This is a genomic window from Paenibacillus sp. L3-i20, assembly GCF_022180385.2.
Taxonomy (GTDB): Bacteria; Bacillota; Bacilli; order Paenibacillales; family Paenibacillaceae; genus Pristimantibacillus.
This window is the reverse complement of the sequence record NZ_BQME02000001.1, coordinates 2,580,649-2,695,991: the sequence shown is the minus strand read 5'-3', so window position 1 is coordinate 2,695,991 and position 115,343 is coordinate 2,580,649. Positions and strand designations below refer to the sequence as shown.

The following is a 115,343-nucleotide window of genomic DNA, read 5'->3' as shown; positions in this document are numbered from 1 at the left end:
CATCTCCACGTTCTCTCCCTGCTAGTGCTTCCTGAACATGCTCCTCCATTTCTTTGATCGATTGTATGTTGATTGGAAGGTGCTCCCAAATATCTGGGAAACGCGAACAATGGAATAGTGCATCGGCATGTTCACTTTCAAGAGGAATTAACGTTATTCGTTTACCGTGTAATGGAGTAAATGTCATTGCCTTCACCTCAACATTTAATGTGGTAATACGACCGTTAAAGCTTTATTTCATTAAACAGAAAAGGATCACCACTTAGGTAACTTCTTAATATCGCTTGTGCATAGGGCTGTTCTTCTTTTAGCCCTTCTGTCTCTCTTGGATCAGGAGCGTGGTGGCTGTAATTTTCGATCATAACCATCACGGTAAAGTCCTCTAGCTTAACAATCCAGTCTTCGCCTAATTCTCTTAGGCTACTGTAGCCCTTTACAACGAGTTCCCTTTGCGTAGGATAAAGACCCAAGATCGTATGTGCTATATCATAAATGAAGTATCCGAAACCGCATCGACCAAAATCGATTGGGCGAGGTTCTCCTTGATGAAATACTATGTTGCCTTGGTGTAAATCACCATGAACTAAGCCGTAGGTGGTGTCGTCTTTTTCGAATGTGTTCATTCTAGACAATATTTTCTCTGCGGCTGATTGGTACAAAGAAAATTCTATGTCCGTCATACATGTATCGTAATGTTGTGTAAAACGATCCATTGCCTCTCGAAAGCTTCCTTCACCCCATATTGGAAGTGTGAAACTAGTAGGTATCTCGAACTGACTTGATGCCTGGTGAAGATTAGCCAAGAGAACTCCCTCTTTATACATTTGCTCCTCAGAAAGCCCCGTAGTAATATGCTCGCCTTCTACCCAGCGCATAAGGGAGACACAGCTGTAGGAGCCATTTTCATGATCAACTTTTACAACTCTTGACCCGCTGCGATCTAACACTCCCTTAGGGAGAATAACATTGCTTTTTTCATTCAATGCATCAAGCAACAATATTTCAGAATTAACTTCCTCCATACTCCTTGCAGAATGAATACGGAGTAAGTAATCACCATCTTTAGTTGTTTGTATTTTAAAAGTACATGTGTCCGATAATTGATTAAACCGAATTTGTTCCCAATCTAAGTCATAGTTTTGCAGCGCTCTCAAGGCCGCATTTTTTGACTTCGCAATTGTTTTCTTTATTACTTCAGTACAATTCATAGTGAATTTCTCTGTCATGTCTATCCCACCATTTCTATCCTTCGCTTTTCAAAATGGTAACTTAAATTTTCTACTAAGGGTATGTAATGTTTGACTATAACTAAACTGATTGCTCACTTATCTAGCTTTTACTGCTGAGATCTTAAGAGAAATGGGCGACGGGTTTCGTCTTGCATGTCAGGATTACCAGCCAACAATTCTTCCGATGGTTGAGGCTCAGACACCTTCCTAATTGTAAAACCCGCTTCAATTAATGCATTCATATGAGTAGCGACGGTCCGATGGTACTTGACGACATTATTACTGAGGAAGCTCGTCCGTCGCAATCCTTCATGATGATAGCCGTCAACAGGCCAATGCAATCTCTCGCCTTGTGGACTGTAGTACCAATCTTGAGATTCTAGTGCAGTGAAGACTGGATGCTCGACCGACAGTACGAAAGTGCCTCCAGGAGCAAGAAAACCATAAATTTTCTTACAGATAATATCAAATTGTTCGACGTAATGGAGCGCCAGTGAGCTTATAACAATATCGAATTCCCCTGCTTTAAAGTCAATATCCTCTATTGCGTGACGGATATATTTGATCTCAGAATCATTGGTCATTGCTCTAGCTTGCTCCAACATATTTTCAGAAAGGTCAACACCAATTGCCAAACGAGCATGCTGTTCGCGTGCATATCGGCAGTGCCAGCCGAATCCGCAGCCCAGATCTAGCACCCTTTTGTCTCGCAAGTCAGGCAGCATTGCACGAAGCTCTTGCTATTCTCCAGCAGCATTCAACCCGCCGATAGACCTTGGCATCTCTCTATAATTTTCAAAAAATTCCGGATCATCATATTTGTTCTGCTTCATAAAAACCACATCCTCTAGCATGAATTATTTATAGAGTACATCACAGTAAGTGTCCTTTTCAAATTCATAGTACTCCTTATTACCAGAGCCTTATTTGTCACATATAGCCTGTTTTTTGGAAGCTTTCGTACATAGGATGAGAGCTTATCACGTAAAGTGCGTTGATTTCTTTATAAAACTATATAAATGCATATATTCAATAAAATTAAAAAAAAGTCCTCAATTTAAATTATATAAATAATTCACTTTACCGTTTTATCAGAATAAAGCAATTATATTATTGTAATATTTTCTAAGAATTTAACCATTATTCATCTTAATGATATATCAACATTACGTTAACACATAGTTAATAATCATCTTCTATTCTTTATTTAGTCGAGACAGTCCTTTTCTCAAAATAATAATGAGGTGAATTCGTTTGTTAGAAGTGAAAGTACCACGCCTTATCGTAAGCGATGTTGATGGAACGCTAATTGATGGGTCAGAACATATAACAGAAGATTTTAGAAGACTTGCATCCATGATAGAAGAGTATAACATCCCCTTTACTCTCGCATCAGGCCGTTGTTATTCAGAATTGGAACGATTTATTACTTCCTTGCAAGTCGATCTGCCGGTTATTGCAAACAACGGGACAAGTGCTTATTTGAAAGGCAAAGAGCTCTGGGCTCAACATATAAATCCCTTACATGTAAAAGAAGCTATTCACTTTGCAGATAAACTAGACATGGTCATCATTATGTGTGACGGAGTGAAAGAAACCGCATATCGGCATAACGCTTATATTCAGAATCAGATCGATACGTTTCAACGATACAATCACTTCCATATCCCGTTGAAAGAAGAATGGCCTCATTTAAAACTACAGAAGCTTCTGATCATCGATCCACAGAAAAACGGAAGAATTGATCAAGTCATCGAACAGTTAGAGCCCTATATGGACGATCTCAATGTCGTGCAATATGATGCACGATCCATCGATATTATGCCAAAAAATTGTACGAAGAGCTCAGGTATAACGAAGCTGTCCAATATGTTAGGGATCGACGCTACCGAAATGATGACAATAGGCGATGCCAAAAATGATATCGAGATGGTGTCAGCAGCAGGAATAGGGGTTGCTGTAGCTAATGCTTCCAACTCTCTGAAACAACGTGCGGATTATATTTGTAAAAATAACAATGTTCTTGGCGTGATTGAAGCAATAGAGAAATTCTATCTTCAACACAATCTACAATAACGGAAGTGGAGGGATATAAGCTGTCCCAGTCAAAATCTGTTGCTCGTCATAAGTTTCGATCCCTTGAACCGTATCTTTGGCTATTGCCAGCCATGATTCTGTTTACTGTATTCACCTTCTATCCCTTTGCAGAGACGATCTTGAAGAGCTTCTTCATTGTCGATTCACTAGGACAGATTAAACAATTTGTTGGTTTTGAAAACTACACGTACATTTTATCCGACGAAAAGTTTTTGCGCGTTATCGTAAACACTTTGTTATTCGTAGTGCTTACTGTTCCCATTTCGAAAGTACTTGGATTGTTGCTTGCAATTCTTGCCAACAAGCGCAGGAAAACATCCAGCTTCTATGAAGCCAGCTTTGCAATTCCAATGGCAATGGCTTCCTCAGTTGCGGCGATGATTTTCCAACTGCTTTATGTCCCTTCTCTCGGTTTTTTAAATGGTTTCTTTGGAATCGAAGTCGAGTGGCTGAATGATCCCAAAATGGCGATGGTTTCTATTTCCATCATTCAGATTTGGATGTCTACGGGATATGCCTTTATCTTTATGTTGTCTGCCGTACGCGGCGTATCTCAGGAGATACTGGAGAATGCTCGTTTGGAAGGAGCTTCCCCATTTCGGCAAATTATTAGTATTTATATCCCGTTAACTTCACCTATTATGTTCTACCTCATTTGTACTGACATTGCATACAGCATGATGATGATGAGCTTTGTCAATATATTGACAGAGGGCGGACCTAACAATGCAACAATGACAATTATGCAATATGTGTTTAAGCAATTTACAGCAGCAGGCAACTTTACGAATGCAAATCCGGCAGCGATTATCGCTTTTATTATGACGTTCATTATTACGATGATTAGCTTTGCTTGGGAGAAGAAGGGGGTCCATTATCAATGACAGTAAAAAAAACAATGGATGTAATGATACAGATCATCTGCATCATCATCGGACTGATCATTTTATTCCCCTTGCTTTACGCCCTTTCCGTTTCATTTATGGAGCATAAGGATGTGCTCGCTAACCCGCCAAATCTGCTTCCGCCATCTTCTACATTGGACAACTACGTGCAAGCATTTTCGCAAACGCAATTGGGTCGTTATATGTTTAACTCATTGGTCATGTCATCAATTACGAGCGTAACTCGCATTATTCTTGGTGCCATGGCGGCGTTTGCCTTTGCTTTCTTTGAGTTCAAAGGCAAGAAAATATTATTTGGACTAACGATGGCAACCATTATGATCCCGCCAGACGTTTTAATTATTTCCAACTACACAACAATATCCAAAATGGGATTAATAAACAGCTATATCGGCATGTGTGCTCTTTATTATGTAGCCGCGAGCAACATCTTTTTACTTCGGCAATACTTTCTCACCTTTGCAAAAAGTTTGAGAGAGGCAGCCTTTATCGATGGATGCAGCAATCTAAAGTTTTTCCTCACGATATTGATGCCTATAAGTAAACCAATTCTGACAACGGTGTTGATCTCATCCTTCGTGAACGTTTGGAATCAATATGTATGGCCGATGCTCGTCACCAACCAGGATGAGATGCGAACCATCCAAGTTGGTATAACGATGCTTAAGGATAGAGAATCATCTGTATTTGGCCCTGTTATGGCTGGAGCTGTAATCGCTATGGTACCTACAGTGATCATTTTCCTCATTTTCCAACGAAAAATTGTTTCGGGAATGACAGATGGCGCTGTTAAAGGATAAGTAAAGGTACAAAAAACTTAGGAGGAACACACAATGAACTTTAAGAAATCGCTAGCATTATTGGTAATTAGTTGTATGACTGTCGTTACGGCAGCGTGCGGACAACAAGCAAAAGATACCTCCTCCGAGCCATCGGATACTTCCGGTAAGCCAGTAGAGCTAACATTCTGGCACTCTATGGATGGCGTATACTCAGAAATACTGCAAAAACAAGTAGATCAATTCAACAATACTATAGGCACAGATAAGAATATTAAAGTCACACCTGTGTTTCAAGCGTTTCCTGGCACTAGCTCTCTGACAGCTGCGATGGCTTCGGATGATATTAAAAACATGCCGGATGTTATTCAAATATATGGTGAAAACGTCAGCCTTCTTCGTGACTACAAACGTACAGTGTGGGTAGAAGACTATATTACGTCAGCCGATGCTACAGTCAAAAAAGATAATCTCATTCCAAACGCAGTTTCTTCCTTCTCCATAGACGGAAAGTTGCTTGGTGCACCATACAATATGTCTGCTCTAATGCTTTACTATAACAAGACGTATCTTAAAGAAGCTGGGTATGAAAACCCGCCTTTAACCATTGCACAAATGGCCGAGATGCTTCCAAATCTAACAACGAAAACTGATGCAAAGTTCGGCCTTAACGTTCGTGTCAACCAATTCGAATTGGAAAACTGGATTGCTACCCAAGGCACTAACGGTACTTACTTTGGCAATAACGAAAGCGGCCATACCGGTTACATGAATGAATTCACAAGTGCAAAAGATGATTCTCTCAAAAAATACCTAAATGAATGGAAAAAAGTCGTTGATTCCGGTGCTTATAAGGCAACTCGTGACAGTATTAATGAAGAATTTGCTGCGGGCATGCATGCTATGGTCATTATGAATGGCTCACGTATTCCTACCATTTCGAATCTAGTAGATGATCAATTTGAGTGGGATGTTGCACCTATCCCAACAGTTAGCAGCACAGATATCGGCGGCGCATTCCCAAGCGGCTCAGGTCTGTTCATGCTTGACCGCGATGACGAAGCGAAGAAGGCAGCTTCATGGCTCTTTATTCAACATATGCTTTCTGCGGAAACTCAAACGATGTGGCTAGAAGGTACCGGCTATGTTCCCGTTAATATTCAATCAACTGAGCTGGAAGAGTACAAGAGATTTATTGCATCTGACCCTAAATCGGCAGCTCCCTACAAGGTTCTCATGCAGTCCAAACCTAATATCATAGCTGCCTTTGTCCCGAATCCCGAAGAAGTGAATGATGTCATTAAAAATGCGATGCTGCAATTTGGTGAAGGCTCAGCTGATGTTGAGGCGACATACAGAGCCATCACAGGCGGTATTGAAAAAGCTTTCGCCGATTATTATCGCGCTAACCCTATTAATTAGTACGATTCTTTAAATGAATCTCCAGAGCAAGCCTAAGCTGCCAGCTCTGGAGATTCAATAATGGAGGTTCTCATGAATAGCAACAAAGTGATAATCGATTGTGATCCAGGTGTTGATGATGCACTTGCTATATTACTTGCGGCTGCTTCCCCGGAGCTTGACATCCTTGGCATAACGACCGTTGCTGGGAATGCTCCCGCAGCCACATGTGCGGAGAATGTGCTGAAAGTTTTGGAACTGTGTGGTCACACTGAAATACCCGTGTATGCTGGCATGAATCAACCGTTGCATAGAAAATTAATGTTTGATGGCAAATACTCTGGCGACGATGGCTTCAATGAGACCAACTTACCCTTTCCCACTACATCTATTCAAGAGCAATCAGCCCCCGATTTTATAATAGAATGTGCCCGGACATTTGATAACATTCAGATCATTTCTACCGCCCCAATGACCAATTTGGGCAGTGCTCTGAAGAAAGCACCTGATATTCGACACAAGATCTCTCGTATCATTACTACTTCTGGAAATTATGGGCTAGACGATATACGTACTCCTCCCCGTTGCGGGTGGAATATAGTCGTAGACCCAGAAGCAGCAAAGATAGTGATGGAGTCAGGGATACAAATAAGAGCTTTAGGGCTCGAAATCACATCACAACTGGACAACGACATGGTAACGGTAATTGAGCAGAATGCACCAGCGAGTATGATAATGCAATTTTTCAATAAGTCAGCGGCATTTAATCGACAACGCGGTCTGGAACCATTCAGCCTGTTAGTAGATGCAATCGCGGTGTCCTATACAATCAATCCACAATTGGCGGATTTCACACAGGGCAAAGTAGATTTGAGATGTGATGAACAGCTTGATCAACACTTTACAAAGCTTCTTGATATTTCTAGTACAGCCAATCATTCTGACGTTTACGCCGCACATACCTTTTCTTTTCACGAATATATTAAAATGCTATTGAATAGGGTGTTTCTATGAAACTTGCTACATCATCTAACATTGTCTGCGAGAGACCGGACGGTACAGTCTTTCCACTAGAGCGTACTTTACAACTAGCCAGCGCTGCTGGATTTAATCGATTTGATATTAGCTTTTATGATTGGTCCCTGCCGCATTCTCCATTCTTGACTGACGGGTGGGATAGATGGATTCATAGTGTAGCCGATGAAGCAGCACGGCTCGGTGTTCAGTTCGGGCAATGTCACGCCTATACGTATAATTTCTTGAACGAGAAATTAACAGCAGAAGAACATAGCCGGCATCAAATGCTAGTTGAGCGATCTCTTCTATGCTGTGCTTTACTCGGTTCAACGTTATGTGTCACTCATCCAGAAACAGATCGAACAGGAGCTAATTTATTTGCAACTTCAAAAACGAAAAACTTGGAGTACTTCAAGCGTCTACTGGAGATTTCCACAAACTATAATATGGAGTTAGCCGTGGAGAATATGAGCGATTTCTCAATTGCCCCTATGCGAAAATATGGAGCTACCGCAGAGGAATTAGTCGATTTTGTCGATACATTTAACGATTCAAGGATGGGTATTTGTTGGGATTTTGAACATGCAGATATTATGCAAGCCGATCAGCGACAATCGTTACTGTACATTGGGAACAGACTAAAGGCGACTCATGTTTCGGATACCCACAGTGCAACCGATCACGAGTTGATGCATATTATGCCGCTATTCGGCACAGTTGATTGGCAACAAGCCGTTCGAACACTCAAAGAGATTAACTATAGAGGAGACTTTTGTTTCGAGGCACACAACTATGCTAACCGCTTGCCTGATGAGCTACTCCCTACTGCGGTAAAGCTTAGCTTCGAAATTGGGCAATACTTAATGAGCTTAGAGTAGACGCTTCAGCTAGAATTACTATTTGTTCATCGCCCTTTCCTCTACGTTCCTCCATATTCGATTTCTGCTGCCCAAGATCATGATACTAACTGTAATTCGGTCAGCATAAAGTATATGGCTATACCATTAAACTCATTTATAGGAGGAACTAGCCATGCGAAAAGGGATGTTCAAATCTATCACCTCTTTCCTTGCACTCACTCTTCTTGTCGTCTCACTACTTGTACCAATTGTCGCTGCACAATCAACCGCTCCACTTCTAGTCTCTGCACAAGGAACGGCATGGGGAATTGGTACTCCCTATGAAACGGCTCTAATCGAATTGCAAGTTACGAATCTCTATATTGATCCTTCGAGGAACAATACGATTTCCCCTTGGGTACTTCAATTTGATTTTGAAGGCGATATCAAATCTGTTGCTAACGCTGTCGTAACTGCTAAAGAAGGAAACCGCTACACGTTGAAAGGAACTACTGATACTGATATCGCTTATGGAGAAACATTAAACTTAAAAATAGAAACTACATTAAACGGTACAATACCAGCCGCATTTACTAATATTACGCTTCGTCCAGAAGTTATTGCTATCCCATGGAGATGGCAAGGAACTTATAAAGTAAATGATATTGTAGAATACAATGGTCTTTATTATTCAGCTATTCAAGCGCATACTGCCCATGCTACCAACTGGACTCCTGTATTGGCACCTGCATTATGGAAACCAACGATTATTGAAACTTATTCGTACTCTACATCAGTTGTTATTGATCTAGACATTATTGAATCATGGGTACTAGGCGGTACATATAGTGCGGGCCAAACCATATTTTATAACGGAGAGTTTTATTCATGTGTGCAATCCCATACAGCCCATGCGCCCAACTGGAACCCTGGACCTTATACCCAAAGTTTGTGGAAAAAGGTAGAAGCCCCGTATTGATCCCTTTTATTTGTAGCTTTCTAAAAACGAGGTAGTATGGACTTAAAGCTAATACCATAATAAAAACAGCGGTAACTAGGGATACGTAATAAATCCACTAGCTATCGCTGTTTATGTTTTGCTACCACTGATTGAGCATCAGTACTAACTTGTTGTTATTAAATAATCTCATAAGTATGAGCCAAAATGTTCAAGGAGCTGCAAAATCCCCTTCCCCACCCTCGCCTAATTCAGCAAATCTGCACGTGGTAGTAACAATAAATGCACTTCCGAGCATAAACACTCTCTGTGCGTAACAATACGTTTGTAACATTACATGGGTTAAAATTAATGTGTTGGGACTTGACCCAGCATCCCATTCAGTTCCAACTGCCCGTTGGGGGTTGTGCTCGCCTTTGCTGAAATCGGCTACCTTCGCAGCTATTTCTCGATTAACTCTACAGCCCAATTCAATTCTTGAATTCGGAAGTCACGCTCTCGGTATTGCTTTGATAACTCATCAATTTTTGATTGAATTTGTTGAATATTTACTGTGCGTTCGAATTTTATTTCTGAGCGGCTATATGGATCTTGTTTAATGGAAGCTATCTCCAAAATACCGTCCAATAGTTTCCGCTGTTGCATAAACTGATCACGTTCAGCAAGAGCATCCGCAAGGCTCAATTCATTATTAAAAGGTGTAAGTGCGTTCGTTTTATTGATTTTTTTAACCCATTCCGTCTGTGCTAGCAACGCTTTTTCTAATTCAATAAGGAGCAGCTCTGGATTTTCGTCCGGTGCATCTCCTTCTTGAACCTTCACTACTCGCTGAATTCTTGTCTTCAACTGTATAATTTTTCTTTGACAATCTACTCGATGAACGAGCGCTTCTGCTAGTTTCATATGTTTTATAACTCCTCTCGAAAGGTACTTATATGTAATAAAAAAGTGTATATGTCATTGATATAGGTTAGTTTTACCCATTAATTGGATTTTATTGGTGATTTAATATAATGAATAGTATAAATATTTGAACAGTTGGGTAAAGTTAACTTGGTTTATTACATTAACAGACTGTCCTACATTTGTCTATATTGAGAAATGCCATGATTGTAGTATGCTAAAAAAATTGATCAGCATTTAACTCCCTATTTCTACCCCTGATCATACTCATTTCTTGCTATTTTAACTTGTTCATAGTTACTAGTTGCCCATTGTTTTAATAGTTTCATATTCGGGACTAGTGATTCCCCAAGCGGGGTTAATGTATAGTCTACGATTGGGGGAACTGTTGCCGTAACTTTGCGATGTATTAATCCATCCCGCTCCAATTTCCTTAACGTTTGAGTCAGCATTTTCTGAGAAATGCCCTCTATACGCCGCTTTATATCTCCATAACGTATCGTTCCGTCTTCCAAAGCGTAAATAACGAGCGCTGTCCATTTGTTCGAAATGATTTCAAGTACATGACTATAGCTGCATTCTGCTAAGGAAATATCATGCTCTTTCATTATGGTGTATCCTCCTTACGCACCTTTAGGTTCGCAACCGACTTTAAAGTGCCGTCTTCTCTAAATAGTAGTATATGGCTTAAAGTGTGTCTAATACTTTATAAAGGAGACTGGAAAATGAACACACACCGAACAATGAAAGCATTTGTACTTCAAGGCGGCTTTGGATTTAATCATATAGAGGAAGTGAACCTCCCTATTCCTACACCCGCAGAGGGTGAAGTACTACTTAAAATAAAGGCCGTGTCTTTAAATGCTCGAGATCTAGGAGTTATAAACGGAATCTACAATCCTAATCTGAGTACCCCTCTCATCCCTATCTCCGATGGAGTAGGTGAGATCGTAGCAGTCGGAAAAAACACAACAAAGTTTCAATTGGGCCAGCGCGTGTGCGGTATTTTTACACAAAGTTGGAAAACAGGCCTGCCTACACAAGAAAACAGGGTATCCACTCTGGGAAGTCCTCTTGATGGAATGTTAGCGGAATACGTCGTTTTACCTCAAGATGGATTAGTTAGTGTACCGGAACATTTAACAGACGTAGAAGCAGCTACATTACCTTGTGCTGCCGTTACAGCATGGCATGCAATCGTGGAAGAAGGTCAGATCAAAGAGAACGACACTGTCGTCGTTCAGGGTACGGGTGGTGTTTCCCTATTCGCACTGCAATTTGCTAAACTTTATGGCGCTAAAGTCATCGTTACTTCCAGCAGTGATGACAAGCTGGCACGTGCGAAAGCACTTGGAGCAGACTTTGGTATTAACTACAAACAAACTCCACATTGGGATCATGCCGTGCTGGAGTACACGCAAGGAATAGGTGCCGACCATATTGTCGATCTCGGAGGAGGTACTACACTTAATCGTTCCATCTCTGCCCTAAAGGTAGGGGGGCAAATAAGTATTGTAGGTGTTTTATCCGGCGCTAGCGTACAGGACTTTGCTATCGTTCCCGCCATTCAGAAGATAGCACGACTCCAAGCAATTAACGTCGGCAGCCGTGCAATGTTTGAGCGGATGAACGTTGCTATTGAACAACATCGGCTAAAACCGGTCGTTGATAGCGTATTTCCATTTGCTAATACTAAGTACGCTCTGAAGTACTTGGCCGAAGGTTCATATTTTGGCAAAATCAGCATCGAGCTTTAACGTATAATAAACGTTTTCATCTAACAAGTTTAGAACGTCGCAGAATAGTGGCCAGATATTGTAGGGAATATAGACTAGTCATCCGTCATAAATTTATAGCGCACAGCCAAAATTTCCAGATCTAGAATTACCCAACTGTAAAGGAGGCAATTAGCAGATGAAAGCTATTAATTCTATTGCTTTAATTCTAGTCATCCTAGGTGGTCTTAACTGGTTATCTGTCGGCTTGTTCAATTATGACGTCGTTAGTGAAGTGTTCGGTAGTACTGATGAGGTAGGAGCCCGCATTGTCTACATCGTCGTCGGTCTTGCAGCATTATTTTCACTGTCGCTTTTGCCAAAACAATGTAGTAAAGAATAAGTAACAGCATAAGTCCCCTACTTATGAAAAGGCTACTCAAATGTTGATCTGCACCCCTCATTGTGGCAGGTTTTTATCATTCAACCCCTCTGCCCTGTGGTGAGCATATCTATTCGAGCAGCCTTTTTCTATTCTAATCGCTTTCGATACATTTATCCCCTTGCTGCCCAATGCGTGTAACGATTAATCTTTCCTACTAAAGCCTTACCGAGCGATAAACTTAAAATAAGAAACAAACAACCACCAGCACTTACGATCAAAGCTTCAAGAAGATTATCGACCGTAAAAAACAACAAGGAAATCGTTGTAAATTTATACGTGAAAGGTGCTAATATTAAAATAATTGGCGCAATGTATAACAAAACACCAGCTAATAAGCTAAACATTCCGATTGCGAGCTTTGATAAAAGCATTAGCACTTGTCTCCAGTAAGTCCCATTCCTCAGAACATCCAGCATGTTCTCTTCCGAATTTATACTTGAGCTCTTAAATGTATGAGAAGCATTATATGAACCAGTACCTATTGAAGAGTCGCGCATAAACGTTTGCGCTACTTTAACATCTTGATGTAAAAACCTAGGAGCTTGCCTCAGAACTGCAACGACAATTGGTATTCCAATTAATGTGATAGCTAATCCTGCGCCAAGCGAAATCCCTACCGTAAAAAAGATGAAGTAAAACAGGCCGCTAAAGAATGTGTACATTAAAAAATTGAAATTTTTGATAGCTTCCTTAATAGGTTTGCTCATTGATAAAATCCCCTTTGTCATCATAATTGCGCTAAAGTCACCCCACTACTTTGCGATAAGATAACAATACAAAAGGGGCTGTCATAACGGTAAGTGACGAACCGTCATATGACGTCATCAAGCTGTAGAATAGCTTGTTTTAGCGTTAAATCAGCTATTCAGACGGCCGTTATAATCGTTTCTTCTATTGCTCTTTCACTAATAACGCTTCTGATCTAGCTGCTTCAATGGCCTCCTCGCGGTTGCTCACACCTAACTTTGAATACAATGTTGAGCAATAGTTGCGGATCGTCCCTTCGGAAAGAAACAACTTCGTTGCGATCGATTTATAACGCATACCTGCTGCTAAGAGCTGTAAAATCTCTAGCTCACGTTTCGTCAGTCCATACGGAAGTTCCTCTTGCAGATGCCCCTGCTTTTGATGCTCTTTATGATTTTCCTTCTGACGTTTTATATCCTCAAAAACAAGTGTAGATATTGTTTGATCAATCCATGTACCACCGCTATAAATCAATTTGATCGCATTGGTCAGTTCTCTTGGATGTATCGACTTCAGCATATACCCATCTGCTCCCCATCCAAGTGCAGTAGCTGCTTGCGTCGGATCTTCGAACGTAGTCATAAGTACAACCTTCATATTAGGCCAACGTTCTTTCATTACTTGCAGCGCCTCAATCCCATTCATCCCTTTCATTTGTACATCCATAAGTACGATATCCGGTTCATACGTTTCACATTGCTCCACCGCAATTTGTCCATCACCTGCTGTCCCTACCACGTTCAGATCAGCATGTTGAGCGAATATTTGTCCCAAACTATCTGTAATAATGGCTTGATCATCAACCAGTAATAACTTGATTCTAGCTTCGGGTTCTTCCTCTATTTGAAAAGGAAGTGTACATATAACAATCGTGCCTTCATTTGGTCTAGAATGTATCGTTAAATATCCTCGCCACTGATGAAGACGCTCCTTCATCCCTGTCAAGCCGAAGCCATAACGAACCTGCTCCATCCCCGCTCCATTATCTTCAATCTGTAAACGTAATTGCTCATTTTCAAAATATAGATGAACAATAATTGAATTCGCTCCGCCGTGTCTGACAGCATTTGTTAATGATTCCTGGGTGCATCGGTATAAGCAAAAGCTCATCTGATTCATTACTGGAACCTCATTGCCAATTAATCGGAAGCTGATAGCTACACCCGTTGAATTCGTAAAATCCTGCGTCAACTGGATTAGCGACTCACTTAATGATCCTTTGAACGGGGCTGGCGATAGCTGATGCAAATGTTTGCGGATATCATCCAAGCCGTTGCGACCTAATTCTATAAGTGTATGTAGACGCTCGGACTGCTGATCTGGTAATGATGGACGGAGAGATTCCATTCCGACTACAAGCGACGTAAGTGTATGACCAATCGTATCATGTAACTCATGCGACAGCCGACTTCTCTCTTCCATTAAAGTAAGCTCCCCTATTTGGCTAATATGCTGCTCCAGCACACGCTTCTGCTCTTCGATAATCGCCCTATGCTTTTGATTTTGCACAAGTGTCTGAAAAGCATAACCAAATATGAACCCCGTTGCACAGCGAAATGGCATAGTCAGAGCAATCATATGAAGAGGTTCTCCACTAATCCACCCTAGTATAGGAGGGATAATGACAATAGTAGGAATCGTTGCCCACCATAACATTTGTCGATTGCAGAAAAATCCGATCATAAAGGCGAAAATCACGAATTGCCAAGTTTGCTCAGGGAGTGCATAGATTAAGAAGATGTGAAATGCACCTGCCAATATAATTTCCGAAGCAATGTACCCTCGGTTGCTGAACTGCTGAATAAAAACTGGAATCGTATAGACTGCAAAAGCAAGCATGAGCACGATCCATATCGGAGCCGTATATAATTTGGGATCGATTAATAGAACCAATAAAAAATTGATTAACCACAATGTCCGAACAATGGATATCATCCAATCGTGCCATTGCCATTTCTTCATATTCGATAATATGATTAAACCCACCTCGGCTTTCAACTTATTCAAATCAATGATGCTCTAATAGGCATTAATCGTCAACTTTAACTCACATTATGAGCTCTACAACAGAGAATTTAGCTATGATTTAACGTTTCGGGAGTTTATTGAGCAAAGTGCTTACGGATTTGTTAAGAGGTCCGATCCTAAAGAAAATATTTGGATATTGGACATTGAGGGAATGCAAAGAGGTTCTATTAGTATTAAAAAGGTCGATGAACATACTGCGCAGCTCGGTTTATTCCTTGTTGAGCCTAGCTTACGCGGGACTGGCTATGGACATCAGCTTGTACAAAGGGCAATTACATTTTGCGAGGAAATAAAATTCAAAACGATCATCCTTTGGACTAACAGCGAACTTATATCTGCAAGGCGCATATATTCTAGAAATGGATTCGAGCTGATGGAAACCCGGGTTCAAACATTATCTAATAAAGAATTAACCGAAGAACGTTGGGAAAAAGGGCTCAAACAGGTTGTCCGAGCATAAATCCCAGTACATACACTTCAATCAAGCAATCACACATGTACAATCTAATCGGCATATGATGAGCTACTAAGGAGGGAGTCATATGCCGATTTATCGTATTGTTATTTCTTTAAACGACAAACACCTTTATCTGTTAGAAGACAATATCGTTGTACGTGGATATCCCATTGCCATCGGTAAAATACTGACAGAAACACCCCTGGGTGAATATACAATCGTCAACAAGCAACCCAATCCCGGCGGTCCATTCGGTGTGTTGTGGATGGGCTTGTCTAGACCACATTATGGTATTCATGGGACCAATGATCCTTCATCTATTGGCCATGCCGTCAGCCACGGATGTATACGTATGTTTAATTCCGATGTGCTTGATCTATCTGCCCATGTTCCTATTGGAACTAGAGTGACTATTAGACCTTAACAATGTTCGTGTAATCTGATTGAGCAATTGCCATTTCGGGCGGCACTACTTTCTGCCATAGTCCGCCTTAATCTCGCCCCATTCATCCGTCTTCCATTTTACGATATTACTCTTATAATTGTTTGTTTGAAGCCATTCTACCGCACGGTCCGTTGCTAACCAAATCGCTTTCGTGGACTCGTTGCGAACAAGTGTGGAAGCTACTTTTTTCTGCCTAACCCATTTCATTGCGGTCATTGAGTCGCTGTAAACCGTTTTACTACTGCCTAACTTTTGCAAATACATAAGCGCATGCACAATTGCAAGAAATTCGCCCAGATTGTTTGTACCCATCACTGGTCCGAATGTAAACAACACATCGCCCGTTTGTGTATCTACACCTTTATATTCTGTTGGTCCAGGGTTGCCGCTTGTACCAACATCAACAGAAATGCTATCGTAGTCAATCTCATCTGTCGAAGCACTTAGCAGAGAATCTGCCTTCTGGCGAACGATACCCTTAACGTCAGCACTTTTCTTTTTACTAGATGTCATACTTTGTTTTTCACTCTGTGACTTACTTCCCCCTTGGCCCCACTGCGTTTGCCAACCCGATCGATAAGCACTCTCTGCTTCTTCTTTCGATTCATAGGATTTAAACTTTGCACCTTCAAATTTGTTCACTTGTTCTTGGCATTCTGACCATACTGTATATACGCCAGGTTTGCGTCCAACCCAAACTACATAATATTTAGACTTCGCCATATAGAGGCTCCTTTTTCATTAAGCTTTTATTCGATCATATAGACAAGCTATATTATACTAAATGTTCTGCGTTACAAACAGAAGGAAGAGATCGAGACATCTCTCCCTTGATCGAATCGCTTTATCTATATCTCTATTTCATCCATTGCTCGATGTTGTTTCACTTTACAGTTATTAGTATAATTTTGATAGGTGTACATTTACTTGGGAGGAAGGCGACTTGTTATGATTTATATTGCATTGCTGCGTGGCATTAACGTTGGTGGGAAAAATAAAGTGGATATGAAGTTGCTCAAAACAACGTTTGAACACGTTGGAATGAACGATGTTGTAACTTACATTAATACTGGTAATATTATTTTTCGCAGTAACACTCATGACAAAACAGAGCTCTCACGCACTTTGGAAGAAGCCATTTTAGCCGATTTTGCTCTCGCCATTAAAGTAGTTGTTCGTAGTTATGCGGATATACAAACAGTTATCCAAGCTCTACCTGACTCATGGGCAAACAATGACGTCATGAAAAGTGATGTGCTCTTCCTATGGGATGAAATTGATAATGAGTCTGTAATGGATAAGCTCGCCCTTAGGCAAGATATCGATCGTGTAAAATACGTTCCTGGAGCTATTCTTTGGTCTATTGACAGAGAAAATGCAAACAAAAGCGGCATGAAAAAAATAATTAGTTTAACCATTTATCAGCATATGTCTATTAGAAACGTTAACACAACTCGCAAAATATTTGAACTCATGCAAGCATACTAGCTAACTCGACTCTTACGATTCACGAGGTAAATACTCCCTACTATACACACTAGCCCCTTATAAGCAGCGTAACTGTAAATGACTCATTCAAAAAACGCTACCAATAGTGATAGCTACTACCGAAATAAGAAATGTGTGTCCCTTTGAAGTCTGAATCATGCTGACCAATTCCTCCGACGAAATAAATATATGATAATCACAATAACTGGTGGGTATAGAGCCGACCAGCCTAGAAATGGATACAAGCACAATGTGCTCACAAGTGAAACAATGGCTGCTGCCTTGCCCAGCTTACTGCCAGCCAATAGACGTACCCCCGCCATACAGCCGACGATATACGTTGCAACATAAGTAGCGTTCGGCCACTGAATGAGTTGCGCCAATGTAACGACTTCGCTATAAAGTAATAGCAGTGTCAAAATACACCCGACGGCAACGAACATTAACCCTCCAATAGGCGTATGGTAGCGCTGATGCATAACACCTAATAGTCGTGGCGCTGCTCCTTCTACTGATAACGTATAAGCGATTCGTGATGCTGCGCTTGCATAGGCGTTAAGGACCGCGAAACAAATGAAAACGGCTGCGATAGCGACAACCCAACCACCCGCTTGTCCAAGTGACAACTGGACCATAAGACTTAACGAAGCGGCCGATGCAGCACCGCCGTAGCTTCCAGTAGCAATTGTGAAATATGCAATGGCGAAATAGAGCAGTGCCACAATGCCAGCACTCCATAGTACTCCTCGTATCGCATCCCTTTCAGGATCTACAAATTCCGAAGATAAATGCGTCACCGCTTCCCAGCCGATAAAACACCAGAACAATAGCCCTGCTGCCTGCGCAACACTAAACCACCCGTTCGGCGCAAAGGGTGTAAAATTATCCGGTGACTGATAAGGAATTGCAGCACAGATAGCAAGTAACAAAATGGAAATAATGAGCGCAATAACAGCCGTTTGGACTTTCCCAGCCAACTTTAACCCAAATACATTCAATATGATAGGAACCAATACAATAAAAGCTGCAGCAACATATACTTGGTTTTGCCCCCAATCTAGCAGCACACCTATATACCTCGCGCCAGTTACAGCCAATATACCTCCGCCAAATGGGACAGATAATAAAAACAACCAGCCTACAAGATTACCATATTGAGCTCCAAAGGCTAGTTTAGCAAAGTGTGCGACACCACCAGAGCTTGGGTGTTTAGATGCCAGAAGCCCCATCGTTACCGCCATTGGAATAACGAGAATAGACATAACAAACCATGCTAGAATTGATGCGGGACCTGCTACCTCTGCAGCCATACCTGGTATAAGTAAAATTCCCGATCCAATGACTGAGCCGATGTAAAGAGCTATAATCTGTGGGAGTCTCAGTACTTTACGTAAGTTTGTCGTTAGTTCGTGAAGTTGTGGCATAACAACGTTGCTCCTTACTATTTGAGGAATAACCATTTTCTGATTGTAATGCTACGTTATCAGATTGCTATTCACCGTTAAAGGGACAGTTCTTACTTGTTGCAGGAGGGCAGATGACGATCTTATTCGTGTACATACTAGCGCTGTTTTGTTCAGCGAAAATAATGGTAAGAGCATAAGTTAAGGTCACTTGATTCGGTTTATTTGAAATAAATAAGCTGCTCCATATAGATCTATTCGATCTTCTAGATCAGCTTCTAATCTGCTATTATTTTTTGCGAAAAATGCTTCCGCTTCTTCTATAAATCATATTAATCTAGAAACAACTGATACAAATTATGGATGTGTTCAAAAGACTTATTGTTACAGGTTACTTAAAAGTGCCTTCTTGTCGCTATTTCTGTATTTGATTATGATGAATTTAAATAGACGATGATACACCATTTCATAGGAGGAGATACATTGAATCTGAAGAAACAAGCAGCAATTGTTATGACTACAGTATGCTGCACCCTGTTCATCACTGGCTGCAGTACTAACAGCAATAAAACGTCAGCTCAACTTGATGAATTGGTTAAGTTAAGCGATGAGTTTGATCAGTCAAATACACTTGATCAATGGTTGACTGCAAAAGATATTTCTAATATTAAAAATATAGAGCGATTTGTTGAAACTTTAAATATTAATGAAACAAAACCTGGATCTCTCTTTATCGATCCAGTAGCAGGCACCTGGTACAACTCTTTTAATGGTCATTTGTCCTATAAAAAGGTTAAAGGGGACTTTTCAGTTACGATGAGAGTCAAAGTGCTCGGCAATGCCACATCAATACCGAGTGGAGCTTTTGATCTTGCAGGGTTGATGGCTAGGATGCCGAGTCAAATAGAAGGTGAAGTTGTAAAAGCTGGTGATGAGAATTGGGAATATTTCACTACTGGTGGTAACGGAAACAAAAGAATCATCGACTTTAAGCAAACTATAAATGGCCGATCTGGCTACATAGTAAAGGAAGTTAATACAGAATGGATCATTCTTCGAATGGTGCGTGTCGGTACAAAGTTTGTGAAGATGTATAAAGAAGATGAGCAAGGAGAGTGGCAATTCGCCTCCTCGTCGGAGCGAACAGACTTGCCGGATGAACTGCAAGTAGGAATAAGTATCCTAACCAACTTATATGGCGAACCCGATTTCACTGTAGAGGCAGACTATATACGTTTCAGCACTCCAACTCTATCGAAAGAAATTCAGGATAAAGTTGTACAAAATACGATAACCGATGAAGAATGGTTAGCCGCATTGAGCAATTTATAAGAGTAAACCCTTCTTCCTAATTGTTTAAAATAACATTCCCTCAGCGACTATAAAGTAGACAGTTAAACGGACTATCGTTTACTGACTACTTTTTTATTTCCATTACCTTCTATATGTTTGATAATATAGTGTGAAATAGAAATAATAGGCGAGGAAGTGTTGTCATGCACCTGCATAAGTCTATCCAAAAATGTCCTGTGGAATTTGCGATCGATATGATGAAAGGAAAATGGAAGATCCTTATTATATGGTATTTGCAAAAAAATCAAAGACGAAGATATAACGAAATGCTGCGACTAATGCCGGGAGTTAGTAAAAAGGTGATGACTCAGCAGTTGCAGGAAATGGAGCTCGATGGCATTATCGTAAGAAAAGTGTATGATGAAAACCCTCCGCACGTGGAGTACTACTTAGCACCTCTAGGTGAGAAATTCATCCCGATATTAGAGCAATTATATGAATGGGGCAAGCTCGTACAAGCACATTCCCTTCAACAAATTCCTCATCTTCCTATTGCTTCACAAGGCAACGAAATCACTTCACGTTAGTTTCAAACATATCACAGGAGTTGTCCCAAAAGGTCATGACTGACCCAAGAGACAACTCCTTTTCACTCATATATTTGCAACAGCTAACCAATGTCCATCATTCACTTCTACAAATTGTGAGCGATCGAGTCCATAGGGATCTGCTTTGGTTGCTTCTTCATGTACGATAAGCTTCTTGCGGGATTCGATCTTAGGATCAGGCACTGGAATTGCTGCGAGCAAAGACTTTGTGTATGCATGGAGCGGATTTGAATAAAGCTCTTCGCTTTCGGCAAGCTCTACGATTCTACCCTTGTACATAACGGCTACCCGATCACTAATATGCTTCACCATGGACAAGTCATGGGCGATAAAGAGATACGTTAGCCCAAGCCGCTGCTGAAGTTCTTCAAGCAGCTTCACAATCTGAGCCTGGATAGATACGTCCAGAGCAGATAGTGGTTCGTCACATACTCACATACGATAAATTCCGGTTCTGCTGCTAATGTACGAGCTATACCAATTCGCTGACGCTGCCCACCTGAAAATTCGTGAGGATATCGCATGGCATGGGATTCGTTCAGTTCGACCATGTCCAACAGCTCTTCTACCCGCTTCATTCGCTCTTTTCCAGCTGATTCAGAAATCGATACCCTTATCGATGAGGCTTCCACACAAACGCCTGATCAATTCAAGGAAACATATAAGAAACTTGAAGAAAAGCTTGTTTTTGAAAAAACTTATATTGCTCCACTCTATAGCTCATTGAAAGCTCAAGCACTTATTCAAGATGTACTGAACAAAGAATCCGTTCGTATTTCTAAGTCTCGCTCCCTTCCTTCGGAAGATGTTGATTTCAAGGACAAGTCAAAGCGTGCAACTGAATCCCTTGTGCTTCAGTCAACAATGCCGACGTTAACATCGCTTGATCCTATTAAAGGTAACGATGGTTCAATTAACATTATTAATACAAACATGCACGTTCGCTTACTCAATCTGACTGATGACGACAAGATCACTTCCGTTGGTTCATTGTCGCTCAATCATGTCATTGCAGAAGGCAATTCAGAATACTATTTCATCCTAAGAGACGATATCAACTTTGCAGCTATCAAAGACAAAACGGCTGTTGATACTGGCGAGCGTGTTGGCGCAGACGACGTGATCTTCTCACTCAATCGTGCAAAGCGTACCTGATCATCGTACGTACACACTCCATGAGCATATCAACACAAAGAGGGCAAATACCAAGTTGTGAAGTTAACTACAACAAAACCATTCCCTCAAGTATTGAATTATCTTGCCCACCAATCGGCAGGTATTGTGTCCAAGAAGCAGGTTGAAGCAATTAATACGTACGACGTAGCAAGCTTTGATGTGAACAAAGACATTCCATATGGAGATCAAAACACTGTAACTGAAGGTGCTCAATACAACAATACGCTGTACACAAGCGGCCCTTACATTTTGTCACACAAAAACGATTACGAAGCTATCTTCTACAAAAACCCGGGTTATATGAAAGGCACAGATAATGAGCCGCACATCTCTAATATCAAAATTCGTTTCATTCAAGATGCAGACAGCTCCCTATCTGCACTACGTAGCGGCGAAATTCATCTTTTCTACGGCATAAAAGAGACAAAATTTGATGTCGTGAAGGGTGACAGTAAGTTAGCTCTGCAAACAGTACCAAGTAACTCCATGGCGTACCTTCTAATTAATACGAAAAATCGCCCTGTTGCGGAAAGTGTTGACTTAAGAAAAGCTGTCCTCTACTCCATCAACCAAGATGAGATTTTGGCTTACTACGGCGGCAGCAAGTTTAAAGCTGTATCAACAGTAAGCCCGCTTGTTGCAACAGATCTTGAGCTGAAAGCTGATTCAGCGAAAGCAAAAGAATTCCTGAACGCATACAAAGCAAGCAAATAAGTCCCTATAGCGGCAAGAGACTGTCCTAGACAATTGCCTCGCGGCAGTCTCTTTCGCATAAGATTAGATGATTATTTCGAGAGAAAAAGGAGTGAAGTAAATGGAAACTATATCAAAACGCGAAGCGAAGTTATCTCAGTGGGATGCCCTTCAGCTAGAATCACTTAAAGCATACGGCTGGTCGAACGAAGAGATTATAACGAGAGTTAACGCTGGAGATCTACCCAAAGATGAAAGCAAATTTCAGTTCAATTACGCAGGCTTGTCTGAGCTAGCACATGAACACTCCGATATCTTTACCCAAGCTGTTAACGATGGATACCAAATCAAATACAATACCATTCGGGGCATCCACAGCTGGATATTAGTTGCACTACATCGGGAAGCAGAATTGGTTTTAGATTCAGGAAATGAATCGGTTATTGTGTCCTTAACAGAACCGGAAGCTACTTCTCTTTCTTCTGTATTGTCATTCGGATGGGTACTTAAAGCTGTTAATGCACATAATGGTAAGTCTGACAGAAGCATCACTTATGTTGTTCAGCCTGCCCTACGTTAACTGCTACGATATAATTAGCAACTTCAATTACTTACTCTATAACGGACTATCTAGACTGTTTCATATACATAAACCATCGATAAAAAGGGCTTTGCAGACTGCCTTCCGGTAGCCTGCAAAGCCCTTTAACCTTACCCCGTTGCTATCTATTTTTTTCTTTTAGTGTAGTAGCAAAGCTAACACTCGAAAGTACCAGCACTACAAAAAATACGATTATTCTCGATGTAGCGAACACATCGACAGATCCATTTCCATTAAACCAACCTATAGCACTTGAAATACCAATATTTATTCCTGAAACAATAACAGCACTGATGAGGCCAAGACCAACAGCTTTTAAAAATTGTGAAAAAGTAAGACTCATGCGTACTCATTCCTTCTGCTCAAATTTATTATTCTTATTAGTAGAATAACAAATAGTTGTGAGCAGTTTTTGATCAAATTTGCTAAGTATTCATTCAACTATCCCTCAAGGTCGGTCATTTCACCCGAAACGTTTTTTCCCCATATTTACGTACAAGAAGAAGCCCGACAACTAGATAAATAAACATTAAAGCAACAATAACAATTGTAAATGGTTTAGTCGGTGGTCTCATAAAAATGCTAAATCCGCTCGCTGATGACACGACCATATTTAAGATGATGTACAGCGGATTTTTTAAATTGAGCTCCGTAGAATACGGTTGTAAGATGTAGTACATAAACAAATGATGTACAGAAAAGAAAATAGACAATGAAATAACGCATAACCACAGCATAAGCAGCTCTATACTTAGCCATTCCCCACCAGCAGCTATGTTCATTGCAGTGAAAGACAATCCAAGTGCAGTTGCAACTAACATGTTTAAGCTAATCAGCTTAACTAGCCGGATGCGGAAATGTTGGAAGGCAGACCTGCGATAAAAGCTATAGCGCATTAGACTGAGATCACAGTTGTAGAACATCGCCTTACAAAGATTTTCTCCTGCGGATAAGAAGTACATGATAAGAATTAAAAACGGGAATATCACGTCCAGCTTCACATCAAGAACTTGAATATGGTCATTGAATATTAACGCAAGAATTGTTCCCAGCACACCGAAAGCACCAACGATGGCTAATCGTTTGTTAACCGGACTGCTGATTAGGCTACGATGTCTAATAAAGAAGATAGCATTTAAGTAGGCATAGCCGTCCTTTGCTTCTATCTTAGTCCGCCCTTTAGAATCCACCACATAATCGCTATCCTTCGTCTTAACGCTTTTTTGCTGCGATTCCGACATCATACGACCTAAATCCATAAGTGGATCATCTCGTTTGGTTGCTGCATCAACTACTTCTCTATACCCAGAATATCGAGCCAGGTTATAAGCTGCATACAAACCTCCAACCAAAATAATTATGCCCGCTGGCAAGCTCAAAATAATTGCTTCTGTCGGAGGAACCATGCTTAGTATTAGTGGGAAATACGCAGCTGCATAACTTGCAAAAATAACTATCCACACGATAGCAACTTGTTTGACCAACACTTTTCCCGTTTTCTCAAAAAACTTAAGATGTGCATATTCCGCAATAAGTCTCCACATTGTGATCAATACAGCTAGTTGAAATGCTTCAAAAATAGAAGCTCCCAAAAGCGTTATGAAGAGGAGCATAGCTGGCAGCAAATATACAAGAAAAGTCACATAACGAAAGGCAAACGTTGCCTGCATATATCTCGTTGGCGACATTCTCATCAACTTCACAGCTACGTACTTCTCCCGCTTTGGTTCAAGGACAGTTGCACTGCTTACGCTAGCGGCTATAAAGCTAAGCATCGTAAAGATATGTACAAAATGCTTAAGCCGTTCCTCCTCTGGTAATGCTTCTCCTAATGCCATCACAGGTAAAAAGATCATGAGCCCAACATAAAGGAATCGCAGTATAACCCCAAACAGTTGTGTAAATATCAATGCAAAAATAGATACTACCTTCTTGAGTTCCAAGTTGGCGTAAAGATTATCTTTTAAGTGCTTACCTATTATCGGAAGTTTCTGTATGTAAAAGATGAGCAGATTTGTTGTAGTAGATGCCCGAATAGATAGCAAAGAATTAAATGTTTTCAGCATGGAACTCATCCTTCAACAAATTAATGACGGACTGCTCGAACTCAGCGCTATGCAGCAGCTCAGACGGTACGGCAGACAATTTTCCATTGTTCAATACAACGAGTTCATCACAAAGATCGGACGCTAATTGCAAGATGTGAGTAGAGAATATTAGAATATGATCACCCTTCATCTCTCTTAGCATATTTTTCATCTCTAGTGCAACAATGACATCAAACGATGTGAGCGGCTCATCGAGCAAAATAACCGGTGGCTTCGTCATCAGGAAAAGTAACATCTGTAGCTTATTCTTCATCCCATGTGAGTAACTTTTAATTAATTTGTGGCGATCTTCCATCGTCATGCTCATCATGTCAAAATAATCGTCAATCCGTTTATCCATCTGTATATTGCCACGATTAATATCCATAAAGAACTTCACAAATTCGTATCCTGTCAGAAACTCTGGCAATATCGGTAGCGAATATACGTATCCGACATCTTGCTCGTCTAGCTTACGCGACCCGACATTCTCCTCTATCAATACCTCTCCACTATCCATCGGCATCTCTCCGCTCAGACAGTTGAACAACGTCGTTTTACCTGCTCCATTACGGCCCAACAAGCCATATATTTTTCCCTTTTCAAAAGTAAACCCTGCACCCTTAAGTACTTCTTTATCCTCAAACCGTTTAACAATATTATCGATGACTAAACGCAAATGAAGTTCCTCCATTCGATTTAAATAACTTATCACTTAATGTCTTACGAATAAGGAAGTGAAAAAGTCTCATATTCTATCCTACTAATCACTGACTTTTCGATACTTCTAGTTATTAACTAACATTTATTACATAAATATGTTATTGAATGTAAAAATTAATTTGTACCCATCAAATGTAGTTCCATACTGCTCATCAAAGTTGCCTTCTTTTGGTTATCTATTCGTAAGCGAATGCTTAGTTATCATTATCTATTCGTTCTTATACTAATATTACCGAGTAGTCATGAAAAAAGACACTAACGCACGATAAGTATGTATTGCAATATTGTGTACGGAAGGCGTATAGACATTATCGATAGGTAAAATAATTCTTTTGTTAACAGCACAACTTTATACATTATTTAGTAGTAAAATGATTGAGCCAGTTTTAGGAGGAGGATCATAATGAAAAAATACTTTGTAGGTTTTGTATGCGGAGTACTGTGTGCGAGTGCTTCAGCGGTCTATGCGAGCGATGCCATTAAAGCTACTCTTTTCCCTGTAAAATATGAAGTTAATGGGGTTAAAAGTGAATTGCAAGAAGGTTATCATACTTTAAAATACAATAATCGAGCTTATGTACCTATACGTTTTGCAGCAGAAAGCCTCAATTCTGTAGTAATCTACAATGATTCTACGAAAACTATCCGCATCGATAATGGATTTAACGTACATAGCATTGCTACTGATGTCAGAGCCGGATATATCAAAGCTGTTAAGACGGAGATTGGAAGTAAAATCACCGGTCAATTATATGCTGGTCAACAGTATTGGGATGCGCTTCGTAACAGCAAAATGATGGTAGAACCGACTAGTGTAGTGGACATTAAAGGCTATATAGCTTTTTATAATGATTCAAGTAAACTCATTGGAAAAGCACCTATATCAGTTACAAGCAATGCGAAAGGCGATCAATTAAAATCATTTGAAACGATAGCTAATTTTGACGCTTCAAATTATTCGTTTGCTACATTAGAGTATGTTTCACCTGAACCAATGAATATTTTCCTCCCTCCTCTACTTGATGTAACAGATAAATCCAAAACGATTGCTGTAGAAATCGAAAGAACAAAAAAGAGTGGAGATTTCACAAAAGTTAGAATTAGATTTGGTTTATTGAAGGAAGGTTCTTATCACATTGAGGCGGTTATGACCTACTTTGACGCAAAGGGAACGAAACTCGGAACTACTGATATTAATGCAAATGTGGAAGGTCCCATTAATGACGCCCCTGGTGAGGAAATGAACCTTCATGAATATGAAACGGCTGGTAAAGGTGACTTTAGTAAGGCAGCTTCTTTAGACGTTACCTTAAATAAAATCGAACCCATTAGTGCGAAAGAAATGTTAAATATCCCCGTTAAATAAAACGATATTTAGAACTAAATAGAAGGCTTGTATTCGTCCTTAAAGCATAAGTAAAAAAGACAAAGAGCAAATTTCTACTCTTTGTCTTATACTGTCGAGAAAGTCACCACAAGGTAGGTGACCTCTTCAGGGTCATAGTGGATTGTCAAAACAAAACTGAACAATATTTATAAGGGCAAGCTCCTTGCTTCAACAGTAGTAAACTAATCAAGTGTACCGTGATTTCTATGTGATTAAACCAATGAGCATAATCACTAAGTTCGACGTCAAGTTGCTGATATCGAGTACTTGAGCGCATTTTTGCGAATTACATTTACTTTCGTCCCACGATCAGTGAGACTTGCTTTAAACTGTCTTTCGCCAGCTCAAGACGCTGATTTTCATTCTGCAGAGTAAGAAGTTCATTTTCTCCTGTTGTTTGATTCTCCTTTATGGTAGATAAGCAAGATTTTCATCATTGCTCTATCCAACAATCTAAAGCAGAATCAATTAAGTCATTTTCACGAACACTAGACATCAGTAAGTTCTATAGGTACTATCGTTTCTTGATTCAATGCAATTATGAACATAATAAAAGTGAGTATTATAGAGGAGACAAAAAGTTGAGTGGCACATAGGTTGTGTGCTTGGAGTAGTCAGTAAGTGGATTTTGATAAAATAGCAAATTACTAAAGCTAATTTTGTAATTATTTTAAAAATGGTATGTTTTCAAGGTTAAACCCAGTTAATGAAACTATTAAATATATTAACCCAACAAAAGCGAATATAATCAGTAAGACATATCCATAATTTAGATTATTCCTTCTTCGTCTAACTCTCTTCTTTTTTGTTTTGTTCATTTGAATACCATCCTCAAAAGTGAAATTGAGATACCCCAAAAGAGGTATCTTTAGAAATTACTATTGTCATGAAGAAGAAGCAGTATCATTTTTAACATCAAAGAACAAAGATTTTGTTTGCTGCTGAAATGGAGTCATAGCCACCGTTAACAATAGTATATCTTCCAGTTGTATTCCCGTCAGTTACTTCAACATCATAATAACTACAATATCCCGATCCACAAGTAACAGTCCCTCCAGATACACTCATTGGCTGGGTCGTTCCAGGGGTAATCGGAATCTGTTTTGCGTGTTCTCATCTATACCATAAACCGACAATAACTCCTTTAATTAGGAAACTTTAACGGGAATTAGAGGCTCGGACACAGATTCTTTAGCAAATACAGTTGTTCCGCTTTAAAAGCAGAAGTTCATGAGTTGAAGCGACGACTCGGTCAAAATAGTACTAACAGTAGCCAGCCACCCTCCAGCGATGAATTTCGTAAACCGGTTAATCAGCGTAAGTCCAGGGTAAAAAAGGGGCTCCTAAAGGTCATCCTGGACACACACTTCTCTTCTCCGAATCTGTCACTCAACGTTGAATGTCAGTTGGTTTCCGTTATAACTATCACTACAAACTCATCCCCGTAACGACTCATCCAGCAAGCAGAACGCTTCTGCAACAGCATCTCTTGGAGCTGCGCTGTACCGATCACCAATCGCTACTTCGAAGAAGCATCCATCTTCAGCCCTATTCCGAATAATATGACTCAAACCTACACCGGTCTCTTCAGTAATTCGGATAACTATCGCTTCCAGCTCCTCTTTCTTAAGTTCAGAGTGAACATGGAACATATTAGACACAGGAACTTCTGGGAGCGTCTTTAGTGAGTGACAATTGTTATAGTACGAAGCTAGCTCTACTGCTTCTTTGTAGAACTGCTCCATTTTTGGCAAATTCTCAGTCATGTAATAGTCAGCTGGCACAATATACGGATATAAACCAATTAAATTGCCACCATGTCGCTGCTTCCATACCTTTGATTTCTCTGTAAAGCCGCGATCTCCTATTAGAACTGCTCCGGCAATTCCACCGATTCCCTTATATACCGATATATAAACGCTATCAAAAAGAGCACAAACCTCAACAGCGGATTTTCTATAGTAGGGCAACACTTCAAACAATCTTGCTCCATCCATATGCAGCTTTATGCCTCTTTCTCTGCACAACGCTGACATTTTCTCTAGCTCCTCATATTCCGGCAACTGACCACCGATTTCCCTCTGTGGCAGCTCCAGTAATACACAAGCTACATCATCCTTCAGGTCGAGTAAATCTTGAAGCAGCACTGGTCTAGTACTATCGGCTAACAAGATTGGCTCCAGATGATGTAGCTCCTTCAGCGCATCTTGCTCATGGAGTTCCAAGTGGCAGAAAGGATGATAAGCTACCTTCTTCTTCCCAACTTCATCGCTCCATATACGAAGCGCAATTTGCTGGGCCATCGTACCACTCGGGAAAAATATGGCTGATTCCTTACCAACCATACTAGCCATGCGCTCTTGAAAATCATCTATTACAGTACCTTCTCCGTATATATCGCTATCCAAATCACCATCAACTTGCTCGAACACTTCTTTCAACACCTGCATATTTCTTTTTCTTTGCCCGATTAGTGGGTAACTGGCCTTATTGTAAACTTCCATTAACGTTTTTTGCTGTTCCATAACAAATCTCACCTCTACTTTGCAGTTATAATAGTATAGTATCAACGTCACCTATTTTTTGGCAAGTAATGCTTAACCTATCAGAATCGATGCGTAAATAATTACAGTTAGGAGTTTTTCAATTGATTGACGTTAATGAACTAGCAGGACATTTTGCCAAAAATGTACTGACACTACACGGCGTTTTTCATGCTGTACTTTCGCCTAATAACACCTTCTATCCATATACAGCAATTCGACCTATTCCTACCGCTGGCTTTGTGTTTGTCGTAAGAGGTTGTGGCTTATTTATTTTCAACGAAACGACCTATGAATTAAATGCGGGAATGGTTGTACATGGCAGTAAAGGTATGAGCTTGACCATGCAAACAGGGCAATCTGAACTGGAGTATTATCTCGTTAGATACTCCAATTCAAATGATCTTACAATGAACGAACATTCGACTTCAGATTTCCTACAATCACATTTTGTCATAGAGCCTGCCTTGAGCCCACAAATAACAGAGCTGATTCGTCAGCTTCATGAATCCTATTATACCTCTGGCAATATGGCACTACTTCGCAGCAATTATTTGTTTAATACTATTCTTCATGAAACGTTCTCCAACTATTTAAACAACTTGCAAGGCAAGAGCAAACATATTTGTGAGAGAGCCAAGGTCTATATCCACAATCACTATATGGATGAATTAAGTTTGCAAAAGCTTGCGGAGCAACATGGTATTACTAGTAAAGCCTTCTCTTATTTGTTCCACAAGTATACGGGGGTATCCCCTATCCAATATGTCATTCAGCACCGTATGAAAAGAGCAGAAGAACTGCTGACTACAAGCAATTTTACAATCAAGCAAGTGGCCGCTAGTGTCGGTTACGATGATGCTCTCTATTTCAGTAGACTGTATAAAAAACATTACGGATATGCACCTAGTCTCGCGTTAAGAAATTAGTAAATAATCCATATCTTCCTTGATTTCCGTCTATTCCAAGCCAATAATTCCTATGCTATATTTTGTTGGTAATGAAAATCATTCTTAAGGAGCGACATCTATGTTTGTTTCAAAAAAGAAAGTAACAGCTCTCGTCCTCACACTATTTATGGCAATAACTTTTACATCAGCATGCGGGAACGAGGGACAATCCAATCAGAAAAGCACAAATAAAAATGCAGACGTAAAAGGCCCGGCAACTATCGTTGTCACTTATTTCCCATATGCAGATCACCTCATTGCACTAGGACAAGTTGACCGACTTGCTGGGGTTGTTAATTTAAAATCACTGCAAAACTTCAAAGTCTATGATTCCTACTTAGAATCAGGAAACATTGTAGATTTAGGGGAGCAAGTCTCGCCAGAGCATATTGCTTCACTTAAGCCGGATCTCATTATCGTATCGCAAAATGACAAGCAACATGTTGAACAACTTTCAAAAATAGCTACAACTGTAACGGTGGAGGCAACATTAGATTGGCAGGAAACAATAGTAGCGGTAGCTCGTGCTATCGGAGAAGAAGCTGCAGCTGAACAATATATTACTAAATTTCAAGCTTTACAGAATGAAACTGCTACTGTTATTGAGAAATCAGGAGTAAAAGGTAAAACTGCTTTGTTCGCAATGCCATGGGAAAAAAGCTTCAATTATTGGGGAAGCACTCGTATGTCTTTATACTACGAAAAGCTGGGATTCAAACCTGTCGACGATTTAGAAAAAGTAGGCGAAATCTCGCTGGAGGGTATTTATGCGCTTAATCCAGACTATATTTTTATAGGCAAAGATTATGCGAATGCGAGCGAAATCAAGTTAGAAGACTTGGGGAAAAGCGCTATTTGGAATTCTCTTGATGCAGTAAAAAACAATAAAGTGTTCGAAGTTGATACTGAGATACTCGGACCACTCGCAATGGGACAATATAAAGGATTAGAATATATGAATCAATTATTTTCGGGAACAACGTCAAAATAAGATGAGCTTCGGCTTACGCATTAACAATCAGCTGCAATAAACCTGACAACCTACTCCTTAAACTATGAGCTTTAAGATAGTCTTAGCTTAAGGAGTAGGTTTCTTTTTGTAATACTCTCTTATATTTAGGTTGTCATGACACTCTGCTAGAATCAACATCAAAAGATCAGCATCCAGTGATTCGCCATTTAAACATCAATTGCCTTACCTGTTCTAATCGCAAACGCATAATCGTCTCGCTCGTTTTCTTCCGCTCTCTGAGCCGCAGCTTCCCAATCATAGGCAATTGCATTAAGTTCAAAAACTTTGTTGTCGCACAAATCAGCTGGAGTGCAATCATACTTTGGTTTATAGGAACGTTGTGTGGATATCTACTTCTTCTCCTTATTGGCAAAAAGCTTATTTCATATTTACGATAATGAATTCTGTGCTATTTGTACCTTCTTTATTCCATACTCACTTCTTCGTCAGTAAAGCCTCTGCCTCTCTTATACTATCTTTTAGCCAGATCGGCGCATTGGAATGGTTAAGTATTTCATCCGTTTTCATCCAATAGACAGCATCAACTTCATCCGGGCTTTTTGCATACGGCTCACCTTTATCAAACTCACAGAGGAAAACAATATCTATCACTTCACCGCCATTGTCTAATGAGAAAGAGGTGTTTCTCACAAATGTCATCTTGTCTTTCACCTCGACTCCCACCTCTTCTAGCAGTTCCCTTCTTAATGTTCTTTCTAAAATATTTGTTGAATTTCCCTCATGTTCTACTGTACCTCCGACAAGAGAAAGTAGTCCCCCACCATGCTCCTCTTTCACACTACGTCCAATGATTAGCCACTTATCCTCTTTGAAAACTGCTCCTTCTACATTTACATAAAACATACTCCAACCCCCTCGATTATAATAATATGTAAATAGTATAACTGATTCGTTCAGGAACAAAAATGCAAAGAGCCATCCAAATAGAACGGCTCCTTTTCTACATATCTCAAATTATTTTAGAGAATCATACGCGATAATATGAAAGTACCCAGCATACGCCATTCCGGTCGGTGACGACTCCCAGCAGCCCGTTGAATGGAGCTTCATATGCTTCCGTAAACCCTCTACATGCAAATCAGCATTTAATACTTCTTTCCCTTGCTTACGTAAAATAGTGATTTCTCCCCCAAGCACGCTTTGATAATATTTAATTTCTTCTTTGCAATTCTCCACTGCATTCTATGAAACTACTCTCTATTACTCTTTATCCATAGTACGTACCATAAACACCTGTTTAATCGTTGTTTTAAATCCCATTTTACCCAATAAAACATTCAGAAGTTGATTTGATTCACGCAAGTTAAAAACTTTTCGTTTGCATAAATAGTCTAGCGGAGCGAACAATTCACCAAGTACTATTGTATAAATCATCTCCGCGTCATTATGTCCGGGAAGCACTTCACATTGATAAAGTGTAATATCAATTAATTGGCCCTCTTTATCGTATCCACGTTTATACAAAGCGTAACCGACAACCTCACTTCCTTGCTTAATAATTAGTGACTCCCCTTCCTTCATACTCTGCCACCCGGTTTGCCAAGGAGATAGCCGCTGGTAAAAAGATATCTCGTTCACATCACGAGGTAATCCTTTCGTAATGGTATATGAATGGTGATCGAGTTGTTCAAATAACGTACTGCTCATTGGACACTCATGCTGTAAGAGCACTAATCGATCCATAATTTCGTAGCCAACATGCTCATAAAGCTTGATCGCAGGCTCATTCTGATCCAAAGCTTCGAGTGTTGCTATATCCACCCCTTGTTCACGATACAACTCCAAGTTTTTCAACATGAGCTTTTTGCCAATAGCTTTTCCTCTGTAGGTTGGAGCAATAGCCGTGCCGCCATTCCAAGCTATTCTCTTTCCATTAATGTCACGGAAACCATTTAGAACAAATCCTGCTGGCTCATCTCCCACATAAAAAACAAGCGAGTGCTCTAAGGAAAGTCCCTCGTTTATGGTTCTTCTCATATAAGCCTCTAGAGTAATCGTCATCGGTAAAGAATACCCTTCAAACCCAAGATTCCAGATTCGAACAGCTTCGTCAAAAGATAGTTCACTAACTTTCCTAAACGAAATTACCATACGTGTACACCTCCATGATGCATATTTATGAATATTAATTGAGTACAAAACTGTCATTTATCCGATATTGGTATATTTTTGAATGGAGTAATAAATCCAGCACTCAAATTTTCTACTCCTGTAATTAATTCTCCTGCTGTCGGATATTTATTAGATTCGATCTCTTCGCTGATCGTATCAAATCCATTCCACCCCAGTAGCATAAAGCAATCACGCATATATGTAAGAGGAGAAAGACTGCACGAGGCAAAGTATAATACTTGGACAATAAAACTATCCACACGTACACTTTTGGAATTTGAGCGGCAATGAGTAGCGCCAACGAAAATAAGGTCACGGCTAAAACAATTTTACTAACTGAATTAGCTCGATTTTTGTTCGCATAGTAGGTTACCGCTAGAATTAAGATTCCCCCCAATACTGCGAATGCTCCCCATATCATCGAATCACTGATTGTACCTACAATATTAGGACCAAGATACTCCGTTAGTATATTTATTTTGTGTACGATTGGCACATACAACATTCCAACTATAATAGACATAACAGCTGCTGATCGAATTATTGTGAAATCGTAAAAGCCAAACAAGTTAATTCGTCTTCGCTCTATTTCTTCCTTAATGGAATGAAATATTACTATCGCTGACCAATAAGACAGCACGATCAAAATAAAATGAAGCAAAACTACTAACAATGAAAACCAAGGACGAACCATTAATCCAAACAACGTCCAGCTGAAAATAGCAGGGATTTGTGCAGTAATAAACAACAGCATTGAAAAAAGAGCTAGTCCCAAAATAATAAATCTGACATGGTGAGAACGAAAAATGTTGATAAAAAAAGAACCAACTAAAACGACAAACCCTCCGTCTAACGCATACGCACTCCATACTTGCATTGCATATTTAACATCCATAAATTCATGACCAAAAAGTTCGAAAGATAAAAAGAAGTCGAGTCCTATTGGAGAATAGATCAAGCCCATCAATGTTAACAACAGGGCTGATGCTATGATTAGGCTTTTAATACGCAATGTGGATGTGTTCACGATAAACCCTCCATTTACAAATCATTCTATTATCGCAAGAAATACTCATAGTAAGCACCTTGAAAGAGTAAGACGATCTCTCCGATTACCCCAATACAAAAAAACATGAAATAGTAAGTAGCCGAGGATATCTCTTTGTTAAATAGCTCTTTAAAAGCTTGAATAAACAATCGTTCGAATTTAAACCAATTCAGAATCCAGCCGATCAGGAGAAACGTAAGGATTGCCATAATCTATCTCTCACCCCCATTTACCTTATAACTCCCGTAGAAAGTTTATCTAAAATAAAATAGTTATACGATCAATTAGTTGAGTTTCATCTAGATTATTTCCTATTGTTACCTCAAATACGCCGTGTATATTACTTTTTTATTCGCTGCGTCCACTCTTTTCTTTTTCACAAACCGTGTGCTGCTCTTTCTTTTCGTTTTTGATAATCAAAAATGGATTGATAAAATAATTGCTCGTTAAAGTCCGGCCACATTTCATCAGTAAACCATAATTCAGCATGAGCTGATTGCCATAATAAAAAATAATCTATTTATCCTTAATCATTTCTTTAAATGATTTCAATTTAGTTTGAGCTCGTCGATACATCATATAATCAAATAAATTTGCTATACATATGATACCGAGCACTATCAATAACATCGGCATGAATGCCACTTTATTGTCTATTGTACTGCCTGTGATCAACAAAAAGGATGCCATAATTAACGTAGTAACTACTAATGCAATCAAGTTATTTATAAAGAAGTACGTTCGAGAATTTGCCATCCTAATTGGAAGTATTGATGTTAGCCATTCCGTAATAAAACCAATAATGAACCCCACACTTCCGCTCGCCAATACCGTCAACACTTTATACGTGATCAACACTTCAGTATCATCATACAACTGTATGACAATGCCTATGAATAGACCAATAAAAAATGATTTTATAACATTTTGCAAATGAATATTCTCCATCATTGTTCTCCTATATTTTGAGTGTGTTTCTTAACTTTTTTGAATATATTTTCGATACTTCTAGTTCAACGTTATTATCCATTCTGAGTACATATCTGGAGTTGAACCAAGGAATTATTTCTTTTACATGCAGCAAATTAACAAGTTGTGATTTGTTAATTCGTATAAATCCTTTTGCTGCCCATATGTTCTCGTAATATTGTAACGTTTCTTTGATCCGATAATGATTAGACTTCGTATATGCCATAATGCCATCCGGACCTGCGTCTAAATATAAAACATCCTTTGGTTCAATTACTGCAAATTTATTATCACTTAAACCTGTAACAGTATTCATAACATGTACGTCATCTCGTATGCCAGACACCAATAACTTAATCACATTCATGTAATCAATCGCATCAAAAACAACACAAATCTTTTCATTTGGAATATCATATCCCTTTTCAACTAGTACCAACTCACTGTCTTGCACAATTTCTATTTGGTATTTGGATAATTCTTGTTTTACTTTTTCATAAACTTTATTTGAACACAATAATTGGACCATCATGTGTCTCCTATTTACATCTTTTATAAATCAACTTCCAACTTTTATCCTATCATATATCATTCTTATTTTTACTAATTCTTGTAATCCTTTTTCCGCAAAACCAAGTGACCCCAAATTAGCAATAAAAAAGGTATCCTTTTCTTTGTCATATAAGACATAAGTCCCTGTAGCCCCGACACCGCCATAAACATCCGTCATTGAGCCTAATAGAAATGACAACTCGCTAAAGTCAAAATACATCATGCCCATTCCATAATAAATCCCTTTATCGTAGCGGTGAGTAAAGTCAGTCATCTCTCTATACACTTCATCAGATAGAACATCCCCATTCTCTAAAGCTCTCATGAACGTTAACAGATCCTTCATTGTCGTAACAACTCCTCCGCCTGCCCAATCAACCGATAATGCATTTTTGCCGCTATAGTCAATGCCATTAATATATACCCCAACAATATCAACCGGCTCGTCTTGATAAAACATTAGATAACTATCAATCATGCCCAAAGGCTCAAATATTTTTTCTTCTAAAATAGCTGAATAAGATTTCCCCTCAATCGCTTCCAAAATAAGTCCTAGCAATATATATCCAGTATCAGAATAATAAAATTGTTGCCCTGGTTTGCCTATCGGATCTTGGTTTTCCCTAGTAAATGCAATCAGCTCTTCTGGAGTAAATAAAAGATCTGGATTAGAAGCAATCATTTCTAATATAGGTTTCCCGATGTGTACCGGACCTTCGAAATAATCAGCTACTCCTGAAGTATGACTAAGCAACTGTTTTAATGTTACCTGATCGCTATAATCAGTACCGTCTATCATAAATAGTCCCTTAAGAATGTCCTCATCTAACCACATATTAATTTTATCATCAAAGCTGATTTCACCTTCGTCAACTAACATACCAAAGACAGTAGCACACATTGTTTTGCCAATGCTGGCTGCATGATATTGACTATCGACGTGGACAGGCTGATCTGAAGATCGGTTTTTAGTACCTACTGCAAATTGTTCAAAATAGCCTGTTTGGTTTGAATAGATGGTCAATAGTACGCTAGATAACGATTCATTTTTTTCAATTATTTTCGTTAATCTATTTTCAATTTTTTCATTAACAACCTCTTTAGATATTGGTCGATTCATAAAAAGTAATACACCAAATCCAATTGCAACTAAGACGAATAACCCAACCACTATTCTAAGTACTTTTTTCATATAAACCACCTTTCGAATCCTGTACATTTCATACATTAATCTAAGCGATGGTTTAAAATTTAGGAACGCTTTTACACTAAGCGGACAGAATTAATGGTTAAGACGACTTTTTTGTGGTCTAACCATGTACAGTAAAGCCTAAACAATTTGCATAAATACACCTTCTGGAGATTTTGAACATAAAAATACATCGCCAAGGCAAGAAGCCTATATAACGATGTATTCATTAAACACATATTTCTACGCTGATGAAATCTTCATTACTAAGTATTTAATCATATTCCAGTTGTTTCAATAAGGAATATGCAATTAAAAATTGATAGACGGTGTTAGCGGCTTCAGCACGTGTAAGTTCTTTTGTGGGCCTAAAATTACCATCTTTCGCATTCAACACACCTAACCCCACAGCAAGCGCTGCATCCTCCTTCTTACTTATCATTTTTTCATCTTTAAATTTTATTTTTATTGTTTTCTTATATTCATCCCAGAACACATCATCGAGTGCTCTGATCAAAAAGCTAGCTAATTCTTCTCTCTTTATAAGACGATCCGGATAAAACTTTGTTTCCTTATTATCAATTAGTTCATAATGCTGTGCTAGAGCCACATAAGGATAATACATCATTCCAGTTGTTCCCACACATCAGAATTAACTTTTCAGCAAGGAGAAAAGCTGTTATGATAGTGGCTGTCTGCATCGGCAGACGCGGTTCGTAACCATCCCGCGTTAACAAAACTAAGGAGGATTTTTTGTTATGTTTAATTTATTTTGGGGCGTGCTGTTTATGCTCGTCCACTTTGGACTTTTTTTGCTATGCTTCCGCATGTTCGGCAAAAAGGGACTGTACGCTTGGATCGGCTTTGCCACAGTTATCGCCAATATCCAAGTAACAAAAACGATTGATATGTCAATCGGCACATTCGCCATCGTGATGACGTTAGGCAATACGATCTATACGTCCATCTATATGACGACAGACTTGCTCAATGAAAGATACGGCCAGCAAGCCGCTAAGCGGGCTGTCTGGTTTGGTTTCTTCACGCTCATTGCTTCAACTATTTTGATGCAGATGACACTCGCCTTCATCCCGCAAGCCGAGGACTTTGCACACGAACCTCTGACGGCTATCTTCGGTTTTCTACCGCAGGTTGCAGCAGGAAGCATGTGCGCCTACTTTGTTAGCCAGTTTCTAGATGTACGGGTATTCAGCTATCTTAAGCAAAAATTTCCCGTACGCAACCAGTTCTGGATACGTATCAATGGCAGCTCTCTTATCAGCCAGTTTGTCGATTCCTTAGTGTTTTGTACAATTGCGTTTTATAAGGTGCACTCTTTCGATATTTGGATACAAATATTCCTGACTACTTATTTGCTTAAACTGCTTATTTCCTTCTTAGCAACACCAGTACTATACTGGGCAAGAAATATGAAGGTACAGGAAGACTGAGCCGTGCGTACAGTATCTGAGAATTAGTTCTTACTTAAGGGGCCCAATGGCTCCTTTTTTACGTTTAAGGCTCATTTAACCAAAATAAGTACAAACATTGATCTGCACAGGTGCGCAAACAACCTTAGGCACATGAGCTAACTCCATCGGAACTTATACAGTAAATGCTTAGAAAATGTGACCAATATAATTGGACATCAAAAAGCCCGGACATTTTTCACGTCCGGGCGAAGCTTTAGACTTAAGTCTTATGAACCTAAGCTTTATAAGTACTAACGAGAATTTTAGCTTGGCTCTTATCGTTAGTTAGGGCATTGAATCCCTCTTCAACGATATCGTCCAAGGCAATTTTTTTAGTAATAATTGATTTAACGTCCAGTTTCCCAGAAGCTATCATAGCGATAACTTCTTTATATACATTTCGGTAACCGATCGTTGCCATTAGGTTCGCTTCTTTGAGTGTAAGTTGCATAATATCGACTTTGATTGGCTGCGGAATAATGGACTCAATGACTACCTGTCCAGTTTTGGCAATGGAAGCGAGTGCATTATTCACGGTCACTTCTGCCCCAGCACATTCAAAAGCGATATCGACACCGCCACCAGTTTCAGCTTGAATTCTTTCTACAAGGTTTACTTCCTCAGCCGCGTTAATTATAGTGGTAGCACCGATCTCAAGAGCTTTATGCAAGCGCTCATTCGATACATCCACCGCATAAATATGAGAAGCCCCAGCTGCTTTTGCGCATTGGATGGTCAGGAGACCGATCGGACCAACTCCGTATACAGCTACCGTGCTTCCTACTTTCATCTGACTGAGCTTAACAGCATGGAAGGCAACAGCAGTCGGTTCGATGACCGCAGCTTCTTCAAGCGTAATGTTGTCTGGCAACTTATGAACCATATGCGGATCAACGAGAGTGTACTCTGTGAAACCACCATTCGAATGCAAACCAACGAATCCCATTTGGTCACAAAGATTAGGCATCCCTTTCAGGCAGGAATTGCAATTGCCGCAACGGATAACTGGCTCAATTGTTACCCGATCTCCAACTGAAAATCCGACAACCCCTTCGCCAATTTCGTGAATAAAGCCTGCGAACTCATGACCGAGGATCAGAGGGGCCATCTCTCCAGTTACAGGATGAGGTTCGTCTACTTGAACGACCGGAGCTCCGTGGTACGCATGCAAGTCGCTTCCGCAAATGCCTGTCCATGCAACCTTGACCTTTATTTTCCCAGGCTTAATAATTGGTTCTTCACTATTCTCAACACGAATATCGTGCTTACCATACCATACCGCAGCTTTCAATATAAACGACTCCTCTGCAGGGATTATATTACATAACAATTTTAACATGTTCACTTTTTTCAGTATAATTAAAGCTATTGAACTTACTTAAGTAGAACTGAAGGTGACTTTCGTGAATTTGGAACAATTGCATCATATCGTTGAGACAGCAAGACTTAAATCATTAGCTAGAGCTGCCGAGTCGCTCCATATTTCGCAGTCGGGTCTCAGTCAATCGATTACTGCTTTCGAGAAAGATATCGGATATCCAATCTTTAAACGCTCCCGTCTTGGCGCCGAGGTCACGCCTCCAGGTAGCAGAATCATCCATCTCGCTTCTGAGATTTTGGAGTTATTTGAAGAAATGAAAAGTGAAGCACAGAATCATATACAGATGCTCAACCGTAAAATCTCCTTAGCAGGAATCCCCGGCGTGATGGGAGCTTTCATCCAGTTGGCAGCACATTTGAAGCAACATTACCCAGAAATGACAATTGAAATTTCCGAGTTAGGAACCTTGGACAGTATTAAGGAGATCGAGGAAGATCGCTTAGATGCCGCCTTCATTGCTATGAATCACAGTTTACTCGTTTCCTTGGCTCCCTATTCCTTTCAACCGATTTCAGAGGGAAAAATGATTATAGGCGTCGGAAAAATTTCTTCACTTGCTACGTACTCCTCCATTTCTCCTGAAGAGCTGAAAAAACAGGACTTCGTGCTGTACAACGATGATTTTGTACACTGGTTTATCGAAGATTTCGAAAGACAATACGGGAAAGTAAACGTTCTGTTCTCTTCGAATAATGCGGATGCAGTAAGCCGTGCGGTGATCGAAATGACCGCTGTTACTGTGGGGCATGAATATACATTCTATGAGCATCCGCTCGTTCAGCAAGGAGAGATATTACCACTTGTGCTGGACAATTTCCAACAGAGTCCAGTTGCATTTGGGTGGCTAATCGGGAGGAAAAAGCGTTCTCCGTTGCTTGAGGAATGTTTGGATTTTTTCGATCAAATTCGTGACAACGACGGTAGTTAGGCATCAAAGTAATACAGAAACAGTACTAAATTAACGAAGTTTCAAGAACAGAAAAATACATCGCCGGACAAGTGTCTCATACGGCGATGTATTGAGATCAAAGAAAACTCATGGCTTCAATAAGTTCTTCCCCTTCTATTTATCCGAGCAATGTGCACTTAGCACAATTTACAATTGTTAATAGTTCTCACTTATTATTCTTATATGGGGTAGGTATTCATATATTAGTCTCTTTTGATAATGCCTCAAGTCAAACCTTTATAAGGTTTCTCAATTTTACCTAGAGGGACTGTGATGAACCTGTTTCTATCTTCTTTTTGCTGATCATTGACTATGATCGATTCCAAAAAATCCAATAAATTGTTTACATTTTACAATGCACAAATTACAATATATCAAATCAATAACCGATAAGGAGCTAATATTGTTCTGAACTAAGCATATTGCTACCGAGGGGAGATCGAATTTCTATGAATATAGCCGTCAAGTTGATGCAAAAATTCAAAGACAGCGATAACCAAAATAATCTGAAAGTCTATCAGGACAAAGCCGAGATCATTAGGAAACGGAATTTGGAAGCATGGGACGATCAAGAACTTCAAGCGGAATCTCTCCGACTGCAAAAAGAAGCAAAATCAGGTACGCCTGTGGACGAGCTGCTTATCGATGCTTTTGCGTTAGTCTGCGAGGCAGCGAAGAGAACACTCGGATTACAGCCTTACGATGTCCAGATCATGGCCGCCATCGCTCTACACGAAAGAAATTTGATCGAGCAACATACCGGTGAAGGAAAAACGCTTTCTGCTGTTATGCCTGCTTATCTAAATGCTCTTACCGGAGAAGGTGTTCATGTTCTGACTTTTAACGATTATTTGGCGAATCGAGATGCCGATTGGATGGGCCCGATCTATCGCTTCCTCGGTTTAACCGTAAACGCAGTTCAAGCAGGCATGAGCTTGTCCGAGAAACGGGAAGCATACGCCGCGGATATAACCTATGTTACAGCCAAAGAGGCGGGCTTCGATTATTTGCGCGACACGATTGTTCTAGAAGAAGTCGATACCGTGCATCGTCCATTCCACTACGTCATCGTTGACGAAGCGGATTCACTGCTTCTCGACGAAGCAAGGGTTCCGCTAGTCATCGCTGGCGAGCCGGGCTCTTCCGGTAGCGACGACAACGACGGCATTCCTTTCGCAGAAGTGGCTCGGCAGCTCGCGCAAGTAGATTATTACGAATTCGACGAGTTCCAGCGGAACGTTTACTTGAATGAAGTGGGCTCTGCGAAAGCGGAATCGTTGCTGGGATGCGGCAATTTGTACGATAGCCATAATAGTCATTTGTTAATGTCGTTAAATTGCGCGCTTCATGCGGAATTGTTATTGAAAAAAGACGTCGATTACATCGTCCGTGACGGTAATATCGAGCTGATCGACGAATATACCGGCCGTGTGGCTGAGAATAGGCATTTGCCGGATAGGCTGCAAGCCGCGCTTGCGGACAAAGAAGGGCTTCAGCCCTTAGCCGGCGGGAAAATTCTCGGTACGATCACCCTTCAACACTTCCTTAGCCTATATCCGAAGATTTGTGGAATGACGGCTACTGCGCATGCTTCCGCAATGGAATTCGAAGAAATTTATAGCCTGCTAGTCGTGCAAATTCCGCCAAACCGACCAAACATACGGCTTGACCATCCGCACCGGATTTATTCCCATAAAGAAGCCAAGCTTAAGGCGCTTGTACAAGAAATCTCATCCGTCCATGCGACAGGACGTCCGATTCTTATTGGTACGTCAAGCGTCGAGGAATCTGACATGCTGGCGGATGCGCTAGCGGTTGCTGACGTACCTTGCTATGTTCTGAATGCGAAAAACGACGCAAAAGAAGCTGAGATCATTGCCAAAGCGGGAGAAATCGGCGCTGTGACGGTGTCTACGAATATGGCGGGACGAGGCGTCGACATTCGGCTCGGCGGCGGCAAACCTACCCAAGCAGAAGTTGTTGCCAAGCTGGGCGGGTTGTACGTGATTGGAACACATGTGAACGAATGCGTGCGGATCGACAACCAACTACGCGGGCGTTCTGGCCGCCAAGGCGACCCGGGAGCTTCCGTGTTTTTCGTAAGCTTGGAGGACGAGGTTATCCTTCAGTTCGGCAGCGATAAAGCGATTCGAAAACTTAGACAGGATGAGGCTCTCGAAGAGTCAGTGCTTCGCAGTAAAATCGCGCATATTCAGCGCGTTATTATGGGCCAAAACTTCGATATCCGTCGGGAACTGAACAGTTATTCGGATATGGTGGAGGATCAGCGGCGAATTCTACATGAAGAGCGGCTCAGAATTTTGAAAGGCGAAGAGCCAATGAGCCCTTCGGAGCAGCGGGTACGGCTTTTTTATATCGACGAGTTCTGGGCTGACCATCTGGCGTACGTTTCTTACATTCGCGAAGGCATCCACCTGGAGGGCCTTGCTAGCCGCAATCCGATCGATGAATTTCATACACAAATCACCCAAGCATATGAGCAAATTCCGGCTAATATAGATAATAAGTCCGCGAATATGCTCGAAAAGCTCGCAGGTTCGAATGATCCGGCGATGTGGGAAAAGTTCGGTCTGAAGAGCCCTACTTCCACTCGGACTTATATTATCAATGATCAATTTATCCAGAACAAGCGCAGCTCATGGACCGCAGGGACGATATTCGCTTATTGGGGTCGCAAGATTTTGAGGCCGTTATTCGGGTGGGAAAAATTTTGATGTAGCGTAGCTTTTTCAAAGATAATCGCGTTGCCCCCACTGCAACAGTAACACGCAAACGATTAACTTCCACTGTAATCACCATAATCACCATTTTGTAGAATCCGTGTTGACTTCAGCGATGCTGAGCACAACACAAAGAAGTACATCGCCACTTGAGCGATGTACTTCAAACCGCAACCTGTATTCCCGTTTAAGGCTTCTCTTCGTCCCCACCGCAATCGGGTTTTCCTCTTTGCTAATCCAATCGCTCCAGCTATCGCATTCTTCCAGAAAGTACTTTGCCCTATCTAAACACCCGCACCTTTTTCTTGATGATATACAAATACTTTATTTTTTCCTGAGTTTTTAGCTTTGAATAATTTTTTATCGGCATAATTAATCGTTTGCTCTAACGTATATTTGTTTGTATTTAGGTTGGCTCCCCCTATACTTACGGTAACAGGAATAGGTATCCCTAGAGCTGATATTATAACTGCGTTCTCCACATTTTTTCGGATATTCTCTGCTTTTTGAATACATTGCTCCAACGTTTCATCGGGAATTCCCACCATAAATTCTTCCCCGCCATATCTGCCTATCCTATCCTTTTCTCCTATACTAGCTTGAATCAGATCGGCCACATGCTCTAGCACCCTGTCACCTTCCTGGTGACCGTAAACATCATTTGTTTTCTTGAAATTATCCACATCAATCATCAAGATACATAGCTTTCTGATTGTATTCTTGCTTTCTTGAAGTTGCTCGTACATGTTGATTGTTTCTTTAAATAACTCTTTTCTATTAAAAACTTTGGTTAACACATCATATTTAGAAGCATATTCAACTTCCTTATATAATCTAGCATTCTCTAACCCAATCGCTAAATAATTTGATAAGGTCTTTAATGTACTTAAGTCTTTTAAGTTAAAAAAATCTTTCTTATATGCTTGAGTACTTAGTACCCCTATTACCTTATCTTTCAAAATAATAGGTACAAATATAAGAGAATAAGGTATTGTCTCTATTACGTACTCCCTTTTCAATCTTATCTTCTCTAAGTATTCTTTGAAATTTTCAAAGTAACTGCTGTATTCCTTTTCAATATCCTTAACAACGATTTCCTGCTTGTGCTTGACACAATATGACCAAAAGCTGTCTTCTAAAATTGACATAGGGCCTTTGACCACACGTTGTCCCTTCTCGATAGCTAATTCACTGTAAAGAATCCCTTCCGCTTCGTCATAAATACCTATTTGAACAATATCTGCTTGGATCAAATTCTGTATTTCTTTGGCGACAATATTAAAGATACTTTCCTTGTCCAAGTTTGACAAAATATTTTGACCCACACCATTTAATGCTTCAGTTTGATTAAAGAGAAACTTGTAAATTTTCCCCTCTTCCTCTTCTATTTTTCGATTCAGCATTTCCATACTCTCAGCACTTCGAATAGTCTGCATTTGTTTTTCTAATTCCATATGTTTTTCTAAATACGCGTAGGCTTGTTCATAATTTCCCAGTCCTTTAAATCCTTTGCTCATATTTAAATACACTTTATTTAAATTCCTTATAGAATTGGCCTTGTCTATCTCCTCTTCTACTTGTTGCAGCTTATCAACCGTCTCTTTAAATCGACCTTGTACCAAATCTAGCTCCGCCCAGTATAATAGTGCATCTTGAAGAAACAGTTGCGCTCCTACTACTTTCGCCATTTCTACACTTTTGACAAAGTATTCTTCTGCTGTAACGTAGCACCCTTTAGTCGCATAAATATGTGCCATTTCTTTTAACACATTGGGCACCATTTTGGGAGTATATTCTTCTGCTAACTCTAAAGCCTTCGTTATATACACGATCGCCTGATCTGGATCGCCCAGATGGTTGCAACATTCAGCTTGATTAATGTAACAAACCACTTTAAAAGACATACTATAAACACGAGGTGTACTTACGATCTGATCTAATAGCTCTTTTGCATTTTCATACTCATCGATTTCCATATAGAGTGCTGCAAGATTCATTTTGATTTGAGTTATTCGCTCGTAGTTACCCACTTTTTCTGCTAGTTCTATACCCTCCATACCAAGTTCAATAGCTTTGGAAGTTTTTTGTTGTACCGAATAACCGCTTACAAAAGCACCGATAGTCGCCAATTGGCCATCTATATTGTTATTTTCTTTAAAAATATGATAAGCCTCTTCAAAAAGAGTGATCGCCGTTTTAAAGTCTGTCAAATCATAATATAACCAACCTTTATTATAAAGAATCCATGGGTACGCACAGGTTAACATATTATTTTCTCTTACAAATGTAATAGCTTCCTCGTAGGCTTCTAATGCAACTTTAGACTCCGTATCTTTTATTTTTCCACATATTTTAATAATGTAATTTTCATCATCTTTCAACTTGCCCAGTTCTTTGTTTAACTCCTCCAGCGCCAGCGACATTTCATCTTCACCTAATTTCTCAATTATATTTATCTTGAACCCTTATATAATCTCAATAAGCGACTTTACCCACTTGGAGCAGCGAGGAGGTGCAAATAAAAAGATGGCATTACATATCATTAATAGACATTTTGAATGTTATGAAATAATCAAAAATCATGTAATCCGGTTATCGAACTTTTTTATGAATGAAAAATGGACTAGTTCACTATATTATAATGAATAATTAGGAAGTGGTGTAGTGTTTTGCCTGTAGGAGAGAGCATTATTTTCGTTGAGCATCATTAGCGCGCTAGAATCCAATCCTGTAAATCCTTTTAACTATATCCCCACCCACCACTTATAAGCAATCTAGGACGACTCCACCAAAAATTTGCTTCACTTGTAAAACGGTTCCCATATCACTCTAAGGACGAACTAAAAAAGGCATCCGATTCTGATGCCCTTCATCTATTTGCTATTTCACTATCGATCACACAGCAACCAACGTGTGTAAAGTGATTCGAGATCCTCCTAATCCCCTTTTATAGGGAACCTTAGAACAGTTTTCATTTTATTGATTTTTATCATATTCATTAATCAATTCGACTAAATATTTATAATTCCCCTCTGTAATTCCAAAAGTATTTGTCGGATTTTTTTGATAAAATTCTTCTGTAAATTTTATCGTATCATCGGATACTTGATTTGCCCCAAGAATGTTCTCCTTCCAATATTGAATACATTTAATTGTTTTCTTTTCTTTTAAAGACAATTTATGCTCCAAGCAAAAATTCAAGTCTTTAATAAAATCATTCCAACCTTTTATATTGAAGATAAAATTTGTATCTTTTTTCCGTGCCAAGTTTTCAATCTGTAATTTTGATATTCTAGTATCATTTGTTATTTGTGAAAAAAACGGAAGAATATAAGGGGTTATATTCTGTTTTTCGCTAACCTGCTCTTCAAGACTGGACAATCGCATTAAACGTAATTGTAAATCTGTAATTGCAGTCTCAATCCTCCGTTTTTCTTCTTTAATAAAAAGCCGAATATCAAAATCATTATTATTTACATATTGATTAATGTTATTTAAACTCATCCCCATATTTTTAAGCGAAATGATTACAAAAATTTTTGAAAAAGAATTTGAATCATAAAATCGATGACCATACTCATTGGTATACGCTGGGGTGAGTAGGTTTATTTCATCATAGTATTGTAATGTTCGTACACTTACACCAGTCAATTCAGAAAGCTCTTTGATTTTTATATATTGTTCCATAGTTATACACTATATTCTATCTTTTTTTCTGATATTACATTTGCCAAATGACTATACATATTTGCAACATTATCCCAATTCATTTGTTCTAACTCCTTTGATAGATATACCAATTCATAAGCACTTTTAGAAATTAATTTTTCATCAGCAAATGGTAAGGGTTGCATCAAAAGCCCCCTTGAAGAATTTTCCCCTGCCATTATAAATTGACTTGGAAGCTGTTCGCTTTGTACTGTAAAATGAGAAAATAGCATAACGACACTATCCATATATGCCTCAACTGTCCCTGTGTGTAATCCTGTTTCCCAATTCCCTGTTGTTATTGACACGATAGATTTATTGTCAAATAAATCTGCTACAGTCCCATCAAATTCATTAAGTTTATCTTTATACTCAATACTAAATATTGAATCTGTGATTTGACAAAAAACAGAGACTCCTTGAGAAAGACGAAAAGAAAAACTTATTTTTGCATTGAAATCATTTATGGCAGATAATAGCGTACAATTTGTAATGATCTACTCCAAAAACTTGCGCATACAGTAAGTCCCTGTAAATTCACTTAATGCTTTTTCTGAAATCTGATGTGTATCAGCAATAACCATTCTAAAGTCTTTGTTTGCTGAAAGCATTTTTATAATATTATTCATTGCTATCACCTCTTAAATCAATTTTACTGTATCACGTAACGTGATACACAAGTGCTTTTTGATTTTAAGAAATGTTTTTCTTTTCAAATAGAAATAATATTTTATACTTATCCCCACAGCTTCTATTTGGTTATGTTACAATCTTCTAAATTAACCAGAAGCTCTACTCTATGCTTTACCAGTATGCGCGATACGCATCAGCGTATGACTCTGAAAGCGAAAAATCTAAAGAGCTTGCCTATCATTGGGCTCAACTATTCTTTGTCAAAATAATCATCTGACAACTTTAATTCTTTTAAACAATCAATAAACTTTTCCCTTAAATTAAGATTACTTTTGTATTCCGGCCATACAGCCTTATAATATGGCAATAATTTTTCGTGAGGGATAACGTCCCAATAAAGAATCGAGTTTTTTACAACCTCCTTATCGCCTCCCATTAGCATCTGTTTAATGATTGCCCAACTTTCTAGTTTGTCATTGCAATTGCGTGTGGCATAAATTGCAGCTGATTGTATACTCGAATCGGAGTGGCACAAAAAGCGCGAGAAGTTTTGGATTGTAATCGTGCCGGAATATTCCAAAACGTACCCCGCATAACGTAACGTTTCTGGATCATTCACCCTGTCGAGACTTTGCACTATTACTTTTATAAAATCCGATGAATCAACAGTTTTGCTGTAAGAGTTCACAATCATTAAAGCTTGCAATAAATCTTCATTTCTATTCGAGTGCAACAGCTCCAAAAGATAGTTTCTTCCCGCGTCAACAGAAGTTTTACAAATTAACCGAATAGCTTTGATGCGCTCTTTTTGGTCTTGATCTGCAACGCTCTTCAAAAAATTAATGCTTGGCTGGGAAATTTTCTTAAACTTGAACATTCCATCAAGCGCTTTTGATTTAATTTCTTCATTTGGGGCATTTTGATAAACCTCTATTAACTCATTTTCGTTGCCTGGCATTCTGCTGCCAAACCAAGAGATGTCATAATCCAAAATGATTTCATCCAGCCAGCGCTCATACCAATCCAAAAAGTTGTTATCATAGACAAAGAAAAAGGGATGATTAGAATAAAAAGCTGAAGTGTAAACGATTTTCCCCTTGTGTTCCCCTTCAAGTACAAGATACATATCGTATTCGCAACCCTGTGTACCAATGCACAACAAGCCGCTCATCACCATATTGCGGGCGGCATCATATTCTGAGTCGGGTATATCTTCATCACTGATCAGAGGTTCAATCAGATGGTTCCATTCCTCTTTTGGCATACTGGGGTACAGAACGCATTTTGCCGCAAGTGCGTCATCACTATCAGTATAGGATGTAGCCTTTTCAATTGAATAAATCCCGTAATACGGCCCAGCTCCTCCATTTCCGATTTCTGTTAAAAACTGCGTATAAGGCTCCGGAAGTGTGACCTGATTTTTTTCTTGCCATTCAGTAAGTTCTTTCGCTCTAAGTTTTTCATTAACCTTGTATTTGTGAGAAGATGCTCCAAACACGGAGAATGCCGTATCTTTACGCAATGCCTTTTCGAGTTTGCTTTTGATTCGATCAAGTTGCATTTCTTTCCTCCTAAACATTACTTGCTCCTCCCCTCGTTGATTATTGCCGAGCTCTCTTCGTTTGCTGATCCAGCAATCTTAGCAGATACGGAAATCGGTACTCACCGGTACATACTCTGTATGTGCTCGGTAGCAAGTTCTAACTCCATACCGACAGAAGTTATATAAAAAGGTCGAATGCCGATTAAAAGTTATTGCTAAAAATACACATACCAAATTAATATTTAGCATCCCCTACTCATTGCTTACGTGGAAAAGCTTTGACGAGAAACTAAGAGACTTCTACCATTTTTAAATCAAATTCAATAATAATGTCATCAATCGGTGTTACTTTTATCTCTATCCAGTATTTTTAGATCTTTAACCAGCATCAGACTTAAGCGTACTAAAATCCAAATTCTTTAGTCGTTCTGTTTCTATAAATATCATCAATTTGTCGCCGTCATGCCAGCACCATTCAAGATCATCATCGGAATCAAGTGTTAACAGAGAAATCCACCCTGCTCCAGGCGATGGATCATATGCTAGTGAACAATGAGAAGGGTAACCTAGAAGGTACTCTGAGCTTTTATGTAAAGAAACTCGAATTTCAGAGTATATATCACTCTGTTCTTCCTCGAAAGGCCAATCCTTCACCTGATATTCGTCATAAGGAATATCAATCGTCGGAAAAAACTCAATCACAGTAGTCTTTCCAATATCAGATTGGGGCGGCGATATAGTCACTAGATTCATAGGCTCACGAATATATATAGCATGAATATATCCGTCCTCAAAAGCCTCCAGAAAACTGTCACCATCTGAATTAACATCTGCTACAAAAAGAGATAGGAGTCCTTTTGATGGCAGACCTGCTTCAATGCATGCACTTTCTGCAAAATTGATTTGGCCAAGAAATCGATAAGGTTTCATCTCATATGTCGGCCATTCGCTACCAACTGGTAAATCAGGTGCTCCACCAAAACGACTGCAGCCCATTCGCACTACAGCATCGTTATTCTTAAGTATATCAATTGCTGGTCTCACAACTTGGCGTAGATACTCTTTATGGTTTGCAATATCTGACTGTTCAATCATCTCTAAAAAACGGTTGCTATTCATTTTTACCCCCTACGAATACTCCTACCTTTTTACTAAACTGATACGCTACTTCTTAAATCAAGATTCAAAGCGTGGGTATTCAGTCTCTTTTCACCTCGATCAATTCGTCTTTCCTACTGGGATGTCCCCTGATTATCTGCTTTTCTTTGTTGATATAGGCGTAGCATGATGAATCCTGCAATAAGACAAAGACTTCCAATCCCAGGAAACAGGCTGACAATCCGTATATTCTTTCCCCAATAATAATAACTATTGTGATAGTAAGTAAAATTCATAGCATGTAGTATCACATAGACAATCGAGATCGAACCAGCAATGATATTTCCAGTTACTATTTTATTTATTGCAATCAATACCACAGAGACTAGTATCACCAAGAGCCATGGGATATGCCATATCAAATCAAAGATAATTTCAATGACATCGAAGCCATATCCCACAACGATCATGTTGAACATATAAATAATAAACCCCATTCCCAGAACCGATAAAACAGAAATAAATATAATCTTTTCTAGTTTGTGTGACATCTTTTTCAACCCTTCAAACGATAGTTATATATTACCTTACACAGCATTATATATTTATTAGTTAACATTATGAAAGGGTGGAAACCAATTTATGAAAATGAAAAAAACACTTCTATGATCATTTCTTCCCGAACTATCCGCTTTAACGGCATATACGTTGGTGTCAACAGATTTTATGGAAATGACACCACACCGAACCGTCCGATTTTAATACGAACACACTCTTGTATTTATATCTGATGTCAAAATTGGCGACGAGTGAAGTTACGTTATCCAAACCTTCGATAGGTGATTGGACATACAAAGGACTCTTTCTATGAATAGCGCTAGCTTGGTCATCCCAATGTCACACGGTCCCGTCATTTTTTAGCGCAATGTATTTCAACATATATTTATAGTCAATGCTATCGTTTCTTTTAACCACCATTTGCTTTACATTTTGCAATTCTGGAATTTGTACTAGATTGGCTGTATAGTACTTCATCAGCTTCAATGTTCGCTTTAGATTAGCCGTGTTTGATGTCTTTCCTCGGCTATCAGGAACGATCCTGCAAGACCTATAATCAGCTAGAAAACACCTAAACAACACCCGCAACGACGTAAGGCTGCTACGCAAGGGACGACTAAATAGCATCAGTCTCTCTCCGGAGCAGCCTTCATCACACGCCATAACTACAACCCAATTTTTTCGCCTTACTTATGATATGGTTCACCGCTACTGATCATCAACCGCCATTAATAAGTTATGTAGTAAGTATACAAGTCCCTATCGAGCGTTGGAACACCAATGTTAATAACAGATGTAATTTCATTGACTCTCTACGGTTTCCACAAAAATTTGTTGGCTCCATGTTGATTCCGCTCAAACACACATAGAGCGTTGACTTCGAGCACAAAAAATACACCGCCCAAGATACTTGACTCTTGTGACGATGTATTCACACTTTAAATACTGTTATATACCTTTTAGCACTTACTCTTCACCTATAGCAACCGGATTCTCCTCATAGCTAATCCAATCACTCCAGCTGTAGTGTTACTTGTGATACGGTTCAGCGTAATGGATGTAAGGAAGATTATTCATTAAATTGCAATAGTGAATCTCTACGTAAAAAAGATGACTCTGACACAATTTCAAGTCATCTCATAGCAGCTAGAACACTATTTTTTCTTTTTTATCCGTTATACTAAGTGTTTTTCGCTAATTGATTGTCTTTACTTTATCTATTTAAAAAGTCTCTACGCAATTTTTAAATAATTTCAACTAATTTGTATGTAAGAACTTATCATTAATAATTTTATAGATTGCCTTTAACTCCTCTTTCAACTTGTTATTAAATTCTGTTTGGTCCTCGCCTAACATTTTTTTCGTAGAGCTTTCTATTATATAATCTTCCAAAATCTGACATCTATGTTTTAGTTTATTGTAAAAAAGTTCATCATTATATAAATAATACAGTGAATCCTGTCGCATTTTATTTAATTCATTCCTTATCTTATCATCTCCGGTAAGCTTACCTTCAAAGGTAATATGTATATATTTTCTTGCATTTGGTATTTCATATATTAAATATTTCATATATATTTCATTAAAATATACTGATTTTAAATTCATCTTGTTAATACCAATTGCTGTATTATATTGAATTATTGCAACAACAATCGATATAATAATTGCAACTATAGATACAAGAATTGCTGCAATTTCCAAGTTGCATACCTCCCACAATATTTAGAGTAAATTCTGTATTATTATTTTCTTCAAGTCGGGGATAGATGAAATTATTGTCACTTTATCTTCAATACCTTGTATGCCAATATTTTTAACAAAGTCCTCAAAAAAGCCTTGAATAAAAGATGATGCAATTGTATCAATCCTGTCAGGAATTGTAATAAAAATATCACCTCCATAGATGATTTTATCTTTTACTTGAACTTTAAACACTTGCTTTCCCAACGGGTTTCCTGCAAGCTTTGTTATCATTTTATCAAATTCTAATACAACATTATTCATGTTATCACTCCTCTTTTTTCATAATAAAATTAAAATTGTAAGCAGTCCCTGGTATGTTTATTGTACTTTTCCCTGTAACTCCTTTTTCAGGAATACTAGTTAAGAAATCATTTACTTCATTGAATCCAATCCACTTTTCTTCATTATATGATAAGTAGTCACTTTCAAAAAGAATCATTCTGTTACCAGTTATTACATAACAAAGATATGCATCAGAATAATCTTCAAGATTGCTTATTAATTTCGTTAAGCCGGTTCCACCCGTATGCTCGTTACTTAACCGCCCCGAGATTTTATGTTGAAATGACGCTATATTAAAAAAATCTTCTTCCAAGTAGTCTTCGTTAAATTTTAATTTGTGTACACTATATGCTTCTAATAATTTTTTATGCCGCTCGTTCAATAACTCTCTTTGTTTTAATTTCTGCATTATCGAATGTCCAAGCAAATTTTCAGAAAAGTTTACTATGGTAATATTTACACCGTAGAAACTACCTTCTTCATCATTTTTTTCATATCCATCAGAAATATCTACATCAATGAGACAATCAGTTAAAGCATGCTCTAGAACATTACCAGCTAATTCTATTATTACCTCAGCTATATTTCCTCTATACTGTTTACTAACAGAAAACTTCTTTAGAAATGAGTCTACCTCAGACATTATTTTAGATAAAAATAAAGGATCGTTGTTTTCATTAACTGTTAATATTCTTCTATAGTGATTATTATATATTTCTCTCTTATGCTTGTGTATAAATTTTTTCAAACTACCTTTCTGTTTTTTACCTAATAATAGCAATGGAGATGATTTAATCCCTTCTGTATGTATTATATTATTTACATTAAATGTAACATAAACATTTCTTTTCCTGTATTCAATTATATAATTACAAATACATTCAAATAGTATATAAGTTAACTTATCTCTTATCTCTATATTTCCCAAGTTAAAATATATAGGTATTTTAAATGTTGGATATCTTTCTTCTACGGCATTAACAAATCGAATAATATCTTTTATCACACTTTCATCAAATTCTGATTTTTCAAATCTATACTCTATAATTTTATTAATAAGATCTAGCTTAATTCTCTTAGTTGAGGACTTACCATTTTTTTCAAAAAGAAAAGATTGATTTTTCATTTATTCACTCCGTTAAACTTTCTTTTTGATAGGTATATAAAAATATTTAACATCGATTAATATCATAGTGCATTAATTTTTTTATCATAAATGTATCGATTGGACTATACCTAGATCTATTAATCTTGTTTTATTTTGCATACAAGACACCTCCTTTACATTAGATTCAGTTTAGCGCGACTAATCTTCCACACATTAACATTCGTTTGACAATCATTGATTTAATTAACATCGCTTAGATTCTTCTATTACATGTATAAATCGGCAAAGTTATAATGGAGGAACCGTGCGCCAACACGACTCCGGGCAGCACAGTAAACCGTTTCAAAAGCGGTCTACCTCGGTAAAACAGTCAGAAATAGACCGTTACCTTGCAGGGGGTGGTCTATTTCTTTTGGTTAATCGCTGCGACGATGGCGACTACCAGCTTCAGCAACGCCACAGATTGTGCACCAAAGCCGATAATCAACGTCAAAGCGTCTTTAACTTCCATGGGCATCCCTCCCTTCCGAGAAAGGTAGCCGACCGTCCTTGCAAACCGTTCTACATGCTTCTCTAATTATAGCTTAATTTGTAAGAAGAGCGAGGGAATTTTGTTATGCTCTTCTTTTTAACTTGTTGATTTGCTGTTGATTAATCTTCGAGGTTTTTTACGCGTTGACTCAATTTGAAGATAATTAATGAGTGCAGAGAGTATCAGCTTTATTTATTGCCTGACATCGACAATCCAAGATGTATCGGAAGCATACGAGCAAACACTCAGTTCGGATAATTGATGAAAATATTTTCAACTAGCCAGTGTTGACTCCTTGTTGAATTCGAGACATAAAAAAATACATCGTCATGGAGCACAAGCACCATAGCGATGTATTCGTGATGTACATACATTATGCCTTACTCGACTATTCTCCGTCACCAGTTGAAACGGGGTTGTCAGAGTATGAAATCCAATCACTCCAGCTTCCCGCATACAACCGTACCTTCGTAAAGCCTGCTTCTTGCAAGGCGATAACGTTAGGCGTTGCCGTAACACCAGAGCCGCAATAAACAATTAGCTCATGCTCTTTATTCAAGTCAGAGAAGCGCTCTGTTTGCACACTTGCATCCTTCCAAGCGCCGTTCTCCGCTAGGCCGTCCTTCCAGAAACGGTTGATCGCACCGGGAATATGACCGGCTACACGATCGAGTGGCTCAACTTCGCCGCGATAGCGCGGAGCTTCGCGTGAATCGATCAACGTCACATGTTCAGCACCAAGCAGTTCACTTACTTCATCCATCTCAACCAACATCGAATGTTCGACGGTTGCTAGAAATGTAGCAGGGGTACGTTCCTTCTGTTCTGCCGAAACTGGGTTGCCCTCATTGACCCAAGCTGTGAATCCTTCATCCAATACGAATACTTTCTCATGGCCGAAATACTTGAGCAGCCACCACAACCTTGAAGCCATAGCGCCACCTTGATCATCGTAAGCAACGACGCATGATTCATTGCTAATTCCCGCACGGCTCAATACTACCGTTAAGTCAAAAATATCCGGCAATGGATGACGACCGCCATACTCGCCGACAGGTGCTGACAAATCCTTTTCCAAATCTAAGTACACAGCTCCAGGAATATGCGATGCCTCGTAAAGCTCACGACCGGCATCCGGCTTACCCATTAGAAACCTGCAATCAACGATTACGAGATCTGACTCATCTATATTGTCCGATAGCCATTTCAGAGAAACGATATTATTCACGTTATATTCCACCTTCTATCTTACTGGTTATCTGCCTATTATACGGAACTTTCCCGCATCACAAAAGACCACCACTAAGATTTATGCAAACTTTCGTCCCTTATGTCTATTGAATGCCCCTTCCCAAAGGGTCACCCCGCATGGCAAATCCATCCCGCCATAATTCCAGTCGAATAAAAACGAGTAATATTCGTAAAGCCGGAGTCTGCTAATAGCTGTATAATTTGATTTTCAGAGAGGAAAGAAAGCTGCTGAATCGCTTTGACTACCATTCCCTCCACTGTGGGAAAATCTCGACCGTTATCTAACCAGAAGCTTTTCCAAACGTTCATTCTATCTTGAAGTTCGGCATCCTCACGATCTCCATAAGCGCTAACAAGTACAAATGGAGCACCCGATTTCAAATTGTCTCTGATCGTTTTGAGCAGTCTCAACTTCTCTTCTACATCGTTTATGAAATGAAGCACCAAAATACAACTTGCAGCATCGAACTTTGAGTCTTGCAGCGGCAGATCATCGATCGTGCCTTCAATAAGTTTTACCCGGTCTTCCAAATTTAACTGAACCGTTTTGTGTTTCGATACTTTTAGCATCTCTGCATTAGGGTCGAATCCGGTGAACGACCATTTTGGATTCGACGGTCCCCATGCGGAAAGTTCTGCTCCAGAGCCAATGCCAGCTACTAGAATGGATGCCTCTTTGTCACCCAATTGCATTCGGTAATAAGATTGAACCATCGCAAATATCGCATCGTACGAAGGTAGTGAAATTCGAGCGTTTATATCGTAGGCATTCGCCATTTCGGAATTGTATGCATGTTCTTCAGTCATTGTTTACAGCCTCCATTAGATGAATTAATACTAGTTGTTTACGAGGGAGCTTCTATTCCAATCTTCCATCAGCAGTTCACTATTTATGCCTACACCTGCCACAGCGCCTAAAGAAGCAGCTTTAATGGCTTGATACATTTCCGTTGCTGCATCTCCTGCACAATAAACTCCCGGAACACTCGTTTTGCCAAACTGATCAACAACAACCGTTCCAGCTTCCGTCATCTCGCATCCTACTATTCTAGGAAGTTCTGAGCCTTCCGCCAGCTTCGGTGCGAAGAAAATCCCTGTGCATGGAATGATTGTGCCATCCTCCAGCTCAACATGCCGCACCATGCCATCGGTTGATTCAATCGTTCGAATCGGCGAATCATATATAGGAACGTTATGTTGTTGAAGTTCAGCTCTCTCTTCACTCGTCATCTCATCAGGTCCATCCGTACAAATGGTAAAATGTTTTGACCACCCTGTTATCGTCTTCGCTAAATGCAGCGCTTTAGTCCCTTTGACGATTAAAACTAGCGGTTGATCTCGCAATTCCCAGCCATCGCAATAAGGACATACAAAGGCGCTTTTGCCATATACATCCGCCAAGCCGTTAATTTCAAGCGGAAGATCCCTCTTTCCTACTGCAAAAAGTACCTTCTTACTCAAATAGACATTTCCTTGAGCAGTAGTTATTTGAAACTGTCCATCTGTACCTGCAACCTCCACAACAGAATCCGATACAAATTGGACGGATGGATAAGCTTCAATCTGTTCCTTTGCAATACGCCGAAACTCACCTGGAGCGATACCATCTCTCGTAAGGAAACCATGTGTCTCGCGAGTAACTCTGTTGCGTGGACGTCCTTCATCGATAACAACTACACTTTTTCTTGCCCTACCTAGCACAAGCGCCCCACTTAATCCAGATGGACCTCCACCAATAATGACGCAATCTTGAATCATTCTCATTCTCCCCTTCATAAATAATTTTATCATTACAGATATAAAGGATTCACTTTATCTATAATATAGCTGTAAAAAAGGACGGAACCTACTCCGTCTTAAATAACTTCACTAACTCCACTAATTTCTTACTCTCCAACTGCTGCTCCATTTGGCGTTCAGCATCTAGAACAACCTTTTGAATCAGACAATCTTCACCATGATCAAAACTACACTCGAACAACGATGCTGTTCCTTCGATAGCGTGGATGACATTTAGAAAAGAGATCTCTTCCTGCTTTTTCCTAAGGCGGTATCCACCGTTCGCTCCAGGAGCAGATTGAATCAATCCAGCCTTAACCAGCTTAGTCATTAGCTTAGACAGATAAGTCTGCGACACGCCTAACTTCTCAGCCAACACTTGCACGCCTACAGTCTTATCGGCCGAATAGGAAACGAGATAAAGCATCGCATGAAGCGCATAGTCGGTAGCTTGCGAATATTTCATTATGGACCTCCATTAAGGACTATATGAATCCATAATAGCTTTAATACTCCTGAAAAGCAAATGATCTTGGCGAAATAATTAGGATCATAGTATGACGTTGGTACGGGAACAAGCAAATAAGTAATGCAACATATGTTGTATCACGTCCATAAAAAATATATAGCCGAGCGAATCACCTCGTAATAATACGTAAATACAATAAGGAGGCGTGCTGTCACAGCCCGCCTCCTTCTATTTACAATTGCATCAGCAGTTGCTCAATCTGAAGCTGCCAGTCCTCAGGCTGTTCGGCGCGGCTGCGGTAATCGAGAGGTTCTACATTGCATAACAATATGATTGTATAACCACTGTCAACATAGCTGCACATTCTGGTTGCGTAACCGGGCCAGCCTCCGCTATGTCCCAACATTCGCCCATACACAGGTCGCCGCTCTGCGAACCAACCATCGATAACATGCCCCGAAAGGCTCCCTGTAGCTGTATCTTCTGAATCTCGCCACTCATCACGATTGGTTAGCCGTTTCCCGTCTTGCAAGTCCGAAAAGATTCCGCTCCGTATAGCTTGATCAAGACGCAGAAGATCCACGGCAGTAGAATGTACGGTGCCGTCTCCTTGAATGCCGTCTAGATAACGTACATACTGCAATTCAGGCAATTCATCGGGCAAACAGAGACGACCGTCTGCAAGTCGAATATAACCAAAAGCATAATTCTCTGTCGTAAGCTCAGGTTGCAGTCTCCTGTTAATAACCATCGAATCCATCATGCCTGCAGGTTCGAATACATTCTTTCGCATAAAGTCCGCGTAAGAAAGGCCAGACACTTCCTCAATAACTGAAGCGAGGCACATATAAGCAGTGTTGCTATATCTGAAACTGTTTCCCGGTGCAAAATACTGGGGCGGCTTATGTTCTGCAAGCAATCGCAGCGCATCTCGATTTGCCGCAATACGTGCATGATCCCAATAATCCTCGATCACCGCCATATAATTTGGTAGCCCGCAAGTATGTGTTAGCGCATGACGGACAGTTACTCCGGGATAAGGAAAGTCCGGCAGCCAGTTTGCCAGTGCGTCATTTTCCTTAAGCATGGACCTCTGCACCAGCAGTTTGATTCCCAGAGCTGTAAGCGGCTTCGTAACAGAAGCCAGTTCAAAGCGTGAGTTCAACGTTAAAGGCGTTTTCTTCTCATAACTCTCCCAGCCGTAACAACCGGAGAAACTGACTTCTCCTTGGTGTGCTACAAGCACATTTCCATCGAACATACCCCGCTCATACTTATGCTTAAATAGCTGTTCCAATTGAATGTTCGCAGATCGAATCGAATGAGCATTTTCCATTAGCTTAACTTCTCCTCTACAGCCTTAAGAATGGACATTCTACCGTAAGCAGTCCCGCCACCCATGATAAGTGGATCAACAGCATTAACAAATACACGGCCTTCTCTAGCAGCTTTCAGCCCTTTCCATATCGGACTATCCGTCAGCTCCTTCAGCACTTGCTCGTCCATATTGTTCTCATACAAATCGAATTGTACAAAGATATAATCTGGATCAGCATCGTACAGTCCTTCAAGTGAAATCACTGTCTGCTGCTTTGTTCCCTTAATAATGTCCGGAACTGTCAAGCCAATTTCGCCATACAACACATCGTTCAAAAATAGATCCTCAGGATAAATCATCATTTCCTTTCCACGTACCCGTATCGAGACGACATTCTGATCGCTCAATTGTGAAAGGCGGGAGGCAATTTCAATTTTATCCTTTTTGTAAGCAGCAATTAACTGCTTCGCTTTTTGTTGCTCACCGATTATTTCTCCTAATAATTCAAGGTTTTTTTCCCAATTTGGTCCGTGATGCGAGGTTGGAATTGTTATTGCGACCTTATTCAGCTTCTCAAGTACTGCCGTTGTTTCCATATCCGTACTAAGAATCAGATCGGGAGCCAGTTCAAGAACATACTCCATACTGTCAGCACTATCCGACAACAGAGGAATTGTTTTGGACGTCACCTTTCCAAAGAAACCAGGGAACGGCTCTTTTTCATCTCCAATTGCACTTGCAGCATAAGGCTCATACCCCATCAGAACAGCATCTTCCATTAACTCAAAAGCGCTCAAAAACAATATTCGTTTGGGCTCAGCAGGTATCGTATAGCTCTGACCAAGATAGTTGATCGTACGCACAGCATTATCCTCACTGCTCTGCTCCTTATCTGCGGCAATTGTATACGTTTGTTTCAAGGTGACCGACTCGTTTGCAGGCCCGCTGCCGCATCCCATCAGTAAACTAGTAAGCAAGATAACAGATAAACTACTACGTAAAGCTTTATCCAAATACATTTCCCCCCCATCTATATCTGAAATGATAATTATTATCAATTATAGATAAAAAAAAGTCTAAGGTACATGTACGAACAGCGGTCATTCCTATGGACAAATGTCGGATGACAGACGCTCCGACAGCTCAGTTATAATCATATCGAGAGACAGCGGAGCATAATCCCGCCATGGGAACGGATCAAGAGAATAGATACGACTGCTGCGGACAGCTTTTAGTTCATGCCAGGACTCGTCCTGTTGCAGCTCCCTCCAATAGCTCATCGTCTCATCATCCTGATATATGAACAACATTAGATAATCAGGGTCTATGTTGAGCAATTGCTCCATGCTTAACGGTATCTTTTTGTCGGAATCTATTGGTGTTGCAGGCTGCAATCCCAGCTCTCCAAATACAACCTCGGCCACTCCTCTGTCATAACACTGGTAAGCGACGTTACCTTCAACCAGCACAAACAGCAACTTCCGCGACTGCATCCGTTCCTGAAGCAGCACACTTGCCGATTCCAATCGAGATCGATAGCCTGTCATCCAGCGCTCCACTTCCACTTGAGCATCCAAACGTTCTGCAATCGAAGCAAACTGCTGCCGCCATGACTGGCTATTCCATTTCACCAAAAACAGTTCTGCTCCGATTCCTTTTAGACGCTTGATTTGCTCGTTGTTTAAATAATCTGGGTACAAGATCATATCAATCGGTTCGTTAAGCTGGGACAATAGTTTAATATTGGCGTCGATGACCTCAACCGATCGACCGATAGATAGTTTCACTGACACTTGATCCCCGATCTCCTGATGCAAATAAGATCGCCATATCGGATGTATAGGTGCAGCCATCGGTACATAATTTAGCGGCAGCAACAGCCCGATAAAAGAGCTGTCCAGCACGGCTATTTTGCGCTTTCTTCTTTGCATAAACACAGTCGGCGACACGCCGTTAACCTGCTTGAAGCGTCTGCTGAAATAAAATTCATCCCGGTATCCCGCCTCTCTTGCGATAGAATACAAGTTAGCACCGCCCCTAGCGAGCAATCTGCGTGCGGACTCCATTCGTATTTCGGTCAAATATTGCTTAGCGCTTATCCCATAATGACGGCGGAACAACTCCATATAATATTTAACGCTAACATCCATCTGAGCAGCCAAATCCGCTATTGTGACGCTGTCTCTATAATGTGAATGCAAATATTTCCGAGTCCGATCAAGCTGCTCTAGCAAGTCCGCAGTCGTGTTTAACGATGAAGTTAAAACGAGATGAAGCAATTGGTATAATGCCGCCTGTGCAAGCAGCCTGTCCTCCGATATCGGGCTACTCCATTCCCGCTGAATTCGCTTCGCCAGTTGCTGAATCTGATCCATTGTCGAAGGCCTCGTTTTTTCAGCTAGTTCCACGATACGATCTACAAACTCAAAAGACCCGTTCTCAAGCTCCGTCAACACATCAAACTCAAGCTGCAGCACAACCGACTCTGAATCGTTAATCAATATTTGCAGCGTCGTGTTGGCAGGACAATAATATACAGAGTCCCTTCTCATCTCCAGACGATTTTCACCTATATTCAACAAAGCCGTTCCCGATATAAGAAACAGCAGATGATGGCTACATGTCAGTTCATGTGTACTAGTGGACTGAAAGGTCATTCCCGTTGCATACCTTGTATTGCGCAGACCATACAGCCTGCGCTTCAAGGGAGTTTGCTGCATTCTTAAGCCTCCTTATAACATCTTGCATGTGCATCATTGTGATCTGCCATCAACGCCTGACAATACAGCCTTTAAGAAAACGATCCGTCAGCGTAATCGCCTGCTCCAATTCATTCGTTGTACCAGCAAAAGGATGACGAGCACCAAACGTATGGTCAGCTCCCTCGATAGTAACAAATTGATGATGAGGTGCCGCCGCTTGCAATCGATCATAACCAGACCGGATAAATTCAGAGTCCATGTCCCCTTGTATAAACAACATCGGGACGGCTGATGCTGCCGCTTGAGCTACAATATTATATTGTTCCTTGTGACTGTCCAAGTCTTCAAAAAACACAGCTTTAATCGGCATCTGCTGCTTCGTTCTTGCATTAGCTACATAGCCAATGCCATCCTTAAGCACCTGGGCTCGAAATGCTTCCCCGAATAAATTGCATTCCGCAATACCGTTCCAAGCCACCACTGCTTTAACCCTAGAAGATGCAGCAGCAAAAAGAACGCTATTTCCGCCACCTCTGCTATGACCAACAATGAACATTCGATCTATATCCATATAGGAAGAAAGGGGAAGACTCTCTTCCCGAATAGCATCTACAACAGCTTGAATATCCAATTGTTCTTTCGTATGAGTCGCTTCCCCGAACTTATCAAGCTCGTCAAAATCGATTTCATTCACGCCACTATGGGAGAAGTTAAATGTAATAACCGCATATCCAAGCTTCGCGAATTGCTCCGCCGCATACGGGAAAAACCCCCAGTCCTTAAACCCTTTAAATCCATGCAAAAGCAACAAAACTGGCTTTTTTGCTTCTGCCGATTCAGCCTCAACAACTCGGACTTCTCCTCTAATCCAACTATCCTTATCTCGTTCTATCTCGAATCTCTCCAACCTAACATTTTCTTCGATACTCAATTTCCCTGCCTCCTTCATTTGCTACAACATAATAGCTATTCAAGAAATATCCGTCCGTCACTTCTACATTTATTATAATGGAAATGATATGCAAATAAATAACCTGCCCTATATAAAAAAAGGAAGTATCCCTCTCCCTAGAGGAACACTCCTTCACAGCTCAGCAACCTTTTAAAGAATCATTTCGTATCTTATATCGAAACCAATCCATTTTAACCATAAATATCCTATTAATAATATCCACATGACAACTTAATCTCAGGAGAATTATCTATGCGCCGACGTTTGCTATATGCAGGACTCATAATGACCCTAATCTTTATTGTTGTTGGTTCTAATTCAAACAATCACGCTTACGAAGGAAAGGAGCTAAAGCAGAATCAAGCACTGGATCAATCCCAAATCGATAAGCTAAGCAGTATTCTAATCCTCTATTTCAGCAAAATGGAAGGAATATCTTACACACCAGAAATAAAAGTTGAAGATTCCATTGCAGCTAATGAGATTATCAACATTTTGCATCAATCATCATGGGATGATGCTAAAGTTTTGATGTCTCGCCAACCAGACTACAAGCTAAGAGCAATCAATTCGGATCCTTATAGTTCTTCTTATAGTTTGACGTATTCAATCTGGCTATCACCTAAAAAGGATTTACTCGAAGTTGTGATCGATCATCAATCGAAATATAGTAAATTAACAATTTAAGACAGTAAGGCGCTTCTATCTGCTTTTAAGAAACTAAACTTAATCTAAAACCCTTACTCCCAACGTGTCAAAATAATTGGGCCGTCCTTCGTAATCGCGACTGTATGCTCAAACTGGGCGGCCCATGAACCATCCACCGTTCTCGCCGTCCAACCATCCCGAGCTATGTACACCTCGGATCGTCCCGTTGTTACAATTGGTTCAATCGTAATGACCATACCTTCCTCCAGCTTAACTCCTTGACCGGGTGGTCCGTAATGTGTCACCTCAGGATACTCATGCATATTTCTACCGATTCCATGACCAACGAACATACTGACTACGTTATAACCTTCACGTTCCGCTCTTCTCTGCACAGCATACCCAATATCTCCAATGTAGTTGCCAGGAAGCGCTTTACGAATTCCCTCCATTAACGACTGCTGTGCAACCCTCAGTAGCTTATCTGTAGCAGGAGTAGACTTCCCAATAATATATGTCCAAGCGGAATCTGCCTTCCATCCGTTCATATCTGCTACCATGTCGATCGTCACTATATCGCCAGACTCCAGCGGCTCCGAATCAGGAAATCCATGACAAACAACATCATTAACAGATGCACATGTGGCAAAAGGATAACCTTTATATCCTTTTTGTGCAGGCGTTGCACCACGATCCAGCATAAATCGTTCTACAAATCGGTCGATTTCATGCGTCGTAACTCCTGGAGCAAGCCTGTTCGATAATGCTTTATGACATGCCGCAACAACCCGTCCAGCCTTGCGGATACCTCTAATATTTTCCCTCGTCTTTAATTCCAATGCCATGCTTGATACCTCCTTAAAAGTCATGGATAACAGAATTATAGAGTATATATTTACCTTATTCCTGCACCGGAGATATCATAACCATTAATTATGGCATTTTGTTAAATGTACTGAAATTCCCTTAGTCTTGAGCCAATACCGTTTCAAGCTCGCGATTCTTTTCCTTGAAACGGTCATTGTGAGAGGAAACATACGCTACAGGATTTGCATCAGGCTCTAAATACAGCTTTGCACTATTCAATGCAACTACCCCATCCGTGAACGTACCTGCAATTAAGCCTACTTTGCTTCCATGATTGATAAAATCACCCGCGCCAAATATTCCCGGAATGTTCGTCTCCATCTTTTCGCTTACATTGGCTTTCCATTCCCCTAGATCTAGTCCCCACTCCCGAATAGGACCAAAATCACTTCGCATGCCGTGGTTAACGATAATCGCATCCACTTCCACCTTTTCTTCCACTTCATTCTCTAAATGCTGAATTGTAACTTGTGAAATTGTTTCACCATTAATGCTATGTAATGCCTTAACCGAATACGGCGTAAGCACGTTAACTGACGATTCCTTCATCCTCGTTACATTTCGCTCCAAGCCACCGAAGCTGTCACGCCTATGAACAACCGTTACAGACGCTGCGATCGGCTCCAGCTCATTAGCCCAATCTACTGCAGAATCTCCACCGCCAGATATAAGTACTCTTTTGCCACGGAAGCTTTCCAGATCTTGTACGGTATAATAAAGGTTCGTTACTTCGTAGCGATCTGCTCCTTCGATCTCAAGCTTCGCCATCTTGCGAATCCCGTAACCACAAGCCATTATGATCGTTCTCGTATGATGCTTCGCTCCACTTGCCGCTGTCAGTATAAACGTACCATCTTCCTGCCTTTCTAATCCTGTTATTTGTTCGCCTAGAACTATCGTAGGATCAAAGGTAGTGCCCTGCTCAATTAATTGTTCTGTCAACTTTTCACACCGAATTGGTGTTACTCCCCCGACATCCCAAATTATTTTTTCAGGGTATAACAGCATCCGTCCACCCAATTTATCTTGTGCTTCGATTAACTTTGTCTTAAGTTCGCGCATTCCACTATAAAAAGCTGTATATAAACCAGCGGGACCCCCGCCAATAATAGTCACATCATATAATTCAATTCCCTCTTGCATGATCTTCCTCCTCAATTCTTTTTTTTCTAAAAATAAATATATGTACGCACATATTTGTGATAATGATAATTGTTATCATACTACTATACACTAAATGATAGTTGTCCTCAATTCTTTGATATTTTTTTACGGACATTGACTCCTTAGTGAGCACGAATCACTCAAACAAAAAAGGCCTGCTCACAACTGAGCAGACATCACTATGAGTTTCTGTTAATAGCTACCTTTTCCCCCTGAGCACTGCTTATCTTCGTCCAACATCACGAATGGACTAAAGGTACAGCTAAAAAAATAGAACGATGATAGAATATACAATTTATATGTTTATAAAAAACAAATAAGGCTTTCTCCCCCACTAACATCCAGGGAATAAAGCCTCTATACTTTATGTGTCATCCGACTGATGAGTTCATTCTACCAAGCTCATCCTCAACGAGTGAAGTAAGCTCATCCTCATATCCACCAGTAATTCTGTACTTGCGGATATATTCTTTAACAAATTTACGTGGGTCCTTTGGCTGGAAAATTCTCGTTAGTTCTTTCAGGCTTTCCTTGACTTCATTCTGGCTATGTTTCGCCATGAAATCCCCTCCCTTATACAATGGATGGTCGTCCTAAACAGTAATCCCCGAGAACGTATGCGGCTCTTACACCACATGAACCCACTTGGTGCAGGCAACTCCAAAGCCAATGAGTCACAATGTTTTCATTTTTCTTACTATTATAACAGTTTGCCAACAATTATGAAAGTGAACAATTTCTCAGTTTTTTGTTGACTCGTCTTCTGGAGCTTGCTCCCCCTTGTGATCTTCTGCATTTATACTGCTCGAATGCTTTAAAGGAGGTGTGGCATCCGTCCGGGAATGGGGCGCCACTGGTGGTTTTTCTTTACGAAACAATCGTAAATATGCGATCACCCCAATAATGGCCACAACAATTCCAAATGCTAATAATAACCTTGTAGCCCAATCCTGAACCATGCCTTCACCTCCTTTCACCTATCCCATATATCGGAAAAACGCATACGACTTTGAATGCATATTCGAAATTTTCATTTCCATATATTAGTTAATATTATATCGAACGTAACTGCTACTGGCAACTGATGGAATATAATAAAACCATTTCATTTGTTCTAAAAAGCTATATCAAACGATATGAGCCGCTACCCCAAGCGAGTAGCTTACCTCCTTCATCCTTTACTTGTGCTAGCAGTGTAATCGTCCGACCAGTACGATGCATGAGTTCTGATTCACATAAGAGCAATCCACCCTTACAATTGGCCAAAAAGTGTGTATTCATCGTCGCCGTGACCGCTTGGCTATCCTTCTCTGCCAGCATAACGATCAAACCCATGGCATTATCCATGAGTGACATTAGTACGCCTCCATGGACGATATCCAGAAGATTAAGATGCTGTTTAGTTACTTCTAAGCAAATCGTTGCTTTATGCCCGTCAGCCTGCACTACTTCACAGCCAAGCAATCCCCAGAATGTCTCCTGTGCACGTTCCGCTAGACGAGTCAACTGTCCCGCACTATCGGCATGTTGTACGAACCACTTCTCATCCATTCCATTCACTCCTCCTGCTCGGAAGAAGTCACATCATGCTCATAATCCTCTTCTGCCAGCTTGCGACGTAACACCTTGCCTACCATCGTTTTTGGAAGCGTTTCCCTAAACGCATAGTATTGCGGAACTTTATAGGCTGCGAGCCGATCCCTACAAAACCGATCCAATTGGCTTCGCGATACTTGCCAGCCCTCTTTGAGCACAATAAACGCCTTCACCGTTTCTCCCCGATATTCGTCCTTTACCCCAATTACCGCCGCTTCGCGGACTGCAGGATGTTCGAACAACACTTCTTCTATTTCGCGAGGATAGATGTTATAGCCGCTTGCAATAATGACATCTTTTTTTCGATCCATAATAGTGAAAAATCCATCTTCATCCATCGTCGCAAGGTCTCCCGTATACAACCAGCCATCCTTTAACGTCTCTGCTGTTTCTTCCGGTCGATTCCAATACCCCTTCATGACTTGTGGCCCTCGGACGATCAACTCACCTAATTGCCCAATTGGCAAACGTTCACCCGTTATCGGATCAACGATAGCAACATCTGTGTCGGGAAAAGGAATACCTATCGTACCAATTTTGCGTAATCCCCAAAGTGGATTAGCATGAGTAACAGGTGAAGTTTCTGTCAAACCATAACCTTCAATTAGTCGACCGCCAGTCAAAGCTTCGAACTGCTCTTGTACCTCAAGAGGTAGTGCAGCGGAGCCGCTTATACATAAGTTAATAGAAGATAAATCCGACTTTGCAGCGTTTGGATGATTAATAAGTGCAACATACATGGTGGGAGCACCTGGAAATATTGTTGGCTTCTGATCATTAATCGTCTTCAAAACAGTATCCGTCTCGAATCTAGGCAACAGTACTAACGAGCCGGCACACGAAGCTGACAGATTCAGAAGTATCGTTAGACCGAATACGTGGAAGAGCGGCAATGCAGCTAGGAATCGTTCCTTACCGTCTTCAGCCTTGTAGAACCAAGCAGAGGTTTGCAGTGTGTTAGATACCAAATTGCCATGCGTGAGCATAACACCTTTAGGTGTACCCGTCGTACCGCCCGTATATTGCAAAACAGCAATTTCTTCTCTAGTTGCAAGCTTAGGTAGTTCTACGTCAGGAGCTTTGCCAGTAAGCAATTTGCGATAGGCTAACACGCCTACCTTGCCATAAGGAATATTGGAACGGAATCCTTCCTTGCGTTGTTTAATGGGATAAAGTATGTTTTTGGGGAATGGCAGACCATCTTTAATAGAAGTGACAATAACATGCTTGAGCGCAGGAATAGGACCTTCAAGCGGCTGCTCGCCTCGAACACGAGCAACACGTGCGTACAACAAATCTACAGTGAGGATAGCGACTGCGCCACTATCCTTAATCTGATGCTCCAGCTCTCGTTCCACATAAAGCGGATTCGTCTGTACAACAATAGCCCCGGCGAGCAATACAGCATAGTAGGAAACGACAGCTTGCGGGCAATTCGGTAGCATGATGGCTACACGATCCCCTTTAGATACACCTAACGCAACTAACTCACTAGCTACTCGAACAGCTTGCGTATGCAATTCACGATAAGTGAGTGTCTTTCCTAAAAAATGAATAGCTTGATTGTTCGGATAATGATTAACGGCATGAATAAGAAACTGAACAATACTATAGTTGGGATAGCTCAGTGATGCTGGAATTTCCTTAGGATAATGACGGAGCCACGGGCGATCTAGCGGTACTTGCTGGGCAAAAGGCTGAACATCATCAGACGGTAAATACTCATCTTCAAAAGACTCTAATTCATCTTCGAACAACGGATCAACTTCTCCATCTGATGCTTCTGATTCTGCTACCTCCAATTTAACTTCATCAGTTCCTTCCTTAGCTTGCGAGTGTTCGGGCAAAAAAGGGTCCTCCGGTCTAAGTGGTTCCATTCTAGATCTCCCCCTCTACACGACATAATGCTCACTTCGAATGACCCGTGCCGCTATTACGCGTTTCATTGCTATCGTATCTGACAATGGCGCTCTCATCAGTTTCTTGAGTACGGACAACTGCAACTGGAGTCCGTCCCCGTGCTCCAGGGCAGCCAAAGCAATTTTTGCAAGGCCTTCCACCTTCTCCATCGCTTCCTGCACGAATACTTCGGTCATTGCTGCCGCATGCTCGACTTGCTCCGTTACCGCCCCTTCGCTCCTGCTCAGCATCTTTTGCGTTCGTAATATTGCGCTCTCCATTGCGAAGGTTTGTATCATCAGGTCGGCTAATACGCAAAGCACCTCCTGCTCCTGCTCAAGTCGTATAGCAAACTTCTGAACGGCTAAACCGCCAATGGCGAGAAACGTTTTTTTCGCTTGAGCTAGACGATAAACTTCCTTGCTGAGCAGTTTTGTGAATGGTGGCAGTGGCATCGGTTGCATAAGCTCGCCTTGCAAAGCCTGCGCTTTTTGAAATAATGGAATTTCTCCCTTAAGCGCTCGCTTTATGAGCGTTCCTGGAATGAGCATCCGATTAATTTCATTTGTACCTTCAAAAATTCGATTTATACGAGAATCACGATAAATCCGCTCTACCTTATAATCGCGAATATAGCCGTATCCACCATGAATCTGTACGCCTTCATCAATGACAAAGTCCAGCCCTTCCGACGCAAATACTTTGACGATGGAGCATTCCAGCGCATATTCACTAATCGCTTTGGCTGCCCGTGCACCTGCATCTACAGCAGCCTGCCGCTCATTAATGTTCTTATCGCTCCCGCTGCCAGCTTCAAATTCCGAGTCGGAATCACGCAACATCGCATCGATCCAGCCCGCCGTTCGATAGACCATACTCTCAAGTACGAATGTGCGAATATTCATGTCGGCAAGCTTTGCCCCAATTAGTGGATATGAGGATATCGTTCGCCCAAATTGTTTGCGAGTGTTTGCATAACGTGATGCGAGCTCAATCGTTTCCTTCGAAGTACCGAGACAAGCAGCACCAAGCTTGAATCGACCAATGTTCAATATGTTAAAGGCAATATGATGGCCTTTTCCTACTTCTCCGAGCACGTTCTCAATAGGAACCTCCACATCTTCAAAGAAAAGCGGACAAGTAGACGATCCTTTAATGCCCATCTTATGTTCCTCTGGTCCAATGCTGAAGCCTGCCATATCCCTCTCAACGATAAAAGCTGTAAATTGCTCGCCATCTACCTTCGCATACACAATGAAAATGTCAGCAAAACCGGCATTCGTAATATAAAGCTTCGATCCATTCAACACATAGTGAGTACCATCATCATTTAGCTTTGCAGTCGTTCGTGCACCCAGTGCATCCGAGCCGGACGCAGGCTCAGTCAAACAATATGCAGCAATTTTCGCTCCTGTTGCGAGGTCAGGCAAATACTTATTTTTCTGCTCGGCAGTTCCAAAGAACACGATAGGCAGCGTACCGATTCCTGTGTGTGCACCAACGGACAATGCAAATGAGGACGATCGGGCAAGTGTCTCTGCAAGCAATGTAGTACTGACCTTGTCGAGTCCTAAACCGCCGAATTGCTCTGGCACATCAGCACCTAACAGCCCCAGCTCTCCAGCCTTCCGCATAAGTTCTACCGTCAATTCATAATTAAGGGCCTCGATCTCCGCATCCCTTGGATACAGCTCAGCCTCCATGAATTGTCCCGCAGCGAGCGACATCATTCGTTGCTCTTCCGTAAAATCTTCAGGAGTAGCGACCGATTCCGGCTTGCTGTCCTCCACGACGAATCGGCCGCCAAAACGTATCGTTCCCGCCATCTCGCAGCCCTCCTTTACGTATTTATACTAGAATATACTTCGAGCACACCCGCTGCCCCCATCCCTCCTCCTACACACATCGTCACTACGCCAATACCGCCGCCTCTTCGTCCAAGCTCATGTATTAAGGAAACGGATAGCTTTGCTCCTGTGCAGCCAAGCGGATGACCTAACGCAATTGCCCCGCCATTCACATTGACTCGTTCCGGATCGAGCTCAAGTTCCCTAATAATCGGGACACATTGTGCTGCGAATGCTTCGTTGAGCTCAAATAAATCAACCTGATCCTTCGTAATTCCGGCTTTCTTAAGGGCTTTCGGAATGGCCTCGATTGGACCAATACCCATCACTTCCGGTGCAACACCTGCGACACTGTACCCCCTAAACACAGCAAGCGGCTTGAGTCCAAGCTCCTCTGCACGCCCCCGACTCATCATAATGACAACTGCCGCTCCATCACTCATTTGTGATGAATTCCCCGCTGTAACCGTCCCATTCCTTGCAAAAGAGGGCTTAAGCGGTGTCAACGTTCGAACCGTAGTCTCCGGGCGCACTCCTTCATCAATGCTGAAGGTGAACGTTTTCTCCCATGGCCTACCCGCTTCATCAGTCCCTGAAGTTCTCGCCGTTACAGGTATAATCTCTGCTTGGAATAACCCTGCTGCAATGGCAGTCGCTGCTTTCTGATGGCTTGCAGCTGCGAAAGCATCCTGATCTTCACGCGTAACGCCATATCTGCGCGCTACTTCTTCCGCAGTATGTCCCATCCCTATATAAACTTCCGGCATCGCCTCTACAATGCCGGGATGCGGTGATAAGCGGAAGCCTGTCATCGGTACGTGGCTCATACTTTCAACGCCTCCGGCTGCGATCACATCGGCTTCTCCTAGTCGAATGCGCTCTGCCCCATAAGCGATAGATTGCAACCCGGATGCACAAAAACGATTTATTGTCACTGCGGGCGTCGTCACTGGCAAACCTGCATACAACGAAATAATTCGAGCTACATTCAATCCCTGCTCACCTTCTGGCATAGCACACCCAATTAAAACATCCTCTATTTCATCCGGAGAAAGCTGCGGCACACGTTCCAATGCGCCCTGCAGCACTATCCTGCCAAGATCCTCAGCTCTCGTCTCCGCCAAGCTCCCTCTTGAAGCTTTGCCGACCGCAGTACGAACAGCCGCAACAATGACTGCGTCACGATCATGATCGGCGAAAGGTTTTTGATCTGTCATCGTCTTCCCCCTCTCAATTGCGCAGCGGCTTGCCCTTAGCAAGCATATGACTCATTCTCTCCTGCGTCTTGCGCTCACCACATAAGCTGAGGAATGCTTCACATTCCAAATCGAGCAAATATTGCTCACTCACTTCCGACCCAGCCCTAACATCTCCGCCCGCAAGCACGTGGGCAAGCTTCCCTCCGATTAAAGCGTCATGCTCGCTAATCGTCCCGCCTAGTTGCATCGCCTGCACCGCTAACTTAAGTACTGCTTTACCTTCACTGCCTGCAACTCGAATTCGTTCCTCGACCGGAGGGGTATAGCCCGCACGATCCAGCTCCAGTACCGCTCTCTTCGCTTCTGCAATCCGTGTGTTCTGTCGCATAATAACGCGATCCTGTGGCCGCAGCAGTCCTTGGCGAAGTGCCTCATGCCCGCTTGATGAAGATTTAGCTAGCGCTATCGTCTCAAACAATTCATTTAACGATGGCTGCAAATCTCCCCTCGCAGATCCGTTGCCACCCGCCGCCGACTTAGCTCTAGCAGCAACTAATGCGGCACCTTCCTTGCAACCTCCGCCTGCCGGGATTAGTCCAACACCTGTTTCCACCAATCCGAAATAAGTTTCTGGCGACAAAATGATAAGGTCTGCTGGTAAACAAGCCTCCACTCCCCCGCCCAGCGTCATCCGATGTGGCGCTGCAACGACTGGTCGATCTAGTCGTTTAAGCCTTAACATACTGTCTTGAAAGAAGCGGATGATTTCCTCGACCTCATCCCACTCCCCATTCTGCGCCTCCATTAGCAGCAGCATCAGGTTCGCACCGACACAGAAATTACGCCCTTCATTCGCAAGCACTATTCCTCTCCAATTGCGAGATACCTCTTGCACCGATTGACGTATCGCTGAAAGAATCTCTCCACCAATGGCATTACTATGCGAATGAAATTCTAAACAGACGACATCATCCCCAATGTCGATCAAGCTAGCTCCGGATGTTGCAAGTACTGTGCGACCAGCTCCCTTAAGTGCTGCCAGAGAAATGACATCCTCCTCCTGCTCTTCCGCAGAATAGCCCCCTCTTGCTGCAAAATAACGTCTTTGCTCTGATTCCAGATAAAAGCTGTTATGTCCATCAGCTATCCATTGCTCCACCCAATCCGGGATCGTATCGCCCTCCTTCTTCATACGAGTCACAGTCTCTTCCAAACCAATTGCATCCCATAGCTCAAATGGCCCGAGATCCCAATTAAATCCCCATCTCATCGCACGATCGATGTCCGTAATCGAATCCGCTATAACGCCTACTTGGGCAGCAGAGTACAGCAATGTTTTCTTAAGTGTAGACCAGGCGAATTTGGCATGTTTATGTCCAGCATTTGAATTGATCAGTGCTTTCGCTTTGAGAGCGACGCCTTTCGCAGCCTTAGCCGCTTCAATGACTGGCGACGATACCTTGCTCTGCTCGCCATATTCCAGCGTGTCTAATCGGAGAGATTCAATGGTGCTTCGACCATCCCCCCCACGAATTTTGCGGTAAAAGCCTGCTCCAGATTTCTCACCTAGCCGCTTCATCGCAACTAACTTCTCCAAGATGTCTGGTCTAGCAAATATCGCCTGCTCTGCATCATCTTCGCTTCGTTTCCGAACGTTATCGATCACATGAAGCAATGTGTCCAAACCTACGAGATCCAGCATTCGGAATGTGGCCGTCTTCGGTCTCCCTAAAGCGGGACCAGTAAGTGCATCTGCTTCCTCTACAGTCAAGCCATAAGTAATCGTATCCTGCAATGTCACCAACATCCCGTATGAGCCTATTCGGTTGGCGATAAAATTCGGCGTATCCTTCGCTACTACGACACCTTTACCAAGTCGCTTCTCACATAATTCCGTAAGCAGCGTAACTACCTCAGCATCCGTGTCCTCTGTAGGAACGACCTCTACCAATCTCATATAACGAGGCGGATTAAAGAAATGTGTTGCGGCGAAATGTCTTCTGAACTCCAAACCTCTCCCTTCTATCATTGATGCAACTGATAGACCTGACGTATTCGTACTCACAAGCGTTCCCGGACGTCTAGCAGACTCGATAGCCGCAAATACCTCCTGCTTCACATCCAGCCTTTCAACAACCGCTTCAACAATCCAATCGACATCTCCAAGTGCTACCAAATGATCAGTCAAATTTCCAGCCGTTATCCGATTTACCCATGCTGGTTCGTAAAGCTGTGGAGGCTGTGCCTTTGGCATCTTAGCAATGGCAGAAGCGGACAATCGATTGCGAACAAGAGCATCAGATAGTGAAAGCCCCTTTCTCTCCTCCTCTTCTGTCAGCCTCTGAGGGACGACGTCTAGCAATAGAACACGAAGCCCAGCGTTAGCCAATTGAGCAGCGATGCCTGCTCCCATTACACCAGAACCGATTACGGCTGCACTGCGGATTGAGCTCGCCTTTTTCTGTTGCGACGCTTGTAACGGCATTTTATGAACAACCTCCTCTGTCATCCTAGTTCCCGAACCCAAACACACTGTCTGCAAGCAGCTCTGCAACATCTCTAGCCGTTACCGAATCACTCTGTGACATCGATTTGAGCCCATCTTCCATCATCGTAAGACAATATGGGCAAGCCGAGCTGATAACACTTGGCTTCACTTCAAGTGCCTGTTCTGTTCGCGCATAATTGATCCGACTGCCGGAGTGCTCCTCCATCCACATTAGACCACCGCCTGCTCCGCAGCACATACCGTTTTTCCCCGATCGTTCCATCTCTTCAATCGTGATCCCAGGTATTGCTCGAAGCATATTCCGAGGTGCTTCATACGTATCGTTATACCGTCCCAAATAACAAGAATCATGAACAGTGACTCGTTCTTCTAGAGCATATTTCGCCGTTAATCTTCCTTCTTGCAACAGCCGGGCCAGCAGCTCCGTATGATGCTCTACTTTGACATCAGTAGAAAGTCCAAAGTCGGGATACTCGTTTTTAAACGTGTTGAAGGTATGAGGGCAAGTTGTAACGATATGCTTGACGCCGTACCTTTGCAGTGTTGCAATGTTTTCTTTGCATAACTCCTGAAACAGCAATTCGTTGCCAATTCGGCGTGCAGTGTCGCCAGAGCTTCGTTCCTCATGACCAAGTGTTGCAAAGTTTACCCCAGCCCTCTTCATTAACCGGACTACATCGAATAGTACTCGCCGACTTCTGGAATCATAGGCTCCCATCGAACCTGCCCATAACAAAATGTCTGGCATTTGTCCGCTCGCCTTGCACGCTTGCATCGTTTTTACATTAATGCCTGTTTTATTCTCGCATTCTTCTATCCATGCGGCTCTTTCCGCTCTTGGCAGTCCCCATGGATTGCTCTGACGCTCAATATTTTGCAGGGCACGTTGTCCGTCAGAAGGAAGCTTTCCTTCCATTAACACTAAGTGCCGACGCATATCGATAATTTTGTCCACATGCTCATTACCGACTGGACATTGCTCCTCGCAGTTGCGACAAGTTGTACATGCCCAAAGCTCATCTTCTGTAATCACATCGCCAATGAGATTAAGATCCTCAGCCTTTACCCCTTCTCTCTTGGTCCATGCGGCACTTTGAACGGACATCGTCGGTGCAATGTTTGTTCTGTAAGAAGAAATCCCTTCGCTGTCACCTCCATTTGTGGCCTCCCAAGCCGGAATAACCGCACCCATTACATGTGCATGTTGTTCACTTCCCGCCTTCCCTTGCCAAAGTCCAGCAGGCAGCCACGGAGATTTCGATGTAATCGAAGCGCCTTTTTCCGTCAAATGATCTCTAAGTTTAACAATGAGATGCATAGGCGAGAGCAACTTCCCAGTGCTCGCTGCTGGGCAAACATTTGTACAACGTCCACATTCCACACATGCATATAAATCAAGAAGCTGCTTTTGCGTAAAATGCTCGATCTTCCCTGCGCCAAACGTTTCGGCGTCCTCATTTTCAAGATCAAGTGGCGTAAGACGCCCGGGAGGTGCATTACGCCTGAACCAAAGATTGATGGGTGCGGTTATTAAGTGGAAATGTTTCGACTGCGGTACATAAACGAGGAACCCCAGCAAAACGAGCAAATGAAGCCACCAGAACAAGTCAAAACCAATATGTGCGAGCTGACTTTGTGCTTGAATGCCTGCCTTCTGCAACAGCTGGGACAATAGTTCACTGATGGGTGCATATTTGGCAGCCAGCGCTGCATCGTTGCCCTCCGTTAATCGCTCAAATGCTAACGTGAACATAATCGTCAGCATGAGCGAACCGATAAACCACATCACAAGCGACGGTTTCCAGCCTCTTTTTAGCCGTGGCAACTTTTCACCATATCTGCGATAAGCACCATACAACACCGCTGCAAAGACAAGTGCCGCAATCAACTCTTGCGACCAAGAGAACTGAGGATAAAGAGGAACAGGCAGCCGTTGCCCACCGCTTAGTCCTTTCCAAATAAGATCAATGGCGCCGAACTGCAGCATAATAAATCCGTAGAAATAAATCAGATGCATGAACCCGCTCCTGATGTCGTTTAGCAACCTGCGATGACCAAGCACCTCTCTACTGAAACCATCCCGCCGCTTCGGCTTATGCCGAACAAATATAGTTGGTACTCCTAACCTCAGATAGCCGATACGCCGCCATATAACAGTTGCGAACATCCAAATCGCAGCTGATACAAGCGCTATGAAGGCTCCCCATCCCACCCAGCTCATCGGTTCTGCAATACTGATATAGGACATCAATGTCGCACCCCTATCCACCCCATTCAAACAGCCCTCCCCATCTCACATATGGCTGGAACTGCCCACTCTTTTTCCCTTTGTACATTTTTAGGGTAATTTTTAAAAAACGTTTACATTTACATCCATAATGCTTCAAGTATATGAATGGGTTCGCCCGATCATGAATCGACCATGTGTGATTACTAATAAATCAATTCCACTTCTAATTTCCAATTCGTGTAATTTCATAGCGTGCCCATTATGATCATATAGTTTATAGATGAGGTTATTTCAATTGAAACCTTTTATGAAGGAGGTCAATATGAATCGGATTGTGGTGCTTGTAAAAAGAACGTTTGATACAGAGGAAAAGGTAACGATCACATCTCAAGGTGTCGACGAACAAGAGGCCAAGTTTGTCATCAATCCTTATGACGAATATGCGCTAGAGGAAGCATTGCGTCTGAAGGAACTGCATGGCGGCGAAGTTATCGTCGTCACTTGTGGCGGAGATGGCTCACAAGAGACATTGCGGACTGCACTTGCCATTGGTGCTGATGAGGCGATTCATCTCAGCTCCGAAGGTATTCCCGATGACAGCTTTTCTATTGCTGCTGCACTTGCAGCAGTCGTTGCCCCCTTGTCACCAGACCTGTTGCTCGCTGGTTTGTTTGCCGTTGATACAGGTTCCGGCAGCGTTGCACTGCAAATTGCCGAACGACTTGGCTTGCCCCATGCTTCCGCTGCCTTAAAAATTACTGTTGCCCCAGCCAAAGAACTTGGCATTGACACCGATTCCATCGTTTCTCTCTTCGCTCTAGTGGAACGTGACATCGAAGGGGATTCAGAGAAAATAACAATACCGCTGCCTGCACTCATTACAGCCCAGCAAGGGCTCAATGAACCACGTTATCCTTCATTGCCTGGCATTATGAAAGCAAAGCGAAAACCTCTACGAACAGTAACGGTGCAAGAGCTCAATCTTGCCGAAAGCCACCTCAACGACATAACAACACCGCGTACAGAAAGAAACAAACTGTTCCCGCCTCCACCTCGCGGAATCGGCAAAAGACTAACAGGAACTTCCAATGAGCAAGTTCATGAACTCGTTAAGCTGCTTCAGAGGGATGCAAAGGTGCTGTAGAGCACTGATGAAAGGAGCTATTTCACATGGGCAAAAAAATACTTGTTTTTGCTGAGCACCGAGACGGTGCTCTTCGCCGAGTGGCGCTGGAAGCGCTTGGCGCCGCTAAGCTTCTCGCAGGCAAGGACGGCTCCGTCCATGCCGTCCTTGCCTCTTTCGGCGGGGCGGCTGAACCTGCCGCCGAGCTAATCGCCCGAGGGGCGGATGTCGTGCATATTGCCGACGATCCGTCCCTTGAACACTATGCGCCCGAGGCGTATATCGCCGTGCTGGGCGCAGCCATGACTGCGGTGGGGCCGAGCGCGCTCTTGCTCGGCCATACCGCAATTGGGCGCGAGCTCGCGCCCCGCGTGGCCGTAGCCCATGGCGCCGGCCACATTGCAGACGTCACTGCCATCGAGGTGTCGAGTGATGGCAGTGACGTCGCATTCACTCGCCCGCTCTACGCCGGCAAGGCGTTCGAGCGGCGCAGCTTTCTTCCGGGCCACCCGTGGGTAATCACGGTGCGCCCGAATAATTTGCCGCCTGCGGAGCTATGCGACGCTGGCGATCGTGGCGGCTCGGTCGCCGTATTGCCTTATACGGCGCCGCCGCTATTGACCGCTGTGCGCGGAATTGTGCGGCGCACTAGCGGACAGATTGATCTAGCCGAAGCCGATGTCATCGTATCCGGCGGAAGAGGGGTACGCAGCGCGGCAGGCTTCGAGCCGCTCCACGCGCTAGCTGCCGCTTTCGGCGGAACAGTCGGTGCCTCGCGCGCTGCTTGCGACGCTGGATATTGCGACTATGCGCTCCAAATTGGTCAGACAGGCAAAGTCGTTACACCTCAGCTTTATATCGCCTGCGGAATTAGCGGCGCTATCCAGCATCTAGCCGGAATGAGTCAATCTCGCACAATAGTAGCCATCAACAAAGACCCTGACGCTCCCATCTTCGGAATCGCAGACTACGGTATCGTTGGCGACCTGTTTGAAATAGTCCCATTACTAAAGGAAGAAGTACTGCGAGCTCAGAAATCAGGTTGACGAGAGAGAATTTTTTCGATCAGAATAAAATAATGGACTCAATTTATTAAAAAATCGATGGTTAATTGAAGCCATCCTATAAGATGTACACATCTACAAAGAAACTAACTGAATTTTTGTAAACTTTTGCTAAGTGGGTTCAACTCAAAACGTTTTGAAGCCTTCTCGATCAGACAACAAAAACAAGCCCTTCCACCACTGCTTCAGCAGTAGTGGAAGGGCTTGTTTTTGTACTATTTCACACTTTCACATTTATACATGCGCACGATACAGAAAGGACTTCATTAGCTTAAGACTCGTTTCTCCACTACTGAATACTCCCTTTACAATCGATGAGCTCAGCCCTCTATGCAAAGTCAGGACGTAATATTTCGTGGATGCAGTCGGGTGCTTCATATCGTTCGTCATAGACCGCATTGGTTACTGGATAGGAACGCATTAAGTAGCCCTCCATCGCCTCCAAATGTTTGCGAAGCTTACTGAACTCCTTAATGCTTGGATTCATCCAATCCTCAATTCCCTCTTCATCCAAGATGACAGGTACTTGCGATTGCCAAACCGACATTGATCCCGAAGCAGCAGCAGTTAGCATCGTGAATGCGCACACCTCTTTACCATTCACATGACGCCAGCGATCAAAGATGCCTGCTACGCCTAACAAAGGTTGACTCGGCACAATCGTATGCATCGCCCGGGAATCACGTTCCTTTTGAAATTTCTTTTGTCCAAAAAAACCGCTGCAAGGAATAACACATCTTTGACTGCTAAGCATTCTCTGAAAGAAAGGTTTCTCCATTACTTTTTCTTGATCAGCATTAACGGAATCTCTCGCCCAGAATGGGAACAATCCCCATCTAGCTTCTTGCAGCACCCGCACATTATGTCTGTCATTCATAACGATAGACACTGTTTGTGTCGGCGCCACGTTAAAACGATTCGTATGTCCTTGCACAATTCGGTTAACGCCAAACCTCTCCACTATTGCATCTAATTCTGCTGTCAACGAAAACCGTTCAATCATCGCATGATGCTCCTTCACTTTGGGCTGCGTGTTTGAATCCAGTTTTTGTAGTGTTCAGGAAAATTATGCATACATCGAAATGATTTGTCCTTCTTAAGCGTCTAGCTACATGATTTAACTATTTAGTCACATACACCAACTACTTGGTCGCATTCATTCGCTATTTGATTTACATCATTAACCTTCTACGTCGTAAAGCGTTTCCGGAACTTAAGCGGTGGCATACCTGTATGAGCTGCAAACAATCTTGAGAAATGAGGCGTCTGTCTAAAGCCAGTCTCCTCAGCAACCTTCGCAATCGTCCAATCCGTCTTTATGAGCAACAACTTCGCCTGGTCGAGGCGATAATAAAGCAAATACTGCTGCGGCGTACAGCCAAAGACGTCTGTCATGCAGCGAGTAATGTAGTTTGTATGCAGATCCAGAACTTCGCTGAGCATTGTATTGCTTATTGGTGTTCGATAATTAAGCTTCAAATAAGCCGCTGCACGTTCAGCGATAGAGACCGAAGCTTTCGCAGCATCCGAACGCCATCCTTCATCAAGCATTTGAAGCAGATGCAGGAACCGTTGCTGACGATCCCAAAATGCTCCATGGGAGCAGCTTTTGGCAGCCTCATGCAACTGAGCAAATATTAGCTTAGCCTCATCGGGATAAGACAGTTTCATTTTTTTCGGGAGACGTATAGCATATGTATAGTAATCGCCTCGCAGTGTACCTTGCTCGTTATTGTCCGTTTCCTCCCATGCTCCGACCGTCTGGAAATGAACCCAGTCGAACACTGTTTCCTCTGAACATGGTTGGAATGAATAATGCCAACGATCTGGTCTCAATATGAGTACATCACCCGGCGTTAACGTCCATTTGTAATTTTCTTCCGCAATATGCAGCGTACCTTCGTTTACGAATAATAAATCAAACACGCCTAAATTTGTACGGTTGGGATGTTCTTCCCCAGGGCGATAAGTAATTCGATTCGATTCCACAAAAAAAGGCAACGGCGGCGAGCGAAATGTGAGTAATAAATCGTCTGACAAGCTGATCTCTCCTCCAGCTAAGCTTCCTTAACTTTTCCTATGAATATTGCCATGTTACTTGATTATCCGTTCATTTGTCCATACCAAAAAACCCCGCCGCCCCATACTGGAAGCGAAATCGAGGTTTATGTATGCTTATTTATTAGCAGTCAAACACTCTCATTAATGATAAGGATTGAGGGACATAACGAATCCTCTTACATAATCATCCTGAAAGTAGTAAATTCATCCACAGTAAGGCATGGAGATGGGAGCAAACTTTTGACGAGACGCATATAATCAAGCGACTGCTTCCAATCCTCTATGTTCGGTGTCCAAACGTACTTTTTTCCACTAAGTAGTGACAGTGCTTCGATCCGATCAGGCAATCGTTTGAATGCGCCCATACCGAATACGGTTGTCATATGCTGATAAAGTGCCAAGGACTCTGATGACTCATCAACTATAAACTTTTGTACGATGTATCCTTCTTGAATACTGTCACCGAGAATAGATACGACATGAAGGTTTTGCGAAAGCTCCATTTCTAATTCTTCTATAGAGACTGTTGACGGTTCAAATAAAATAATTGGTTTACTTGCAACATGATCCTTCAAGAAGGACATAAGATGAGCGTTAACCGTATGACGTACTTGCAAAAAATGTTCATTGGAATGAAATTTATAATGGCGATTCGTCCACCAACGATTATTCGCTTTCTCTAATGTTTCCGCTAAGCTTTTGCCAGCTGTAGAAGTAAGAACGTGATTGACACAATGACATGCTGAAAAATGAACGAGCTCCTTCCAATGAAGGTTTCGTTTTCCTTCATTTTCTTTAGCAGGATTATTCGTACGTTGTACACCTCGAAGTATTCGTTCTATTTTGTAATCGTCGATACGGATTAATATCGGCATTTGCTCTAACATGCCTTCTGTCCCCCTATTAAACCTTATCCTGCAACAGTTAGCAGTCCCGCTACTTGCTCTCCTACCCGCTTACCCAAAACTTTCTCATCATCCGATGCATTGTATTCAAACTTCAAGCTTTCACAAACGATTTCTGCACCAAGCTCTTTAAGCTTCTGCTCAATAATATCGACTGCTCCGCAATAAATGGGATAAGAAGTATCACCCGAACCGAATACCGCTGCTTTCTTGCCAGCCAAATCTAGTCCATCCATTTCCTCATAGAAATCAAGAAACTCATCTGGAAGTTCTCCGTCACCCCACGTATAAGCTCCCATTATAATTGCATCATAGTCCAGAAGTTCTTCAGGTTTTGCATCAAATGCCTCTTTACATACAAACTCTACCCCTGTCGCTTTTACACCTTCTGCAATCGACTCTGCCATTTCCTCCGTGTTTCCTGTTAAGCTGGTGTACAAAATAATTACTTTTGGCATAGCTATTCCTCCTAAATTTTCATTGTTTGAATGCCTTGGAACAACGTAGCCATATAGAGCTCATCACCCTGCACATCAACATCCGTCACCGGAAAACCTAACATAACGGACAACAAAATCAGTTTATTTGCTATGTAGGCAAGCCTAAACAATCCTTGATCCGTACAAACGTAGATGTCGTTCCCTTTTGCTGTAACTGAGAAAATGAACTTTTTACCGAATTTAATCCGGTCAAATTTCCCTTTCTTATCACCAACCATCAGTTCTCCCTGATCACTCGTACCAATTAAATGTCCGCGATAAACGGCTAAGCTCGTTATTTTCCTCTCCAGTTCGAAGTGCGCCCAGTCATCCATAAAACGATCGTATAACGAAATCCCTGTTTCATGTCCCACTATCATATATTGCGGAAGATTTATAAAGTCATAGATCCGCTTCCCCTCACAAGCAAGGAGACCCCACTTGGAGCCTGTTTTGATCCATAACCCGTCATCAGTTGCTACATAGCTCGCACCACCGGTTTTGCGATATTGATAACAAGGCAGCGTAAGTCCTTCATTCTCCCACGCATCCCCCATCCATTCGTACAAACCGCTATTTGTGCAGGCATGCAGCAGTTCTGAATGCAGCTGCAATCGATGAATGCTTGTTGTATCTGGGAGCCCCGCATCTCGCTTCTCCCAATTAAATTGTGGATCAATCTCATACACTCCGTAGCCGACCGATGCTGCGAACAAACCGTATGGACCTGCTTTCACAGATGAAAACGGGAAGAGCAGCCAGTTCCACGGTTTTTTTGTGCCAGTTTGCATATATTTTTCTCCTTATAGCTTGAGGGGGCGATAGCCCATTCGCATATTCTTTGGCAACTATATATTTTGTCTCACCATGATAGACAACTACTGATAATGATTATCACTTTCGTAACTATGATAAACATTCTCATTAACATTGTCAACTGTCTCCTAGCGCCCATTTTTTGAAAAATGGTCATTTGCCTATGCGCCCGCCCTGTCTGCACCCAGTCAATACTACACATTAGCCCGTAATATAAGGTAAATGACTAGGAGGTGCTCTTTCTGGATTACTCATTAAACAAAAAAAGTCGCAGTCAGTCTTCAAAAGAGAAAGTTGTACACATTAAAAGATATATCAGTGGTAAAGTTTCTTCCGGTACAAAGAGACATAAGAAAAAAACAAGGATAAATAAAGATCGGGTTATTGTTACAGGCTCAAGATCACGCGAGCGTTGCAATGATCATCAACACGATCGTCCTTGCTGCGACGAACATATTGGTCAACAAGGACCTCAAGGTGAGCGCGGTGAGCAAGGGGAACGTGGGGAACGTGGCAAAAGAGGTCATGATGGAGATCGTGGTAAACGAGGGCATGATGGTGAACAAGGGCCTGTAGGGCCTGTAGGACCTGTAGGACCTCAAGGAATACAAGGAGTAACTGGCGCAACTGGACCTTCAGGTGGTCCACCTGGACCGACGGGAGCTACGGGCGATACTGGCAGTCAAGGACCTCAAGGACCCCAAGGGCCTCAGGGACAGCAAGGAGCAATCGGGCCTCAAGGACCTCAAGGTATTCAAGGATTTCCTGGGCCACAGGGACCTCAAGGTCCTCAAGGATCAATTGGACCTCAAGGGCCTCAAGGTGCACAAGGTAATGCAGGACCTCAGGGGCCACAAGGACCGCAGGGACTTATCGGTGCCAATGGTGTAACGGGAGGAACAGGCAGCACTGGAGCCACTGGTGCGACGGGCGTTGCTGGACCTCAAGGGTTAATCGGACCTCAAGGACCTCTTGGAAATACGGGAGCTACGGGAGGTAATGGACTGCAAGGACCAATCGGGCCTCTAGGTCCGCAAGGCCCTGCTGGCTTACAAGGACCCGCTGGTCCTCAAGGTGCTCAAGGACCTCAAGGTTCAGTTGGACCACAAGGTCCGATAGGCACAAATGGGGCTACTGGTGGTACTGGGGCGACTGGAGCAACTGGTGGCACGGGCGCTACCGGCGATACTGGGGCGACTGGCGCTACAGGTAGCACGGGTGCTACCGGCGATACTGGGGCGACTGGCGCTACAGGTGGCACGGGTGCTACCGGCGATACTGGAGCAACTGGTGCTACCGGTGGCACGGGCGCTACCGGCGATACTGGGGCGACTGGAGCAACTGGAGCAACTGGTGGCACGGGTGCTACCGGCGATACTGGGGCGACTGGAGCAACTGGTGGCACAGGTGCTACCGGCGATACTGGGGCGACTGGCGCTACAGGTGGCACGGGCGCTACCGGCGATACTGGGGCGACTGGCGCTACAGGTGGCACGGGTGCTACCGGCGATACTGGGGCGACTGGAGCAACTGGTGGCACAGGTGCTACCGGCGATACTGGGGCGACTGGCGCTACCGGTGGCACGGGCGCTACCGGCGATACTGGGGCGACTGGAGCAACTGGTGGCACAGGTGCTACGGGCATTGCCGGGACCGATGGCGTCACTGGTGCAACTGGTGCGACTGGCGCTACCGGGGATTCGGGTACTGGAATAGCTGGTCATTTTAGTAATACAGGAACCACAACTATTCTTTCGGGCGGCAAAGTTCCACTAGTGACAGAGTTAATTGACCCAGTAGGTGCATTTAACAATTCTGAAGGGATCATAATGTTAAATATTTCTGGATTGTACGCAATTTCTTATATGACCATTGTAGACGGCGATCAGAATGCAAATTTCGGCTTACAACTAAACTCAACTACTTTACTTCCAGGTTCAACATCAGGTACAGAAACAGGTGGTTCTGGGGCAAAATCATCCTCAGGTTATATAGTTAGAAGGTTCAACGGAGGGGACACAATTCAAATTATTAATAACGGCACAACTACAACTCTCCTATCACCTGCGATTAATGGATCACCAGTAAATAGCAGCTCCCTCATTATCATTCGTCTTGGTGATTAATTACCCACTAAAACCGATTGCACATATTGTGTAGTCGGTTTTTCTTCAAACATTCCACTTGAGAAAAATAGCTGCATATAAATTTGGCATAGTTGTATTAACGATATAAGTGCTGCTGTTAAACGTTATGACTTTACCGATGGGATACGTAGGCGCAATGACTGGATTAAACAGAACAATACCTGGCAGTCTAAAACCTGTAGGTATACTCGTCCAAATTCTATTAGCTTCACATCTATCATATGCAAATAATAAATCTATGCATAACATATCCAGTAGTTAATGAGAGATCAAAAAACATCATGAAGCAGAATGATAATGTCACACTCTAATCCCCCAACATTACCTCTACGATCCTACTAAATAGAGATGATGCAATCAATTTGCTACTTTCATCTATTAAATTGGAATAATTTATAATAAATGATATTTTGCAGGCTGAAGGAGAAAAACTTCAATTTGTTCTTGGTACATTACCAGGCGTAACATCTCCCCCAGCAACCATTAGCGACATTCTAACGATTACTGAAAGCGTTAAGGACACAATTAATGCCGTCACGAAAAAAGAGTTTTTATTAGACAGTAAGCTTAAGAGTATTTCGAAGTAGCAGGTATTCTTCAATTCCAAGCTACAGGTGATGCCGGTTCTAACTTTAGTATAACTACTAATGTAGAAACATTCAGATTGGCATAAGATCTCTTACAAATGAACGCCCACTACATGTGGGCGTTCATTTGTAATTTTCAATAACCATTTTATTTACAAGTCGTATAGTTGATAAAGAGATTAAATTCCTTTTTATTGGATTGAAAAGTGATCTCTTTTTTCTTTTAAAGATCAAGTTGATATATATTTATCTTACTCGTATACGAACATTTATTTAATATTTCAAGGAAATCACACTTAATATTGCGCTTTACTCCGTATGTAAGTAATTATTTCTTCAATATAAAGAATACGCCTCAAAATTAATGCATTTTTTTCATAGGGAAAATGACCATTTCTTTCGTACTCCGCTTCTACTAAGTGCACTTTAAAATTCCATGCATATGATAACTGGTGAATTATTCACAGCACTCAGACTATTGAAAAGGAGAATGATAATGTCACAAGCTAATATCCCTAATATCACCCCTGCGATTACATTAACGAGAGACGATGCAATTAATCTGCTACTTTCATCCATCGCATTAGAAGAGCTCGGGCTTAGTCACATTTTGAATGCTGAAGGAGAAAAACTTCAATTCGTTCTTGGTACTTTACCAGGAGTAACATCTCCTCCAGCAACCATTAGCGATATCCTGACAATTAATGAAAGCGTTCGGGATACAATTAATGCCATTACGAAAAAAGAGTTTTTATTAGACAGTAAGCTTAACAGCATTTTGAATACACCAATTTCGGTTGGACCAACTGGTCCTACTGGACCGACAGGTCCTTCTGGAGGTCCTCCAGGGCCAACTGGTGCGACAGGCCCTACTGGGGCTGGAGCCACTGGCGCGACTGGGGCTACCGGTGCTACTGGCCCTACTGGCCCTTCTGGAGCTACAGGGCCAACAGGACCAACAGGAGTCATCGAAGGACCACTGTTCTTTGTTCTTGGACCATCCGGTCCAAGCGCCCCAATGTTTCAAGGGGACACTTTAACATTCCAATCAAGCACACTAGATATCACAGTTACACCGGGTTCAGCAATTGTGGATATTGAACTTACTACTACTCCTACAGGTCCGACGGGGGCTACGGGTGCCACTGGCCCTACGGGTGCTACAGGCGACGCTGGTGCGACTGGAGCTACTGGAGCTACAGGTGCGACTGGCGATGCTGGAGCGACTGGCGCTACTGGGGCGACTGGCGATGCTGGTGCGACTGGGGCGACTGGCGCTACTGGGGCTACTGGAGCTACAGGTGCGACTGGCGATGCTGGAGCTACTGGAGCTACAGGTGCGACTGGCGCTACTGGGGCTACAGGTGCGACTGGCGATGCTGGAGCTACTGGAGCTACAGGTGCGACTGGCGCTACTGGGGCTACAGGTGCGACTGGCGCTACTGGGGCTACTGGGGCTACTGGCGATGCTGGAGCTACAGGTGCGACTGGCGCGACTGGCGATGCTGGAGCTACTGGAGCTACAGGTGCGACTGGGGCTACTGGGGCTACTGGCGATGCTGGAGCTACAGGTGCGACTGGCGCGACTGGCGATGCTGGAGCTACTGGTGCGACTGGCGCTACTGGCGATGCTGGAGCTACTGGTGCGACTGGCGACATTGGAGCTACTGGCGCTACTGGTGTGACTGGCGCTACGGGAGCTACAGGTGCGACTGGCGCTACTGGGGCTACTGGAGCTACAGGTGCGACTGGCGATGCTGGAGCTACTGGAGCTACAGGTGCGACTGGCGTGACTGGGGCTACTGGAGCGACTGGCGACACTGGAGCGACTGGCGTGACTGGAGCGACTGGAGCGACTGGAGCTACTGGCGTGACTGGGGCTACTGGCGACACTGGAGCGACTGGCGTGACTGGGGCTACAGGTGTGACTGGTGCTACTGGCGTGACTGGGGCTACAGGTGTGACTGGTGCTACTGGCGTGACTGGGGCTACAGGTGTGACTGGCGTGACTGGGGCTGGTGCAATAATTCCTTTTGCATCCGGAGTACCTCTATTACTAACTACTATTCTTACTGGTGTAGCTGGCACAGCAGGACTCGTAGGCTTTGGTAATGGTGGACCAACATTAAGTGTTTTAGGGGCATCAATCGATCTAACAGGTGCAGCAGGGACTTTGTTAAACTTTGCATTCTCAATGCCACGCGACGGAGTAATTACTTCAGTGGCAGCATACTTTAGCACAACAGCAGCTTTAGCACTATTAGGCACTACTATTACTATTACAGCACAATTATACAGCTCTACTACACCAGATAACATCTTTACTCCAATACCAGGAACTGCAGTGACTTTACCTGCGTTAGTTGGTCCTATAGTTATTGGGGACACCACAAATGCTATTCTCCCCGGTTTAAACATTCCGGTTACTGCACAAACTCGCTTACTCTTGGTTTTCTCAGCAACTGCAGCGGGAGTATCGTTACTAAACACTGTAGCGGGATATGGAAGTGGCGGAATTACGATCGCATAACCCTCTGCTTTTATTAATGCACAAAAAAACTATCTCTATCGGGATAGTCCTCAGGCTGTCGAGATTTTCTCGACAGCCTGATTTTGTTCTAGTCGAAATCACCTGAACACCGATCTCTTAATTTAACTAATAATATTCTATTGTTACTATAAGATTCTATTTCTTAATTTTTCAACTCTGATCTTTATGCTCCTCCCTCTATTCATTAAATAATCGAAGAACTCTAAAGTATCTTTGTCCAATTTTCATAAAATCCGCTTCTATCAAATGCGACCTAGATTTTTCATGCATATGATAACAAGTAAAAGTGCAAGCCCATTTCAATTGCAAAGGAGAATGATAATGTCACAATCTAACATTCCCAATATTACTCCTACAATCTCATTGACTAGAGATGACGCAATTAATCTATTGCTATCATCTATCGCACTAGAAGAACTTGGTATAAGTCACATTTTGAATGCTGAAGGAGAAAAGATTCAATACGTGCTTGGTACTTTACCAGGAGTCACCTCCCCACCAGCAACGATTAGCGATGTATTAAACATGAATGCAAGCGTACTAGATACAATCGCTGCCCTTACGAAACAAGAATATCTACTAGACAGCAAGCTTAGCAACATCTTAAGTACTCCAATTGCGATTGGACCTACTGGTGCTACTGGACCGACTGGTCCTTCTGGAGGTCCTCCTGGACCAACAGGAGCTACTGGCGCTACTGGACCAACAGGAGCTACTGGCGCTACAGGCGCTACTGGACCAACAGGAGCTACTGGCGCTACAGGGGCTACTGGAACATTTGATGGCGGCATACTTTTCACTGTATCCGGACCAAACGGTTCATTACCAATTTCCCAAGGTGACTCACTAATATTTGAATCAGATACACTCGATATCTCTGTACTACCAGGCTCGGTCATTGTCAAAATTGAGATACCTGGTGATTTTACAGGTGCGACTGGGGCCACTGGCGCTACGGGTGCTACAGGGGCCACTGGTGCTGATGGGGCCACTGGCGCTACGGGTGCGACGGGTGCTGACGGTGCTACTGGAGCCACTGGCGCTACGGGTGCTACTGGTATTGGAGCAACGGGTTCTACTGGACCTACTGGGGCGACGGGTGCAACAGGTGCTGACGGTGTGACTGGACCTACTGGGGCGACAGGTGCCACAGGTGCTGACGGTGTGACTGGACCTACTGGACCTACTGGAGCGACAGGGGCTACGGGTGCTGACGGTGTGACTGGAGCTACTGGTGCAACAGGTGCTACTGGCGCTGACGGTGTGACTGGAGCTACTGGTGCAACAGGTGCTACTGGCGCTGATGGTGTGACTGGAGCTACTGGTGCAACAGGTGCCACAGGTGCTGACGGTGTGACTGGAGCTACTGGTGCAACAGGTGCTACTGGCGCTGACGGTGTGACTGGAGCTACTGGTGCAACAGGTGCTACTGGCGCTGATGGTGTGACTGGAGCTACTGGTGCAACAGGTGCCACAGGTGCTGACGGTGTGACTGGACCTACTGGAGCGACGGGTGCAACAGGTGCTACTGGCGCAACAGGTGCCACCGGCGCTGACGGTGTGACTGGACCTACTGGGGCAACAGGTGCCACCGGCGCTGACGGTGTGACTGGACCTACTGGGGCAACAGGTGCCACCGGCGCTGACGGTGTGACTGGACCTACTGGGGCAACAGGTGCCACCGGCGCTGACGGTGTGACTGGACCTACTGGGGCAACAGGTGCCACCGGCGCTGACGGTGTGACTGGACCTACTGGGGCAACAGGTGCCACCGGCGCTGACGGTGTGACTGGACCTACTGGGGCGACAGGTGCCACAGGTGCTGACGGTGTGACTGGACCTACTGGTGCAACGGGTGCCACCGGCGCTGACGGTGTGACTGGACCTACTGGTGCAACAGGTGCCACAGGTGCTGACGGTGTGACTGGACCTACTGGTGCAACGGGTGCCACCGGCGCTGACGGTGTGACTGGACCTACTGGGGCGACAGGTGCCACCGGCGCTGATGGTGTGACTGGAGCTACTGGTGCAACAGGTGCTACTGGCGCTGATGGTGTGACTGGAGCTACTGGTGCCACTGGCGCTGACGGTGTGACTGGAGCTACTGGTGCAACAGGTGCTACTGGCGCTGATGGTGTGACTGGAGCTACTGGTGCCACTGGCGCTGACGGTGTGACTGGAGCTACTGGTGCAACAGGTGCTACTGGCGCTGATGGTGTGACTGGAGCTACTGGTGCCACTGGCGCTGACGGTGTGACTGGAGCTACTGGTGCAACAGGTGCTACTGGTGCAACAGGTGCTACTGGCGCTGATGGTGTGACTGGAGCTACTGGTGCCACTGGCGCTGACGGTGTGACTGGAGCTACTGGTGCAACAGGTGCTACTGGCGCTGACGGTGTGACTGGAGCGACGGGGGCAACAGGTGCTACTGGCGCTGATGGTGTGACTGGAGCGACGGGGGCAACAGGTGCTACTGGCGCTGACGGTGTGACTGGAGCTACTGGTGCAACAGGTGTTACTGGCGCTGATGGTGTGACTGGAGCTACTGGTGCCACGGGTGCTACTGGCGCTGATGGTGTGACTGGAGCTACTGGGGCGACGGGTGCAACAGGCGTTACTGGCACTGATGGTGTGACTGGAGCTACTGGGGCGACTGGAGCTACTGGTGCAACAGGTGTTACTGGCGCTGATGGTGTGACTGGAGCTACTGGTGCCACGGGTGCTACTGGCGCTGATGGTGTGACTGGAGCTACTGGGGCCACGGGTGCTACTGGCGCTGATGGTGTGACTGGAGCTACTGGGGCGACGGGTGCAACAGGCGTTACTGGCACTGATGGTGTGACTGGAGCTACTGGGGCGACTGGAGCTACTGGTGCAACAGGTGTTACTGGCGCTGATGGTGTGACTGGAGCTACTGGTGCCACGGGTGCTACTGGCGCTGATGGTGTGACTGGAGCTACTGGGGCGACGGGTGCAACAGGCGTTACTGGCACTGATGGTGTGACTGGAGCTACTGGGGCGACTGGGGCTACGGGTGCAACAGGCGTTACTGGCGCTGATGGTGTGACTGGAGCTACTGGAGCTACTGGAGCTACTGGAGCTACTGGGGCGACGGGTGCAACAGGCGTTACTGGCACTGATGGTGTGACTGGAGCTACTGGGGCTACTGGGGCTACTGGGGCTACGGGTGCAACAGGCGTTACTGGCGCTGATGGTGTGACTGGAGCTACTGGAGCTACTGGAGCTACTGGGGCGACGGGTGCGACAGGCGTTACTGGCGCTGATGGTGTGACTGGAGCTACTGGGGCGACGGGTGCGACAGGCGTTACTGGCGCTGATGGTGTGACTGGAGCTACTGGGGCGACTGGGGCTACGGGTGCAACAGGCGTTACTGGCGCTGATGGTGTGACTGGAGCTACTGGAGCTACTGGGGCGACGGGTGCAACAGGCGTTACTGGCGCTGATGGTGTGACTGGAGCTACTGGAGCTACTGGGGCGACGGGTGCGACAGGCGTTACTGGCGCTGATGGTGTGACTGGAGCAACAGGTGCCACTGGAGTCACTGGCGCTACTGGTGCTACTGGTGCGACAGGTGCGACAGGTCCGAACTTTGCTCTTGAAGGATTCTCCGCTCTGAATACTGCCTTAACGGTAGCTGCCACTACTCAAATTGCTCCATGGACAGTAACTGGCACTCATTATTCAAACGCTAACTTTAACTCTGCTACTGGAACGTACACTGTACCAACAACAGGTAGATATTCAATTGCAGCCACTGTAAACTATGCAACAACAGCGGTCATCAGTATAGCGATTGGAGCAGGTGTTGATCCAGCATTCTCAATCCGTAGATTATCTGATAGTGCTGACTTAATTATTGGCAACTTCCCTCTTCTAAATGTAAACATTGCCCTTGTACTCTCTTTGAGAACAATATTAGGCAATGGAGCAGTCACTCTTGCTGGTGATTTGCAATTAACTGCTGGCGATCAGCTTGGTCTATTCTATCTTGCAGATGGATTAACACTATCATTAAATCTCGGAGGACCTACCAGCGGAATTGTTTGGTCTATTCATCAAATTGCTTAATTATATCAAAAAAAGAGGAGACGCTTTGTCGTCAATGTCATTAAGTTAAGGTGCTGGACCAAAAATCAAGAAAAAGAGCGGGTCATCGAAAAGATAGCCTGCTCTTTTTTTTCATGAAATAGAGAAATAGAACTTGACAAGTAGTTCGAATTGTGTGGCGTAGACCCTTGAAAAAACGAGGAGGTTTCGCCAATGAATGAGTACCCCAATTCGCTAAAAGAAACGCTGACATTCCTCATACGAGAAATGTCATCCGAACCAGCACCCTATGTCAAAAATCCTGAAAAAGATTTTACCCAAAGAAAAAAGCTACCTTTTGAAACGGTTATGCAACTCCTGATCTCAATGGGTGGCAACAGCCTATATAAGGAACTCTTGGAATCGCAGGGCTATGACGTAAACACTGCAACGACGTCTGCTTTTGTTCAGCAGAGAAATAAAATCCTGCCGTCTGCTGTAGAATTCTTATTTCACGGATTTACGCAATCGTATACGGATATCAAGGATTACAAAGGGTATCGATTACTTGCCGTTGACAGTTCGGATTTACATATCGCAACTGACCCTGCTGATACTGACAAAGAGGTCAAGGCTCATCCCGAGATTTATAGGTTCGTCCCTTCCACGTCTACCTTTGGTTTTTTGGATTTGCAGGAGAACTTGTTTTACCCGATTTCCTTTCGGGTTGTTCGTTTCCTCCTACCAAACGGCGCTTATGAAATCGTCATTACGAATCTTTCTGCCACTGATTTCCCACCGGGTGAAATCAAATCCATATAACATGCGATGGGGCATTGAAACCTCTTTCAGGGCATTAAAGTACACCGTTGATCTAACCAATTTTCACGCAAAGAGACGAGAATCCATTACCCAGGAGATTTTCGCAAGAATGATCATGTACAATTTCGCTGAAATGATGACCTCGCACGTCGTCATTTCCCAAATGGTTAAACGGCACCTCTACCAAGTCAACTTCACGGTTGCCGTTTACGTTTGTAGACATTTCTTGCGCTCACGAGGCGTTAAACCCCCGCCCGATGTTGAAGCGCTGATTCGAAAAAACATTTTGCCGATTCGACCCACTCGCCCAGGGCAAAAGAATACGCGCAAGGTCCGTTCGAAATCAACTGTTAGCATCGTCTACAGAGTAGCATAGTTCAGTTCACATGAACATTTTTTTAAGCGGATATTCCATCCGCTTTGTTTGCTGTACGCTTTTTTCTTGATTGCACCAAAAAACAAACGGCACAGGGCTTTTCCCATGCCGTTTCAAATTCCATTTTTATTCCAAGTCTTGTCGTTGAGCTTAACTTAATGACATTGGCTTTGACGTCCCTCTTTTTCCATACATATCATTCAACAACACATCAACGAAACGAAAAGTTCAGCTTAAACAATATTCTAATTTGATCGACCTCAAACTTCACATTCTGCACAGTAACTAATTCACCAGTAGGCAAATCTAGCGGGATCGTTATAGCTTCTAACATACTTAAAGGAAGATCAATTCCCTTCATCGCTAAAGTCTCCGGTATTAATACTAAGTTTGGTTCTTGCCATTCCAGTCGATACTCAGCCTTGACCTGAGCAGGAATACGCTCTTTATACGTTATATTTAGATCAGCAAGCAACTTATTTTCTTCTAGGTTAAAATCAGCACCGTCAATGCGCACGTCTTTTGCTACGTTTGGATCTAGGTGACTTTTAATCAAATCATTCACTTCCGGCTCCGTAAGAACAAGCTCCGGCTTCAGTCGCTTCGCCATTGCAACAGCTTTTGCTCTTACATCAATCGATTCATAGGCCATATCCAACTGCTTGTCTGGTGCGATATAGGATAACAACCACCAGCCAGCCCCAACTATAATAACAATAAGCACAATTAGCGTAATAAACAGTCTCTTAAACACTTTTCCCATATGTTCGCCTCAATTCCGCATCTCTTCTTTTTCTATTCTAGCAGAAAACGATATTTCACTTCCTCTCTCCTCAATCTCATTCGCATAATGGTATAATGAATCAAAATTCTACTTGAGATAAGTGTTGTTCCCGGAAGGATGATCACAGTTGAGTATTAAACCTAATTTGCTTCATCGAATCGGTCTAGAAGAAATCGTACAAGCGCAAATGCATCTTAAAGATGTCATAGTACGTACCCCGCTCCAATTTAATAGAGTATTATCAGAACGATATAATTGCAATGTATGGTTAAAGCGCGAAGACCTTCAGGTCGTTCGTTCTTTCAAAATACGCGGTGCTTACCACCTCATGCGCTCCCTATCTCCCGAAGATATTGTTAAAGGTGTAGTATGCGCGAGCGCAGGTAATCATGCCCAAGGCGTAGCCTACTCCTGCCAAACACTCGGTATTCCCGGTAAAATATATATGCCTAGCACGACTCCAAGGCAAAAGGTTAAGCAAGTTTCCTTCTTCGGTGGTGGGCAAGTCGAAGTCATTCTAACTGGCGATACGTTCGACGATGCCTATGCGGAAGCGCTAGCTGAGAGCAATCGCAGCGGCATGGCGTTTATCCATCCTTTTGATGATCGCAAAATCATTGCCGGCAACGGAACGATTGGTCAAGAACTGATGGAAAAAGCAGATACCGCCCCTGATTTCATCTTCTTAACGGTAGGAGGAGGAGGACTCGCTGCTGGCGTTGCTTCATACATCAAAATTGTAGCCCCTTCAACGAAAATTGTTGGTGTTGAACCTGACGGGGCCCCTTCGCTTCGCGCTTCTCTTGATGCTGAAGAAGTAGTAGCGCTCGATCAGATCGAGAAGTTTGTTGACGGTGCAGCTGTTAAGCGGGTCGGTGATCTAACTTTCGCCATATGCCGCGACCTTCTCGATGATGTTATTTCTGTACCGGAAGGCAAAGTTTGTACAACATTGCTTGATCTGTACAATGAAAATGCAATTGTCGCAGAACCTGCTGGTGCACTGCCAATTGCCGCTCTAGAGACGTACCGAGATCAAATTGCAGGAAAAACGGTTGTCTGTATCGTAAGCGGAGGCAACAATGATGTTGATCGAATGCAAGAAATTAAGGAGCGATCACTTATCTATGAAGGGTACAAGCATTACTTCATGGTAAGTTTCCCACAACGTGCAGGAGCTCTTAGAGAGTTTCTTGATAAAGTACTCGGCCCTAATGACGATATTACCCGCTTTGAATATACGAAAAAGTCGAACAAAGACAACGGTCCTGCTCTTGTTGGCATTGAACTGACAAACCGTGAAGATTACGAGCCGCTTGTTAAGCGGATGACGAATAAAGGGTTTCAATTTGTGGAACTGAACAAAGACCCCGTCCTATTCAATATACTTATCTAAATCATATGGCATAGCAACTACCAACACCGCTTCTTCTTACGGTACTGACGGTCGCTATGCCTTATTTGTTACCATGAATACGCACGTGGCGCATCTCCGCCAGGACCAGGGAAAATCTCATCTATTCGTTTCATTGCAGATTCATCCAGCTCCACATCTAGAGCTTTCAGAGATCGCTTGAATTGATCTAATGTTCGTGCTCCAATAATCGGCGCTGTTACAGCTGGATTCGCAAGCAGCCATGCGAGCGATACTAAATCTTCTGGTTCACCCAGCTCATCACAAAACTTCGCATATTCCTCCAACTGTTTACGATGTTTCTCTAATCTTTTTTCATCACTGCTTCTACGACCTCCTTCACTTTTCCGACGATGATTTCCTGCGAGCAGACCTCCATCGAGCGGACTCCATGGAATAACACCTAATCCAAGTGCCTGTGAAGCAGGCAGCACTTCAAGCTCTGGCAATCGGCAAAGAAGATTGTATTTGTGCTGTTCAGACACAAGGCCCAACATTCCTCTTGCCTTGGCTTCACCTTGAGCGACTGCAATGTCCCAGCCGGCAAAATTACTGGAGCCGACATACCCAATCTTCCCTTGCAATTGTGCCGTCTCGAAAGCACGCCATAACTCACTCCAATTGACGTTGCGATCAACATGATGCATTTGGTAGAGCTCAATATGATCCGTTTGAAGCCGCTTCAGTGATCCTTCCAAATGTCTGCGAATTTTGTAAGCTGACAACCCCGGAGAACCATTAGGTCCGTCATTGTCATCGTGCATGTCGCCATACATCTTTGTCGCAAGTACGGTACGTTCTCGCTTTCCATCTCCTTGCTGAAACCATTTCCCAATTATTTCTTCCGTACGCCCCGCATTATCGCCCCATCCATAGATATTGGCAGTATCGAAAAAGTTAATGCCGGAATCGAGTGCCTCATCCATTATGCGAAAAGCTTCTTTCTCCTCCGTATCAACGCCAAAATTCATCGTCCCCAAACAAAGCTTGCTAACTCTAAGGCCAGAACGGCCAAGATAGGTATACTTCATTAGCAGCATAGGCCCCTTTAACATAATTAGTAATGAACGAACAAGTATTGTTGTCATTGACAAGCTCTAACGAACATAGAATGGGATGTACTGGAAAGCACTCTTTCATTCTGTTATTGTGTAATTATTGAATTAGAACATGCGATGAATGTGCAGAATGGAGTAACCGTAATGAGTCAATTGCAGGATTGGATTACAAATTTGAAAGAAATGGATATTGCAAGCATTCAACAAACGTTAGAAAGTTATTCGGCTTTCGGACCGTTGCCAGGCATATTGCTAGCGTTCATTGAATCCTTTCTCCCTTTCCTTCCGCTTATCTTAATTATTGCCGCAAACGCAAATATTTATGGGCTTGGTTTTGGTTTCTTATTCTCATGGATCGGCGTCACAGCTGGAGCGATATGCGTCTTCTGGATATGCAGAACGTTAGGAAAAAATGTTAAGGCTCGTCTCCAACGCAGATTCCCGAAATCGGAACGATTTTTTAATTGGGTCGAACGCAAGGGCTTTACTCCACTTTTCCTGCTTGCTTGCTTTCCCTTCACACCTTCTATTGTAATTACCGTTATTTCGGGGTTAAGTAAGGTGCCTTTCCATACCTTCTTGTTAGCAACAATTATGGGCAAGGCAGTTATGATTTTTTGCATATCGTTAATTAGCTTCAATATAAGCAATCTTGTAGAGGAGCCATGGCGCATCTTCGTGTCCGTTACTGCTGTGCTTGTTATGTGGTTTGGCGGAAAGCAACTAGAGAACCGTTACCAAATAAAAGGATGAGTCCGTGGATCGATATAGGAGCTACCGCCTTTGTTCTATTACTTGCCATTATTCTTGTTGGGGCAATGTTTTTGTTCATCCGCGTCTCTACAGATGATTCTGACAAATATAAAGTTATCCGTGAGATGGTCGAGACAATCTTCGGCACTCCTGCTCATCTGCGAGCAGGACAAGACCCTAACCCTGACGATGCTTCTGCATCTCAGAGCGGGTCCTCTGGAGCTAAGAGCGGTACATCATCCAATGTTCAACAACTACAACCATTTCGCGAGCAATGTCCTGCCTGCGGGGAAGAGGTCACTGAACAAGACATTAATTGTCCTGCCTGCGAGCTTCGATTATTATAATGCACTCATACAATTGTTACTCCTGTGGCAATCTAAATACGATCTTCTAAATACAAGATCATATTTCCTTAAGGGAGCGATAGCCCATGTCCGGAAATCAGCCGTCCGATCGCCAGAAAGCGGCAAGGAAAGCGCAGTCGTTAGCCGATCGTAATCTTGCAAGCAAGGATCAGTCCGTCCAGCAGCAATCGGAAGCCGACTCTTCTGCGGTATCTAAGCACGGATTATAAATGAAGGGCTTGCTTACGAAGTCACGTGTAAGGAGGGTATTGGCATAATGAGCAATTCAGATCATACGCACCGAATGGAACCAGTCTCAGGAGAACCTGTCGAAGCAGACGGTGTATACCGGAATGAGTGGGGACGTGATGAAGAACTAAAGCGCGGGGATGAATTTCCTTCCGATCCAATGCTTGGGGCAACAGAATGGAAACAGGTTGAACTTACGTTCGACAACCATCATGCAGGACGTACAGATCCTCGTCTTACACCTCATGATGATGACGACAATCCTGAAGCTCATATGCAACATCCAAGACGTCATACTACGAGCAACAAAGACAAAGATTAGTATACGTAGCCAAAGAAAAAGCGGAAGTCAGGCAAACTGCCTCTTCCGCTTTTTTTTTATATATTCACATCAAGATTAGTTCTATTTAGTTACATCAAGCTCAGTTCTAGCTACTTCTACTCCGTTCACCCATAAGGTGAAGACATGTACTCCAACATAATGTTTTCGAGTTGTTAGGTCTGCGAATCGATGTGTTCGCTGGCCCTCTGCGATATCACCACGAGCATATTCACGATCAGACAGCAGAAACCGTTTAAGTGAAGTCTTACCACTAGACTTTACAAAATCAATGCCATATTCAATACGTAATTTCAATCTTTTACTCTCCGACAAATCTTCAGTCAGCTTAATCCGGTAATGGAGATTAATTTCTCCACCAATTGCCACTCCGGCTTGTGAAAGCAATATTGAAGCTTCAGAAACAAGTTGCTTAGCATCGACATCGTTATCCTGCACCGAATAACCAAACAAAGCCATTACTCTTGGATTTGCCCGCTTAATTAACGTGCGGCAAGCATGTCTTACTATCCAATCCGTAAGCGGATCGGAACCTTTCCATTTCTCCGCAAGTTCTATGACAAGTTCAGGATGGTCCTTTACAATATCATTGAGATGATTGGCAACACTTTTTCGCACATAAAGCGAGGGGTCCGCTTTCAGCTTTTCGAGTAACGGTATCATCGGAGACGGATCGCGCTTGAAAAGTGGCAACGATTGCCCCCACGGCAGACGAGGTCTAGATCCTTCACTGGATAACCTCCGAACATGCTCATCAGGATGATCAGCCCATTCCAATAACTGTGGAATCATACGATCTGGATGCTCCAGAATGAATGGTCTAACAGCAAACTCGGATGAAGATCCCTTCGTAAATCTTGCTAATGCTTCCATTGACTGATCCCAATGGCGCGGGGCTCTGCCATATACTTCAACAAAGTCCGGGAAAAACAAATAAGGAAATCCCCTGCACTCTTTATCAATTCGATACAGAATGTCTAAAGCTTCTTCATAATCATCTGGCAAAGACGTGCCGAGAGTCTCTGTAATTCTGCGTATACGAGGCTTTAATTCAAGCTCTTCCCAGTCATGCTTTCGAACACCAATAACAAATTTATCAATATTGAAACCTGACCACGCTGCATGAACTTTAGCGCCAAACTCCTCCAGGAACTGTCCGTCGTACATATATTTGAGTGGTTCTGCCAATTTGAATCCTCCTATCAGCCCTCATCATTAAGAACGTATGTTTGTATATTAGAGATATACCATGAATACACATCACATTACAAGTCCCATTTTATTAGACGTGACGGTTTAAAACAGCTAGCTTCATTGCTTTCGGACTACGATAAGGCAAACGAATAGTAAAAGTAGTCCCAACACCCAGCTCACTCTCTGCCTCAATGCTGCCCTTGTGATTATCAATGATTTTGTACGTTACCATGAGCCCTAGTCCAGTTCCCTTGTCTTTAGTTGTATAAAATGGTTGTCCAATCCGGGTCAGTTGTTCCTCGGGTATGCCGGAACCTTCATCTTGTATAGTTACACTGATCAGATTATTTTCTTCCATAGACAATTTGATATGAACAGTCCCGCCTTCTTCCATCGATTCAATCGCATTTTTCATCACATTTATAAAAACTTGCTTTAATTGGTTTTCAACACCCTCTACCCATACGGGATGGTTATATGTATTCTGAACCAATTTCACATTATAAAGCTGAGCAGTTGAGCTTAGTTCATCGATCATGCCATTCATTAATTGACACAAATCAATATGAATATATTCATAAACCTGTGGTTTAGAAAGCATGAGCAGCTCACTAATAATGGACTCAATTCGTACCAATTCTGAGTTCATAATTGCATAGTAACGACTATTATGAATTCGTCCCGTGGACATCAATTGCATAAAGCCTTTAAGTGAAGTTAGTGGGTTGCGAATTTCATGAGCAATACCTGCTGCTAATTGGCCAGCGATTGACAGCTTCTCTGCATTTAGAAGCAACTCCTCATTTTTCCTCCGTTCAGAAATATCCCTTATAATAACTTCATCAATAGGCATGCCAAAAAGCATTGTTCTGACTCTCACTATTTCGGTATGTAGGAGTTTGCCGCTTGTCGTTTTCCATTTCAGCTCTATTGGTTTTGCAGGACAATCATCTATAGCAGGATCGGTTTCAAGTAATTCCTTCATAGCAATATGGTGGTCTTCGCTCAATAAATCATAGACACTCGATCCGATGAAATCTTTTTCGTTGTCTACTTCAAATAATTGATATCCTGATGGATTCAAATACTCCCACTTGCCTTGTTTTATTAATGCAATTGTATCCATCGAGTTTTCTACAAGAAGTTTGTATCGTTCGTCAATGAGTGTATATTTCTTAACGCTAAGCCAGCTAATAAGACTAAAACTGCTAATAATAAATGTACTTATACACAAAATAAAGGCAAGTAACAGTAAATAATCATGTAGAAGATCAGATGTTAAAAAAGCATCATATTCGACAATTAGCGCACGAATACCAAGTTGATCAGTTCCTATGCTTGTCAGACCAAATATAATACTGCAAATCATTTTATAATGTGAAGGTCGATGCGCTAGAAGTAGAAAGCCTATATACGCACCGAAGAAGCTAATAACAATCGAAAGGGTAAATGGAAGAGATCTAACTGAATAGGCCTGAATAATATTAGATGCTATGGGTAGTGAATGAAGCAAACCAGTGGTGCAAGCTACAATTAATGCACAAATCCACACACGCAGACGAGGTTTAAATAACTTGCGATAATGAATATTTAAACAGCCAAATATAGCTACTGCACTTAATGCAAAGTTACCTATTAAGCTCCAGTCTACCACTAGCATATACTCAGAAGTAATGAGGGATACAACATGTATTGTCCATAATCCTAAACTAAATACGAGTGAAGCACCAAATAGCCAATTGATGGATGAGAGTGGTCTTTGGGGACTAATATGTTCGGACATGCTTATCATCGTAAAAGCGGCATAACACATGATGATAAGAGACAGCATTAGGTAATAGGGGTTGCCGTATAAGATAGAGTTCCCCATTGTTTTCCTCCAATAACTCAAAATAATCTCTCAGAGTAGTGAGTTCGACAAATTAACAAAATATCCTTTTTCATTCGAGTGTATATTTATACTATTTGTTGAATATTATCACTTTTTGGCGTAACAATAATTTCCACATACTTGATTTCATAGAATAGCAATGCTAGATTGGGTTCATACTAGAGATATTAAATCATTCGAGAAGAGTGAACGGAGGACATTACGAAATGAAAATTTTAAGTGAGTTTAAAGAGTTTGCAGTACGCGGCAATGTCGTCGATCTGGCAGTCGGGGTCATTATCGGCGGAGCTTTCGGCAAGATCGTTACGTCGGTAGTCAACGATATTATTATGCCGCCTGTCGGTATGCTGCTCAATGGGGTTAATTTTAAAGATTTGAAAATCCCATTAAAAGATACAACAGGACTGTCAGGTGATGCCTTAGCGGCGGTTCCATCAATTAATTACGGAGCCTTTATTAACGTCATGCTGGACTTCGTTATCGTTGCCTTCTGTATTTTCCTATTAGTAAAAGGAATTAATCGACTGCGTCGCACGAAGGAAGATCCTAATGCGGTAAAAGCAGAGCCAACAGAAAAGGAATGTCCATATTGCCTATCTCAAGTGCCAGTGAAGGCAACACGCTGCAAGCATTGCACATCTCAGCTAGAGATGAAATCCCATGGCTGAGGAACTGTTTGATATATATGATGAGCTGCTAAACCCAATTGGCACTGCGACTCGCTCGGAGACACACAGAAATGGCTATTGGCATCGTTCTTTCCACTGCTGGCTGACACATAGAGAAGGTGAACGCCAGTATGTATGGTTTCAATTGCGTCAACATTGCAAAGATACGAATCCTGATCGTTTCGATATTACGGCAGCGGGTCACTTTGTCTCTGGAGAAACGATCTACGATGCAGTACGCGAGGTGGAAGAAGAACTCGGTGTCATTACCACTTTTGAGGATCTAATTCCATTAGGACAAATTCGTGAGGAGTTGAGCGGCATTGTAAACGGAAGTCCGTTTATAGATCGTGAAGTAAGTGATGTATTTGCTCTAGTCTGTAACTTGCCGATGACAGAACTCAAGCTTCAACCAGAAGAGGTTGCTGGTGTGTATGAAGCAGAAATTCATGAGCTTATCGCACTCTTTCAAGGTGAGATAGAAGAGCTCGTAGTTAACGGTGTTTTACTTTCGGATAACGACAGTTCCTCTAGTCATTCGTTACTTCCAAGTAAACGTAACATATGTGCAGATCAGTTCATCCCGCGCGAATCTTCCTTTTACATCGACGTATTTAATAAGTTACTGACATGTACTTAATTCGGTAATCTGCCATCATTACCACTATCCTATCGTTAATAGAAGCGCCCAGCCCGGTTTTCGCAGGTGGGCGCTTCTTTTATTTAGATGATATTAGAAGAATACTCCATCTCCTTCGAAACCAAATCCGCCGCGATTAAAGCCATCAAAGCGGTTACAACCACAACCATCAAACCCATGACGATGGCAACCATCAAACCGTCTTCTCACACAGATAGTGAACGATATGACAGCTGAATGACGACCGAAGCTGCAACAAATTCTCACGCAATCAAATCCTGGTTTCTTAAAGAAATTAATTGCTCTACAGTGCCAATCAAACAGCTCATTTACGACTCTGCAATCACAATGACGAATGGCTTCAACCAGTCTCCTAGCCTGACATCGCCTGCGAAGATTCGCAAATTTTCTGCTTAAATCGCGACCTGCCTCCTGAATACCTTCCACGGCAAAGTCATCATCTCTTCTATGGTGACGATGGTGTTTACGGTGTCTCCTGAAATCACCTGCCACACTTCCTCTACGACCTCTGTTCAACCCGCTAATTTCTAATTTGGTGGACATATAGATCCTCCTCTCTATGTTGCATACTATATTCTATGCAACGTAGAGAGAGAGGTATGGGTATATCTAGCATGACATACGCTGAAAAAGTGGACCAGTTATTTTCTATATGGACAATTATTTGAACAAACTTGCCCTCCGTTCTATTCTAACTAACAAAAAGATCAATACAGGAATATCTATTATGCTCTTCACATAAAACGTAAATGAAACCCTTCTATTGATCAACAAATAAGGAGCGATACACAGATGATATTTAGCAAGACAGATCGATTAGCATTGAAGTTTATCGGGCATTCATTCGGCAATGCATGCGAATTTTCATCACAGCCAACCAGCTATACCCTTCATGCGGAATTAATAATGGTGACTGACTCACCTATTCACACAGATATAGAGATAAAAACGTACGGCCAGACACATATCATTCCACCTAAAGTTGAACAATATGATAAGTATTCTTCATGTTATGTACGCACTATAAATGTTACCCCTTTTGTCCCATATAGTGGTCCTACTACCTTCGTTGTTGATTTCTCTAACCATAGTCATACATATACATTGGAACAAAATCCGATATGGGGCTTAATAGTCATATATGGAGATCCTTTTTTTCCTGTTCGTCATGTTTCTCTCTTTATTAATGAACAACTGCATCCCTATACTTTCTCTCATCTGTTAACACCTTCATTGGGTCCAAATTATGGAACTCTTTATCTACTTGGAGAAACGAATCATGTGTTATCTTCCATTCCATCTATAAGTTTTGGACCGACTATAGAACAAGCAGCCTCTACTTATCCTCTAACTAGTATGATGAATAAAAAAAACCGGTCTCTTTTAAATGAGGAGATTGATATATCTTCAACATTACTGCCATCACAAACATCAGCTACTCTCCACTTTCCACCAGAGCAAGCTCATTTAATCAACTTCCACGCAATTGGTTTACAAGTGAATGCACCTGAGCCGAAAATGACTATTGTACATGCAGCAGATAAAGAAAATGTTCGTGTTGGTGATATTGTCACTTATACAACGGCCATCACAAATGACGGAACAACGACTGCAGAATGTATTCAATTCCGAACGAGCTTTCCAGATGGAACAATGTTTATCTCAGATAGCGTAACGGTAAATACCATTCCCGTTGTTGTAGATCCTAGCGACAGACTACTTTTAGGCAACATGTCTATATATGATAAAATAACTATTGTTTATAAAGTCAAAATAACTCATAAACCTTCTCCAGCCTTTATCATTCATCGACCTGTGCTTGATTATAATTTCACCCCTTTAGAGAACACATTAGCTGTCGGTAATCAGCCTAGTGGTATTAGTAAAGTGTTTGTATATGCGTGAAATAGTCATCTAGAGAAGTGAATGGTAAGCATCCCTACAGCCATAATACACTTAAAAAGAGGTATCTCCTTTATTTAAAAAAACAATGGACATTCACATCAAATGTGAACGTCCATTGCAATTTGTAATGAAGGAACATATTCTATCGGTTTCCGTTTCTTAAATGAATGACTCAAAGATGACTATCATTCTTTAGTACCATTATAGTACTACAACAATTTAATAACTGTTACTGACGCTGCTGATATAGTTGTTGCTGCCGCAAAGAAATTCCGTAAAGTCAGAGTGCTTGCCGCTGCCCCCGTATTGAATACAGTGCTACCGCCAACTGCAGGTTGAATAGGAGAATTGGCTCCCGTATTGGCAACGGATTGGAGTGATGCCGGTAATAACACTCCGTCCAGGAACAAGCCAAAAGCTCGAAGCTGACCAGCCGCTAATGAGTTAGCATTTGAATTCCAAATCGCATAGTAAGTCTGATTCGGGGCTAGAACGATATCCGTGGAACCAGCAACATGCGTTATTGCAGTACCATTGATAGTGTTATTGGTAGTAAATGGTACGCTTCCATTACCTGCTATCGCTATAGTTAAACCATTTGATACTGTAGCATTATTGCCTGTTACTAATGGACCTGTTGCTCCTGTTGCTCCTGTTGCTCCTGTTACTCCCGTTGCTCCTGTTACTCCCGTTGCTCCCGTTGCTCCTGTTACTCCCGTTGCTCCCGTTGCTCCCGTTGCTCCTGTTGCTCCTGTTACTCCCGTTGCTCCAGTTACTCCTGTCGCTCCTGTTACTCCTGTCGCTCCTGTTGCTCCTGTTGCTCCTGTTGCTCCCGTGACTCCTGGATCTCCTGTCGCTCCTGTTACTCCCGTTGCTCCTGTTACTCCTGTTACTCCTGTCGCTCCTGTTGCTCCTGTTGCTCCTGTTGCTCCTGTTGCTCCTGGATCTCCTGTCGCTCCTGTTACTCCAGTTACTCCTGTCGCTCCTGTTACGCCCGTTGCTCCAGTTACTCCTGTCGCTCCTGTTACTCCCGTTGCTCCCGTTGCTCCTGTCGCACCTGTTACTCCCGTTGCTCCTGTTGCTCCTGTCGCACCTGTTACTCCCGTTGCTCCTGCAGCGCCGTCAGCTCCTGATGGACCTGTTGGACCTGTCACACCAGTAGCACCTGTTGCTCCGTCGGCTCCTGTTGCACCTGTTGCTCCCGTTGCTCCTGGATCTCCTGTTACTCCCGTTGCCCCTGTTGCTCCCGTTGCTCCTGTTGCACCTGCACCCGTTGCTCCTGTTGCACCCGTCGCTCCTGTCGCTCCAGTAGCACCAGTGGCCCCAGCACCTGTCGGACCTGTTGGACCTGTAGGTCCTCCTAAAGGTCCTGTTGGACCCGTCGGGCCTGTCGGACCAATCGCAATTGGTGTACTAAGAATGGTGTTAAGCTTACTGTCTAATAAAAACTCTTTTTTCGTGACGGCATTAATTGTGTCCCGAACGCTTTCATTAATAGTAAGAATGTCGCTAATGGTTGCTGGGGGAGACGTTACCCCTGGTAAGGTGCCGAGAACGAATTGAAGCTTTTCTCCTTCAGCATTCAAAATGTGACTAAGTCCGAGCTCCTCAAGCGCAATAGACGAAAGCAATAAATTAATTGCATCATCTCTTGTAAGACTAATCGTTGGTGTAATGTTAGGAATATTCGATTGAGACATGATCATTCTCCCTTCCGACCTGTGAACTTTATATCTCACGGCTTTTATATGCTATGAAATTACAAAATAATTTGCATAAGTAAATAGCGGAGAAACGATAAATTGGTATATATATCATTTTCGAATATACAGCCTAGCTACTAAAAGGGTGTGAGGAAACCTAATTCAAACTTCTAAATCACCATCATTTTATGAACTATGTGTTCCTTTCCTTTTATAAGAAGAGCAATTCTAATTTAATTCATTTAATAGTAGCGCTTTATAAATTACTGTCAGGGTGACGTTACGCCCGGAAGCGTTCCTAACACAAACTGAAGGTTTTCACCTTGTGCATTTAATACGTGACTTATCCCCAGTTCTTCAAGTGCAATTGAATACAGCAATAAATTAATAGCGTCATCTTTAGTTAGTGTAATCTGTGGCGTAATATTAGGAATATTTGATTGAGACATGATTGATCTCCTCCTAAAGAGACAATTTTTATTAGTATTAAAAAAATAGTAGACGCCCACATCAACTGTGAACGTCTACTGTGCATTATTTCATTACGATTATTTAAAATCTGTAATTTATTCACAGAGTTCATAAGCCGCAAAAATTGTACTACTCGGATTAGCATCCTTTATTTTCATGACTTATAGGACAACCCCTCATTCAATTAGATATCGCCTATTCTGAAAGAGATAAGTGAGGTAGTTATATTAAAGCTTGAGCCTGCGCTTCCTGTTGCCCGTACCTGAAGCGTAGATGGTACTGTTGTAACTGGCAGATTTATTGTTCGAGTAAGCTCTGTCGCTATACCTGATGGAACGTCAACAAATACCGAAGTAACAGAAATACCATTGAAAACTATTTCAATTGTAATTCGTTCAGTCGTTGCAACTAGGCTATCTGCGACCGCTTCAACCGTTACCCAATAGAATCCTGTTTCAAGAATAGATACCGTCGTAGTTGGTGGTGTACCTGAGTAAACAGTCGTATCATTGGTATCAACAACATCTAATACAATGAATTCTGCCGCCGCTCCAACGTTTTGCGGAGTATTATTTGCTGCATTTAATACCGCTACTGCCGGCGCTGCTCCAGTTGGACCTGTTACACCTACTCCTGTTGCTCCTGTCACTCCAGTTACACCCGTTGCTCCTGTTACTCCCGGATCACCTGTTGCTCCTGTGGCTCCTGTCACTCCAGTTACACCCGTTGGTCCCGTTACTCCCGGATCACCTGTTGCTCCTGTTGCTCCTGTGGCTCCTGTCACTCCAGTTACACCCGTTGGTCCCGTTACTCCCGGATCGCCTGTTGCTCCTGTGGCTCCTGTCACTCCAGTTACACCCGTTACTCCTGTGACACCTGTTGCTCCTGCTGCGCCCGATGGACCGGTTGGTCCTGTTGGTCCCGGATCACCTGTCGGTCCTGTTGGTCCTGTAGCTCCTGTCGCACCTGTAGCACCCGTTGCACCTGCTCCTGTTGGACCTGTTGGTCCAGGAGGACCTCCAGATGGCCCCGTAGGCCCAGTGGGACCAGTTGGTCCAACAGAAATTGGAGTGTTCAAAATACTGTTCAGCTTACTGTCTAATAAAAACTCTTTTTTCGTAACGGCATTAATTGTGTCCCTAACACTCTCATTAATTATCAGGATGTCGCTAATGGTTGCTGGGGGAGACGTTACTCCTGGTAAAGTGCCAAGTACAAATTGAATTTTTTCTCCTTCAGCATTCAAAATGTGACTAAGTCCGAGTTCCTCTAATGCGATGGATGAAAGCAACAGGTTAATTGCATCATCTCTAGTTAATGTGATTAGAGGCGTAATATTGGGAATATTCGCTTGAGACATTAATTTAAGCTCCTCTCAACCATTTTTCTGAATCTAAACAAGTATATTCACTCCATTTACTTCCTGACTGGACGATTGGTAGAATAATAAGCTACTCTTTTTTATGCTAACAACACAAAAACTCCTACCCAGAACACCTCAGCACAATCTACATGCTTTATCAAAACGGTGTTATAGATAGGAGTATTGCTAACTTTTACTTATGTTACTACTACTCTTACTCTTTCTTTTCACTCTCTTCGTTCAGGTGATCTGACAAATACTGAATAATGCCGTTCTCCGCATCTTGCGCGTATTCCCAGACCATCGCACCTGCCAAATCTTTTTCCTTAATATATTTCACCTTTGCTTCGAGTGCTTCTGTATCCTCGTAACTAATAAATGTATCGCCGTTGTACAAATAAGCAGCTTTCGCCTTTTCATCGAAATATCGCTTGAAGCCGTTTTTGTCCAAATATTCTTTTTCAATCGTCTTGTAGCTCAAATCGGTCTTATCAATATCGATCGGCTTACCCTTTTCGAATAGTCCGTCACCTTTACTTTTGACACCCGTCCATCCATAGGAATAAGCGGGCACACCGAGAAGAAGCTTTTTACTGCCAATTCCAAGCTTCAAATACTCCGCTACAATACTATCAACACTAAGCAGTGACTTATTATGCTCGTCCATATACAAGTTGGCATTAAAACCTGTCGTTTCTGACCATCTGCCTGTTAAGTCATAGCTCATAATGTTAATGAAGTCTACATACTTCTCAACCTTCTGTAGCTCTACATTTTTGAAATACCAGTCTTGTGTACCTGCTGCAAATGTTAAAATATACTTTTTACCATCCTTGTGCGGCAGTTGATTCAGTCGCTCTCTTAGTTCCTTCATTAAGTTTGTAAAGTTAACTGTATCCTTCGGACTAGCTTTCACCGTCCCCCATCCATCGAACGCTGGGAACTCCCAGTCGATGTCGATTCCATCAAGGTCAAGTTCTTTGACCACGTCAATGATGCTCTGAGTGAATAAGTAACGATTGCCATCTAATGAAGCATCCGAAAATCCATCTACCCCGTAGCCCCCAACTGCTAGAACCATTTTTGTATTAGGATTATTCGCTTTAAGCTGCTTAATATTGGATTTAATCGCTTCATTTGATGCCGCATCTTCATGAAAAAATAGGCTTGTCCCAGCGATTTTGGCAAACGCAACAAATGCAATATCTACACCTTTTTCGGATAATTTCACGCTTGCAGGATCTCTCCATGCCTCGATATATGCAACTGTAAGCTTACGCTCCTCTGCGTTTGCATTTTGATAGAAATAAATGCCGATTCCGATTAGCAATATAGCAACTAATATTTTTGTGATCCAGTTAACCTTTATCGCTTTTTTTGCTTGCATTCGATTACCCCCTTCCACCAAATAACAGTTGTGTTATCCAGCGGTTTAAATTAAGCACTTTAACAACCACCAAACTAATTAAAAATACGGTTATGACGTTATAAAATAGGCTAGCCGACGTCCGAAGGAAGGAAGCATCCACACTAATCTCTTTTGCTATCAGCATTTCAACTAATAAGTGGATCAAGTAAATGCTGAAACTAGCCGCCGAAACAGAAACAATAATAATTCTAATCTTGTCGTTGATCCGCCTGCTAATGCTGGCATCCTTCTCCTTGAAATAGAGAAACAGCGCAACTGCCATAAAGAAGCTTGTAATGGAGTAGTTGCCATAGAACATCTCGTCCAGTGAACCTTTTTGTGTAGACACAAAGTAGGTCAGCAGTGGTGTCAGAAAAAATGAGGCAATACCCGCATTAAAGAGAATATGCTTGAATACTGGCTTCAGATCAAAATGGAATAAATAATAACCCAATATAAAATAACCAAGATAACCTAGAAAAAATGGGATATACAAGCTGGGAATATGTATTTCCTTCCCCGTTATACGGAGTATCAACTCTGATACCAGGAGATACACAATACTGACAATAAACCATAGCAGCAAATAGTATCTTAAATCTTTTTCGCTGCATAATTTAACGAATTTACTTATAAGCGGAACCGTCATATAAATGGCGATAATGGCGTATAAAAACCATAGATGAATATAATTCCGGTCTGTTAGCAGCTTATATCCGAAATCTAAAACAAACTCCCACGCACCCATTCTCGTTTTTAGAATGACGTATTGATAATACAATCCATAAATGAGGGACCATGCAAATAGAGGCACTACCAGAGGCAATATCCGCTTCTTATAAAAATCCGCTATCGACTTCACTTCTGTCCGCAAGATCATTGCACCACTTATCATAAAAAATACAGGAACTGCAAATCTGCACACAGAATTGAGCACATTACCAACCCACCATGAAGTTGTAGAAAAGTCGTTCGTTCGAGTTACTAGTGTTGCTGTAATATGAAGAATGATTACCGCCAAAATCGAGATAATCCGTAATAAATCGATATATATAATCCTTTTGCTAGCAACCGCGGTGCTCATTATATACCTCCTGTCTCATTATCTTGAGCTAGTTGCTGCGTTCTGGCTGATAGAAGCTACACCTTTGCGCTCAACAAATCCCCAACCATTGTCGTTATCGAAATACTTGAATGTACCTACTATATTGATATAAAGAAGAACGAGTCGGTACGTAAACAATTCATATTGGCTAAATAAGAACATCTTTGTGTAGTCCCATAACGAAAAGTGACTGCCATACTTCTTGCACAATAGAAACGACACTCCTAATTGCATGGCATTAATAAGCATCGTAAGTAAAAACAAGAGCATAGCTCCAATTAAATTTGTACCGGAAAATATTGCATCTATGAGATGGAAAATGGTTGTAAAAGCTGTCAACGTACCCAAAATAAAACCATCAATAGCAAAGAATATGCTTATGCCAAGGCCGAAGCTCTTTGACAACTTGGACCAATAAATCATGATGCAGTCTACAAAAGCTTTCTGCCAGCGGATACGCTGCTTATAGAAGTTTTTCATATCTTCTGGACATTCCGTGTAACATACTGCCTCTGGGGCAAAGACAAGCCGTTTCTTCAGCTTATTTGCCTTTATATATTCGTGGATTTTCAGTGTGATATCGATATCTTCACCGACTGTACTTCTAAATCCATTTACTTCATACATGAGATCCTTGTAAAAGGCACCAAATGCTCCGGAGATAACAACGATGGAGTTAAATGCGGATTGCGTTAATTTGCGGACGTAAAAGCTGTGAATGTAGCTGATCATCTGGCTCTTGACGATGCCCTGGCCAGTGAAGGTTTCTTTAATAACGCCATCCTGCTTAACTGCACCTTGCACAATCTTCACCGTACCGCCTAAGGCGATAATAGATGGATCATGGAAATATTGGTTGACGTACTTTAATGAGTTTGTCTCAAGCATACTGTCTGCATCAAGCGTAATGACGATGTCTGCATCAGCATAATCGATCCCTGCATTCAAGGAATCCGCCTTGCCGCCATTTAACTTGTCGAGTACATAAATATGTGGATAGAGACTGGATTGATAGAAACCTCTTACCCGCTTATACTTCAAGCGTTGGTTCGGCTTGCGGTAGTTAACGCGAAGATCAAGCAGCTCCTGCAGCTTGTCAAAGGTGCGATCCCGAGAGCCATCATTCACAATGATGATTTCATGCTTACCATAATTCAGTCCATCCATAGCATCCAAGCAGTTTTTGATCGTTAATTCTTCGTTAAACGCAGGAACAAGTACGGACAAGGACTTTTCGTCAAGTGAATTGTCCAACTTCTTAACCTTACTAATAAACAACGGAAGAATTGTATACAGCAGTTGAAACAGCAAAAATACGAACGTAGTCAGATACAACACATATTGAATAGTAACGCACCCCTCTCAGGTTACAACTGGTTCATAAACTATCATGAGTTAGGGGGTTGGGGTACAGTTGGTTTCTCTCCTCCAACAATCCAATTCATGTATTCATTACCCGAGTAACCAAAATTTGTTTTAGTTCTATAAAACTATCCCAATGGAACTCATCTGTAAAATCGGATTAGAAAGAAAGAAAACGATAACATACGGTTTTTTTATGAAAATACTCCCTTTATTATCATTTCTCACTACAATTGATAATCATACGTGAACGTTTTGATCGTCTTATAAGACGACAAAAAGCGACAAATTAGGTCGTTTGTATGACAAAATACATCCTTTTTACCTATGGATTTTTTACTTGTAAAAATAGGTTATATTGACATATATTTTAACGTGATTAATTAAACAAGAAGCCGTATCAAATGCTATATCAAAATTTTCAATAGTCATATCAAAGTTTTAAATAGCTATACCTTCTCAAATTGTAGTTCCTAACCTACAACTTCAATTTTTGTTTTAACGAATCTTAATGGTCTTATTTCTCAATATAGTGCTGGAATGTAGCTTCATTTATCGAAATAGCGTTACTGGAGTTCGTAAGAATATATAATCGTTGTGTTTTGATGAATTAAAATGCACTTGGTTCGTTAGCGCCACATGACATGTACGTTCAAGCAAACTTCTCCCTTCGGCATGATGCCGCTCCTTCCCGCATACCAATAACTAATAAGCATTGCGACAGGGGGTATTTCACATGTCCTTTTCTGAACAGCAAGCACCCGTTATCTATACAGCCAATGAGCAGCATACAGCTATGGTGCAAGAGGTACGGGATCGTATGCTCAAACATTGCGGCGGGCATATGCACAAGCATGTACGAGTGCAGACGTTAGATGGGCATATTTATGAAGGAAGAATTGTTCACGTTGACCGCAGCATCTTATACTTACAAGTTACAATGCAAGATCCAAGGTCCATTCTAAACCCATACAACGTCATTTTGCCGTTAGTACTCTATGAGCTGCTCGTTATTACGCTTCTATATACATAGTTAGAATAAACTTAAATTCGAATTGCACTATAAGGAAAGAGGTGACTCCTCTCATGTTTCAAAGACATAATAGGTTGCAAATTGAGCTTCCTCCTTCCCCCAATTCTGACGCTAATGCGGCAGCTGCACTTCAAGAACTGCTAGGCGGGAAGTTTGGGGAAATGTCCACACTGAATAACTATTTATATCAATCTTTTAATTTTCGTGGCAAAAAAAAGCTTAAACCCTTCTACGACCTCGTCGCCAGCATCACAGCCGAGGAACTAGGTCATGTTGAACTAGTTTCAACAGCTATAAATATGACGCTCACTGGTGGAACTAATGCCGGGGACCCTGACTCTGCGCCGCTAAAGGAAGGCTTAAACATGCGCAACAGTTATTTTTACATCGCAACAGGGCAGACTTCATTGCCAGGCGATTCAATGGGCCGAGCTTGGACTGGAGACAACGTATTTAGCAGCGGTAATCTTGTACTGGACTTGCTCCATAATTTCTTTCTTGAATGCGGCGCTCGCACACATAAGATGCGTGTATATGAAATGACCGATCACCCAACTGCAAGGGCAATGATCGGTTATCTGCTCGTTCGAGGCGGTGTGCACGTGCTTGCTTATGCGAAGGCTCTGGAGATTGCGACTGGTGTAGATGTTAAGAA

General features: G+C 42.3%; 109 protein-coding genes, 5 pseudogenes and 1 riboswitch (2 of these 115 only partly in view). Of the genes and pseudogenes, 42 read left to right on the top strand and 72 right to left on the bottom strand.

Translation table 11 applies throughout. The annotated features are described in order from the left end of the window. From MFF31_RS12490 to MFF31_RS12480, 3 genes and pseudogenes are all read right to left on the bottom strand, one after another. Positions 1-187, bottom strand: partial view of a GNAT family N-acetyltransferase gene (locus MFF31_RS12490; protein ID WP_238188294.1) — the 5' end (the start) only. Its footprint begins 389 nt before the window's first position; 187 of the gene's 576 nt are visible here — the first part of the coding sequence; its start codon is at positions 185-187; its stop codon lies off the left edge, out of view. Positions 188-224: 37 nt separating this feature from the next. Then, positions 225-1,226 carry a phosphotransferase enzyme family protein gene (locus MFF31_RS12485; RefSeq protein ID WP_238188293.1) on the bottom strand — a complete coding sequence of 334 codons (1,002 nt, stop codon included), beginning with the start codon at positions 1,224-1,226 and terminating at the stop codon, positions 225-227. A 110-nt stretch (positions 1,227-1,336) separates the two neighbouring features. Further along, positions 1,337-2,062, bottom strand: a pseudogene (locus MFF31_RS12480) (class I SAM-dependent methyltransferase). A 430-nt stretch (positions 2,063-2,492) separates the two neighbouring features. On the opposite strand from MFF31_RS12480, the gene MFF31_RS12475 reads away from it, so the two are divergent. From MFF31_RS12475 to MFF31_RS12445, 7 genes are all read left to right on the top strand, one after another. Beyond that, positions 2,493-3,305, top strand: coding sequence for an HAD family hydrolase (locus tag MFF31_RS12475; RefSeq protein WP_238188587.1), 813 nt, complete (start codon positions 2,493-2,495; stop codon positions 3,303-3,305). 92 nt (positions 3,306-3,397) lie between these two features. Further along, on the top strand, positions 3,398-4,210 hold the full coding sequence (locus tag MFF31_RS12470) for a carbohydrate ABC transporter permease (protein ID WP_238188292.1): 813 nt from the start codon (positions 3,398-3,400) through the stop codon (positions 4,208-4,210). Continuing rightward, positions 4,207-5,031 (top strand): carbohydrate ABC transporter permease, encoded by an 825-nt coding sequence (locus MFF31_RS12465; protein ID WP_238188291.1) that lies wholly within the window; start codon positions 4,207-4,209, stop codon positions 5,029-5,031. The genes MFF31_RS12470 and MFF31_RS12465 overlap by 4 nt, the downstream gene beginning before the upstream one ends. A gap of 33 nt (positions 5,032-5,064) precedes the next feature. Further along, complete coding sequence (locus MFF31_RS12460) at positions 5,065-6,432, top strand: extracellular solute-binding protein (RefSeq protein ID WP_238188290.1); 1,368 nt, start codon at positions 5,065-5,067, stop codon at positions 6,430-6,432. A 72-nt stretch (positions 6,433-6,504) separates the two neighbouring features. Beyond that, positions 6,505-7,425, top strand: a complete 921-nt coding sequence (locus MFF31_RS12455) for a nucleoside hydrolase (RefSeq protein ID WP_238188289.1) — start codon at positions 6,505-6,507, stop codon at positions 7,423-7,425. Then, entirely contained in the window at positions 7,422-8,306 is an 885-nt protein-coding gene (locus MFF31_RS12450; protein WP_238188288.1) for a sugar phosphate isomerase/epimerase family protein, read from the top strand. Before MFF31_RS12455 ends, MFF31_RS12450 begins: the two co-directional genes overlap by 4 nt. A gap of 154 nt (positions 8,307-8,460) precedes the next feature. After that, on the top strand, positions 8,461-9,246 hold the full coding sequence (locus tag MFF31_RS12445; protein WP_238188287.1) for a carbohydrate-binding protein: 786 nt from the start codon (positions 8,461-8,463) through the stop codon (positions 9,244-9,246). Between the two features lie 420 nt (positions 9,247-9,666). Here MFF31_RS12445 and MFF31_RS12440 read toward each other — a convergent pair whose 3' ends face one another. Together MFF31_RS12440 and MFF31_RS12435 are read right to left on the bottom strand one after the other, a co-directional pair. After that, positions 9,667-10,128, bottom strand: a complete 462-nt coding sequence (locus MFF31_RS12440; RefSeq protein WP_238188286.1) for a DIP1984 family protein — start codon at positions 10,126-10,128, stop codon at positions 9,667-9,669. 251 nt (positions 10,129-10,379) lie between these two features. Continuing rightward, positions 10,380-10,736, bottom strand: a complete 357-nt coding sequence (locus MFF31_RS12435; protein ID WP_238188285.1) for a winged helix-turn-helix transcriptional regulator — start codon at positions 10,734-10,736, stop codon at positions 10,380-10,382. Positions 10,737-10,853: 117 nt separating this feature from the next. Between MFF31_RS12435 and MFF31_RS12430 the strand changes: the two genes are divergently transcribed. Together MFF31_RS12430 and MFF31_RS12425 are read left to right on the top strand one after the other, a co-directional pair. Beyond that, positions 10,854-11,885, top strand: a complete 1,032-nt coding sequence (locus tag MFF31_RS12430) for a zinc-dependent alcohol dehydrogenase family protein (RefSeq protein WP_238188284.1) — start codon at positions 10,854-10,856, stop codon at positions 11,883-11,885. 157 nt (positions 11,886-12,042) lie between these two features. Continuing rightward, positions 12,043-12,246, top strand: coding sequence for a DUF378 domain-containing protein (locus tag MFF31_RS12425; RefSeq protein ID WP_238188283.1), 204 nt, complete (start codon positions 12,043-12,045; stop codon positions 12,244-12,246). Between the two features lie 152 nt (positions 12,247-12,398). Here MFF31_RS12425 and MFF31_RS12420 read toward each other — a convergent pair whose 3' ends face one another. Both MFF31_RS12420 and MFF31_RS12415 read right to left on the bottom strand, forming a co-directional pair. Then, positions 12,399-12,995, bottom strand: a complete 597-nt coding sequence (locus MFF31_RS12420) for a sensor domain-containing protein (RefSeq protein ID WP_238188282.1) — start codon at positions 12,993-12,995, stop codon at positions 12,399-12,401. Between the two features lie 184 nt (positions 12,996-13,179). After that, entirely contained in the window at positions 13,180-14,997 is a 1,818-nt protein-coding gene (locus MFF31_RS12415) for a response regulator (RefSeq protein ID WP_375541288.1), read from the bottom strand. Positions 14,998-15,067: 70 nt separating this feature from the next. Between MFF31_RS12415 and MFF31_RS12410 the strand changes: the two genes are divergently transcribed. Both MFF31_RS12410 and MFF31_RS12405 read left to right on the top strand, forming a co-directional pair. Next, positions 15,068-15,523 (top strand): GNAT family N-acetyltransferase, encoded by a 456-nt coding sequence (locus MFF31_RS12410; protein ID WP_282570474.1) that lies wholly within the window; start codon positions 15,068-15,070, stop codon positions 15,521-15,523. A gap of 82 nt (positions 15,524-15,605) precedes the next feature. Then, entirely contained in the window at positions 15,606-15,944 is a 339-nt protein-coding gene (locus tag MFF31_RS12405; protein ID WP_238188281.1) for a L,D-transpeptidase, read from the top strand. A gap of 45 nt (positions 15,945-15,989) precedes the next feature. Here MFF31_RS12405 and rnhA read toward each other — a convergent pair whose 3' ends face one another. After that, on the bottom strand, positions 15,990-16,688 hold the full coding sequence (rnhA, locus tag MFF31_RS12400) for a ribonuclease H (protein WP_238188280.1): 699 nt from the start codon (positions 16,686-16,688) through the stop codon (positions 15,990-15,992). 225 nt (positions 16,689-16,913) lie between these two features. Between rnhA and MFF31_RS12395 the strand changes: the two genes are divergently transcribed. Beyond that, positions 16,914-17,453: a DUF1697 domain-containing protein gene (locus MFF31_RS12395; RefSeq protein ID WP_238188279.1), complete on the top strand. Its 540-nt coding sequence runs from the start codon at positions 16,914-16,916 to the stop codon at positions 17,451-17,453. Between the two features lie 155 nt (positions 17,454-17,608). On the opposite strand, the gene MFF31_RS12390 is transcribed toward MFF31_RS12395, so the two are convergent. Continuing rightward, positions 17,609-18,877, bottom strand: a complete 1,269-nt coding sequence (locus MFF31_RS12390) for an APC family permease (protein ID WP_238188278.1) — start codon at positions 18,875-18,877, stop codon at positions 17,609-17,611. A gap of 462 nt (positions 18,878-19,339) precedes the next feature. Here MFF31_RS12390 and MFF31_RS12385 point away from each other — a divergent pair, with 462 nt between their 5' ends. Both MFF31_RS12385 and MFF31_RS12380 read left to right on the top strand, forming a co-directional pair. Then, positions 19,340-20,188: a DUF1349 domain-containing protein gene (locus MFF31_RS12385; RefSeq protein ID WP_238188277.1), complete on the top strand. Its 849-nt coding sequence runs from the start codon at positions 19,340-19,342 to the stop codon at positions 20,186-20,188. Positions 20,189-20,352: 164 nt separating this feature from the next. Then, positions 20,353-20,736 (top strand): winged helix-turn-helix transcriptional regulator, encoded by a 384-nt coding sequence (locus MFF31_RS12380; protein WP_238188276.1) that lies wholly within the window; start codon positions 20,353-20,355, stop codon positions 20,734-20,736. Positions 20,737-20,802: 66 nt separating this feature from the next. Here MFF31_RS12380 and MFF31_RS12375 read toward each other — a convergent pair. After that, positions 20,803-21,344 (bottom strand): annotated as a pseudogene (locus MFF31_RS12375) (ATP-binding cassette domain-containing protein); the annotation flags it as partial. Between MFF31_RS12375 and MFF31_RS12370 the strand changes: the two are divergent. After that, positions 21,340-22,647 (top strand): annotated as a pseudogene (locus MFF31_RS12370) (ABC transporter substrate-binding protein); the annotation flags it as partial. The pseudogenes MFF31_RS12375 and MFF31_RS12370 sit on opposite strands and share 5 nt — an antisense overlap. A 100-nt stretch (positions 22,648-22,747) precedes the next feature. Continuing rightward, the gene (locus MFF31_RS12365) at positions 22,748-23,206 is read left to right on the top strand and encodes a hypothetical protein (protein WP_238188275.1); all 459 of its coding nucleotides are present in this window, start codon (positions 22,748-22,750) and stop codon (positions 23,204-23,206) included. A 142-nt stretch (positions 23,207-23,348) separates the two neighbouring features. Here MFF31_RS12365 and MFF31_RS12360 read toward each other — a convergent pair whose 3' ends face one another. The 3 genes from MFF31_RS12360 to MFF31_RS12350 all read right to left on the bottom strand — a co-directional run bounded on the left by MFF31_RS12360 (position 23,349) and on the right by MFF31_RS12350 (position 25,993). Further along, positions 23,349-23,570: a hypothetical protein gene (locus tag MFF31_RS12360; RefSeq protein WP_238188274.1), complete on the bottom strand. Its 222-nt coding sequence runs from the start codon at positions 23,568-23,570 to the stop codon at positions 23,349-23,351. A gap of 115 nt (positions 23,571-23,685) precedes the next feature. Continuing rightward, positions 23,686-25,293, bottom strand: coding sequence for a hypothetical protein (locus MFF31_RS12355; protein ID WP_238188273.1), 1,608 nt, complete (start codon positions 25,291-25,293; stop codon positions 23,686-23,688). Then, entirely contained in the window at positions 25,277-25,993 is a 717-nt protein-coding gene (locus MFF31_RS12350) for an ABC transporter ATP-binding protein (RefSeq protein WP_238188272.1), read from the bottom strand. The genes MFF31_RS12355 and MFF31_RS12350 overlap by 17 nt, the downstream gene beginning before the upstream one ends. A 447-nt stretch (positions 25,994-26,440) precedes the next feature. Between MFF31_RS12350 and MFF31_RS12345 the strand changes: the two genes are divergently transcribed. Beyond that, the gene (locus MFF31_RS12345) at positions 26,441-27,403 is read left to right on the top strand and encodes a stalk domain-containing protein (RefSeq protein ID WP_238188271.1); all 963 of its coding nucleotides are present in this window, start codon (positions 26,441-26,443) and stop codon (positions 27,401-27,403) included. A gap of 1,229 nt (positions 27,404-28,632) precedes the next feature. Then, positions 28,633-28,764, top strand: a pseudogene (locus MFF31_RS25535) (DUF6444 domain-containing protein); the annotation flags it as partial. A 96-nt stretch (positions 28,765-28,860) separates the two neighbouring features. Here MFF31_RS25535 and MFF31_RS12335 read toward each other — a convergent pair. Next, the gene (locus MFF31_RS12335; protein ID WP_238188270.1) at positions 28,861-29,949 is read right to left on the bottom strand and encodes a threonine aldolase family protein; all 1,089 of its coding nucleotides are present in this window, start codon (positions 29,947-29,949) and stop codon (positions 28,861-28,863) included. 122 nt (positions 29,950-30,071) lie between these two features. Here MFF31_RS12335 and MFF31_RS12330 point away from each other — a divergent pair, with 122 nt between their 5' ends. After that, entirely contained in the window at positions 30,072-30,896 is an 825-nt protein-coding gene (locus tag MFF31_RS12330; protein WP_238188269.1) for a helix-turn-helix domain-containing protein, read from the top strand. A gap of 100 nt (positions 30,897-30,996) precedes the next feature. Then, positions 30,997-31,908 (top strand): ABC transporter substrate-binding protein, encoded by a 912-nt coding sequence (locus tag MFF31_RS12325; RefSeq protein WP_238188268.1) that lies wholly within the window; start codon positions 30,997-30,999, stop codon positions 31,906-31,908. A 188-nt stretch (positions 31,909-32,096) separates the two neighbouring features. Here the strand turns inward: MFF31_RS12325 and MFF31_RS25220 are convergent, their stop codons facing one another. The 11 genes from MFF31_RS25220 to MFF31_RS12275 all read right to left on the bottom strand — a co-directional run bounded on the left by MFF31_RS25220 (position 32,097) and on the right by MFF31_RS12275 (position 38,463). Further along, a complete protein-coding gene (locus MFF31_RS25220; RefSeq protein WP_282570454.1) occupies positions 32,097-32,228 on the bottom strand; it encodes a hypothetical protein in 132 nt (43 codons plus the stop codon). A 136-nt stretch (positions 32,229-32,364) separates the two neighbouring features. Next, a complete protein-coding gene (locus MFF31_RS12320; RefSeq protein ID WP_238188267.1) occupies positions 32,365-32,793 on the bottom strand; it encodes an NUDIX hydrolase in 429 nt (142 codons plus the stop codon). A 111-nt stretch (positions 32,794-32,904) separates the two neighbouring features. Continuing rightward, the gene (locus MFF31_RS12315; RefSeq protein ID WP_248565473.1) at positions 32,905-33,126 is read right to left on the bottom strand and encodes a hypothetical protein; all 222 of its coding nucleotides are present in this window, start codon (positions 33,124-33,126) and stop codon (positions 32,905-32,907) included. Between the two features lie 24 nt (positions 33,127-33,150). Then, the gene (locus MFF31_RS12310) at positions 33,151-34,041 is read right to left on the bottom strand and encodes a GNAT family N-acetyltransferase (RefSeq protein ID WP_238188266.1); all 891 of its coding nucleotides are present in this window, start codon (positions 34,039-34,041) and stop codon (positions 33,151-33,153) included. A 124-nt stretch (positions 34,042-34,165) separates the two neighbouring features. Further along, positions 34,166-35,089 (bottom strand): hypothetical protein, encoded by a 924-nt coding sequence (locus MFF31_RS12305; RefSeq protein ID WP_238188265.1) that lies wholly within the window; start codon positions 35,087-35,089, stop codon positions 34,166-34,168. 29 nt (positions 35,090-35,118) lie between these two features. Continuing rightward, positions 35,119-35,319, bottom strand: coding sequence for a hypothetical protein (locus MFF31_RS12300; RefSeq protein WP_238188264.1), 201 nt, complete (start codon positions 35,317-35,319; stop codon positions 35,119-35,121). Positions 35,320-35,486: 167 nt separating this feature from the next. Further along, positions 35,487-35,630: an undecaprenyl diphosphate synthase family protein gene (locus tag MFF31_RS12295; RefSeq protein ID WP_309296678.1), complete on the bottom strand. Its 144-nt coding sequence runs from the start codon at positions 35,628-35,630 to the stop codon at positions 35,487-35,489. After that, the gene (locus MFF31_RS12290) at positions 35,627-36,061 is read right to left on the bottom strand and encodes a DUF2207 domain-containing protein (RefSeq protein ID WP_238188263.1); all 435 of its coding nucleotides are present in this window, start codon (positions 36,059-36,061) and stop codon (positions 35,627-35,629) included. Before MFF31_RS12290 ends, MFF31_RS12295 begins: the two co-directional genes overlap by 4 nt. 7 nt (positions 36,062-36,068) lie before the next feature. Next, positions 36,069-36,533 carry a LytTR family DNA-binding domain-containing protein gene (locus MFF31_RS12285; protein ID WP_248565472.1) on the bottom strand — a complete coding sequence of 155 codons (465 nt, stop codon included), beginning with the start codon at positions 36,531-36,533 and terminating at the stop codon, positions 36,069-36,071. Positions 36,534-36,638: 105 nt separating this feature from the next. Beyond that, the gene (locus MFF31_RS12280; RefSeq protein ID WP_238188261.1) at positions 36,639-37,823 is read right to left on the bottom strand and encodes a serine hydrolase domain-containing protein; all 1,185 of its coding nucleotides are present in this window, start codon (positions 37,821-37,823) and stop codon (positions 36,639-36,641) included. Positions 37,824-38,094: 271 nt separating this feature from the next. Further along, positions 38,095-38,463, bottom strand: a complete 369-nt coding sequence (locus MFF31_RS12275; RefSeq protein ID WP_248565471.1) for an S-layer homology domain-containing protein — start codon at positions 38,461-38,463, stop codon at positions 38,095-38,097. 60 nt (positions 38,464-38,523) lie between these two features. Continuing rightward, positions 38,524-38,569: riboswitch (PreQ1 riboswitch) on the top strand. Positions 38,570-38,578: 9 nt separating this feature from the next. Between MFF31_RS12275 and MFF31_RS12270 the strand changes: the two genes are divergently transcribed. Beyond that, the gene (locus MFF31_RS12270; RefSeq protein WP_238188259.1) at positions 38,579-39,271 is read left to right on the top strand and encodes a queuosine precursor transporter; all 693 of its coding nucleotides are present in this window, start codon (positions 38,579-38,581) and stop codon (positions 39,269-39,271) included. 256 nt (positions 39,272-39,527) lie between these two features. Here the strand turns inward: MFF31_RS12270 and MFF31_RS12265 are convergent, their stop codons facing one another. Continuing rightward, positions 39,528-40,631 carry a 2,3-butanediol dehydrogenase gene (locus tag MFF31_RS12265; protein ID WP_309296669.1) on the bottom strand — a complete coding sequence of 368 codons (1,104 nt, stop codon included), beginning with the start codon at positions 40,629-40,631 and terminating at the stop codon, positions 39,528-39,530. Positions 40,632-40,695: 64 nt separating this feature from the next. Between MFF31_RS12265 and MFF31_RS12260 the strand changes: the two genes are divergently transcribed. Next, positions 40,696-41,601 (top strand): LysR family transcriptional regulator, encoded by a 906-nt coding sequence (locus MFF31_RS12260; RefSeq protein ID WP_238188257.1) that lies wholly within the window; start codon positions 40,696-40,698, stop codon positions 41,599-41,601. Between the two features lie 470 nt (positions 41,602-42,071). Next, entirely contained in the window at positions 42,072-44,357 is a 2,286-nt protein-coding gene (locus tag MFF31_RS12255) for a preprotein translocase subunit SecA (protein WP_238188256.1), read from the top strand. A 290-nt stretch (positions 44,358-44,647) separates the two neighbouring features. On the opposite strand, the gene MFF31_RS12250 is transcribed toward MFF31_RS12255, so the two are convergent. The 19 genes from MFF31_RS12250 to MFF31_RS12165 all read right to left on the bottom strand — a co-directional run bounded on the left by MFF31_RS12250 (position 44,648) and on the right by MFF31_RS12165 (position 64,021). Continuing rightward, positions 44,648-46,786, bottom strand: a complete 2,139-nt coding sequence (locus MFF31_RS12250) for a sensor domain-containing diguanylate cyclase (RefSeq protein WP_238188255.1) — start codon at positions 46,784-46,786, stop codon at positions 44,648-44,650. Between the two features lie 553 nt (positions 46,787-47,339). Then, complete coding sequence (locus tag MFF31_RS12245) at positions 47,340-48,050, bottom strand: MerR family transcriptional regulator (RefSeq protein WP_238188254.1); 711 nt, start codon at positions 48,048-48,050, stop codon at positions 47,340-47,342. Between the two features lie 2 nt (positions 48,051-48,052). After that, a complete protein-coding gene (locus MFF31_RS12240; protein WP_375541314.1) occupies positions 48,053-48,448 on the bottom strand; it encodes an Hsp33 family molecular chaperone HslO in 396 nt (131 codons plus the stop codon). Positions 48,449-48,568: 120 nt separating this feature from the next. After that, positions 48,569-48,700 (bottom strand): hypothetical protein, encoded by a 132-nt coding sequence (locus tag MFF31_RS25215; RefSeq protein ID WP_282570452.1) that lies wholly within the window; start codon positions 48,698-48,700, stop codon positions 48,569-48,571. Between the two features lie 254 nt (positions 48,701-48,954). Then, entirely contained in the window at positions 48,955-50,265 is a 1,311-nt protein-coding gene (locus tag MFF31_RS12235; protein WP_238188252.1) for an SMI1/KNR4 family protein, read from the bottom strand. 360 nt (positions 50,266-50,625) lie between these two features. Then, a complete protein-coding gene (locus MFF31_RS12230; RefSeq protein ID WP_238188251.1) occupies positions 50,626-51,366 on the bottom strand; it encodes a YwqG family protein in 741 nt (246 codons plus the stop codon). 113 nt (positions 51,367-51,479) lie between these two features. Next, complete coding sequence (locus tag MFF31_RS12225; protein ID WP_238188250.1) at positions 51,480-51,896, bottom strand: hypothetical protein; 417 nt, start codon at positions 51,894-51,896, stop codon at positions 51,480-51,482. 1,264 nt (positions 51,897-53,160) lie between these two features. After that, entirely contained in the window at positions 53,161-53,607 is a 447-nt protein-coding gene (locus MFF31_RS12220; RefSeq protein WP_238188249.1) for a hypothetical protein, read from the bottom strand. A 21-nt stretch (positions 53,608-53,628) separates the two neighbouring features. Continuing rightward, the gene (locus tag MFF31_RS12215) at positions 53,629-53,910 is read right to left on the bottom strand and encodes a hypothetical protein (RefSeq protein ID WP_238188248.1); all 282 of its coding nucleotides are present in this window, start codon (positions 53,908-53,910) and stop codon (positions 53,629-53,631) included. 4 nt (positions 53,911-53,914) lie between these two features. Further along, positions 53,915-55,057: a hypothetical protein gene (locus MFF31_RS12210; protein WP_238188247.1), complete on the bottom strand. Its 1,143-nt coding sequence runs from the start codon at positions 55,055-55,057 to the stop codon at positions 53,915-53,917. A 385-nt stretch (positions 55,058-55,442) separates the two neighbouring features. After that, positions 55,443-55,550, bottom strand: coding sequence for a putative holin-like toxin (locus MFF31_RS12205; protein ID WP_238188246.1), 108 nt, complete (start codon positions 55,548-55,550; stop codon positions 55,443-55,445). A gap of 409 nt (positions 55,551-55,959) precedes the next feature. Further along, positions 55,960-56,799: a sulfurtransferase gene (locus MFF31_RS12200; RefSeq protein ID WP_238188245.1), complete on the bottom strand. Its 840-nt coding sequence runs from the start codon at positions 56,797-56,799 to the stop codon at positions 55,960-55,962. Positions 56,800-56,930: 131 nt separating this feature from the next. After that, entirely contained in the window at positions 56,931-57,629 is a 699-nt protein-coding gene (locus MFF31_RS12195) for a class I SAM-dependent methyltransferase (protein ID WP_238188244.1), read from the bottom strand. A gap of 30 nt (positions 57,630-57,659) precedes the next feature. Then, positions 57,660-58,613, bottom strand: a complete 954-nt coding sequence (locus MFF31_RS12190; RefSeq protein WP_248565470.1) for an NAD(P)/FAD-dependent oxidoreductase — start codon at positions 58,611-58,613, stop codon at positions 57,660-57,662. A gap of 55 nt (positions 58,614-58,668) precedes the next feature. Then, complete coding sequence (locus MFF31_RS12185; protein ID WP_238188242.1) at positions 58,669-59,067, bottom strand: RrF2 family transcriptional regulator; 399 nt, start codon at positions 59,065-59,067, stop codon at positions 58,669-58,671. A 235-nt stretch (positions 59,068-59,302) separates the two neighbouring features. After that, positions 59,303-60,406 carry a serine hydrolase domain-containing protein gene (locus tag MFF31_RS12180; protein WP_238188241.1) on the bottom strand — a complete coding sequence of 368 codons (1,104 nt, stop codon included), beginning with the start codon at positions 60,404-60,406 and terminating at the stop codon, positions 59,303-59,305. Beyond that, entirely contained in the window at positions 60,406-61,401 is a 996-nt protein-coding gene (locus tag MFF31_RS12175; protein WP_238188240.1) for an ABC transporter substrate-binding protein, read from the bottom strand. The genes MFF31_RS12180 and MFF31_RS12175 overlap by 1 nt, the downstream gene beginning before the upstream one ends. Positions 61,402-61,494: 93 nt before the next feature. After that, the gene (locus tag MFF31_RS12170; protein ID WP_238188239.1) at positions 61,495-63,108 is read right to left on the bottom strand and encodes a helix-turn-helix domain-containing protein; all 1,614 of its coding nucleotides are present in this window, start codon (positions 63,106-63,108) and stop codon (positions 61,495-61,497) included. Positions 63,109-63,157: 49 nt separating this feature from the next. Then, positions 63,158-64,021 (bottom strand): alpha/beta hydrolase family protein, encoded by an 864-nt coding sequence (locus MFF31_RS12165; RefSeq protein ID WP_238188238.1) that lies wholly within the window; start codon positions 64,019-64,021, stop codon positions 63,158-63,160. A 273-nt stretch (positions 64,022-64,294) separates the two neighbouring features. Between MFF31_RS12165 and MFF31_RS12160 the strand changes: the two genes are divergently transcribed. Beyond that, a complete protein-coding gene (locus tag MFF31_RS12160; protein ID WP_238188237.1) occupies positions 64,295-64,729 on the top strand; it encodes a hypothetical protein in 435 nt (144 codons plus the stop codon). 53 nt (positions 64,730-64,782) lie between these two features. Here the strand turns inward: MFF31_RS12160 and map are convergent, their stop codons facing one another. The 10 genes from map to MFF31_RS12110 all read right to left on the bottom strand — a co-directional run bounded on the left by map (position 64,783) and on the right by MFF31_RS12110 (position 78,019). Further along, the gene (gene map, locus MFF31_RS12155; protein ID WP_238188236.1) at positions 64,783-65,535 is read right to left on the bottom strand and encodes a type I methionyl aminopeptidase; all 753 of its coding nucleotides are present in this window, start codon (positions 65,533-65,535) and stop codon (positions 64,783-64,785) included. Positions 65,536-65,656: 121 nt separating this feature from the next. After that, entirely contained in the window at positions 65,657-66,700 is a 1,044-nt protein-coding gene (locus MFF31_RS12150; RefSeq protein ID WP_238188235.1) for an NAD(P)/FAD-dependent oxidoreductase, read from the bottom strand. A 392-nt stretch (positions 66,701-67,092) separates the two neighbouring features. Then, a complete protein-coding gene (locus tag MFF31_RS12145; protein WP_238188234.1) occupies positions 67,093-67,281 on the bottom strand; it encodes a hypothetical protein in 189 nt (62 codons plus the stop codon). Positions 67,282-67,461: 180 nt separating this feature from the next. Then, the gene (locus MFF31_RS12140) at positions 67,462-67,680 is read right to left on the bottom strand and encodes a hypothetical protein (protein WP_238188233.1); all 219 of its coding nucleotides are present in this window, start codon (positions 67,678-67,680) and stop codon (positions 67,462-67,464) included. Between the two features lie 163 nt (positions 67,681-67,843). Further along, complete coding sequence (locus MFF31_RS12135; protein ID WP_238188232.1) at positions 67,844-68,272, bottom strand: PaaI family thioesterase; 429 nt, start codon at positions 68,270-68,272, stop codon at positions 67,844-67,846. A 5-nt stretch (positions 68,273-68,277) separates the two neighbouring features. Continuing rightward, entirely contained in the window at positions 68,278-70,194 is a 1,917-nt protein-coding gene (locus MFF31_RS12130; RefSeq protein WP_238188231.1) for a long-chain-fatty-acid--CoA ligase, read from the bottom strand. A 15-nt stretch (positions 70,195-70,209) separates the two neighbouring features. Then, a complete protein-coding gene (locus MFF31_RS12125; RefSeq protein ID WP_238188230.1) occupies positions 70,210-72,042 on the bottom strand; it encodes an acyl-CoA dehydrogenase family protein in 1,833 nt (610 codons plus the stop codon). Between the two features lie 14 nt (positions 72,043-72,056). Further along, on the bottom strand, positions 72,057-73,280 hold the full coding sequence (locus MFF31_RS12120; RefSeq protein WP_238188229.1) for an acetyl-CoA C-acyltransferase: 1,224 nt from the start codon (positions 73,278-73,280) through the stop codon (positions 72,057-72,059). Between the two features lie 13 nt (positions 73,281-73,293). Continuing rightward, positions 73,294-75,747 (bottom strand): 3-hydroxyacyl-CoA dehydrogenase/enoyl-CoA hydratase family protein, encoded by a 2,454-nt coding sequence (locus tag MFF31_RS12115; protein ID WP_238188228.1) that lies wholly within the window; start codon positions 75,745-75,747, stop codon positions 73,294-73,296. A 25-nt stretch (positions 75,748-75,772) separates the two neighbouring features. Further along, on the bottom strand, positions 75,773-78,019 hold the full coding sequence (locus MFF31_RS12110; protein WP_375541287.1) for a heterodisulfide reductase-related iron-sulfur binding cluster: 2,247 nt from the start codon (positions 78,017-78,019) through the stop codon (positions 75,773-75,775). A 304-nt stretch (positions 78,020-78,323) separates the two neighbouring features. On the opposite strand from MFF31_RS12110, the gene MFF31_RS12105 reads away from it, so the two are divergent. After that, complete coding sequence (locus tag MFF31_RS12105; RefSeq protein ID WP_238188227.1) at positions 78,324-79,145, top strand: electron transfer flavoprotein subunit beta/FixA family protein; 822 nt, start codon at positions 78,324-78,326, stop codon at positions 79,143-79,145. A gap of 17 nt (positions 79,146-79,162) precedes the next feature. On the opposite strand, the gene MFF31_RS25210 is transcribed toward MFF31_RS12105, so the two are convergent. Beyond that, positions 79,163-79,285 carry a hypothetical protein gene (locus MFF31_RS25210; RefSeq protein WP_282570476.1) on the bottom strand — a complete coding sequence of 41 codons (123 nt, stop codon included), beginning with the start codon at positions 79,283-79,285 and terminating at the stop codon, positions 79,163-79,165. Between MFF31_RS25210 and MFF31_RS12100 the strand changes: the two genes are divergently transcribed. After that, positions 79,232-80,170, top strand: coding sequence for an electron transfer flavoprotein subunit alpha/FixB family protein (locus tag MFF31_RS12100; protein WP_238188583.1), 939 nt, complete (start codon positions 79,232-79,234; stop codon positions 80,168-80,170). The genes MFF31_RS25210 and MFF31_RS12100 overlap by 54 nt on opposite strands. Positions 80,171-80,516: 346 nt before the next feature. On the opposite strand, the gene MFF31_RS12095 is transcribed toward MFF31_RS12100, so the two are convergent. From MFF31_RS12095 to MFF31_RS12075, 5 genes are all read right to left on the bottom strand, one after another. Then, the gene (locus MFF31_RS12095) at positions 80,517-81,191 is read right to left on the bottom strand and encodes an SOS response-associated peptidase (protein ID WP_238188226.1); all 675 of its coding nucleotides are present in this window, start codon (positions 81,189-81,191) and stop codon (positions 80,517-80,519) included. A gap of 185 nt (positions 81,192-81,376) precedes the next feature. Further along, positions 81,377-82,228 carry an AraC family transcriptional regulator gene (locus tag MFF31_RS12090; protein ID WP_238188225.1) on the bottom strand — a complete coding sequence of 284 codons (852 nt, stop codon included), beginning with the start codon at positions 82,226-82,228 and terminating at the stop codon, positions 81,377-81,379. Positions 82,229-82,425: 197 nt separating this feature from the next. Beyond that, the gene (locus tag MFF31_RS12085) at positions 82,426-83,136 is read right to left on the bottom strand and encodes a hypothetical protein (RefSeq protein ID WP_238188224.1); all 711 of its coding nucleotides are present in this window, start codon (positions 83,134-83,136) and stop codon (positions 82,426-82,428) included. A gap of 23 nt (positions 83,137-83,159) precedes the next feature. Continuing rightward, positions 83,160-83,612 carry a flavodoxin gene (locus MFF31_RS12080; RefSeq protein ID WP_238188223.1) on the bottom strand — a complete coding sequence of 151 codons (453 nt, stop codon included), beginning with the start codon at positions 83,610-83,612 and terminating at the stop codon, positions 83,160-83,162. Between the two features lie 11 nt (positions 83,613-83,623). Then, positions 83,624-84,424, bottom strand: a complete 801-nt coding sequence (locus MFF31_RS12075) for a hypothetical protein (protein ID WP_238188222.1) — start codon at positions 84,422-84,424, stop codon at positions 83,624-83,626. A 258-nt stretch (positions 84,425-84,682) separates the two neighbouring features. On the opposite strand from MFF31_RS12075, the gene MFF31_RS25205 reads away from it, so the two are divergent. From MFF31_RS25205 to MFF31_RS25415, 6 genes are all read left to right on the top strand, one after another. Then, positions 84,683-86,575 (top strand): collagen-like domain-containing protein, encoded by a 1,893-nt coding sequence (locus MFF31_RS25205; RefSeq protein ID WP_282570451.1) that lies wholly within the window; start codon positions 84,683-84,685, stop codon positions 86,573-86,575. Positions 86,576-87,006: 431 nt separating this feature from the next. Further along, the gene (locus MFF31_RS12065; RefSeq protein ID WP_248565469.1) at positions 87,007-87,183 is read left to right on the top strand and encodes an alpha-helical endospore appendage domain-containing protein; all 177 of its coding nucleotides are present in this window, start codon (positions 87,007-87,009) and stop codon (positions 87,181-87,183) included. A 496-nt stretch (positions 87,184-87,679) separates the two neighbouring features. Then, a complete protein-coding gene (locus MFF31_RS12060) occupies positions 87,680-89,713 on the top strand; it encodes an exosporium glycoprotein BclB-related protein (RefSeq protein ID WP_238188221.1) in 2,034 nt (677 codons plus the stop codon). Between the two features lie 342 nt (positions 89,714-90,055). Beyond that, on the top strand, positions 90,056-93,823 hold the full coding sequence (locus MFF31_RS12055) for an alpha-helical endospore appendage domain-containing protein (protein WP_248565468.1): 3,768 nt from the start codon (positions 90,056-90,058) through the stop codon (positions 93,821-93,823). 192 nt (positions 93,824-94,015) lie between these two features. Continuing rightward, positions 94,016-94,603, top strand: coding sequence for a hypothetical protein (locus tag MFF31_RS12050; protein ID WP_238188219.1), 588 nt, complete (start codon positions 94,016-94,018; stop codon positions 94,601-94,603). Next, on the top strand, positions 94,539-94,979 hold the full coding sequence (locus tag MFF31_RS25415) for a transposase (protein WP_375541286.1): 441 nt from the start codon (positions 94,539-94,541) through the stop codon (positions 94,977-94,979). The genes MFF31_RS12050 and MFF31_RS25415 overlap by 65 nt, the downstream gene beginning before the upstream one ends. Positions 94,980-95,190: 211 nt before the next feature. Here the strand turns inward: MFF31_RS25415 and MFF31_RS12045 are convergent, their stop codons facing one another. After that, entirely contained in the window at positions 95,191-95,742 is a 552-nt protein-coding gene (locus tag MFF31_RS12045; RefSeq protein WP_238188218.1) for a hypothetical protein, read from the bottom strand. 148 nt (positions 95,743-95,890) lie between these two features. Between MFF31_RS12045 and ilvA the strand changes: the two genes are divergently transcribed. Further along, complete coding sequence (gene ilvA / locus MFF31_RS12040; protein ID WP_282570450.1) at positions 95,891-97,159, top strand: threonine ammonia-lyase IlvA; 1,269 nt, start codon at positions 95,891-95,893, stop codon at positions 97,157-97,159. 68 nt (positions 97,160-97,227) lie between these two features. Here the strand turns inward: ilvA and MFF31_RS12035 are convergent, their stop codons facing one another. Further along, on the bottom strand, positions 97,228-98,208 hold the full coding sequence (locus MFF31_RS12035) for an aldo/keto reductase (protein WP_238188581.1): 981 nt from the start codon (positions 98,206-98,208) through the stop codon (positions 97,228-97,230). 171 nt (positions 98,209-98,379) lie between these two features. Between MFF31_RS12035 and MFF31_RS12030 the strand changes: the two genes are divergently transcribed. The 4 genes from MFF31_RS12030 to MFF31_RS12015 all read left to right on the top strand — a co-directional run bounded on the left by MFF31_RS12030 (position 98,380) and on the right by MFF31_RS12015 (position 99,906). Further along, complete coding sequence (locus MFF31_RS12030) at positions 98,380-98,988, top strand: TVP38/TMEM64 family protein (protein WP_238188217.1); 609 nt, start codon at positions 98,380-98,382, stop codon at positions 98,986-98,988. Next, positions 98,985-99,335, top strand: a complete 351-nt coding sequence (locus MFF31_RS12025) for a zinc ribbon domain-containing protein (protein WP_238188216.1) — start codon at positions 98,985-98,987, stop codon at positions 99,333-99,335. The genes MFF31_RS12030 and MFF31_RS12025 overlap by 4 nt, the downstream gene beginning before the upstream one ends. Positions 99,336-99,421: 86 nt before the next feature. Continuing rightward, positions 99,422-99,565 carry a hypothetical protein gene (locus MFF31_RS12020; RefSeq protein ID WP_238188215.1) on the top strand — a complete coding sequence of 48 codons (144 nt, stop codon included), beginning with the start codon at positions 99,422-99,424 and terminating at the stop codon, positions 99,563-99,565. Between the two features lie 47 nt (positions 99,566-99,612). Further along, positions 99,613-99,906 carry a transposase gene (locus tag MFF31_RS12015; protein WP_238188214.1) on the top strand — a complete coding sequence of 98 codons (294 nt, stop codon included), beginning with the start codon at positions 99,613-99,615 and terminating at the stop codon, positions 99,904-99,906. A gap of 81 nt (positions 99,907-99,987) precedes the next feature. On the opposite strand, the gene MFF31_RS12010 is transcribed toward MFF31_RS12015, so the two are convergent. Continuing rightward, positions 99,988-101,112: a DNA alkylation repair protein gene (locus MFF31_RS12010; protein WP_238188213.1), complete on the bottom strand. Its 1,125-nt coding sequence runs from the start codon at positions 101,110-101,112 to the stop codon at positions 99,988-99,990. 94 nt (positions 101,113-101,206) lie between these two features. After that, positions 101,207-102,988, bottom strand: coding sequence for an ATP-binding protein (locus MFF31_RS12005; RefSeq protein WP_238188212.1), 1,782 nt, complete (start codon positions 102,986-102,988; stop codon positions 101,207-101,209). Between the two features lie 227 nt (positions 102,989-103,215). Here MFF31_RS12005 and mscL point away from each other — a divergent pair, with 227 nt between their 5' ends. Together mscL and MFF31_RS11995 are read left to right on the top strand one after the other, a co-directional pair. Continuing rightward, on the top strand, positions 103,216-103,677 hold the full coding sequence (mscL, locus tag MFF31_RS12000) for a large-conductance mechanosensitive channel protein MscL (RefSeq protein WP_238188211.1): 462 nt from the start codon (positions 103,216-103,218) through the stop codon (positions 103,675-103,677). Then, positions 103,670-104,317, top strand: a complete 648-nt coding sequence (locus MFF31_RS11995) for an NUDIX hydrolase (protein ID WP_238188210.1) — start codon at positions 103,670-103,672, stop codon at positions 104,315-104,317. The genes mscL and MFF31_RS11995 overlap by 8 nt, the downstream gene beginning before the upstream one ends. 93 nt (positions 104,318-104,410) lie before the next feature. On the opposite strand, the gene MFF31_RS11990 is transcribed toward MFF31_RS11995, so the two are convergent. Further along, entirely contained in the window at positions 104,411-104,881 is a 471-nt protein-coding gene (locus MFF31_RS11990; protein WP_238188209.1) for a hypothetical protein, read from the bottom strand. 249 nt (positions 104,882-105,130) lie between these two features. Here MFF31_RS11990 and MFF31_RS11985 point away from each other — a divergent pair, with 249 nt between their 5' ends. After that, positions 105,131-106,243, top strand: a complete 1,113-nt coding sequence (locus MFF31_RS11985) for a DUF11 domain-containing protein (RefSeq protein WP_238188208.1) — start codon at positions 105,131-105,133, stop codon at positions 106,241-106,243. Between the two features lie 209 nt (positions 106,244-106,452). On the opposite strand, the gene MFF31_RS11980 is transcribed toward MFF31_RS11985, so the two are convergent. From MFF31_RS11980 to MFF31_RS11955, 6 genes and pseudogenes are all read right to left on the bottom strand, one after another. Next, the gene (locus MFF31_RS11980; protein ID WP_238188207.1) at positions 106,453-107,943 is read right to left on the bottom strand and encodes an alpha-helical endospore appendage domain-containing protein; all 1,491 of its coding nucleotides are present in this window, start codon (positions 107,941-107,943) and stop codon (positions 106,453-106,455) included. Between the two features lie 275 nt (positions 107,944-108,218). Further along, positions 108,219-108,395: pseudogene (locus MFF31_RS11975) on the bottom strand (alpha-helical endospore appendage domain-containing protein); the annotation flags it as partial. A gap of 206 nt (positions 108,396-108,601) precedes the next feature. Continuing rightward, the gene (locus tag MFF31_RS11970) at positions 108,602-109,777 is read right to left on the bottom strand and encodes a collagen-like protein (protein ID WP_238188205.1); all 1,176 of its coding nucleotides are present in this window, start codon (positions 109,775-109,777) and stop codon (positions 108,602-108,604) included. A 217-nt stretch (positions 109,778-109,994) separates the two neighbouring features. Further along, complete coding sequence (locus MFF31_RS11965; protein ID WP_238188580.1) at positions 109,995-111,149, bottom strand: glycoside hydrolase family 18 protein; 1,155 nt, start codon at positions 111,147-111,149, stop codon at positions 109,995-109,997. A 22-nt stretch (positions 111,150-111,171) separates the two neighbouring features. Then, complete coding sequence (locus MFF31_RS11960) at positions 111,172-112,272, bottom strand: acyltransferase (RefSeq protein WP_238188204.1); 1,101 nt, start codon at positions 112,270-112,272, stop codon at positions 111,172-111,174. A gap of 18 nt (positions 112,273-112,290) precedes the next feature. Further along, positions 112,291-113,640 (bottom strand): glycosyltransferase family 2 protein, encoded by a 1,350-nt coding sequence (locus tag MFF31_RS11955; protein ID WP_238188579.1) that lies wholly within the window; start codon positions 113,638-113,640, stop codon positions 112,291-112,293. Positions 113,641-114,391: 751 nt separating this feature from the next. On the opposite strand from MFF31_RS11955, the gene MFF31_RS11950 reads away from it, so the two are divergent. Together MFF31_RS11950 and MFF31_RS11945 are read left to right on the top strand one after the other, a co-directional pair. Then, positions 114,392-114,688 (top strand): acetyl-CoA acetyltransferase, encoded by a 297-nt coding sequence (locus MFF31_RS11950; protein WP_238188203.1) that lies wholly within the window; start codon positions 114,392-114,394, stop codon positions 114,686-114,688. Positions 114,689-114,741: 53 nt separating this feature from the next. Then, a protein-coding gene (locus tag MFF31_RS11945) for a manganese catalase family protein (RefSeq protein ID WP_238188202.1) crosses the window boundary here: on the top strand, positions 114,742-115,343 show its 5' portion. The gene runs 295 nt beyond the window's last position; 602 of the gene's 897 nt are visible here — the first part of the coding sequence; its start codon is at positions 114,742-114,744; its stop codon lies beyond the right edge, outside the window.

What these genes read in the sequence shown, in the direction of transcription:
- MFF31_RS12485 (WP_238188293.1), bottom strand. Translation starts at nt 1,226, where the DNA reads ATGACAGAGAAATTCACTATGAATTGTACTGAAGTAATAAAGAAAACA.
- MFF31_RS12470 (WP_238188292.1), top strand. Translation starts at nt 3,398, where the DNA reads ATGATTCTGTTTACTGTATTCACCTTCTATCCCTTTGCAGAGACGATC.
- MFF31_RS12465 (WP_238188291.1), top strand. Translation starts at nt 4,207, where the DNA reads ATGACAGTAAAAAAAACAATGGATGTAATGATACAGATCATCTGCATC.
- MFF31_RS12460 (WP_238188290.1), top strand. Translation starts at nt 5,065, where the DNA reads ATGAACTTTAAGAAATCGCTAGCATTATTGGTAATTAGTTGTATGACT.
- MFF31_RS12455 (WP_238188289.1), top strand. Translation starts at nt 6,505, where the DNA reads ATGAATAGCAACAAAGTGATAATCGATTGTGATCCAGGTGTTGATGAT.
- MFF31_RS12450 (WP_238188288.1), top strand. Translation starts at nt 7,422, where the DNA reads ATGAAACTTGCTACATCATCTAACATTGTCTGCGAGAGACCGGACGGT.
- MFF31_RS12445 (WP_238188287.1), top strand. Translation starts at nt 8,461, where the DNA reads ATGCGAAAAGGGATGTTCAAATCTATCACCTCTTTCCTTGCACTCACT.
- MFF31_RS12440 (WP_238188286.1), bottom strand. Translation starts at nt 10,128, where the DNA reads ATGAAACTAGCAGAAGCGCTCGTTCATCGAGTAGATTGTCAAAGAAAA.
- MFF31_RS12435 (WP_238188285.1), bottom strand. Translation starts at nt 10,736, where the DNA reads ATGAAAGAGCATGATATTTCCTTAGCAGAATGCAGCTATAGTCATGTA.
- MFF31_RS12430 (WP_238188284.1), top strand. Translation starts at nt 10,854, where the DNA reads ATGAACACACACCGAACAATGAAAGCATTTGTACTTCAAGGCGGCTTT.
- MFF31_RS12425 (WP_238188283.1), top strand. Translation starts at nt 12,043, where the DNA reads ATGAAAGCTATTAATTCTATTGCTTTAATTCTAGTCATCCTAGGTGGT.
- MFF31_RS12420 (WP_238188282.1), bottom strand. Translation starts at nt 12,995, where the DNA reads ATGAGCAAACCTATTAAGGAAGCTATCAAAAATTTCAATTTTTTAATG.
- MFF31_RS12415 (WP_375541288.1), bottom strand. Translation starts at nt 14,997, where the DNA reads ATGAAGAAATGGCAATGGCACGATTGGATGATATCCATTGTTCGGACA.
- MFF31_RS12405 (WP_238188281.1), top strand. Translation starts at nt 15,606, where the DNA reads ATGCCGATTTATCGTATTGTTATTTCTTTAAACGACAAACACCTTTAT.
- rnhA (WP_238188280.1), bottom strand. Translation starts at nt 16,688, where the DNA reads ATGGCGAAGTCTAAATATTATGTAGTTTGGGTTGGACGCAAACCTGGC.
- MFF31_RS12395 (WP_238188279.1), top strand. Translation starts at nt 16,914, where the DNA reads ATGATTTATATTGCATTGCTGCGTGGCATTAACGTTGGTGGGAAAAAT.
- MFF31_RS12390 (WP_238188278.1), bottom strand. Translation starts at nt 18,877, where the DNA reads ATGCCACAACTTCACGAACTAACGACAAACTTACGTAAAGTACTGAGA.
- MFF31_RS12380 (WP_238188276.1), top strand. Translation starts at nt 20,353, where the DNA reads ATGCACCTGCATAAGTCTATCCAAAAATGTCCTGTGGAATTTGCGATC.
- MFF31_RS12365 (WP_238188275.1), top strand. Translation starts at nt 22,748, where the DNA reads ATGGAAACTATATCAAAACGCGAAGCGAAGTTATCTCAGTGGGATGCC.
- MFF31_RS12360 (WP_238188274.1), bottom strand. Translation starts at nt 23,570, where the DNA reads ATGAGTCTTACTTTTTCACAATTTTTAAAAGCTGTTGGTCTTGGCCTC.
- MFF31_RS12355 (WP_238188273.1), bottom strand. Translation starts at nt 25,293, where the DNA reads ATGCTGAAAACATTTAATTCTTTGCTATCTATTCGGGCATCTACTACA.
- MFF31_RS12345 (WP_238188271.1), top strand. Translation starts at nt 26,441, where the DNA reads ATGAAAAAATACTTTGTAGGTTTTGTATGCGGAGTACTGTGTGCGAGT.
- MFF31_RS12335 (WP_238188270.1), bottom strand. Translation starts at nt 29,949, where the DNA reads ATGGAACAGCAAAAAACGTTAATGGAAGTTTACAATAAGGCCAGTTAC.
- MFF31_RS12325 (WP_238188268.1), top strand. Translation starts at nt 30,997, where the DNA reads ATGTTTGTTTCAAAAAAGAAAGTAACAGCTCTCGTCCTCACACTATTT.
- MFF31_RS12320 (WP_238188267.1), bottom strand. Translation starts at nt 32,793, where the DNA reads ATGTTTTATGTAAATGTAGAAGGAGCAGTTTTCAAAGAGGATAAGTGG.
- MFF31_RS12310 (WP_238188266.1), bottom strand. Translation starts at nt 34,041, where the DNA reads ATGGTAATTTCGTTTAGGAAAGTTAGTGAACTATCTTTTGACGAAGCT.
- MFF31_RS12300 (WP_238188264.1), bottom strand. Translation starts at nt 35,319, where the DNA reads ATGGCAATCCTTACGTTTCTCCTGATCGGCTGGATTCTGAATTGGTTT.
- MFF31_RS12290 (WP_238188263.1), bottom strand. Translation starts at nt 36,061, where the DNA reads ATGATGGAGAATATTCATTTGCAAAATGTTATAAAATCATTTTTTATT.
- MFF31_RS12280 (WP_238188261.1), bottom strand. Translation starts at nt 37,823, where the DNA reads ATGAAAAAAGTACTTAGAATAGTGGTTGGGTTATTCGTCTTAGTTGCA.
- MFF31_RS12270 (WP_238188259.1), top strand. Translation starts at nt 38,579, where the DNA reads ATGTTTAATTTATTTTGGGGCGTGCTGTTTATGCTCGTCCACTTTGGA.
- MFF31_RS12265 (WP_309296669.1), bottom strand. Translation starts at nt 40,631, where the DNA reads ATGTTAAAATTGTTATGTAATATAATCCCTGCAGAGGAGTCGTTTATA.
- MFF31_RS12255 (WP_238188256.1), top strand. Translation starts at nt 42,072, where the DNA reads ATGAATATAGCCGTCAAGTTGATGCAAAAATTCAAAGACAGCGATAAC.
- MFF31_RS12250 (WP_238188255.1), bottom strand. Translation starts at nt 46,786, where the DNA reads ATGTCGCTGGCGCTGGAGGAGTTAAACAAAGAACTGGGCAAGTTGAAA.
- MFF31_RS12245 (WP_238188254.1), bottom strand. Translation starts at nt 48,050, where the DNA reads ATGGAACAATATATAAAAATCAAAGAGCTTTCTGAATTGACTGGTGTA.
- MFF31_RS25215 (WP_282570452.1), bottom strand. Translation starts at nt 48,700, where the DNA reads ATGAATAATATTATAAAAATGCTTTCAGCAAACAAAGACTTTAGAATG.
- MFF31_RS12235 (WP_238188252.1), bottom strand. Translation starts at nt 50,265, where the DNA reads ATGCAACTTGATCGAATCAAAAGCAAACTCGAAAAGGCATTGCGTAAA.
- MFF31_RS12230 (WP_238188251.1), bottom strand. Translation starts at nt 51,366, where the DNA reads ATGAATAGCAACCGTTTTTTAGAGATGATTGAACAGTCAGATATTGCA.
- MFF31_RS12225 (WP_238188250.1), bottom strand. Translation starts at nt 51,896, where the DNA reads ATGTCACACAAACTAGAAAAGATTATATTTATTTCTGTTTTATCGGTT.
- MFF31_RS12215 (WP_238188248.1), bottom strand. Translation starts at nt 53,910, where the DNA reads ATGAATAATGTTGTATTAGAATTTGATAAAATGATAACAAAGCTTGCA.
- MFF31_RS12210 (WP_238188247.1), bottom strand. Translation starts at nt 55,057, where the DNA reads ATGAAAAATCAATCTTTTCTTTTTGAAAAAAATGGTAAGTCCTCAACT.
- MFF31_RS12205 (WP_238188246.1), bottom strand. Translation starts at nt 55,550, where the DNA reads ATGGAAGTTAAAGACGCTTTGACGTTGATTATCGGCTTTGGTGCACAA.
- MFF31_RS12195 (WP_238188244.1), bottom strand. Translation starts at nt 57,629, where the DNA reads ATGACTGAAGAACATGCATACAATTCCGAAATGGCGAATGCCTACGAT.
- MFF31_RS12190 (WP_248565470.1), bottom strand. Translation starts at nt 58,613, where the DNA reads ATGATAAAATTATTTATGAAGGGGAGAATGAGAATGATTCAAGATTGC.
- MFF31_RS12185 (WP_238188242.1), bottom strand. Translation starts at nt 59,067, where the DNA reads ATGAAATATTCGCAAGCTACCGACTATGCGCTTCATGCGATGCTTTAT.
- MFF31_RS12180 (WP_238188241.1), bottom strand. Translation starts at nt 60,406, where the DNA reads ATGGAAAATGCTCATTCGATTCGATCTGCGAACATTCAATTGGAACAG.
- MFF31_RS12170 (WP_238188239.1), bottom strand. Translation starts at nt 63,108, where the DNA reads ATGCAGCAAACTCCCTTGAAGCGCAGGCTGTATGGTCTGCGCAATACA.
- MFF31_RS12160 (WP_238188237.1), top strand. Translation starts at nt 64,295, where the DNA reads ATGCGCCGACGTTTGCTATATGCAGGACTCATAATGACCCTAATCTTT.
- map (WP_238188236.1), bottom strand. Translation starts at nt 65,535, where the DNA reads ATGGCATTGGAATTAAAGACGAGGGAAAATATTAGAGGTATCCGCAAG.
- MFF31_RS12150 (WP_238188235.1), bottom strand. Translation starts at nt 66,700, where the DNA reads ATGCAAGAGGGAATTGAATTATATGATGTGACTATTATTGGCGGGGGT.
- MFF31_RS12145 (WP_238188234.1), bottom strand. Translation starts at nt 67,281, where the DNA reads ATGGCGAAACATAGCCAGAATGAAGTCAAGGAAAGCCTGAAAGAACTA.
- MFF31_RS12140 (WP_238188233.1), bottom strand. Translation starts at nt 67,680, where the DNA reads ATGGTTCAGGATTGGGCTACAAGGTTATTATTAGCATTTGGAATTGTT.
- MFF31_RS12135 (WP_238188232.1), bottom strand. Translation starts at nt 68,272, where the DNA reads ATGGATGAGAAGTGGTTCGTACAACATGCCGATAGTGCGGGACAGTTG.
- MFF31_RS12130 (WP_238188231.1), bottom strand. Translation starts at nt 70,194, where the DNA reads ATGGAACCACTTAGACCGGAGGACCCTTTTTTGCCCGAACACTCGCAA.
- MFF31_RS12125 (WP_238188230.1), bottom strand. Translation starts at nt 72,042, where the DNA reads ATGGCGGGAACGATACGTTTTGGCGGCCGATTCGTCGTGGAGGACAGC.
- MFF31_RS12120 (WP_238188229.1), bottom strand. Translation starts at nt 73,280, where the DNA reads ATGACAGATCAAAAACCTTTCGCCGATCATGATCGTGACGCAGTCATT.
- MFF31_RS12115 (WP_238188228.1), bottom strand. Translation starts at nt 75,747, where the DNA reads ATGCCGTTACAAGCGTCGCAACAGAAAAAGGCGAGCTCAATCCGCAGT.
- MFF31_RS12110 (WP_375541287.1), bottom strand. Translation starts at nt 78,019, where the DNA reads ATGTCCTATATCAGTATTGCAGAACCGATGAGCTGGGTGGGATGGGGA.
- MFF31_RS12105 (WP_238188227.1), top strand. Translation starts at nt 78,324, where the DNA reads ATGAATCGGATTGTGGTGCTTGTAAAAAGAACGTTTGATACAGAGGAA.
- MFF31_RS25210 (WP_282570476.1), bottom strand. Translation starts at nt 79,285, where the DNA reads ATGGACGGAGCCGTCCTTGCCTGCGAGAAGCTTAGCGGCGCCAAGCGC.
- MFF31_RS12095 (WP_238188226.1), bottom strand. Translation starts at nt 81,191, where the DNA reads ATGATTGAACGGTTTTCGTTGACAGCAGAATTAGATGCAATAGTGGAG.
- MFF31_RS12085 (WP_238188224.1), bottom strand. Translation starts at nt 83,136, where the DNA reads ATGTTAGAGCAAATGCCGATATTAATCCGTATCGACGATTACAAAATA.
- MFF31_RS12080 (WP_238188223.1), bottom strand. Translation starts at nt 83,612, where the DNA reads ATGCCAAAAGTAATTATTTTGTACACCAGCTTAACAGGAAACACGGAG.
- MFF31_RS12075 (WP_238188222.1), bottom strand. Translation starts at nt 84,424, where the DNA reads ATGCAAACTGGCACAAAAAAACCGTGGAACTGGCTGCTCTTCCCGTTT.
- MFF31_RS12060 (WP_238188221.1), top strand. Translation starts at nt 87,680, where the DNA reads ATGTCACAAGCTAATATCCCTAATATCACCCCTGCGATTACATTAACG.
- MFF31_RS12055 (WP_248565468.1), top strand. Translation starts at nt 90,056, where the DNA reads ATGTCACAATCTAACATTCCCAATATTACTCCTACAATCTCATTGACT.
- MFF31_RS12050 (WP_238188219.1), top strand. Translation starts at nt 94,016, where the DNA reads ATGAATGAGTACCCCAATTCGCTAAAAGAAACGCTGACATTCCTCATA.
- MFF31_RS25415 (WP_375541286.1), top strand. Translation starts at nt 94,539, where the DNA reads ATGAAATCGTCATTACGAATCTTTCTGCCACTGATTTCCCACCGGGTG.
- MFF31_RS12045 (WP_238188218.1), bottom strand. Translation starts at nt 95,742, where the DNA reads ATGGGAAAAGTGTTTAAGAGACTGTTTATTACGCTAATTGTGCTTATT.
- MFF31_RS12035 (WP_238188581.1), bottom strand. Translation starts at nt 98,208, where the DNA reads ATGAAGTATACCTATCTTGGCCGTTCTGGCCTTAGAGTTAGCAAGCTT.
- MFF31_RS12030 (WP_238188217.1), top strand. Translation starts at nt 98,380, where the DNA reads ATGAGTCAATTGCAGGATTGGATTACAAATTTGAAAGAAATGGATATT.
- MFF31_RS12025 (WP_238188216.1), top strand. Translation starts at nt 98,985, where the DNA reads ATGAGTCCGTGGATCGATATAGGAGCTACCGCCTTTGTTCTATTACTT.
- MFF31_RS12020 (WP_238188215.1), top strand. Translation starts at nt 99,422, where the DNA reads ATGTCCGGAAATCAGCCGTCCGATCGCCAGAAAGCGGCAAGGAAAGCG.
- MFF31_RS12015 (WP_238188214.1), top strand. Translation starts at nt 99,613, where the DNA reads ATGAGCAATTCAGATCATACGCACCGAATGGAACCAGTCTCAGGAGAA.
- MFF31_RS12005 (WP_238188212.1), bottom strand. Translation starts at nt 102,988, where the DNA reads ATGGGGAACTCTATCTTATACGGCAACCCCTATTACCTAATGCTGTCT.
- mscL (WP_238188211.1), top strand. Translation starts at nt 103,216, where the DNA reads ATGAAAATTTTAAGTGAGTTTAAAGAGTTTGCAGTACGCGGCAATGTC.
- MFF31_RS11995 (WP_238188210.1), top strand. Translation starts at nt 103,670, where the DNA reads ATGGCTGAGGAACTGTTTGATATATATGATGAGCTGCTAAACCCAATT.
- MFF31_RS11990 (WP_238188209.1), bottom strand. Translation starts at nt 104,881, where the DNA reads ATGTCCACCAAATTAGAAATTAGCGGGTTGAACAGAGGTCGTAGAGGA.
- MFF31_RS11985 (WP_238188208.1), top strand. Translation starts at nt 105,131, where the DNA reads ATGATATTTAGCAAGACAGATCGATTAGCATTGAAGTTTATCGGGCAT.
- MFF31_RS11980 (WP_238188207.1), bottom strand. Translation starts at nt 107,943, where the DNA reads ATGTCTCAATCGAATATTCCTAACATTACACCAACGATTAGTCTTACA.
- MFF31_RS11970 (WP_238188205.1), bottom strand. Translation starts at nt 109,777, where the DNA reads ATGTCTCAAGCGAATATTCCCAATATTACGCCTCTAATCACATTAACT.
- MFF31_RS11960 (WP_238188204.1), bottom strand. Translation starts at nt 112,272, where the DNA reads ATGAGCACCGCGGTTGCTAGCAAAAGGATTATATATATCGATTTATTA.
- MFF31_RS11950 (WP_238188203.1), top strand. Translation starts at nt 114,392, where the DNA reads ATGTCCTTTTCTGAACAGCAAGCACCCGTTATCTATACAGCCAATGAG.